Genomic DNA, 108832 nt, shown 5'->3' on the forward strand with positions numbered 1-108832 from the left:
GATGCCTTAAAAATCGAAGCAAAAATCGATGTCGAGCAGGAAAAGAATTATTTATTGCATATTAGCGAACTTAGGAGAGCACTTGAAGGGAAAGCAGTCGAGCTAGCCGCAGTAAGGGCAGCGGATGAGGAAATTCAAGAAATGGAAAGGCTGCTGGCCGAGGTCATTTCTCTGAAAGATGCTGGGTTTGATTCTTCGAAGGAGGACTGGGAGTTTCACAAAGCCATTTATAAGGCTTCCCATAACCCTTTGTTAGAAAGTGTTGCTGAATCTGTCTCTGACACCTTTAATAAGCTGTGGAGCAAGCCGTTTGGGATTGAGCATATTTTCCAGGATACCTTACCCTTTCATTGCACGATGCTGGATGGTATTAGGCAGCACAACCCGGCTGATGCCTTGCAAGAGTTTAATAAGATAATTGATACCGTTGAACATACTGTTCGAAAAATTTAAGAAAGAAGGTATTAACATGACGAACGATTTGTTTTCAGCTGAGCATATTTGTACACACCTAGGCGATGATTATGGCCGTTTTCATGGGGCGGTTGTTCCTCCTATCTACCAAAACTCGCTGTTTGTCTTTGATAATTTTGACCGGCTCACAGAAGCGATGAAGGACGAGCAAGGCAGTTATTTATATTGGCGCGGGACGAATCCAACCGTTGAAATTGTCGAGAAAAAATTGGCCGCACTGGAAAAAGGCGAGAAATGTAAATTATTCGCCTCCGGGATGGCAGCTATCTCGGCAGCGATTTTAACCTTCCTGCAAGCTGGTGATCATGTGTTAAGCATCAGCAATATTTACGGACCGACGACGAAATTTTTTACCTATGTTGAGAAATTCGGGATCAGCCATACGAATACGCTTCACACGGATCTTGAGGCGATCGAGTCATTGATTCAACCAAATACAAAGGTGATTTATTTAGAAAGCCCAACGACCATGTCCTTTAAGCTTGTCGATTTGAAAGCGATTGCTTCGATTGCCAAGCAGCGCGGAATTAAAACGATTATTGATAACACCTGGGCGACTCCGTTGTTCCAGAATCCAATTACATATGGCATTGATATCGTCGTTCACTCGGTTTCCAAGTATTTAGGGGGACATAGTGATCTTGTCGGCGGAGCCCTGATTACAAGCAATGAAATCATGGATCATCTTTTTTACCATGAATATCAATTACTCGGCGGGGTGATGCCGCCCTATGAGGCGTGGTTATTAATGCGCGGACTGCGCACCCTTCCGCTCCGCATGAGAGCACATCAAGAGAGCGGAATGAAAATGGCGTTATTTTTAGAAAACCATCCTTCTGTAAAAAAAGTTCATTACCCAGGCTTACAAAGTTCACCTGACTATGAACTCGGCAGACAGCAATTAAAGGGCTATGCCGGTTTGATGAGCTTCGAGCTCGTGAAGAATTCGTTCGAGTCAGTACGGCAAGTATTAAACAGTTTAAAACTTTTCCAAATTGGCGTTTCCTGGGGCGGTTTCGAAAGTTTAGCCATCTCCCCAAACTATGGATATAACACCGAACAACTAGTTGCCAGCGGCATCGACCCGGGCTTAATCCGCATATCCGTAGGTTTAGAGAACATCGACGAATTAATAGCAGACATGAACGCAGCGTTGTGAGTGGGACGAGGGGCATGTCCCTGCTTTCGGTATAGGAGGAGTTTATTCCTTTTATATAAAGGTTGTGTTAAAGAACATTGTTGATTTTGAGCACAATGTTGATTGGAGTGGAGGGCGCGAGACTCCTGCGGGAGCAGCGGGACAGGTGAGACCCCGCAGGCACTTTAGCGCCGAGGAGGCTCACCGCCCGCCCCGCGGAAAGCTCGCGCCTGGAACGGAAATCAACATTCACTTTTAACACAGCCTAATAAAAAAAACATGTCAGAGGGGGATTAAAATTTGATGCATCATCTTAAAAATGGATTTCTGCTTTTGGTGTTAATGATGGTATTTATGGGTCTCATCGCAGGCTGCAGCTCAGATGCAGGAACAAAGGAAAAAGACGGAAAAGTCACATTAAGGATGGTTGAGAGTATCACAAGCCCTGCAAGAACAAAGCTGTTAAAGGAAATGTTAAAGAAGTTTGAAGATGAAAATCCAACTATTAAAGTAGAGTTGATTTCCCCGCCTCTAAAGAGTGCAGACGAAAAAATATCCCAAATGCTGATGGCGAAAGAGGATATTGATGTTTTGGAAGTTCGCGAACAAACGGTTAAAAACTTCTCCAATAATAAATTTATTGAGGATCTTTCCCCATATACAAGCAAGTGGGAGAATTGGGATACGTTAACGGAAACGATTAAGCACGGAGCTACTGCTATTGACAATAAACCTTACTATATTCCCTATGGTGTTTATGAAAAAACATTATTCTATCGAAAAGATTGGTTTGAAGCGGCGGGCTTGGAGGTCCCAAAAACGTGGGATGATTTAGTTGCGGCTGCTATTAAACTAACAGACCCTTCCAAAAATCGCTATGGCTATAGTTTCAGGGGTGGTGCGGGTTCGCCGGATTATATCGAATTTATGACCTGGTCCTACTTGGGTAAGCAAATCGCGCAAAAGGATGCTTATTTCACCCAAGATGGAAAAGTGATGTTTGAAACACCTGAAGCGGGAAAAGTCCTCGATACCTTTGTGAAATTGTACAAAGAAGCTTCCCCGCCAGATTCGATTAGCTGGAGCTATCCGGAAATGGTTCAAGGCTTCACCTCCGGCATGACGGCCATGTTGATTCAAGATCCAGAGGTTATTGTTACAGCTGAAGAAAATATGGAAAAAGGAACATGGGCGACAGCTCCACTGCCTAAGGGAACACCATCTGGGGTAGCCCAACAGCCTGCGGGAACAGCTGGCTGGGGAATCGGCGCATTTTCTAAACATAAAGAGGAGGCCTGGAAGCTTGTTGCTTTCCTATCCAGCCCTGAACAAAATTTATTCTTCGCGAAAAATAATTCATTAATTCCGATCCATTTAAGTGCCGGAGATGATCCGTACTTCAAGGAAGGCTATTTTAGTTCCTATATTGAAATGAATGCCAAGCCGGAAGAATTCTTGATTGCGGACCGCCCTGTTGAGTATAAGGGTTATGCTGAATACCGATCATTGGCTGAGAAGGATATCCAGGCCCTGCTGTTAGGTAAGGAATCGAAGGAAGCTGTATTATCCAAATGGACGGATTTTTGGAAAAAGGAAAAAGAAAATAAAAAATAACGTCGATTGGGGGCAGTTCTTTTCTGCTGCCCTCGTTTCTTTTTCTATGGAAAAGGGGCGGAGCGCCGCATAAACTAATCGATATAACCAGTCGTTGTGAAAATATACAATTCGTACTTTGAATAGGTGAAGCCGAGCTCTGCTCACACCGCCTTTATTATGTTGGTGCATTACTCATATAAAATACATTTCCATGCATGGGTTGGAAGTTGAAACTCATGTTAGGTTTTTTGAAAGGAGAATCTATAAACTTGAAAACGCAAACTGAAACCGTTGCAGAACGAGGCTTGCCGTCGTTTCTTATATCTAAACATGGACTTTTTATTTTCCTTTGTTTACTTCCAGCTTTATTACTTGTAACTGTTTTTATCTATTATCCCTTGTTCAAAGGGGTAATCATGGCTTTTCAAAATTATTCATTATTTGACTTAACGAATATTAATTTTATCGGCCTGGAAAACTTCAAAACGGTAATGGCTGAGTCTGGTTTTAAAGAGTCACTGATTAATAGCTTCTACTGGGTGTTTTTTTCATTGATTCCTCAATTTGTGATTGGTTTCATCGTCGCCCTTTTATTAAGGAGGAAGTTTCGCGGCAGAGGGATTTATCAGGCATTCATCTTTTTTCCATGGGCAATGTCCGGTTTTTTAATTGGTTTGATTTGGCGCTGGATGTTAAATGGCCAGAGTGGTGTGATTAACGACTTGTTGCTGAAGCTGCATCTAATTGATTCTGCCATACCGTTCTTATCGGACCCGAACTGGGCGATGGTTTCAGTCATCGTCGCGAATGTTTGGTATGGGATTACCTTCTTTGCGATCATGATTTTAGCTGCCTTGCAATCGATTCCCGATGAATTGTTTGAAGCCGCTAAGATTGACGGGGCCAACTATGTCCAACAGCTTTTCAAGATAACCATTCCTTATATCATGCCAACCCTTATTGTCACGACCCTATTACGGGTTATTTGGATTTTAAACTTCCCAGATTTGATCTATTCGCTAACAAACGGCGGACCTGCTGGTTCAACTCATATTCTTTCGACTTTTATGCTGGAGAAAATTATTTTTGGACAAAACTACGGACAAGCAGCGGCTGTCGGTGTAATTATGATTTTCTTACTGCTGTTCTTTTCTATTTTCTATGTATTGGCTACGAAATTTAATAAGGCGGGTGATTTTTAATGGTGAGACAGATCAACTGGCGATTGCTGTTTAAGGTTATTTTTCTATCCTTATTCCTTGTCTTTACTGTGTTTCCGCTTTACTGGATTTTCATTACTTCCTTAAAACCAGGGAAGGATATGTTTACGTTCCCGATTCACTATTGGCCGGAAACAATTACGTTTGATAATTATATTAATATCTTTAAGATTTCTAGCTTTAATATCTATATTGTAAATAGTTTAATTCTATCGATTGTCGCAGGGTTTTTCTCGCTAATCATTGCGCTCTTAAGCGGATATGTTCTTGCCCGCTTTGAGTTTAAAGGCAAGACACAAGTCATTTTTGCTTTCTTTATTACGCAAATGATTCCCATCTTTATTGGTCTTGCTCCGTTATATTTATTAATGTCTAAGCTGCAGCTGCTCAATAAGTTACCATCGCTTATGCTCATGTATACGGTGATGATGATTCCTTTTTGTACGGTGATAATGAAGGGTTTCTTCGAACGGATTCCTTCTAGTCTTGAAGAAGCGGCGATGATTGATGGATGTTCGCGAATTACCGCTTTATTTAAAGTCATCATCCCCGTTATGCTGCCTGGTATCGCGGCTACCTTTATTTTTGCCTTTGTCCAATGCTGGAACGAATTGTTTCTAGCGATTATGTTCATCGACAAGGAGGAGGCAAAAACGATTCCCGTAGCCATGAATTCCTTTATCACGAAATTTGATATTGATTGGGGCGCCATGTCGGCAGCAACCGTCCTATCCGTCATCCCAACACTCATCCTATTCGCATTCGCCCAGAAATACATCGTAGAAGGAATGACCCAAGGATCTGTTAAGGGGTAGGGACATACACCTTGTCCCGGTTGCTATATTACCTTATGGTAACCATTTCCTATATCCTTCCAAATGCAGAGCTTGGCACGGATGAATTGGTATTGGTTTGCATCCCATCACCCGACCGAGCTATTATCGGAGCTAGGGAAATGGTGGCAGAAGGAATTGCCCAAGTAGTCCCCATTTCCTGAATCATATGGTGTAAAATTAGGAATTGAACCATTAACGTTCATTAATGGAAGGGGATTACGATGACAACAGATTCAATGACAAAGCCATTAATTGAAATTGAACATATTGGCAAGACCTATCAAACAAGAAATGGCGAGGTTCCCGCTGTAAAGGACCTTCATTTCAATGTCCATGATGGGGAGTTTGTTTCCCTTTTAGGCCCAAGCGGTTGCGGCAAGAGTACGTTACTGATGATTATTTCCGGTTTAGTGAAACAAACGCAGGGCAGGGTAAGGGTAAAAGGGGAAGAGGTTAATGAACCCAGAACGGATGTCGGGATTATTTTTCAAAAGCCTTTGCTATTAGAGTGGCGAACCATTCTTGATAATATATTGCTGCAGGCTGAGATCAGAAAATTACCCTTAAACGAGTATCGGGTTAAAGCTAAGGAATTACTGAAATTAGTTGGACTCGAAGGGTTTGAGAATAAATATCCTAACGAACTTTCCGGGGGTATGCAGCAGCGTGTTGCCATATGCAGAGCACTTCTGCATGATCCGCAAATCTTACTAATGGATGAGCCCTTTGGTGCCTTGGACGCGCTAACAAGGGAACGAATGGGGTCTGATATCGAACATCTTTGGATGAAGCATAAAAAAACATGCTTTTTAATCACCCACGATATAGAAGAAGCCGTCATGCTGTCTGACCGAGTATTAATCCTTTCGAATCGACCTTGTGAAGTGAAAAAGGAAATCAAGATAGACTTTCCGCGCCCAAGGCATTGGAGTTTAAGAGAAACGCAAAAGTTCGGAGAATACACGCACCAAATTCGAGATGTCTTCACGGAAATGGGCGTTTTAGCAAGGAATTAAGGCTCCGTTTTTTCGGCTAGCGGGACATGTGGGACAGGAACCCTGTCCCACTCAAACCTGCAAAAGTAAAAAAAGCCTCACATCGAGGCTAATTGGTATAAGCTATTGAATAGAATGTAAAGTCATTTGTTGACCTCTGTTTCCTTCAAGTGTTAGGGTTACGTTTTTCCCTTGGTAGGTAAATAATTCATTTATCATGTTGCCTGTGGCTTTTGCTCCATACGTTTGGCCATCAGGCGTGATGAAACGAAAAGTTCCTTCAGGGTCTATTCCTCCTATTTGTGCCGCTACTATTATTTGATTCGGAGTAGCAGCAGTTGTCGAAGGGATGTTGATAGTTTGGCCAATTTGCAGCTTTGTTGGGTTTACTGTTGGATTTATTGCTTGAATGGCCGAGGCAGAGACCCCTATTGCTTTACCGACTTTTGTAAACGTATCACCGCTCTTGATTATATATACAGATGAACTTACTGGTGTGCTGTTGGCTTTAGTAGGCTCAATTTTTGTATTTACCGGTTCATTATTCGTTAAATATGTCGCACTAACAAACGCTGTTTTGCCGCCCCACTGTATCTGAGCCCAACCATTAGAGGTTGCTGTTACAGAGACACGGTCGTTTAATTTTAACGAACCTAGTATAGCACTGCTCGTAGAGGCAGCTTCTCTAACTCGTAACGATGATGCTGTGACAACCATTGTTTTTGCTTGAGATGCAACTGCTTGGTTTTGTAAAAGATAGGCAGTACTCACAAAACAAACTCGCCCGTTAATCAGAATGCCGGCCCATCCGTTTTCTACGAATGCCACCTTGACAACATCCCCTTTTTTATAGGTTCTAATAATACTACTTGTAGTGGTCGGCTGCGAGCGAACATTTAAAGTCGTGGCGGTAACAGTTCTGTCCTCTACTTTTGGTAAAAGAATTTTTTTACCGTCAATGGAAGACAGCCCGTTGGCTTCTAATATTTCCTGCGCTGTAACCCCATGTTTTGCAGCGATCGTTTCAATTTTTTCACCACTTTTAACCTGATAAGTATATTCTTGAATAAAGGCTGCTGCATCCGCAGTGATTGTATACAAGCCAAGAACAACGGTAAATATACCTGTCACTATAAGTTTTTTGACTAAATTTTTTTGAATCCATTGGTTAACCTGTGAAACATATGTATGCCAATTTGCTCGAATATCATTAATAAATCCTTTAACATCTAGTACATTGCGAATATCAAACTGTATGCTTTTATAATACTCGCGTTTTTCCATCCTGGAAGTGAAAACAGGTACACTTTTTGTTTGCTTTTGGCTTTTTCCATACGTTTCTTTCCTGCTTAATGTTACTTCACCATTTACAACCAATTCTTTTCTCAAATTCACCATTTCTCCATTTCTCTCTTTATTAGTAAGAAAAATAAGACCAACATCCCATGATCTTCCCCCTCTACACCATTCGAAATGCTCAACCGTTTTCTGTCCATGGGACATGGGGACTGGCACATTGTCCCGAACGGTAAATATTCATTTAATTTTTGGTCAATAATGAAATGGTGGTGATTTGATTAAAACTGAAGGATGGATAAAGTGGAAAACTTAATCATTACGATTTCACGGACTTGTGTTTCGTTTTTAATTTTGATGATGGTGTCGTTATGGATTGGAAAACAAGTGAACTCGGGTAATAACCATTACAACTTTGCCTTATCGATTACAATTGGTTCGTTTATTGCCAATATGGGATTTGATACCTATTTAAAATTTATTCCGATGCTGGCAGCGTTCATTGCTCTTATCTCCATGTATTTTCTTAGTTCTCTTATATCTACTCACAGCAGACGTTTTCGCTTGTTGCTTTCCGGGGAACCGACAGTCGTTATGGAGAATGGAAAAATTTTGGATGGGAATATGAAAAAAGTAAGATATACATTAGACGATTTAAATCAGCAGCTGCGGGAGCAGGGGGTATTTGATGTATTTCAGGTGGAATATGCCCTTTTAGAGGCTAGTGGCAAGTTATCGGTCATGAAAAAGGAAAAGTTTCAATCTTTAACCAAAGGAGATTATCATCCAACCCAACTTCATTCAGAAATACAGCTTCCAATCGAACTGATTATGGATGGGGTGGCTGTTGAGAAGAATTTTGACTCGCAATATTCCAGCACATGGCTTAACCAGGAATTAAAATTGAGAAATTTGCAAATGAAAGAAATTCAATATGCCGTCATCTCATCAAATGGTTCCCTCTTTATCGATCTATTGGAGGATCATATAAATGCTCCATTAGACCGCGAATAGGGAAAAGGCACCGTGTCCCATAATAAAAAAGTGGTTCACGATGCCTTTCCCCCGTCCTTAGTGATTAACGAGATAGCGGTCATACATTTCTAAATCCTCTAGAAGGCTGTGTTTATAGATTACTAACGCTTTTTTGACGATGGTGCTATGGTTCCCGGAGTTAAGCTCCTGCTCACAATCAGCTAATTCCTTGTTCTTGACTAAGCTAAGCTCATAAAAAATGTTTCCTAATTCTCGCCCCATTATTTTGCCCCCCAACTCTCCAGACTATAAAACTATTTCATAGCTTCAGCATTGACAACATTTTCATAGATTATACGCAGAAAGGGATGAGGAGCCTGTTTTTCGCCCCCACTTTATACAAAAAAGGGACAAGGAGCCTGCCCCTCGTCCCACTAAAATTTAGAGTTGTATTGTCTATCCCATTCTTCATCGGATTTTGTCAGATAGAGTATTCCTTCAATTAATCCAATAATGCTCGGAATACCTGTCCAGCAAAATAAAAGATATAAGATTCCCATTCCAATTTTACCAAGGTAAAATTTATGTACTCCGAAACAGCCTAATAAAATAGCTAATACTCCAGCAGCCACTTTAGATTTCATGTGATTCACCCCCTAATTATCATAATATACAATTGTTATCCACTTCGTCTATATCTTTAATATGGAAAATTTCCGATTTTTGCAAAAGGGACAGGAAGCGTGACCTACCCCTTCGGACAAGGAGCCTGTCCCCATGTCCCTAGCTGCCACCAACGGCATTTTTTCCTGATGATTTTACTTTATACATTGCTGTATCGGCACTTTTTAATAAGGATGAAGGGGTATCGCCGTGTTTTGCGAAGGCGATGCCGATGCTGGCGGAAATCAGCAAATCATTGACCTTTAGCTGTAATTCCCTCAAAATGTCCGCTGCAATTTCGGAAGCCTCTTCTTTATCGGTCCCTAATAACATGACAATAAACTCATCACCGCCAAGGCGGCTTATAAAAGTAACATCATTTCGAAACCGTTTTAATCGGTTGGCCACTTCTTTTAATATGTGATCTCCCTGTTCGTGTCCATACGTATCATTCACCTGTTTAAATCCGTCCAAATCAATGAACATGAGGGAAACGGATGGCTCTCCCTGTATAGAGGCCGATAACTTTTCCATAAAGTAATGGCGGTTGGGAAGACCTGTTAGCGAATCATACATGGCGATTTTTTTTAATTTCCGATTCAAACTTTGTAACTGTAATTGTTTTTCTGTTAATTTCTCCGATAATAATCCTACACTAATTGAACATAAAAAAGTAACGATGGCAACACCGAGATGGAGCGATAATTCTTGGTTAACTAATTCTGCCACTTTTAGGTACTTTTCATAAAGTAACCAAAACAAGTGGTAGATATTAACGGTCAATGCGGCAAAGAGTCCACCTGCAAATCCTAAATAATAGGAAAAAATAAAGCATGGAAACAATAATAAAAACCAAACCATATCATCAATATAAAATATATCTAACTTAGTTAAAAAACCTGGACTGATCGTTAATACAACGCACAACGCGATGACAACTTTAGGTATTTTCCGCACCGATTCCATATTGATACTTAATATCATAGATTCTCCCCCCTTTTGAACGAACCCATTTATCCTACTAAACTCTTCATTAGTCTGCTTATAATTTTAGCATGTTTTGTCGAATTTTAGGACAATGAATTAGCCGAATTACGATAGTGGAAAGTCAACATTTTCTAGTATGATAAACATATGGAGTAAGCGTTTCCAACTGGGAGGTGATGATAATGACGAAATACAGTATTGCTGTTGATATTGGCGCTTCAAGCGGCCGACTTATTTTAGGCTATCTAGAAAAAGGGTTATTAAAACTAGAAGAAATCCATCGGTTTGAAAACAAAATGGTGAAAAAAGGTGATTCCTTCTGCTGGGAAGCCGATAAACTTTTTCAAGAGATAAAAAATGGTTTAAAAAAATGCAAAGAACTAGGCATCAAACCGGATAGTATCGGAATTGATACCTGGGCAGTCGACTTTGTGTTATTAGATGATGAAGACCAACCGTTGACAGAGGCGGTCTCCTATCGGGATCCAAGAACAGACGGAATGATGGAACAGGTTTTTGAAAAAATCATGAAGGAGCGTCTGTACCTTGAAACAGGCATCCAGTTCCAAAAGTTTAATACCATCTATCAATTGTATTCTTTAAAACAAAACTCACCGGAAATTTTAGAAAAAGCGAAATCATTCTTAATGATTCCGGATTATTTCAATTTTTTACTTACAGGAAAAAAAGCAAACGAATATACGAATGCTACATCCACACAGTTGGTGAATGCCTTTACGAAAAAGTGGGATCATGGATTATTGGATTTATTGGGGATTAATAAGGAAATGTTCCAAGAAATGAAGACTCCGAAAACGGTTCTTGGAACATTAAAAGAAGAATTGGTTTCAGAGTTAGGCTTTGACCTCCAAGTGATTCTTCCAGCGACACATGACACAGGGTCCGCTGTTGCTGCTGTTCCTGAAGAAGACCAAACGATTTATATCAGCTCCGGTACATGGTCGTTGATTGGGGTTGAAAACGATTTCCCAATTTGTATCACGAAAGCTTTGGACTACAATTTCACGAATGAGGGCGGGATTGATTATCAATACCGTTTCTTAAAAAACATTATGGGTCTTTGGATGATTCAAGAGGTCAAACGAAACTATAATGATGAATATTCCTTTGCCGAGCTTGTTGATTTAGCCAGCGCTGTCAATGACTTTAAGGCCATTGTTAACGTTAACAATGACCGCTTCTTAAAGCCTGATAACATGGTGCAGGAAATCATGAATTATTGTGTGGAAACGGGTCAGCAAATACCTGTTACACCTGGGGAAGTTGCAAAATGCGTATATGATAGTTTAGCAGTCAGCTATCAGGAAGCCATTCACGAAATTGAAGAAATTTTTGAAAAGGAATTTGAAAAAATTAATGTGATTGGCGGCGGTTGTCAAAATGAAAGGCTGAATCAACTTGTTGCCGATGTAACGAAGAAAGAGGTACACGCAGGACCTGTTGAAGCGACTGCCATCGGCAATATTGCAGCGCAGTTAATGGCCCTTGATGAAATTCAAGATAGCAAGGAAGCAAGGTTGATTGTTAAAAAATCATTCGAAATAAAAAAATATGTACCTGCAGCACCTATTAAAGATTGATCATAGGGAGGAAGAAATTGATGTCTACTCAAGAAAACTATGAACTTGCAAAAAAGGCTTATGAAAAATGGGGAATTGATGTTGAGCAAGTAATCGAAACCTTAAAAAGTGTTCCGATTTCGATTCATTGCTGGCAAGGCGATGACATCGGCGGATTTGAAGTAAATCCAAACGAATTATCTGGTGGTATTTCCGTTACAGGAAATTATCCAGGTAAGGCATCGACACCAGAAGAATTAAGAGCTGACTTAGAAAAAGCACTTTCCTTGATTCCAGGTAAACATCGCGTCAATTTACATGCCATTTATGCGGAAACAAATGGAGAAGTCGTGGAGAGAGATCAATTAGAACCAAAGCATTTTGAAAACTGGGTGAAATGGGCAAAGGAAAATGGTTTAGGTTTAGACTACAATCCAACTCTATTCTCACATCCGAAAGCAGCTGACGGATTGACACTTTCTCATCCAAACGAAGAAATTCGTGAGTTTTGGATTAATCACTGTATTGGCAGCCGAAAAATTGCCGAGTATTTCGGAAAAGAGCTTGGCAAACCTGCATTAACGAATATATGGATTCCGGATGGCTACAAGGATATTCCAAGTGACCGACTGACTCCAAGAAAAAGATTAAAAGATTCATTAGATAAGATTTTTGCAGTAGAAGTGGATGAGAAGTATAACTTGGATGCGGTAGAAAGCAAATTGTTTGGAATCGGTTCTGAAGCATATGTAGTGGGCTCTCACGAATTTTATTTAAACTATGCAATCAAAAATAACAAATTGTGCTTACTAGATACAGGTCACTATCACCCAACAGAAACAGTTTCAAATAAGATTTCATCGATGCTTCTATTTAGTGAAAAGGTTGCCCTGCACGTTTCAAGACCGGTTCGCTGGGACAGTGACCATGTCGTGATCCTTGATGATGAATTAAAAGAAATTGCCTTAGAAATTGTACGTAATGATGCGTTAGACCGTATCATCATCGGACTAGATTTCTTCGATGCCAGCATCAATCGTGTTGCAGCTTGGACAATCGGCACCCGCAACATGATCAAGGCGTTACTATACGCAATGTTAGTACCAAATGAATATTTAAAACAGCTTCAAGAAGAAGGCAACTATACAGAAAGATTAGCGTTAATGGAAGAATTCAAAACATATCCATTTGGAGCAGTGTGGGATTACTATTGCGAAAAAATGGGCGTTCCAGTAAAAGAATCTTGGTTAGAAGAAATAATAGCGTATGAAAAGCAAGTTTTGTCAAGACGATAATCGGACGGGGGATGGTGGGACATGGGGTGGACGCGGGACAGGCACCTTGTCCCATTTTTTGTGCCCATTCGTGCGATATTTTGGAGAAGATGGTCACAATAATCTACTAATTGTGCCCATTCGTGCGATATTTTGGAGGGGATGGTCACAATAACCTATTAATTGTGCCCGTTCGTGTGATTTTTTCAGGGGGACGGTCACAATAACCGGGAATTGTGACCGTTCCAATCAAAAGGTACCAATCAATCACCACTTACGACACATTTCCGGGGACTTACGACACATTCTTACGAAATTTACGACACATCTCTGCAGACTTACGACACATTCTACGAAACTTACGACATATTTCCGGAGACTTACGACAATTGCTGGAAAGTAATGGGAATTACCGTGAATTCCGTCCACTTACAACATATAATAGCAATTAAATAGAAACCGCCACTTAGGGGGAATATAAATTGAGTTTATACAGATTTATTGCATCAAATCATCCACTAGTTGAGGTCGATTACAGTGGTTTTATTGAAATGAAAGTCAGGGATATTAAAATGTTAGAACCTATTCCTGAACCGCCTGTAACCTATCAATCATGGGATGAAGTGGATCCAGATGCGACGATACTATATGCCAAGGATGAGGCAGATCTTGGCGGACTATGTATAGCATTATGTGATAATCCACCCTATGGTTTAGAACGTTATATTGAAAAAAGTCATATTTACTGGCTCGAAGGGGATTTCCACTCAAAGTTTTTGAATCAACTTACCAAATATGTGAAGGCAAACGTTCGGAAGGAAGATTTTGTCGAACTTTGGTCAATCTGGTTTGGAGAAAATAAAGAATCAAAACATGTTAAAAAAGTGTATCAAAATCAAATCTCTCCCGCCGACTTCGAAATTCTCCGCCATCATGAATGCTGTTGCCTACTCATTGTATAGTGGGACGAGGGCGACTTGTCCCTCATCCTCTTGTCCTGTTTTGTCAAAAAACGGAGAATTATGGGGAATGGATTCTGTAGACAGACTTTTCCGAATATAATACGCTTAAGTTACATCTTATTAAAGTGATTTTAAGAAGTCCTCTAGGTATTACATATTATTATTAAGGAAAATGAGGGGGAGTGGATATTTTCAACAAGAAAAATTGTAAACGCTTCAAATATTAAAATAAAAAATTGGGGGAAATAGAAATGAAGAAAAGATGGCTATCGCTAGTTTCATTGTTACTAGTATTCTCATTTATCATTTCAGGTTGTTCCAGCTCAACTTCCACAAAGGATAAAGACGACAAAAAAGGGGCGAAATTAGAGATTTTTAGCTGGTGGACAGGGGCCGGTGAAGAGGATGGCCTGAAGGCATTAATCAAGCTTTTTAAGGAAAAATATCCTAATGTTCCCGTTGAAAATGCTGCTGTAGCAGGTGGTGCCGGAACGAACGCAAAAGCAGTTCTTGCCAGCAGGATGCAAGGGAATGATCCGCCAGCGACGTTCCAAGTTCACGGTGGTGCAGAGTTGAATGCAGGCTGGGTAGCTGCAGGAAAAATGGAGCCGCTTAATGATCTTTATGACAAAGAAGGCTGGAAAGATAAATTCCCGCAATCTTTAATCGATATGGTAAGCAAGGATGGAAATATTTACTCCGTTCCGGTGAATATTCACCGCGGGAATGTCATTTGGTATAGCAAAAAAATCTTTGCCGACAATGGCTTAACTCCTCCGAAAACATTCGATGAGTTTTTTGCCGTAGCCGATAAGCTGAAAGCGAAAGGCATTACTCCATTATCATTGGGCGACAAAGAGCCATGGACGGCCACGATGCTATTTGAAGATATCCTCGTTGGAACGATTGGCACGGAAAAGTACAATAAACTTTGGTCTGGTGACCTTCCGCTAAATGATCCAGGTGTAGTCGAAGCAACAAAAACCTTTAAGAAAATGCTTGATTATGTGAATGCGGATCACAGCTCCCGTAACTGGCAGGATGCCTCACAAATGGTCGGCAAAGGTGAAGCGGCGATGAATGTCATGGGTGACTGGGCAAAGGGCTATTTTGTTAATGATTTAAAATTAAAGACGAATGAAGATTTTGGCTTTATCACCACTCCAGGTACTGAAGGAGACTTTTTAGTTATTACCGATACATTTGGATTGCCAAAAGGAGTTAAAAATCCAGATGATGTAAAGAAATTCTTGTCTGTCCTAGGGTCTGTTGAAGGTCAAGATGCCTTCAACCCATTGAAAGGTTCGATTCCGGCCCGGATTGATGCCGATCCAGGAAAATATGACGAATACGGAAAGCAAACAATCGCGGACTTTAAAGATGCCAAATTAGCACCAAGTTTGGCTCACGGTTCTGCAGCGCCAGAAGGCTTCCTAACGAAAGTCAACCAAGCGATTAACATCTTTGTCACGCAAAAAGATGTGGATCAATTTATCGACTCTTTAGTAGCGGCTTCTTCTGATTTGAAAAAATAAGGAATTTAAGAAAAAGGAGGAAGGAGGACCAGCTTCCTTCTTTTTCATACATAAATCATGTTAGGGGTTTTAAAGATGGAGCTAAACCGAACAGAGAAAAGATCAGCGGTCTTCCCTAAAACAAAAGCCAAACGGAATCGGAAGCTTACAACGGACCATATACTAGCCCTTTGTTTCATCCTGCCCTCGATTGTGCTGATTGCTGTATTTGTTTACGGATTTATTGGCTGGACAGGATATGTCAGCTTGAGTAACTGGAATACGTTAGTGCCCGACTTTTCCTTCGCCGGTTTAAAAAACTATGCGTATTTATTCCAAGACTACCGTTTCCAAGCAGATTTACGGAACACCTTAGTATTTACGGTCCTTTTTATCGCCGTAGTGGTCTTAGCGGGACAAGCGTTAGCTATTTTTCTAGATCAAAAGATTCGCGGGGAATCGCTTTTTCGAAACATTTTCTTTTTCCCGATGGCCTTATCATTTGTAGTAACGGGGGTTGTTTGGCAATGGCTGTTGAACCCAACAACCGGCGTCAATTTATTTTTGAAAAAATTCGGGCTCGATTCGATGTGGTACACGAATACCGATATCCTAGCCGGCTTTAAATGGGGGAAAATCGAGTTCGGTATTCCTGTTGCGATTATTGCCGTCGTCATTGCCGCCGTTTGGCAAATGACGGGTTTTTCGTTAGCGATGTATTTAGCGGGATTGCGTGCGATTCCGGAAGAGTTGAAGGAAGCTGCCAGAATTGACGGCGCCTCGGAGTTTAAAGTCTATCGAAAAGTAATTATTCCATTACTAAGGCCAATTACGGTCAGTGTTATTATTATCATGGCCCACATTTCGCTTAAAATATTTGATTTGATTTATGCGATGACAGGGCCGGGAGCGAATTTTGTGACCGATGTTCCCGGTGTTTATATGTTTGAAACAACCTTCCGCGGTAATTACTATGCAAACGGCGCCGCGATTGCGATCATCATGTTGCTGTTTGTCGCCATTTTTATTGTTCCATATCTCATTTCAAGTAGAAAGGGGGAGTCATAATGGCACTGAAAAGCATAAGCAAACCGTTGTTATATCTCGTTTTAATCGCACTGAGCTTATTTTTCCTCATGCCTGTTTATGTCATGGTTGTTACGAGCTTAAAACCATTGGACCAAGTTTCCTTGAGTGATATGTGGAAGCTACCGTCAGTCCTGGATTTTAGCAGTTATGCAACGGCCTTTACGAAATTGACTCCCAATCTATTAAATTCCTTTTACCTTGTCATTCCTGCGACATTGCTATCAGCGTTATTAGGTTCATTAAATGGCTACGTATTGTCGAAATGGAAGTTTAAAGGCTCGAATACGATTTTTACGCTAATCTTATTTGGGATGTTTATTCCATATCAAAGTATCTTAATTCCGATGATCCAATTCCTTCGCGAAATTGGTTTGTATAATACGATACCTGGTCTTGTTTTTGTCCATGTGGTTTACGGGCTTCCGATTACCACCTTAATGTTTCGAAACTTTTATGCCAATATTCCTGATGAAATGCTAGAATCGGCCAAGATTGACGGTGCAGGTTTTTTACGGGTGTTTCGCTATATCATGCTACCTCTGTCGATTACGGGATTTGTTGTGGTCGCAATTTGGCAATTCACCAACATTTGGAATGAATTCTTATTTGCAGTAACCATCACGACATCTGACCAGCAGCCGATCATGGTCGCCCTACAAAACCTTTCCGGAAGCCAAATCGTCCAATGGAATGTGCAAATGGCCGGAGCCCTGCTTGCTGCTCTGCCAACCTTAATTGTGTATATCTTTTTAGGAAAGTACTTTGTCAAAGGGCTGTTAGCAGGATCGGTAAAAGGGTAGTTTTTATCACTTTTAAAATAAGGGGGGTGATTGTGTTCTGAATTTATGAGATCTTTTTCAACTGACTTTAAAAAGATTTTAAAGGAGGATAAATTATGAAAAAAAGAGCACTAAAAAGGATTATTTCTAGTATCGTTTCCCTGGCTGTCCTAGCTGCTGTCCCAGTAATCCAAAAACCGTCAGTACTAGCGGCAGGGTCCGAATCTACAACATCAGCGAATACTGAATTCTTTACCTCGTTTGAGAAAAACGATCCACAACTGAATTGGACGAATACAGTGGAAACGGATGCAAATGGTAAGAAGATGACCTCAGGAATTGATGGGAATGTTAAGCGGGATTTAATCCTTGGCGATATTACCGATAAGGTTGTTCAAGTAACAGCGAGTGCAAACAATCCTCCAAATGAAATCGATTCTAAGTTGATCGATGGGGACCCGACGACAAAATGGTTAGCCTTTTTTCCAACTGCAAACATCGTCCTTAAGCTGTCTGAACCAGTGGCCGTTGTTAAATATGCCTTAACATCAGCGAATGACGCTAAAGGAAGGGACCCGAAAAACTGGACATTATACGGTTCTTTAGACGGAACAAATTGGACAGCGGTCGATACACGAGAAGGGGAAGATTTTAAAGATCGCTTCCAACGAAATATGTATGATTTAAAAAATACTACAAAGTACTTGTATTACAAATTGGACATTACGAAAAATGCCGGTGACAGTATTACCCAGTTAGCGGAAATTTCCTTATCCGACGGTATTGAAGTTCCACCACCGCCGCCAGGAGATATGAAGTCGATTATAGGTAAAGGCCCAACTAGCTCCTATACTGCTAAAACAAATGTGGGCTGGACTGGATTAGGTGCCCTCAATTATTCGGGTACACATCTTTCAGACGGAAGAGCGTATTCTTACAACAAGCTTTATGATGTCGACATCCTTGTTACCCCAGAAACAGAGCTTTCTTATTTTATTGCCCCAGAATTTACAGACAAAAATCATAATGACTATTCCAGCACATATGTCTCTGTGGACCTTGCCTTTACGGATGGAACCTACCTTCATGATTTAAAGGCAGTTGACCAGTATGGTGTAGGACTTAATCCGAAAGACCAAGGTGATTCAAAATACTTATACGTAAACCAATGGAACGTGATAAGAGCCAAGATTGGTTCCGTTGCAGCAGGTAAAACTATAAAAAGGATTCTCGTAGCCTACGATAATCCAAAAGGCCCTGGAGCATTTAGAGGAAGTATCGATGATATCAAAATTACCGGAAAACCGGTTCAGAAAACATATAATTCTCCAATTGACTATGTAAATATCCTTCGCGGGACACAATCGAACGGATCATTTTCTCGTGGGAATAACTTCCCTGCCGTTGCCGTTCCGCATGGATTTAACTTCTGGACACCAACTACTAATGCAGGATCTAGTTGGATCTATCAATATCATGAGAGCAACAGTGTCAATAATCTCCCACAAATCCAAGCCTTTTCTGTCAGCCATGAGCCAAGTCCTTGGATGGGGGATCGTCAGACATTCCAAGTGATGCCTTCGGATTCTTCGGCAACGACGCCAAGTGCGAATCGCAATACACGTGCATTAGAATATAAACATTCGAATGAAATTGCTCAGCCTCATTATTACAGCGTGAAATTTGAAAATGGGATACGTACGGAAATGACTCCAACAGACCATGCAGCTATGTTTAAATTTACCTTTACAGGTGCCACATCTAACCTCATTTTCGATAATGTTGACAACAATGGCGGCCTTACGATTGATGCTAACAAAGGAGAGATCACTGGATTTTCCGATGTGAAAAGCGGCCTATCTACAGGAGCAACGCGCTTGTTCGTCTACGCGGCATTTGATAAGCCTGTCATCAAAAGTGGCAAGTTAACAGGTGAAAGTAGAAACAATGTCACAGGATATATCCGGTTCGATACTTCTAAAGATGAAGACAAAGTTGTCACCATGAAAATTGCGACATCCTTAATTAGTGTGGAGCAAGCAAAGAAAAATCTCGAACAGGAAATCAGATTGAATGATACGTTTGAGGGACTAAAAGAAAAAGCGAAAACAGAGTGGAATAAAAAGTTGGGGATCATCGAAGTAGAAGGAGCTTCGGAGGATCAGCTCGTTACGCTTTATTCTAATTTATACCGCCTGTTCTTATATCCGAATTCTGCCTTTGAAAATGTCGGAACAACAACGGACCCTGTCTATAAGTATGCAAGTCCTTATTCGGCGGCAACCGGACAAAATACTGCTACCACAACTGGTGCGAAAATTGTCGACGGAAAAACGTATGTTAATAACGGATTCTGGGACACATACAGAACCGCATGGCCAGCCTATTCTTTATTAACACCAACATTTGCTGGTGAACTGATTGACGGATTTGTCCAGCAATACAGAGATGGCGGCTGGATTGCGCGGTGGTCTTCACCAGGATTTGCAAACTTAATGCCGGGTACGAGTTCGGATGTCGCCTTTGCGGATGCGTATCTTAAAGGGGTAACGAATTTTGATGTCCAGAGCTTTTACCAATCGGCGATTCGAAACGCAGAGGCCGTTAGCCCTAATGCCGGTACGGGCCGAAAAGGGTTAACAACTTCCATATTTGATGAATTTACCAATACATCAACGGGTGAAGGGTTAGCATGGGCAATGGATGGCTATATTAACGATTTCGGCATTGCCAATTTGGCCAAGGCTTTGAATGAAAAGGGCGACAAGAATGATCCTTACTATGCTAACTATGCTGCAGATTATCAGTACTTCCTGAATCGTGCGCAAAACTATGTGCATATGTTCAATCCATCCATAGAATTTTTTAATGGCAGAACAGCAAATGGGGCATGGAGATCAACACCGGATAACTTCAATCCTGCTGTTTGGGGCAACGATTATACAGAAACAAATGGCTGGAATATGGCGTTCCATGTACCGCAGGACGGACAGGGGCTGGCCAATCTCTACGGTGGAAAAGAGGGGCTGGCGACTAAGCTTGATCAATTCTTTAGTACACCAGAAACAGGATTGTTTCCTGGCTCATATGGCGGGACAATCCATGAAATGAGAGAAGCAAGAGATGTCAGAATGGGTATGTATGGCCATAGCAATCAGCCGTCACATCATATCGCCTACATGTATGATTACGCTGGACAGCCATGGAAGACACAGGAAAAGGTACGTGAAGCCCTTGATCGACTTTACATTGGCAGTGAAATAGGTCAAGGATATTCCGGAGATGAAGATAACGGTGAAATGTCTGCCTGGTATATCTTAAGTGCGATGGGATTCTATCCGCTTAAAATGGGTACACCTGAATATGCGATTGGTGCACCATTATTCAAAAAGGCAACCATCCATCTTGAAAATGGAAAATCGATTGTTATAAACGCTCCTAACAATAGCAAGGAAAACAAATATGTGCAAAGTATGAAAGTAAATGGAAAAGTATATTCTAAAACCTCCATATTACATGCGGATATCGCCAATGGTGCTGTAATTGATTTTGAAATGGGACCTAAGCCATCTAAATGGGGCAGCGGGGATCAGGACCTCCCGCAATCGATTACTCCGGGGTCTACTGATGGAACATCACTGTCTCCACTGCCATTACGAGATGTAACAGATCGTTTAATCGCAGTGGATAAAGGAGCTGTTACCGTAAGTGATGAGGGGAATGGACAATTATTGTTTGATAACACATCAAACACTCAATTATCTATGAAGAGTAAAACCCCATCGATTATGTATCAATTTAAGGAAGGCAAACAAAACGTAAAAATGTATACTTTGACTTCTTCAAAAGCTTCACAGAATGAGGATCCAAAATCTTGGGTATTAAAAGGTTCAAATGATGGGAAGAGTTGGAGCGTCCTTGATCAAAGAGAAAATGAAACGTTCCAATGGCGTCAATATACGAGGGCCTTTACGATTCAATATCCAGGGAAGTATTCACAGTATAAGCTCGAAATAACAGAAAATGCCGGAGCGGAGGTTACCACTTTAGCAGAGCTTGAGCTTCTAGGCTATGATGATGTAACCAATAGCTATCAGGCTGTGAATGAGCTAATGGAACAATTTAAACAGTCCAAAGACTTAACAGGACCAATGGCTGTACAATTGACCAACAGTTTAACCACATCGCTTGATCATTTCAAAAAGGAGCATAAGGATCAGGCAATCAAGCATCTGGAAGATTTCTTGAAGCACCTTAATAATAAAGCTTTACAGGACCGAATTTCTTCTAAGGCAAAAGGGGTCCTCTCTGCCGATGCGAATCAATTGATTTTATTACTATCAAGAGATTAAGTGATTAGATTTTGAAAAAATAAAACCGCAGTACCTGACCATGAATGTCGTAGGGGGCCATCTGCTCCTATGGCATTCTGGTTTTAAAATATCTAAGGTTTAAAATTAAATTAATTCATGTACATAATTTGTTATGCGGGGTATTTTTTATGAAAGAATATGTGGAGCAAAACCTTACGAAAAAGATGAATTCAATAAAAGTCCTTGATTTTATTCGGAAAAAGGGGCAGATTACGAAGGCAAAACTTGCTGAGGAGACTAAATTAACGTTCGCGGCGATTTCAAATATTATCAATGATTTAATCAAGAACGGCATGATTAAGGAATGCGGCGAGGGACTGTCAAGTGGCGGAAGAAAGCCGATTCTTTATGAATTGAATTCGGAAGCCTTGTATGTAATGGGGATCGATATAACCGTTGATGAAAAGGTAAGGTTTGGTTTATTTACCTTTAATACCGTACTGGTTAGTGAATTATGCCTGGATTCTCCGGTATTAAAAGGGCCGGACGAATATATCGAGATTATCAAAAAAGGAATAAGGGAGCTAATTGAGCAGGAAGGTATTGACTATCAAAAAATTGTAGGGATTGGGGTTTCCATCCCTGGACCAATTAACTCAATAACAGGCGAGGTCATCTCGCCACCCAATTTACCCCTATGGAGACAAGTTCCCTTAAAGAAAATTTTAGAAAAAGAACTTCAGATCCCCATCAAAATTGAAAAAGACGCCAATCTATCGGCACTGGGGGAAAAGTGGTTTGGAGCAGGGAGAGAGGCTGAAAATCTAGTTTACCTGTTTGTCGGTGAAGGGATCGGCAGCGGCGTAATCTTAAATGGCACGCTGATTAATAATAAAGGGTTTGGGATTGGTGAAATCGGCCACTGTACCATCGATAGCTTTGGGCCCCGCTGTAATTGCGGAAATTACGGGTGCTTGGAATTAAAAGCCTCTGGCCTTGCCATCGTGAAGAAGGTGAAAGAAGGATTACAGCTAGGTTATAAACCGAGTTATCATTATCCCGCTATTGAACAAATTTCGTTTTCTAACATATTAGAAGCAATTGAATCGAAAGATCAGTTTACCATCGAAGTGGTCGAAGAAGCAGCGAACTATCTCGGGATTGGTCTAACAAACGTGATTAATTATTTTAATCCAGACCTGATTATTATTGGCGGGAAACTTCCAGAGAAATATGAAAAAATGATCGAACTATCAGCCAGCATTGCTAGGAATCGCGCCATCGAAGTATTTCAAAAAGATCTATCCATCATCCCAGGCAGCCTAAAAGAAAAATCAACCATAATGGGCGCAGCCGCTTTAATATTAGAGGATATTTTTAGAAACTAGGGACCAGGTGACTTGTCCCAATTTTTGTGCCTGTTCGTGCGATTTATTGGAGGGGCCGGTCACAATAAGAAAGGACGAGGGGATAGGTCCATGAATGCTGTTGCCTACCATTGAATAGAGGGAAGCGAGGACAGGCACCTCGTTCGTCCCTCATCTCCCCTCTAAGTGGGACAAGGAGCCTGTCCCTTTGGTCTTGGAGAAGTTTCCGATTGCAACTCATACAGTTTATTAGCGTTAATAAAAGAAAACCGTCTAGGGAATAAAACCCTAGACGGTTTTCTGTGCTAGTCTATAATCCATATCTAATTTGGTTACGACCTTTACAATACCTTTTGCACTTCAGATTCATGGACTAATTCAATATTAAATTTGTTGCCGTTTTCCCTAATCTCCCAATAGCCGGAAGTATATTTGTGAATAACTGTATATAGCTTCCCCTTGTATTGCACTTCTTCCATTTCCAAAACTATCACCCTATCTATAAAAATGAGTGATACCATGTATATTCATTATCAATTGTTTTATTCCAAATACAAGTGGCGAGTGGACTTCACTCTTCACCCTGCTCCCTACAAATACTCAACATCGACACTTGCTCTCTCCTCGTTTCCAAATCTCACTCGAAGCGGCTCCAGTCCATTCCTCGCTCAAAGGGAGCTTGCGTGTTTCTATGGTGGAGATTGCTTCCATTCCTTCCAGAATCATTTCGGTTGACGCATATTCGCGTATCATATATTATTAATCCGAGATAATTACAACATAGATAACTAAAGGAGATTTTAATATAATGAACATATTAGTAGTAAAAGCAAATAACCGCCCAGCTTCAGAGGCTGTATCAAGTAAAATGTATGAAACTTTCATGGAGAACTTAGAAGGTGTGAACGTAACAACGTACGATGTGTTTGCGGAAGATATGCCTTACTTTGGTCAAGATTTATTCAATGCTTTTGGTAAAATGCAATCAGGTGAAGAGTTAACTGACGTTGAACAACGGATTTTAGCAGCTAAACAAAAAGCAATGGACGCTTTAACAGCAGCAGATGTGGTTGTTTTTGCATTCCCACTATGGAACTTAACAATTCCAGCTAAATTACAAACGTTCATCGACTATGTATATGCAGCAGGTTTCACCTTTAAATATGACGAGAATGGCCAATTAGTCAGCCTAATGACTGATAAAAAAGCCGTTATTTTAAGTGCACGCGGTGGTATTTACTCTACACCAGAGGCAGCACCAATGGAAATGGCTGCAACCTACATTAAAAACGTTGTTGGCGGCGTATTCGGGATGGAAATCGTTGATGAAGTTATTATCGAAGGTCATGCTGCAATGCCAGCACAAGCTGAAACCATCATTGCAGATGGTTTAGCAAAAGTAGCAGAAGTTGCAAGGAGCTTTTCTGCAGTTGCAGTTTAAGTAAGAGTCATAAAAAGGGGCCAGTCCTCCGCTGCTTTTAAGCAGCGGGGGATTGGTCCCTTTTTTTGGTCCTTTTTGCTCTTCGCAAATCAGCAAGATAAGGGTCAAAAGAACTAGAATATTCACAAATTTCCGAATTGATGTTTACTAAATTGCAATTAAAATGTAGTATGTCTATATACCTGTTAATTGTTTTACAATTTGAAAGAGTCGTAATTTGGTGATAAAAGGCAATTCGACAGGCCGCATACATAGTAAAAAAACAACAGGGAGGAGGATTGACGTGATTCGGTTTGATTCTGTTAACAAATATTATGGGGACTTTCATGTTCTCAAAAATATTAATCTAGAAATTAATAAAGGGGAAGTAGTCGTTGTCATCGGACCTTCTGGATCGGGGAAAAGTACAATGCTTCGCTGTATTAACCGGTTGGAAACAATCACTGACGGAGAATTAACCGTTAACGATTTGAAAGTGAATGACAAAAAGACGGATATCAATCAGTTGAGGCGAAATATTGGGATGGTATTTCAGCATTTTCACTTATATCCGCATAAAACCGTTCTTGAAAACATTACGACGGCACCCATGAAGGTATTAAAGCAATCGAAAGAGGAAGCGGAGAAAGTAGCAAGATATTATCTTGAAAAAGTAGGGATACCAGAAAAGGCAAACTCCTATCCATCTCAGTTGTCGGGGGGCCAGCAGCAAAGGGTTGCAATTGCAAGAGGACTTGCTATGAAACCTGAAATTATGCTGTTTGATGAGCCTACTTCTGCTCTGGATCCGGAAATGATTGGTGAAGTGCTGGATGTTATGAAAGCGTTGGCAAAAGAAGGGATGACGATGGTTGTCGTTACCCATGAAATGGGATTTGCCAGGGAAGTTGCTGATCGCATCATTTTCATGGACCACGGACAAATTCTTGAACAGGGAAAACCGGTTGATTTTTACGCGAACCCAAAAGAAGAAAGAGCGCGCCTATTTCTCAGCCGTATATTAAATCATTAAACTTAAGGGGGATTACTATGTTTAAGAGTAAAACAAGTAAGATTGCGGGGGTTCTTTTATTATCGGCTTCCATGCTGCTTTCAGCGTGTGGCAAAGGGGGAGATAAAGAAACGTCAGGTTCAGCAAAAAATGCTTTGGAGCAAATTAAATCAAAAGACAAAATTGTCATCGGTGTAAAATATGATACAAGATTATTTGGACTTAAGAACCCATCTACTGGTGAAGTAGAAGGTTTTGATATTGATATTTCAAAAGAGCTGGCAAAAGATCTTGTTGGTGACGCAAAAAAGGTTGAGTTTAAAGAGGTTACCTCCAAAACACGTATCCCAATGTTAAACAATGGCGATATTGATGCAATCGTCGCAACGATGACGATTTCTGAGGAACGTAAAAAAGAAGTTGATTTCTCAGATGTTTACTTTGATGCCGGACAATCACTGCTTGTCAAAAAGGGAAGCCCTATCAAAGGACTTGAAGATTTGAAAAAGGGTACGAAGGTTCTTGCGGTTAAAGGCTCAACATCGGCCATAAATATCCGTCAAAAAGCTCCAGACACTACTGTATTAGAATTTGAAAACTATACGGAAGCCTTTACAGCATTGAAAGCTGGCCAGGGCGATGCCTTAACGACGGATGATTCTATTCTTTATGGAATGGTTGACCAAGATTCAAACTATGAGTTGGTCGGTGGTACTTTTACGGATGAACCTTACGGAATTGCGGTTAAAAAAGGAAATAAAGAATTAGTCGACGCGATTAATAGCGCTTTGAAAAAGATGAAAGATAACGGAAAGTACGATGAAATTCACAAAAAATGGATTAAATCCAACTAACAGCTACTGATATCGGGATGGGCAGACCATGCTCATCCTGACCACTTCTTAAGAAAAGGAGGGAGATCTTTTTGCTTGATTTTTCAATACTGATCAATAACTTGGATACATATTTAGAAGGATTTAAGAATACCGTGCTGGCTAGTATCATTGCCTTAATTGGGAGCTTTATTATTGGCGTGATTGTAGCCGTTATGAGAATCGCGCCTATTAAACCTTTAAATTGGATTGGCAGCGCATATGTTGAGTTTATCAGAAATATTCCTCTTCTAATCATAGCCTTCTTTTTTTATATCGGTCTTCCTGCAATCGGTGTAACGTTATCCGGATTCGTGGCAGGTACGATTGCCCTTGCCATTTATACGGCATCCTTTATTGCGGAAGCGATTCGTGCTGGAATACAATCTGTACCGAAAGGGCAAATGGAGGCAGCAAGATCATCAGGTCTCACCTATTTGCAGGCGATGAGGATCATTATTTTGCCGCAAGCTATTAAAATAGTCATTCCACCAATTGGCAACCAGTTTATTAATCTTGTAAAAAACTCAGCTATTTTGGGAATGATCGCCGGTTTAGATTTAATGTACTTCGGTGACCTTGTTTCCTCCCATACCTTCGTTACATTTCCCGTATATATTTTTGTAGCGATGTTTTATCTTGTTCTAACAATACCATTAAGTCTTGGCGTTGGTTATCTTGAAAGACGCTTGGCGCGAAGCCGATAAGGAGGGGAATTATGGATATTGCAGGAGCTCTCACAGCCGATCATTTAAAATTCCTCGCTGATGGGTTTAAGGTGACGCTTTATATTGCCTTTATTTCTATTATATTAAGCTTTATTATTGGAGTCGTATTTGGGACGTTACGTTATGCGAAAATTCCGTTCCTATCGAAGGTCGTGGCAGTGATTGTTGAAACGATTCGGAATCTGCCGCTGTTGCTCATCATTTTCTTTACCTTTTTTGCTCTGCCAGAAGTGGGACTAAAGCTAAGCCCTTCGTCTGCGGCAATAGTGGCATTGACTGTGTTTGAATCAGCGATGCTCGCCGAAATTGTAAGAAGCGGCTTGAATTCCATCGATAAAGGACAAATTGAAGCAGCCCGTTCGTCAGGGTTAACGTATATCCAAACATTATGGACTATTGTCATGCCACAAGCACTTCGGCGAATGGTTCCTCCGATTGTCAGCCAATTTATCTCTTTATTGAAGGACACTTCATTGTGCGTAGTGATTGCTTTACCGGAATTCATGCATAATGCCCAAATCATTTATGCACAAAATGTTAATTACATTTTCCCAATCTTTGCTGTCGTTGTGTTCATGTACTTTATCGTCAACTATTGTTTATCATTAATAGCACGCAGGCTAGAAAGCAGGCAAGCATAGGAAGCAAGGGGACGGTTCTCCTGCTTCTTTTTTCTTCTATTAATTAGCCTTCTTTTAATGTTAATTATCATCTTGAAATTCTCGAAATTTTGTGGTCGTTTTACGAACAGAAAAACAGCTCTATTATTAAAGTATAAGAACCGTTCCCCCTGCTTCCAAAAGCCGAAAGCTAGAAAGTTGAAGCAGAGCCCTTCTTCATCGAAGTTCCCCAAAATTTCCACCCGCAAAGTTCAGTTAAACTCCACTAAGTTGCATTATATTCTCTTTACGACATATTTTCAGCTGCTTATTACACTTTTCTAGGCGCTTACAACATTTTAGTTAAGAAGAAGTGAAGCTTAAGAACCGTCCCCATGCTTCCACCAAATTTGAAAACCCTTCCATTGATTTTTATAAAAAAATCTTTTATACTAACACATGAAAATAATTTTCATATTGGAGGTTAGTTTGATGAATAGTTTCTTCGAGAAAGCGCAACAGTTTGGTAAATCATTCATGCTTCCAATCGCAGTGCTTCCGGCAGCGGGTTTGTTGCTCGGAATCGGTGGAGCATTGTCCAATCCAAACACGGTTAAAGCCTATCCGTTTTTAGATATTTCTTGGTTGCAAAATATATTTACCATTATGTCTAGCGCCGGATCGGTGGTGTTTGCCAACCTGGCATTGCTGTTTGCCATTGGTATTTCTGTTGGACTGGCGAAAACAGATAAAGGAACAGCGGGTCTTGCTGGTGTGTTAGCATTCCTCGTTATGAATGCAACAATATCATCTTTGTTAACGATAACAGGCAAAATGAATGTAGAAAACCCGGCAGCGGTTGGCCAAGGAATGACGCTTGGCATTCAGACACTTGAAACAGGTGTTTTCGGTGGTGTGGTTGTCGGGATCTTGACATCATGGCTGCATAATCGCTATAACAAAAAGCAGCTTCCACAGTTCCTTGGCTTTTTCAGCGGTTCGCGCTTTGTGCCGATTATTGCTTCGTTTGCGGCCATTTTTCTTGGTGTAGTGGTCTTCTTTGTTTGGCCATTTATTCAAAAAGGAATTTTTCAAATGGGCGGTCTTGTTGAGTCAACAGGATACATTGGAACATTGATTTACGGATTTGTACTCAGAATGCTTGGACCATTCGGTCTGCACCATATTTTCTATATGCCATTTTGGACAACTAGCCTTGGCGGCGCGTTAACAGTCGACGGCAAGCTTGTCGAAGGAACACAGCGTATCTTCTTCGCACAGCTGGCGGATCCTGAGACACATAAGTTCTATATTGGTACTGCACGTTTCATGTCCGGTCGTTTTATTACGATGATGTTTGGCTTAGTCGGTGCCTGCTTGGCGATGTACCATACGGCAAAACCGGAAAACAAGAAGAAGGTTGCCGGTCTGCTTGCATCAGCTGCCTTAACATCATTCCTAACAGGAATCACAGAACCAATTGAATTTTCATTCTTGTTCGTTGCTCCTGCTCTTTATGTTTTACATGCGTTTTTGGATGGTATGGCATTTATGCTTGCGCATATTTTCCAAATTACAATTGGGCAAACTTTTTCAGGCGGATTTATTGATTTTATTTTATTCGGTGTTTTACAAGGCACGGCAAAAACAAACTGGCTCATGGTACCGGTCATTGGTATCCCATGGTTCTTCGTGTACTATTTCTCATTCAAGTTCATGATTAAGAAATTCAATTTCAAAACACCAGGACGTGAAGAAGCTGGCGAGGCAGTTGTCAATCTCACAAATAAAAGTGAACGGGCTCAAGCAATTGTCGAAGGACTTGGCGGAAAAGAAAATCTGCAAGATGTTGACTGCTGCGCGACTCGTTTACGTGTAACAGTTACAGATGTGGGACGTGTCAGTGATGATATTTTGAAACAGACAGGCGCAAGAGGTGTCGTGAAAAAAGGAAACGGCGTCCAGGTCATTTATGGACCAGAAGTCACCATTATTAAAAATGAAGTTGAAGAATTGGTGGGTGAATAACATGCTAGAAAACATTAAACAAGGTCTCGTTGTTTCCTGCCAGGCATTGGAACAGGAACCCCTTCATAGCTCCTATATCATGTCAAAAATGGCGCTTGCGGCGAAAGAAGGCGGTGCCGCTGGAATCCGAGCGAATTCAAAAGCGGATATACTGGCGATAAAAGAAGAGGTTTCCCTTCCAGTGATTGGCATCGTGAAACGGGATTATGACGATAGTGAAGTCTTCATTACCGCTACGAAAAAGGAAATTGAGGAATTAATCGAAAGCGGCTGTGAAATGATTGCCTTGGATGCAACGCTGAGAAACAGACCAAATGGTTTATCACTTGAAGAACTTGTTTCTTTTGCCCGTGAAAAAAATTCAGAGGTCCAGTTAATGGCGGATATATCATCGGTTGAGGAAGCTGTTAATGCGGAAAAGCTGGGATTTGATTGTGTAGGGACGACCCTTTATGGTTATACAAATGAAACAAATGGGAGTAAACTATATGAGAATGATTTTGCTTTTTTAAAAAATGTTCTTAAAGAAGTGACCATTCCTGTCATAGCGGAAGGAAATATTATGAGCCCTGATATGTTGAAAAGAGCATTTGAACTCGGGGTATATTCCGTTGTTGTCGGCGGTGCAATTACGCGCCCGCAGCAAATTACAGCCCGCTTTGCTGCTCAAATTCCAAAGTAAAAGGGTGTTATTGATGTCTTCGGTGTTGAATGAGATCCAGAGTATTTACTCATCCTTATCTGATAAAGAAAGAAATATTGCTAACTATATTCTGGCCAATCCGGAAGAGGTTTCCCGAAGCCATATTCAGGAGCTGGCAGATGCGGCAAATGTCTCTATCAGCACGATCACTCGTTTTGCCAAAAAGGTTTCTTGCCGAAATTTTGTTGAAATGAAGGTGAAGCTGGCCGGTGGTTCTGAAGCCAAGGAAGCGGAAGGAATTGAACAGACATTGTTCGCTTCTTATCGTGATATGCTGGCAGATGTCCAGTCATTAATGGATCCAGAGCCTTTTTCCAGGGTGTTGAATTTTCTGAAAGAAGCTAAGCGAATTTTCATTTATGGCTTAGGAAGTTCAGGTTTGGCGGCACAGGAATTGAATTATCGGCTGAGCCGGATGGGCTTTATTTCGGAAGCAGTCACAGACCCGCATTTGATGATTATTCGAAGCACGTTGCTGCAAGAGGGAGATTTGATTTTAGCCTTTTCACGGTCAGGTCAAACGCCCGATTTGCTGCAATCCGTTGGAAAGGGCAAGGACAAAGGAGCAAAGCTTATTGCATTTACCGCCTTTGGGCAAACCCCGCTGACAGAATTATCGGATGAGGTCTTGTGGACGGTGCATCCACTAAGAAACAACTTTTTGTTAACTGGACTGGATATGAGCACCCTATACCTGATTGACAGAATCAGTTTGCACTTCCTTTCAGAAAAAGATCGAGAAGCCATGTATCTCCAAACAGTCGAAGCGATAAAAAATAGAGGAAAATCAGAATAATGGTGCCTGACACCAGTATGTGCCATTTTTTTGAGTTAGCAATTCACTAGGCAGGATACCGTTTGAAGCAGCGGTATCACTTTTCTACAAGGAATCCTCCAAGTTAAGAAAATAATCCAAAAGGAGATTATCGTCATGTTTAAAAAGTTATTTGGTTTAAATTCAACGAAAAAACAAGAAACTATTTTAGCTCCTGTAACTGGACGGCTAGTCCCAATTGAAGAGGTGCCAGATCCAACGTTTGCGGAAAAGATGCTAGGGGATGGGATTGCCATCGTACCGTCAGAAGGGATGGTCGTTTCCCCTGTTGATGGTGAAGTTATCTCGATTTTTCCAACCAAGCATGCCATCGGACTTAAATCAAAGCAGGGGCTGGAAATCCTCATTCATATTGGACTTGATACGGTAAATATGCAAGGCGAAGGATTTGAAGCATTTGTTGAGGTTGGTGACAAAGTAGCAGCCGGAACAAAGCTCATCAGCTTCTCCATTGACTTAATCCAACAAAAGGCTACCAATATCATTACCCCAGTAGTAATAACCAATTCTGAGATTTTAAAGGAACTACACCACGGAGACATTTCTGAAGTAATTAGCGGGAAAACAGAAATCATGAATATGGAACTCAAGTAAATACAAAGGGTGTCAGGCACCATGTGAAATTTTCACATGGTGCCTGACACCCTTTGTACTATATTCATAGTTGATTTAGGCGTTCAATGCTAATTGGATCATTAGTTCGATTCCTGCAGGGATGGCTGCTTCGTCGATGTCGAATTTGGGATGGTGGTGCGGGTATTGGCTTTTCTCGCTTTGCATGCCAACATTGATAAAAGCTCCGGTTTTTTCCTTTAAATAATAGGAGAAATCCTCAGCGCCCATCACTGGTTCCTTTTCCACGAAGACATCTTCGCCAAAGGATTTTACAATGATGTCTTTAGCCACAACGCATGCCTCCGGGTGATTGTATAATGGCGGTGTTCCTTCAATAAAGTGGTAGTGCCCTTTTGCGCCGAAGCTTGCGCATATCGATTCCGTTAATTGAGCCGTTTTATTATGCATTAACTCCGCTCCATCAAACGACATTGCCCGAATCGTACCTTGCAGTGTCACCTTTTCAGGAATGACATTATAGGAATTACCCGCCTGCATCCCACCAAACGAAATCACTCCTGCATGCAGCGGGTTCAAACTTCTGCTGACAACCGATTGAAACGCCTGAATCAGGTGGGTGGCGATGTAGATTGGGTCCACTGTTTGATGTGGATAGCCGCCGTGTCCGCCTGTTCCTTCAATCGTAATGTCAAAATCATCGCTCGAGGCCATGGCATAGCCGGTGGCGAAGCCAATTTTTCCAAGAGGCATACCGGAAATATAATGAATGCCATAGATGACATCGACTCCCTCCAACACACCCTCGTTTACCAGCTGTTGTGCACCGCTTGGCGAGGCTTCCTCTGAGCTTTGAAAAATCAAGACAATATTGTTTTTTACGAGATGTGAATTTTCGCTCATCCATTTGGCAGCCGCAAGTAAGGTTGCGGTATGTCCATCATGGCCGCAGCCATGCATAACGCCGGGCACGGTTGAAATATAGGGCTTGTTGTCCCCTTCTTCATGAAGCGGAAGGGCATCCATATCGGCTCTAAGCGCAATGGTTTTGTTGCCTTCCGTTCCTTTAAAAAAGGCAACCACATTTGGTGCTGAAAACCGTGAATCTATCGGAATACCAAAGTCAGTTAACTTCTCTTTGACATTAGCAGCTGTCTTAAATTCTTGTCCTGATAGCTCAGGGTGCATATGAAAATGCCGGCGCTGCTGAATGGTCCAAGCGACGAGCTCTGAATCTATTAATTTTGTCTGTATCATGATTGCCCCTCCAGGTAGTTATTTTTCTATAATAGATGTGAATTTTTATACATTAATTGTAATTTATATTCAGCGAAAATGCAACTAAAAAGCAACTAGTAAGAAGAGGAAACCGCCAGTTGAACGGATCCATCTGTAAATAGGGCAACGGAATTTTTCGATTAATCCCGTTTATTGATATTTGTAATTAATGTCATTCATACTCCAATTTTAGACAAAATGTTATAATATCAAAGATAATACAGGAACCGAAGGGGGTAAGAGACACTACTAGAATAATACTCCTCTTTTATAAAGGTATTAACATAGGTAGGTATTTTCTTACGACCTCGAAATGATCGGGTTTGTGGATGAAGTCAAAAGGCAGGATTTACCAACAGCCCTTTAACATTGGTTGTCCTTTAAAAGGGGTACTCAGTTATTAAACTACATTATGATATTATTAGGGCATCAATTTCAATGGGAGGCTTTAATTTGGATAACGATTTACTTAAGGAAGCAATGGATTTTATTCGTGCCTGCTATAGGGAACTGAATAAAACCGACCAGGAAATAGAAAATAGGTTGAATGAAATTCAAAAACAGTTACGAAACCAAGGTTTTTATGAACACACAACCTTCGAACTTGAATATGGGGCAAAAGTGGCTTGGCGTAATAGTAATCGTTGTATTGGAAGATTATTTTGGGATCATTTACATGTTATCGATAAGAGACATGTAAATACAGAAGAGGAGATTTTTGACGCATTAATCGAGCACATGGAGTTTGCAACGAATAAGGGTCGTGTACGACCTACTATTACTATTTTTTCACAAAAATCTTCTAATAAGAAGGTACGAATATGGAATCACCAATTGATTCGCTACGCGGGTTATCGTACTGAACAAGGCGTTTTAGGGGATCCTGACTCCTTAGATTTTACCGAGGCTTGTATAAACCTAGGGTGGGAACCCAAGTTTGGAAGATTTGATATCCTACCATTAGTAATACAAATAAATGATCATAGCCCGTGGATGTTTGAGATTCCAGAACATGTTCCTCTTGAAGTTCCACTTCGTCATCCGAATTACAAATGGTTTGAAGATTTGCAATTGAAATGGTATGCCGTACCTCTTATTTCTGATATGATGCTTGAAATTGGTGGCATTACTTATACTGCAGCTCCATTTAATGGTTGGTATATGGGCACTGAGATAGGGGCACGAAACCTTGCTGATGATTATAGGTATAATCTTCTTCCGCAGATTGGATCTTTAATGGGGTTAGATACGAAAAGTAATATATCGTTATGGAAGGACAGGGCACTGGTAGAAATGAATACAGCAGTCTTACATTCTTTTAAAGAAGATGGAGTTAGCATTGTTGATCATCATACGGCTGCTCAACAATTTAAAAAATTTGAGGAAAAAGAATTGGAAATGGAAAGGCTGGTTACCGGTAATTGGACTTGGCTCATTCCGCCATTATCACCAGCGGCAACGCCCATTTTTCATAAACGATATAATAATGAAATCATAAAGCCTAACTATTTTCACCAGCCAAAACCTTATAAACTTTTTGAGAAAAACCAACATTAAAGTTGGCTGTATAGTAATCTATTTAATAGCCCGAGTGGTGATTTATACCGGTCACATGTGAAAAATAGTACGGAGATTGCCGTTAAAAAGCGAGTAAATCAAAATTGGAATGAATAACAAAAGGTAATTTGATACTTAACACAAAAGGCTGAATTTCTAAGTTGTTAATACTAACACTTTGAAACTCAGCCTTTCTTTTAAGAGATAAGAAATTTCGGCTTTGAGAATTGTCCAGCTCCAGGCGCCATCGGCGAGACGATATCGCTCTTCTCCCTACGATAAGTCAACATCGGATCGCTACGCTCTCCTTGTTTCTAGCTGCAGCGCCTAGGGGCTCAATAATAATTTACTTTACTCCCATCCGCGGATCTACATAATCCGGATAGTCAGTGATGATGGCATCTACTTTCATATCAATTAAAAACTGTGCTGCTTCATGGCTTCTTACTGTCCAGGATGATACCTTCATTCCGAGTGCGTGAACTTTATCGACCAATTCTTTTGTAACAAGCCCATAACTTGGATTAAAGTAATCTGCGTATGTGGCAAATTCCTTCAATGCTTGATCTGTTGTATGGGTGGTGGAGGAAGTAAGGACACCCATTGGAACCTTTGGAAGAAGGTCATTCATTTTTTTCACCGTGTCAAAGTTGAACGATTGGATGATGATTTTATTATTTTGCGGTTTATCAAGATTCCGTTCCCGCAATTGTTGGGCTACCTCTTCTTCAATCCCGGGATAAAGCTCTGGTGCTTTCATCTCTATTAAGATACCAATTTTCCCACGATATCTGTCCAACACTTCCTCGAATGAAGGGATTTTTTCACCAGCAAATTGTTCCCCTTTAAAACTTCCTGCATCAAGGCTTCGCAACTGTTCAAAGGTTAGATCCTTTACGCCCCCAGTACCGTCTGTCGTTCTGTCTACTGTCGTATCGTGAATAATCACTAATTTCCCGTCCTTACTGCGCTGTACGTCAATCTCGATGTAGTCAGCCTTCATGTCGCGTGCTTTGTCAAAGGCAGCAATAGTGTTTTCAGGAGCATACCCTGATGCTCCCCGATGGGCGACATTATCAAATTTCCTTAATTCCCCGGTCGTTTCTGCCGCAAAAGCCTGCTGGAAAGGACTAAGCAATAGTGTTAGTGCGAAGCCGGCTCCAATTAATGTTTTCTTCATTTCTCCATCTCCCTTGTCAAAAAGTTTCGAACAAGGTTAGTTTATAAAAGAATTATTAAGCCAGTTTATCGTTCTTGTTTAGCTAGAGTTATAATATTCTAAAGAAAAAAACGTATTTTTTCCTAGTTTTGTTTACAATTGGAATCGAACTAATTTCCTATACTTCCCAAATTGGTGAACGTAAACGAACCAGTGGGCTCATGACTATTATTGTTGCTTTCTTAGATTCTGGTGTCAGGCACCTTTTTTGAATTTTCCCCAAAAAATATCCACAAATCTCCGGCATCGTTCAAGGTCTTTCGTTTGTAGGGAGATTTCAATCTTAAGTGTGACTGCTAATCGGCTGTGAACATAGAGCATATCCCGAAAAGCATCCACTGCTCCGCAAAACTTGGGATAAAAGCTATCGCCTGTGCCGATTACTCCAGTCACAACATGATTGACATCCTGGCTTTCAAATGCATGATACAGTGCGAGCATTTCTTCCGGAATGTCTCCATCTCCCCATGTATAGGTTCCAATGATGATGGCATCAAATGCCGATAAATCCTGCAAAGGAAGCTGTTCAACCCGAATCAGACGAACTTCTATTTTTTTCTCCAAAAATAAATCCCTTATAAACTGGACGAGTTCTTCTGTATGTCCCGTTTTTGAGGTATACACGATTGCGAGCTTCATAGTTCATCGAAGCCATTCGATTGCGTTACCTTCGCATAGGTCCGTGATTTTTGTTCAAAGAAATCAGATTTGGTTCCGTTCATCATTTCATCGCTGAACACATGAATCCATGGCATCGAATTGGTTCGCTCCTCATAAAGATTCGCTAAACCAAGCTGGCGCAACCGTTTATTAGCCAGGTATTCCGTGTAATCATCGTACTCATCTAAATCAATTCCCGTTATATCTTTAAGGATGAAAGCAGCCCACTCTTTTTCCAGCTCGACAGCTTGTCCAATGGTTTTATAGACATAGTCGATATTTTCCTGATGATTCAATTCAGGATTTTCTGTTAACAGAATCCGGATAAACTGGGCGATGAAAAAGGCGTGCTGCATCTCATCCCGCTGGATATAGCTGATCATTGTGCTCGTTTTGAGCATTTTTTGCTGACGGGCAAGATGATAGAAAAAGGCAAAGCCAGCATAGAAATAAATCCCCTCGAGATTTATCGAATTGACCGCTAATTGAAATAAATGCTGCGGTGTCGGGGTTTCGCGAAAGCTTTCATAAGCCTGCAAAATCAACTGGTTCCGTTTTTGTACGATGGGGTCACTTTTCGCTTGATTGAACCGAGCATTCTGCTCACTTAAAGGTACAAGTGAACTAAGAATATATGAATATGATTCGTTATGCACCGCTTCCTGCTGGGCAATGACAGCAAAAATCGCTTTAAAGCTGGAATCCGTGACATAATCCATCACCTGTGTCATCGTGGGTGTCTGCAGGCTATCGAGTGAGGCCAACTGGGTATTAATTCTTAAAAAAACATCTTTCTCGGTCGCACTGAGCAGATCCCATTGTTTGATATCATCCTGCATATTAATTTCCTGCGCCTTCCAAAAATTCCCCAATAATGTTTGATACAAATCGTACATTTGCGGGTAGGCAATATCATTCCAGTTCAGCAGGCCGGAAGACTCGCCGTTAATAATTCCGGTTGATTTATTAGGAAACTCCGGGTTCAACAATTTTATTTTTGATAATGGTGCATGAATATCCATCTAAAAAGCCTCCTGACTATTTTGCTAGTTCGATTATGTTAAAAGGCAAAGCCTGTGCTAGCTTTGGCACGCTTCGCATTCTGCTATTTCTGCTTGTGAGGTACTTCTAATGTAGTACGTTGTTTTTAGCCCATGTTTCCAAGCTTCCAAATGAAGGTTCAGTAATTCTTTGGCTTTGATATCATGACGAACATAAAGGTTAAAGCTGATCCCTTGGTCGATGTGGCGCTGCCGGGCCGCATTTTGTTTAATGCTCCATACTTGATCTAATTCATGTCTTGCCCGGCGGTAATACAGGTACGTATTATGATTCAAGTCCGGGGCAGTGACTTTGAATTTAAAATTTTTCTTCTCCTCCGCATATTCAACTGAATAGATGGGGTCAATGCCATCTGTGGAGCCGCCGATTTTCGCCGTTGATGAGTTAGGAGCTACGGCCATTAACCAGCCGTTGCGGACTCCATGTTCACTGATCTTCTCCCGTAACTCCAGCCATCTTTCCGAACGATAATTTTTCCGCTCAAAATAGGCCCCCGTTTGCCACTCAGATCCTTGAAACTCCCGATAGGCGCCTTTTTCGATTGCCAATTCTTTAGAGGAGCGGATGGTATAGTAAGCAATGTCCTCATACAGTTGGTCAGCCAATCCCACCGCGGCCTCTGACTCCCAGTGCATGCCTTCGAGGGCAAGCAGATGATGCCATCCGAACGTTCCGAGACCAATGGCCCTGAACTTTTGATTTGTTATCTGAGCCTGTCCAACCGAGATGGTATTTAAATCAATCACATTATCCAGCATTCTTACTTGAATGCGAATCAATCGCTCAAGAATATTGGCCGGGATCGCTTTTGCGAGATTAATAGAAGACAAATTACAAACGACGAAATCACCGGGATTCCGAACGATGACGATGTTCCCGTCTTCATCCTGGTATTCGTTGATGATGGTTGTTGCCGACATATTTTGCGCAATTTCCGTGCACAAGTTGCTGCAATAAATCGAGGTGCGACCGACCCCAGCCAGATGCTTATTAGGATTTTGTCTGTTTACTTCGTCACGGTAGAACATGTAAGGGGTACCCGTTTCAAGCTGGGATACCATGATCCGCGCCATAATATCCATCGCCCGGTACGTTTTCCTTGGAAGCAACGGATGATTCACGGCCTCTTCATATTTTCTTGAAAAATAATGCTGATCGGTTTCATCATAAAAATCCTCGAGTCCCAGCAGGGTCCCGTTTTCATCCTTCCAGCCCATATATTGCTTTACTTGATGGGGACAGAAGGTATGCCACTCGCCGATACTTCTGCCGTTCTCATCTGTTTCCTGCAGTTTTTTCATAAAAAGATCGGGTATAGTCACACCGGTAAAAATATCATGGGCTTTACGGCGCTCATCACCATTATTCGTTTTTAAATCAAGAAAGCCATTCATAATATCTTTATGAAATACATCCAAGTATACAGCAATCGCGCCTTGCCGCTGACCTAGCTGGTCGACACTTACCGCTGTATCATTGACCAGCCTGATCCACGGAACAACCCCTGAAGAGTTGCCTTTGAATTTTTTAATATCAGAGCCAAGGGCGCGGACTTTTCCAAAATAGAGGCCAATGCCGCCGCCATCCTTACTCAACCTCGCAGTATCCCAATTATTTAAATAAATACCGTCAAGGGAATCGTCAACGGTATCAATGAAACAAGAGGATAGCTGGCCGAAACTTTTGCCGGCGTTCGCGAGTGTTGGCGTCGCAACGGTCATATAGAGATGACTTAGCGCCCAATATGCTTCTTTCACAAGCTTGAGGCGGTGAGCCGAGTGTTCATTCTGCATAATTGTCATCGCAATGATCATAAAGCGCTCTTGCGGCAGTTCATAAACATTTCGCTCATGATCTTGAGCGAGATAGCGATCGGCTAGTAAAAATAACCCGATGTAAGTAAATAGAGTATCCCGTTCGGGCTCAATCTCTGTTGCTAATTCATCGATTTCGTCTTTCGAATAGGTGCTTAGTAGATTATTAGAGTAAATGCCGATTTCCGTTAATTGTTTAATAAGGTGGAAGAAATCTCCGTATTTTAAGGTGTGGTCATATCCGCGGTTATGGGCCGCCTTTTGATACAATTCCTTTAAAAATAAACGGGCCGCGACAAAGGTCCAATCGGGCTGGTCCATGGCAATCTGATTGACGGCATAGAGGAGTGCTTGCTGGTTGGCATCAGCCTCCGGCACGACCATTTCTCTAATTTGTTTTTCAAGCATGGTTGTATCCAATTGGTATCTTTCTGAAGCTTGTTTGATACAATCTAATACTAATTGAATTTCATCATTTACTTTTGTAGTCATCGTCATATCCCCTTTAACAAAAAAATCCGCTCAAGGGATTTGAGCGGATGAAACGGATCACTTCACAAAAGGAAAAAAGAAGACATCCTGCCTTTTGCTGCCACCGTTCATCTCCTCAATCCCCGAAGAAGTGAAACTACTTAAGAAAGACAGGTCTCCTGACTTTTGCGTCATTCTACTTTGAGCCCTTCCCATATAAGCGTCTATTTTCATAAACTCTCTCATACAGTGGTTTGCTCATTTCGTCAGCAATTACAGTTGCGGGGGCAGTTTCGGATTCTCACCGGATTCCCTATTAAGCCGCTAGCGGCATCTTTTCCTAAGGTGAATACAATATATAGTTGAATTTTAAAAAAATATAACAATATGTAGATGTTAAACTATAAACAATCATAGTATAAATATTTTTAGATTTCAAGTATTTTTGTGCCAGGCACCATCTAATACTTGATGGAAATATTCTACTAGAGCAGTAAACGTTTGTTCCCTCGTTGCATTTCTACTGGGCGGTATATGGTTAACGGAACGAATATTTTTCTAGATATATCAAATATAAACAAAGCCTTGATTCTTCATAAGAAGATCAAGGCTTTGTTTATATCCAAGACGATTGGGATGATTAGTTATTTTTTACGGATTACGAAGATAACCGCTACTAAAGCTAATAAAACAGAAATAATCGATAAGATTAATGGAAGCGAATCAGTTTTGTCAGATTTGGTCTTCGTTTCTTCCTTTTTCGTTTTTTTATCTTGAGGTGTGGTGCTATGTGAATCATGATGATCTGTCGACGTACCTGCAATGATGTCAGTGATGGAATGAGGTGTATCTGCACCTTCGTCACCAGTCCATTCCACTATGCTGCCATCTTTATAGTATTGATAGGCGTCCCAAGCGGCTTTCGTAGCATTATCAGGGTTTTTTGCAACAAAGGTAAATTGTTGAAATTGGCCTGGCAGGATGCCTTCACCAGTTGCCTCAAATGTAAATGTTTTGACTTTTCCAGCCGCATCCTTTTCCGAGCTATAATTCCAGCCTGGTACAGGTTGATAGGACATAATTTCTATCCCTGTTGGTGCTTTTATGGTGACTTTTGTTGTTGGAATCTCTTTTTCAACTGGAACTTTTAAGGTATAAGTTTCCCAAGCACCTGTCATGGAAGTTTTTGGTGCTACGGTAACATGTGCACTAGCGATACTACCAAACAAAAATAGTCCTAAACAGGTTGGTAACAAAACCTTCAACATTTTCTTTAATGGATTTCTCATTTCTTATTCTCCTCTTAGTAAAATTAATAGCCTTCTAGATGATTGCCCTGTATTCTCTAGCTATCTTTTATCATAAAGGGAATTTGTGATAAAAAAGTGAAGTTTTTTATTTTTATTGATGTTTTAAAATGGGCTGTTGATTTCCGCTCCAATCAACGAGGTTATAAAATCAACATTGCTCTTTATTTCACAGTTTTTCTCTAAACAAACTTCTTTTGTTATTTCGAATATCCCTGACATTTCCATAGTTAATTTTTTCAATAAAACTTCACAAATTATTGGTAAGCTAGTTATGATACTTATATTACTAACTAAAAAGTGAGGAATAATCTTGGATGGATATTACGATCATGATCGTAGATGATGAAGAACAGATGAGAGTATTGGTGAAAACATTTTTACAAAATGTAGGATATACCGTTGTACAGGCAGCTAACGGAATAGAAGCTCTTTCAAAAATCAAAGCAAAAGCGCCGGATCTTATGCTTGTCGATATCATGATGCCATATATGGACGGTTTTACTTTTGCGGAAGAAGTGAAAAAAATTAAAGATATTCCCCTTATTTTCTTATCGGCTAAAGGAGAGGAATGGGATAAGGTGTATGGATTAAGAATTGGTGGCGATGATTATATCGTCAAACCGTTTCATCCTGGTGAACTCCTAGCGAGAATAGAATCAGTATTGAGGAGAGCAAAGATTGCCTCGTTGCCAGCGACTCGATTCATGTTTGGCCCACTTATCTTAGATATTGATTCACATACAGCCATGCTTGATGGCCAATCCCTGTCCCTAACGCTAAAAGAGTATGAGTTGCTTCATTTACTGGCTAAAAATAAAGGGAAATTGTTTTCCAGAGAACAGCTGTTACATTCGATTTGGGGCTATGGATACACGGGCAGTGAACGGACGGTAGATACACATATTAAGACATTGCGCTTGAAACTAAAAAGTAATAGCAGTCTTATTCAAACCATTTGGGGGAAAGGCTATAAATTTGAGGTGTAATGAGTGAAGACAATGAAGTTTACTCTAAGTCAGAAAGTATTTGTCCTAATTTTAGCGATTATTGCCTGCACTATTTTCTTTTCTTTTCTCTTCCTTCATTTTCTTTACAAAGACTTATATTTAAAAAGCATCCGTGATTCGGTGATTTATCAAGGAGAAAATACCGCCTCCCATTTTCATTATGGGTCATTAAATGATGAAATCATTGATAAAATCCATTGGTTTAACGTTGTTTCTGAATATGAAGTGATTGTCGTTAGTAGTTTTGAAGAGCTTGATGATCATTTTCCTTATAACATTGACGGTGAACACTTGATTAAACAAAGTGATCAGAAGAAATTAGCACAGGGAAACTATATTATTAAAGAAGGTCATGTGAAAGAAATGGACCGAAATATTGTTGGGGCAGTGTTTCCTATTCAGAGTGATAACGGGCTGATTGGGCTGATATTTATCTATGTCCCGCTAGCGGCCATGCAAGAAGTTTTTCAAGGGAGTATTCCCATCCTCATTCTTGTAGGCAGTATTTATTTCATTTTGTTGTTTATTGTCGTGAATAGAATTCGAAATTCCCTATTCAAGCCATTAACGGACATTCAACAACTGTCTAAAGAGGTAGCAAACGGAAATTACTCAAGTCGGCTTGACCCAGATAAAATGGATGAAGTCGGTCAACTTGCGGAAGCCTTCAATTTAATGAGTTCATCTTTGGAAAAGCAAGAAGAACGGAAAAAAGAGTTCATTTCAAATGTTGTTCATGAATTAAGGACACCATTAACGTATATTGGTGGTTATACACAAGCACTTAAACAAAATTTATATTCTTCTAAAGAGGAAGCCGAAAGTTATTTAACTACAATTGAAAAAGAAACGGAGCGATTAAACAAAATTGTTCATGATTTGATTGATTTGAATTATTTGCAAGAAAATTTGTATGGAGTAGAAAAGGAACCAATTGCGATTGCCCAGCTTCTCTTTGACACGATCGACCTTTTTCAGATTCGCCTGGCACAAAAGAATATTCAAACCCAAATGATCATTCATGAGGACATTATTATTTGTGGGGATACGAAGCGAATAGAGCAGGTATTTTATAATATTATTGATAACGCGATAAAATATTCGCCGCCCGCAAGTGAAGTAAAGGTGGAGTTACGAGCAGAAGCTGAAATGATGGTATTTCGTGTTACCAATAAAGGAAATGTCATTAATAAAGAAGATCTCTCTCGAATCGGAGAACGTTTTTTTCGAACAGACAAGGCACGTAGCCGATCTACCGGTGGATTTGGATTAGGTATTTCGATCGTGAAGCAAATTGTTACCTTGCATCATGGTACTTTTTCGATATCAAGCGATCCTGTGGAGGGGACGATTGTTATGATTCAAATTCCCGCTTTCTATGAAGAATAGCTCGGCAATTCGAGGGAGTGTCTAATTAAAAGGCCGTCCTATTGTAAACGGGCCACCTACCAAGGAGAAACAAGCATGATGAGAAAAATATGTCTACTAATACTCCCGCTATCTTTTATCTTGTTAACAGCATGCGGGATGAACAAAGATATACCCTATCAAATCAAACCATTTACATTTACAGATCAAAACGAGCAGCCATTCGGCTCGAAAAACCTAGAGGGGAAAATCTGGATCGCTGACTTCGTATTTACGAATTGCGAAACGGTCTGTCCTCCGATGACAGCAAGTATGACTGAACTTCGTGATGCCATCAGGAAGGAAGATCTTCCTGTTGAGTTTGTCTCGTTCAGTGTCGATCCAACGGTGGATATGCCCGATAAATTAAAAGGATATTTGGGGAAATTTACGAAAGCTGAAGCAAACTGGCATATGCTGACTGGGTATGGGCAAAAGGAAATCGAAACATTTGCACTTGAAGAATTTCATACACTGATCCAAAAACCGAACTCATCTAATCAGGTGATTCATTCAACCCGATTTTATCTAATTGATCAAAATGGGAAGATTGTGAACCAGTATGGCTTTCAAAAATCTCATTTTCCAGAGATAATTACTGATATAAAGAAAATCGCAAAGCACTAATTGTGCCGTGTCCTCGATTTTTGGAGGTAGGCGGTAACAATCCAGCCCCATTTGTGCCCTAGAACCCACATTTTCCTGATTACGGTCATTAAGTGATCCCAGGTGTTAGGCACCATCCAGGTAATTGGAAATAAGGAATGCTCAGATTGGTTAGAATAAAACGGGAAAGGGGTATGAATATGGACTTTACAATTAACTGGAAAGGAAAAATGGCATTTGGGGGAGTTACTCCCTCTGGGCATGAATTTAAAATGGATGCGGATCCGCAAGTCGGGGGAGAGAACACGGGGGCGCGACCTACAGAAATACTGCTGCAGGCCGTTGCAGGCTGTACAGGAATGGATATTATCTCAATTTTGCATAAAATGCGCATAGAGCCTTCCGCCTTCCAAATGGATGTTACTGGCGAACGTGCAGAGGAGCATCCCAAAAGATTCACAACCATAAACATCCATTATGCGTTTGATGGAGAATTGCCGGAAGATAAGGTCATCCGAGCGATTCAATTATCAAAAGACAAATATTGTTCCGTCTCCCATTCCTTAAATTCGGAAATAACCGTAAGCTATTCCATCAATGGTGTTAAAGGAGAAAAGGACATATAACTTTTTAAAAATAAATGCCTTTTTACTGGAACTTGGTGTCAGCCCCCCTAAGCTCTCATGCCATCCTAGGTCAGGATGGCATATTTTCGTTGAAAGCGTTTTAGGATGTGCATCCAGGTTGTGCTAAATAGAAATAGGAAAAAAACATTTGAAAGGGCGTGGGCTAGATCGAAATAAAAGCTAGCGATATAGGCTGATACGAAGGTTGCCCATGTAAAGTCACCCAGGAATCCGAGGATAAACCATAGATTCATGAACCAGCCAAATAGAAAACCAACCGCAAATCCATAAATGGATAATCCATATTTATTGTTCATAAAGCGGGTATGACGAAGCATGCCTGCCACCAATCCAGCCATTCCCCATGCGTACATTTGCCAAGGGGTCCATGGTCCTTGACCAAGAAAGATATTGGAGACAATCGCTGCCGTTGCGCCAATAATAAAGCCCGCCTCAGGTCCGAGTACCATGGCACTGACGATGATCACAAAGGTTGTCGGCTGGACACTTGGCAATGGCGCAAAGGGGACGCGGCTAATCGCGGCAATTGCGGCGAGGACCGCCAATAAGACAATCTCTTTGCTCTCTATTTTCTTCAATTCGAAGCGGGCAAATAATGGTATCGTGGTTAGTGCGATGATCGCTGTACAGACGATCATATAAGGCTTATCGTCAAATAGTAATACCGATATAAATAATAGCCCAAGGACCATAAGGGATGAAGTGATTAAGATTGAACGGGAAGTCTCCAAGCTGCACAAGCCTCCTCCAATGTTAATATTTCAGGTACATGGGTGTCTCTTGTCACCCGATTGATGGCCGTTGTGTAAAAATAATTGCCTTTCAGCACCTGTTCAGTGCGGCCATCAACCGTGATCATCCCATCAAATAACATTAAGCACCGGTTGACGTGACTTGCAGCAAACTCAATATCATGGGTCACCATTATGATTGTCATGCCCTTTTCGTGCAGTTCTTTAAGCATCTCCGCAAACTGTTGCTTAGAAACGGGGTCCATCCCTTTTGTCGGTTCGTCAATGAGCAGCACATTAGGGCTGGAAAATAAAATGGTTGCTAAGGCAGCTTTTTGCTGCTCACCCCCGCTGCAATCATGGATGTGTTTTAAGAGTATATGATCAATCCCTAATTGTTTCGTTAACGATGCAATTCGTTCTTTGGGATTACTTATTGGGAATCGTGCTGCTAGGTTCATCAGTTCCTCTTCCAGTGTTTCGGCCATAAAGCACAGCAACGGATTCTGCGGCAGATAACCAATCTCCCGTTCTAAATCTGCCTTTTTATACGTTCTGATTTTTTTACCCTTCAGTAATACCGTTCCTTTTATCGGTTTAATGATTGCGGTACAACATTTTAGGAGCGTGCTTTTCCCTGACCCATTGCCACCAACAATCGCTAAATAATCACCTTCGTAGACGTTTAAGGATAAATTTTTTAGAACATAAGCGTCATCCTTGTTATATTTATAGTGGATTTGCTTGCACTGTAAACTGATTTTCCTGTCTGGATTAGCTGGTGGAGTGTCCGGTTCGCTACCCTCTATTTCTTGAAGCTGATGTAACCATTTATGAGCTTCTTTGACAGTAATCGGTACTTCGTTGAGAGCGAATCCTGATGATTGAACATAATAAAACAACTTTGATACAGACGGAAGGTATGGTAAGAATCGTTCGTCCTTTTCCGTCCAGACTTGATGAATGACCGACTTAGCGGTTCCTATGTATTGCAGGCTACCTTCAGTAAGAAGCACCACACGATCGGCAATCGAATATAACTCTTCTAACCGATGCTCGACTAATAGGATTGTGATGCCAAATTCCTCATTCAATCGTTTTAAAAACTGCAGAAATTCTTTCGATTGAACGGGGTCTAATTGTGATGTTGGCTCATCTAATAATAATAGTTTTGGTTTTAAGAGCAATACACTAGCTAAGTTAATTAATTGTTTCTGACCGCCGGATAATGTATGGGTGTCGGCTTGTAATAATGAAGCTAATCCAAAAAAATGGACCATTTCCGCCACTCTTTGTCGCATTTCCTCTGAGTTGACCCCAAGATTTTCCATGCCAAAAACTAATTCACTTAACACATCCTCCATGACTATTTGATTCTCAGGATTTTGAAAAACAAAGCCAATCTCTTGGGAGGATGTTTTTTCCGCTACCGATTCTAGTGGCATGCCTTTGTAGGTGATTTTTCCTGACAACTCCCCGACAGGCGTGAGCTCTTTTTTTAACAATTTGAGAAGGGTGGTTTTCCCACAACCAGACGGCCCGGCGATCACAATGAATTCTCCTTCTTCGATGGTGAACGATACTTGATTGAGTGCATGATGGGAGGAATCCGGATATTGAAAGCTTACGTTGTCTATCTTGATATACGCCATCTTAGTTGTTCCCCTCCTTCAACGATTAGTGGAAAACTGACGAGCAAGAAAAAGATTCCATAATAAAGCCAATCCAGAGAGGTAAATGTCAGCGTGCCTAGTTCAGGATAGATGGTTAATACCCCATGCTTTTGCTTAGCACCGACAATGCCGATCATGGTTAATCCTAAGAGAACAATCATCATTCCCCATTCCTTTGCCGTCATGAGAAAGGTTTGATAGCTTGTCCGTTTTCTTGATAAGCCATATCCTCTGGCTTTCATTGACTCTGCCGATTGCAGGGCCTCTTCTAAGGACCAGGTCAGAAGCTTCTGCATATAAAGCATGCCTACTTTTGCCCTTGTTTTCACAGTGCCTTGGGACATGGAATAATTTCGAACCTTTTGAACTTCATAAATTTCCCGCCATCTGCGAATAAAAAGCGGGACAAAGCGAATGGTGAGCATCAGCAGTAATCCTAATTGCGGCCAAACCTTTGAAAATAAAAACATAAACTTTCTGCCATTAAGGACGTGGTTAAACGATAGAAAGAGCACTAAAATACTAATAAGCATGAACGCCATGACGACACCATAAAGTAAGGCCTCAAGTGTAATCGGGTTATCGCGGAAATAAAATAATATGTTCGAACCGCGATGGACAAAAAATGGATTTAGGATCATGACAATCAATCCCATCACAATAAAAAAGGGAAAGGATTTTTTTACTTTTTCCTTATTCCCATGCAGGAGATTAATCAGAAGGAGCAAGATAATTGCTGTTATCAGGAAAATCGGATGTAAAAAAAGCATGACATTCAAGCCTACACATCCGTAATACAGCAAATGTATAAACGGATGATGATTCTGTGTGGATGTACTCATGTCGACACCTCCTTGAAAAATCAGACCACCGCCACTAACTGGCGGTGGCATAAACGTGAACTAGTTCGGCTACTGCTGGTTTCTACAGCGAATCATTATCGGAACGGCTTAAGCTCAGCGCCAAGATCCTTTCCTAAATCAAGCGTATAGAGCCATTCAATTCGATCGCCATTTAAAAGTGGTATGACACCGGCACCTCTATTTGGAAAAATGCCATTTACTCTGAACATCCAACCACTTCCTTGGCCTTTATCGAATTCGAATAGGTTATCAATGCCTTCAACGTAAGCCGTGGCCCCAGTCCCTCCGCGAAAGGACATGGGGATTTTCTTCTCTCTTGTCATCTTTATTAGCACATCCAGCACGGTGTCTCCTTCTTTAATCTCCACTGTGGTTGCAGGTAGGATTGTACCGGTTTCTTTATCGGCCATGATGGACAAAGAAACTTTTGATAAAGCAGGTGTTTGTGTATCACTTGTATCTTTTGGTTTGTCACTCTTCTCAGGATTTTCATTCTTCTGCTCACCATTAGCAATCGTGGGGGATTTATCACTGCTGGTCTTTGGCGATGGCTGACTGGTTTCTTCCTGTTTAGAAGAAGAGACTGTTTGCTTTTTCTCAACTGGTTTTTGTGTCGATGGCACTGTACTATTCTTTGCTGGTGTACGATCTTTCGTGCTACTTGCCACGCTATTACTTGCCACACTATTACTTGCCACACTATTACTTGCGACGTTATTACTTGCCACATCAACCTGCTCAGCTTCATTACTTTCCTGTATTTCCGACTTATCCTCATCTACTTTACTAGCTTTATTCTTTGCCGGAATATCTAGTTTCGTTTGTTCCACTACAGGAGCTGACTGGTCTGCTGCTGCATGGCCATTTTTATCCCCAAACCCATAGACCAGACCAATGATCCCTATCGTAACTATAAATATAGAAAAAATAGATAATAAAAGTTTAGTAGAACGTTTCATGAATGAGCCTAAAAAAGGCTTCCCTCCCTCCATTACTTGTTCATTTTTAGCTTAAGGTTCCTCAGGCTGTATATAACAGCTCCGATTAGGGTTAACAAAGCACCCAGCAAAATCAAATTCCATTGTTGGGATGCTGTCTTTGGCAATCCATTTCCTGTGCTGGAATTCGTGCTCACTGTTCCCGTTTCAACACTTTGACCATTGTCCTGATTTGGCTTGATACTGTTGTCAGGGTTGTTCGTGTCAGTTGTTTCCGGTTGGTCAGTGGTGTCCGGCTTGTTATCGCTAGGATCTGTCGGCTGTTCATTGTCAGTTGGATTGCTACCATCTGGGTCATTCTCTGCAGGCGGAACATCTGGGTCATTTCCAGCCGGCGGAACATTCGAATCATCGTTACCAATTTTTTCGTAGGTCACTTGATAGGTTTGGATGGTTGTGTCCTTCTTACTAGAAGCAGTAACGGTAATGGTATTTAACCCTTCACGTAACTGGAGGGTATAATGCCCCTCGGCATTGGTTGCAAGGTCAGAATCGTTGAAAGTGAGCGTATGCGTGATATTCTCCCCTTTCCCATTTAAGGCAGTAACAGTAATGTTTAACTGCTCATCATTGACCGTTTGACCGTCTTCTACCCCCTCAACGGTAATGGTCGGTTTAGTTTCAGGTGGAAATTGATAAAGGTATCCTCCTTCTTCCAAAAATAGCTTGTAGGCTACTAATGCCTGTAACGCTTGTTCGGTTGCCATCGCATCCGCTTTATTTTGTGATTGAATATGTTTAAAGCCACCGTCCGTATATTGGAAGCTTAATAAATGACTAAGTAAATTATTTCCCTCTTTCGTAAAAGCGGCTGAGGTTGGATCGATCCCTGCACTGGACAGGGCGATTATGACTTGTGATGTTGTTTCACTGGAAACGCCGCCAACAAAGGGGTCATTAAAACCACCATTTGTTGCTTGTTTTGCTGATAAAAATTGAACAGCACGATCGATGGTTGTCCTCACATTCTCTTGAGACTTATAAGGAGCAATTGCTATTAACGCCATTGCCGTCATATCGTAACTTGGGCTCGTCCCAAATAATGACCAGCTTCCGTCTGCATTTTGGCGGGACAGTAGTTCGTTCAATAATTTTTCTTTCGTCCACTTGGCATTCGCTGGAATATCAAATGGTTGACTATCTAAGGCAATTAAGGCAAATATGGGGCCGTTAATCCCTTGTGCGGTCATTGAATCCGTTCCAGGGGTCCAATCAACACTATTGTAGATTTTCTCGACTAGATTCATCCCATACAGATTCGTTGGATCTTTTCCAATCGCCGAAGCCGCGATCACCAATCTCTCAACATCAGTGATTTTTACCCGACTGGCATTAATGACTTGAGAATCAAGTGTCGATAAAAAGTGATCCTCATAATAACTAGAAGGGACTTCCTCGCCTGAACGGGCGATGCCAACCGCTTCCCATTCGCTATTTATACCTGATTGCGATTGTTTAATACTATTTACAGCACGAGCTATCGCTGTATTAATAGTTGAGAGATTACTAGTTTCTACCTCATTCTGCCCAGCAGCAGCTACTTGAGCGGATGTGAAAACAGGAATAGTAAGTGAAAATGTTAATACTAAGGTGATGATAAAGGTGGAAATAAAATGTAATTTACGCAAAATCAAACCCTCCTCATGAATTTTTATATAAAAAAAGCCTTGATTCTCCATAAAGAAGATCAAGGCTTTGTTAATATCAAATATAACTGGATAACGGAAAACACCAATATATGCATACAAACTAAGCTTCGCCTTTTCACGGAAGGTTCCACAAAAATACATTTTGGCAGTTCTCCTGACTTTTGGGTCATTGCTTCCTCCTGCCTTCCCGAGTATGTAACTCAGTGACATTGAATAGAAGGTTGCTCTCCAATTACAGTGGCCGGACCGTTCATGATTCTCACATGATTCCCTTTTCATTTCTTGCATTCTTATCGTCTGCAAAAAAACCAATATGCAATACTATGTAATTGTCACAAATTAGCATAACCCATTTATCGCAACAATTCAATGGGATATTGGTAAATATTAGAGGGACTGCTAGTCGCGAAAAATTTATTGTCAAAAAAACAAAAGACGCTTGTCCCAACGTCCCACTATTGCATTTTATAAAGGACGTATCCTGTGAAGAGCTGGAAGAGGTCGGTGAATTTTTTGGGATTTTTGTTTGTTAGGATTTCGATTCTTTGCAGGCGATAGGCTAAGCTGTTTCGATGGATATGGAGTTCCTTTGAAATCGCATTCATATCACCGCTATGTTTAATATAGCAGATCAGTGTTTCCATCAGCTCATGGCCTTTTGGATTTTCATCCAGTTCCTGATAAAAATCTCTCATCTCGTCAAAGGATATATCCTTATTTGTTAAATAATCAATAAATGTTACGTCCTCGTAAAAGCTGCATGCTGGGGGGAATTGCATTTTTTCGGTAATTTCAATGGCTCTTTTTGCCTCTTTTACAGATTTGGCCACATGAGTAGAACCTGTACCGACACCGATTTTCGTATCATCCTCTGAAATGGAAACTTGCAATCTTTTTAAAATATTACGATCACTTGGCACAATAAATAATACGGTGTTTTGATTTAATCTAAACGTATATTCCTGATCAAGTAAACTAGGTTCCTTTGGGATGTGTCCCTGCACAATCACTGCTTTTCTCATAAGACGCATATTAATCCCGATTGCCTCGCCGTCATTGATAAAGGCAGCATCATATTCTTCGTTTCGAAAGACCCATTGATACAAAAACTCTTCCTTCAATTGCTCTTTAATTCGTCGCTCTTTAAATAAAAACTCCTGGTTAATTAATAATTCCGAAGTGACGCGAACTAATTCAGCGAACGGCCCAACGATAGTTGGATCCCCACTGATTCCAATCACACCAATCAATTTATTTCTAAAGTGGATGGGAATGTTGACACCCGGTTTTGAGGGACCTTCTGAATGATAGATTGAAATAATCTTTTTCTGTTCAATCGCTGAAATCGCCCCTTGATGATAGGTGCCGATTCTTTGGGGATCACCGCTTCCAATAATTAAGCCCACTTCATCCATAATATTTACATTATAGGGAATGACCTTCATCACCTTATCCGCAATCTCTTGAGCGAGAATTTTGTTAATTTTCATCGGGTTAACCTCCTTAACTATGAATGAGAGTTTGAGATTATGACAAGAATGCATTGTGTATTTGCCCAAAAAATATCGAATTTTCTTATTAATTTGAATGATGATATATTTGTAAGACAATTATACAATAAGAAATGTAAACGGTTACTAAAAAATGCACTGGAAGTAATAAAATTGTTCATTTACCGTCACGTAATCGCCACTTGACTTATTTCCATTGCCAGAAACATCTATGAATCTAAAAATTTATTGTTCAAATGACCAAAAAAGGAAAAATAACCTTAGTGAACTGAACGAAGATTTTTTCTCCCAAACCGTTTATGATATGAATGTGAAAAGATTCACAATCTAAGTGTTTTCCACAAGAATTCTGAGTTAGTTGTAAGACAAAAAGAGCTAGGAGGAGCCAACGATGTTTAAGCCAAAAGGGGTCATTCCCGCGTTAGTTACACCATTGGACAAAGATGGGAAACTAATGGAAGATGCACTAAGAAAAGTCATTGACTACACCATTGATGGTGGCGTTCATGGGTTGTTTATACTGGGAAGCAGCGGTGAAATTTACGGGCTGACACCCGAACAAAAGCGCCGGGTTGTAGAAGTAACAGTGGAACATACCGCTGGCAGGGTCCCTGTTTATTGCGGGGCGAGTGAGATTACGACAAGAGACTGTATTCAAACAGCTCAAATGGTTCAAGAAATTGGCGGTGTTTCCGCTCTGTCTGTGCTTACTCCTTATTTTATGACACCAACACAGCAGGAGCTGGCGGAACACTTTAAAGCGATTGCCAAATCAACGGACCTGCCGATTATCCTTTATGGGAATGAAGGCCGGACACAGGTGAAAATTGATGTGAAGACATGTGAGGAACTCAGCAAGGTTGACAATATTATCGGGATTAAAGACTCAAGCGGCGATATGACGAAAATGGCCGAGTATTTAAGAGTAACCGATCGTGAAACATTTTCAGTCCTAGCTGGCCGTGATACGCTCATCTATGCAGGACTTTGCCATGGAGGAAGCGGTGCCATTGCCAGCACCGGAAATATTGCTCCTAAACTAGTATCCGATATTTACAATACATTTATGGCTGGCGACTATCAAAAATCACTTGAACTGCAATTTAAACTGGCACCATTAAGACTAGCGGTTGATAAAGCCACTTTCCCTGTCGTTTTAAAAGAGGGCTTAAGAATGGTTGGGATTGATGTTGGCTATGCCTTTGCGCCTGCAGCCGAAATGAATCCTGAAAGTAAGCAGCTTTTGGTAGATGTTCTTAAAGATTTAGAATTATATCAATCTATTTAACTCCCTTTGAAAGGAAGAAAAGACAATGCCATTATTATATGTTGCCTTAGCCGTCGCCCTCATTTTAATTTTGATGATGCCGATGAAAATGAATGGATTTATTGCCTTAATCGCTGCCGCTTTACTGGTTGGTTTTCTCCAAGGAATGCCGATGGACAAATTGCTTGGATCCATATCAGGCGGTATCGGCGGACAACTGAATAGCTTGATTTTGATTTTAGGCTTTGGTGCGATGTTAGGGATGGTTATGGCTGATTCCGGGGCTGCCCAGCGGATTGCCAATACCTTAATTGACAAGATGGGGATCAAACGAGTTCAACTTGCGATGTTGATCGCGGCTTATATCCTTGGAATTACGATGTTCTTTGAAGTCGCATTCGTGTTATTGATTCCGCTTGTCTTCACGGTTGCTCGTCAAACAAAATTGAACTTGCTTTGGATCGCGATTCCAACAGCAGTTGGATTATCTACCACACATAGTTTCCTCCCTCCGCATCCAGGACCTGCGGCTGTTGTAGGGGTTTTTGGTTCAAGTATGGGATTAACGCTATTATATGGTCTCATCATTGCTATTCCTGTAGGCGGTTTCATCGCGATGCTTTGGCCGAGATTACCGTTTGTTAAAAAGATCAATCCAAGTATCCCAGAGGGACTAGCATCAAACAAAATCTTTACAGAAGAAGAAATGCCAAGTTTCTTAGCGAGTGTTACCTCTGCTCTTGTACCAGTTATCCTAATGGGAATATCTGCGGTATGTGAAATCGCATTACCAAAAGAGAATAGTTTTCGATATGCGATGGAATTCTTTGGATCTGCCCCAATCGCCTTAATGATTGCGCTGGTGCTTTCCTTCTATCTATTAGGAACGCGAGTAGGGCGTTCAATGAAAGATGTTATGCAATCTTGTGCAAATAGTGTCAAACCGATGGCGATGATCATTCTTGTTATCGGTGCAGGCGGTGCCTTTAAACAAGTACTAGTCGATAGTGGTATTGCTGATTATATTAAAGATTTAACGAATGGATGGGATATCTCACCAATTATTCTCGCTTGGTTAATTGCTGCGATCCTTCGTATTGCCCTTGGTTCGGCAACTGTAGCAGTTATGACGGCTGCCGGTGTTGTCCTGCCAATCGCACAAAGCTCTGGTGTAAGTATGGAATTAATGACCCTTGCTGTTACATGCGGCAGTGTGGCTTTCTCACACGTTACAGACCCTGGTTTCTGGATGTATAAAGAATACCTCAACTTATCCGTTGGGGATGCGCTTAAAACAAGAACGACCTATACAACGGCTCTCGCGATTCTCGGTTTGGCCGGTGTATTGCTTCTAAATCTATTTGTAGGTTAATCCATTTTTGAAAAAACCGCGGGCAGTAGAATGATCAATAGCTGATTTACTGCCCGCAACGTTTCTCAACATTTGTGAATAAGAGAGCATTTCTCTTTATATAAAAATATTTGTAGGAGTGAAGATGAATATGAAGAAAATTGGATTTATCGGCCTAGGAATTATGGGTAAGCCGATGAGCATGAATTTAATCAAAGCCGGTTATCAATTGATTGTGAGTGATTTTAATAAAGAGGCTGCGAAAGAACTTGAACAATTGGGTGCAGAAGTAGAATCTACGCCAAAGGCAATTGCGGAAAAATCGGATATTGTCATCACAATGCTGCCAAACTCTCCACAGGTAAAAGAAGTGGCATTGGGTGAAAATGGTCTGATTGATGGCGCCCGCGAAGGATTAATTTATATTGATATGAGTTCGATTGCCCCTGCTGCTTCACAGGAAGTGTATCGTGCCTTAGTTGAAAAAGGAGTCGATATGCTTGATGCGCCTGTCAGCGGCGGGGAGCCAAAAGCAATCGATGGAACCATCTCTGTCATGGTCGGCGGTAAGAAGGAAGTTTTTGAACAATCGAAGGAAGTATTGGCGGCAATGGCTGGCTCCGTTGTCCACGTCGGTGAAATCGGTGCTGGTAATGTTACAAAGCTTGCCAATCAAGTCATCGTTGCATTAAACATTGCTGCTGTTTCAGAAGCATTTGTTTTAGCACAAAAAGCAGGCGTTAACCCAGAGGCTGTCTTTGAAGCGATCCGCGGCGGGTTAGCAGGAAGTACGGTTTTAGAGGCCAAAGCTCCAATGATGCTTGATCGCAATTTCAAACCAGGATTCCGGGTTAATTTACACATCAAGGATTTAACGAATGCCTTGGAAACGAGCCATGAATTTGGCGCGCCAACCCCATTAACAGCAGCTGTGTTAGAAATGATGTATGCCTTAAAGGTGGATGGCCATGAACTTGATGATCATAGCGGTCTATTAAAATACTATGAAAAATTAGCGAATGTTGAAGTAACACGATAAATTTTTTAAAAAAATTTACCATTTTGATTGGAGAGATCGCGATGAATACAGTTGAGAAAGTTGTTAATGTTACTCCAGTTGTTACAGAAATGGACGTATATCCTGTGGTCGGTCATGACAGCATGCTGCTCAATCTTAGCGGAGCACACGGTGCTTATTTTACTCGGAATGTTGTGATTGTAAAAGACAGTAATGGTAATGTTGGTGTCGGTGAAGTACCTGGCGGTGAAGGGATTCGTAAAACGCTTGAAGAGGCCAAATCATTAGTCATCGGTTCATCTATTGGTCAATATCATAATATCTTAAATAATGTTAGAAAAACGTTTGCAGGCCGTGACTCAGCAGGCCGCGGATTGCAGACATTTGATCTGCGGATTACCATCCATGCGGTAACAGCCATTGAAGCAGCATTGCTTGATCTATTAGGAAAGCATTTAAATGTTCCGGTTGCAGCCCTTTTAGGGGAAGGCCAGCAGCGCGATAAGGTAAAAACCTTAGGCTATTTATTCTATATTGGCGACCGCACTAAAACGGACCTTCCTTATTATAGCAATCTTGATTCTGATGTGGAATGGTATCGGATCCGCCATGAAGAAGCATTAACACCGGAAGCGGTTGTCCGTCTTGCTGAAGCTTCTCAAAAGCTATATGGCTTTAAAGATTTTAAGCTAAAAGGAGGAGTTTTAGAGGGCAAGGAAGAAATTAAAGCCATTAAAGCGTTAAAAGAAAGATTCCCGGATGCCCGGATTACCTTGGATCCAAACGGGGCCTGGTCATTAAATGAAGCTGTGGAGTTATGTAAGGATCTGCATGGAATTTTAACCTATGCTGAGGATCCATGCGGTGCGGAAAATGGCTATTCCGGCCGTGAAATGATGGCTGAGTTCAGGAGACAAACAGGTCTTCCGACGGCAACCAATATGATTTCAACAGACTGGCGTCAAATGGGTCATACGATTGCCCTGCAATCTGTTGATATTCCACTCGCTGATCCACACTTCTGGACGATGCAAGGATCTGTACGCGTAGCGCAAATGTGTCATGAATGGGGACTAACTTGGGGGTCCCACTCCAATAACCACTTTGACATTTCACTTGCGATGTTTACGCATGTTGCAGCGGCTGCACCTGGTAATATTACCGCGATTGACACGCATTGGATTTGGCAGGAAGGTACTGAACGGTTAACGCATAAACCATTCCAGATCGTCGATGGGGACATTGCGGTTCCTGACAAGCCGGGTCTTGGCGTGGAAGTGGACATGGAGCAAATTTATAAAGCCCATGAATTATTTAAAAATATGGGATTAGGTTCCCGGGATGATGCAGTGGGAATGCAGTTTCTTGTTCCAAATTGGAAATTTGATAACAAACGCCCATGCCTTGTTCGCTAAAGAAATTCTAAGGGGTGGCTGGAACAGTCACCCTTTCCTTTCCAAATCATTACAATAAATAAATGTAAAGGACAGATTGTTATGAAGTTTGTGCTAGCGCCCGATTCGTTTAAAGAAAGTATGACGGCGAAAAATGCTGCCCTTGCTATGGAAAAAGGAATAAAGAAAGTATTTCCTGACGCGGAATGTGTGATTGTTCCTATGGCTGATGGCGGGGAAGGGACTGTAGAATCTCTCGTTAGTATGATGGACGGTGAGTTGATCAGGACCGAAGTTCTCGGCCCATTAGGGGAAAAGGTAATAGCGGATTATGGTCTAGTTGATGCGGGCAGCACTGCTGTCATTGAGATGGCAAGTGCAAGCGGCCTGGAATTAATCAAACCTGAAGATCGCAATCCATTACGGACCACCACATATGGTACGGGTCAATTAATCAAACATGCTCTAGATAAAGGTGTGAGCCGAATTTTAATTGGCATTGGCGGAAGTGCAACGAACGATGGAGGAGCAGGCATGCTCCAGGCGCTTGGTGTCTCCTTTAAGGATCGCAGCGGTGAAGAACTGGCATTTGGCGGCGGCGCCCTAGACCAGCTACATTCAATTGATGTAAGTGGCATCGACGAACGATTAAAAAAGGTGAAAATTGATGTAGCCTGTGATGTAACAAATCCATTAGTTGGTGAAAATGGTGCTTCAGCGATATTTGGTCCGCAAAAAGGAGCAACCCCTGAAGTAGTAGTATTCCTTGATCAAAATTTAGCGCATTTTGCTGAGATGATTAAACAGCAATTGAATCAGGATATTGCCGATATGGAAGGTGCAGGTGCCGCAGGCGGACTAGGCGGAGGGTTAATGGCCTTTCTTGATGCAAGATTAGAAAAAGGGATTGAGCTTGTCATTGAGTATACCGGGCTGGAAGAGCGAATGAAAGGTGCCGACTTTGTTTTTACAGGAGAAGGCAGTATCGACGGGCAAACTTTGTTTGGTAAGACACCATACGGGGTAGCCTCCATTGCCAATCAATCTTCTATACCTGTTATTGCTTTTGCAGGCAGGATTGGCGAGGGTGTCGAGGCTTTATATGACAATGGATTTACCGCCATAGTCGGCATCTTAAATGGCGTCACCTCATTAGAGGAAGCACTGGATGCGGGAGAAGCTAATTTAGCATTCGCTGCAGAAAATATCTGCCGCGTTTTGAAAATTAATGTTGATAAAAGTTGAATGAGCTGCCGGTTATTTCCGGCAGCGTTTTTCAGTTAAAAGTTCATTTGGGGTGAGGGATATACTATAATAGGTTTACTAAAAGTATAAATTCGAGGAGCACTATGATGAAAGATTCTCCGAAAATAAAAGTCGAATCGTTAAATCGTAACACGTTATCAAAGCAAGTGCTTGAAAGCATTGTTCAACTCTTGATCAGTGGACAGTTGAAGCCTGGTGATAAGCTTCCGACGGAAATGGAATTAATGGATATTCTAGAGGTCAGCCGTCCTGTGTTACGGGAGGCACTCAGTTCACTTGAATCGTTAGGGGTTATTACCCGTAAAACACGGGAAGGCACGTTCTTCAACAATAAAATCAGCAGTCATCCCTTTTCGGTCATGCTAGCCTTAGCGCATGATAACCTGCAAGCGATGGTCGAGGCGCGTATGGCATTGGAATTAGGATTAATTACCATGGCTGCGGAAAAAATAAGTGATGAAGACCTTGTGCGCTTAAAACAAACAATTGATGACATTGCAAGCAGCAAAGACAATAACTACGGGGAAGCAGATATTGAATTTCACCGCATCATTGCGTTAAGTGCCGATAATCCGATTGTCGAAGGGATGATCGATTCGCTCATCGTTACCCATGTCAAAATTAACAGCGAGATAAGAGTCCGTGAACCAGAACGAACCATTCAACATCACACAGCCATATACGAAGCACTAGTGAATCGAGACCCATTCGAAGCCTTCCACCAAATGTACCTCCACCTCGACTACGTGCGCCAAAAAGTCCTAAAATAGGGACACCAGGGAAGCACGGGGACGGTTCTTTTGCTTCCTTTCAGTCCTAATTCCTACCTCTAGTGAGTGTTTTCTTTCAATCCAACCATCCTGTAGGAATTCTTGAAGTTTTATCGTTTTACGAACAGATAACAGCTCTTTTTGATGCATAAGAACCGTCCCTATGCTTCACTCTATCCTTCGGTATAAACTGCAATTAACACAACAGCAGCCTCTTCCCCGATATTCTTCACAAAGTGAGGGACACCTGCGCACCAACTGAACGTATCTCCTTCTTCTAATATAAATGTGTCTTCGCCTTGTTCCGCAAGAATTTTCCCCTTAAGGACTAAATGGCATTCTTCACCTTCATGTGCATTTTTTTCCCCTGTAGAAGCACCAGGAGGAAATTCAACTTGTCTGATGCTTAATCCTTCTCTAGATCCTAAATGCTCGACCTTTAAATCTGAGTCTTTAGACATCGTGAATACTCTTTCATTTTTCCTGATTACAGTCATGTGTTCATCTTTTTCTAAAAGCAAATATGGTAAGGGGACTTTTAAGAAATTGGCGATTGTTTGTAATGTACTGATTGATGGGGATGTGTTGTTGTTTTCAACATTGCTGATAAAACCCTTTGAAAGACCAGTTCCATCGCACATTTGGGCAATCGTTATTTTTTTTCTATTTCTAATCACACGTATTTTAGAACCGATATTCATGTTGATCACCTCAAAAGTTTCATATTAGTAAACTTAGTTCTATATTAACAAAATAATAATTGACATGCCAAGATTGTTTTTGGTATTTTTATATAGAAAACAAATATTCATATGAAGAAACCTAAAGTGTTTCTTGTTTGTTTGTATAAATAAATTTTTCCTGTTTAAAATACATTTGTTGAATACAAGGAGGATAACTGAATGGAAACCCCAATGATTTATGAACTGCGTCGCCCAAAGAATGTTATTCCAGGGAAGAAGTATCCCGCATTGTTTGTCATGCATGGGATTGGCAGTAATGAACACAACATGCTTTCGTTGGTTGATGGGTTAGAGGATTTCTTTTATATATTTAGTGTAAGGGGGCATCTATCCCAAGGACCTGGGTACGCTTACTTTACTATCCAGGGCTACGGTAAACCACATCGGGAAATATTCGATGAAGGGATCGATAAATTAACACACTTTATTGATTATGCATCTGAACAATATCCACTGGATCTAAACCAATTATTCCTGCTAGGCTTCAGTCAGGGAGCAATTGTTTCTATGACTCTAGGGTTAACACTTGGTAACAAAATAAAAGGTGTTGTCGCATTAAGCGGCTATATACCTCAATTTGTAAAAGAAGAATACACTATTAATCCTGGTAAAAATTTATCTATTTTTATTTCACATGGGGAATTCGATCAGGTTCTGCCATTTGAATGGGGTAAAGAAAATGTCGAATATTTCACTAAGTTAGGCATTCCTGTAACGTTTAATACGTATTCTGAAGGGCACACGGTAAGTGAAAATAATCTACAAGATTTTCAAACATGGCTATTAAATGATGTACAAAAATAAATAAAAACAAAGGGAGGAAATTTAGATGATGCCATCATTATTTGTAGCTCATGGTGCACCATTGCTTGCAATCGAAAATAATGAGTATACAAAATTTTTAACTCAATTGGGGCAAAATATGCCTCGGCCTAAGGCGGTTATTTTATTTTCAGCTCATTGGGAATCTAACGTCCAAAAGGTTAGCGATGTTGAACAATATAACACGATTTATGATTTTGGCGGGTTTGATGAAGCTCTTTACAAAATTCAATACCCTGCGCATGGAGATCAACAAATTGCCAAAGAAATAGAGGGATTATTTACTGAGAGTGGAGTATCCTTTGAATTTGATACACAACGTGGTTTGGATCATGGTGCTTGGGTTGTTCTCCGCTTACTTTATCCAAATGCAGATATTCCAGTCATCTCCATGTCCGTCAATTCTAGACTTACCCCAGATGAGCAATATAAAATTGGGAAGGCTTTGTCAGCATTACGAGCTCAGAACATTTTAGTAATTGCCAGTGGAGGTACAGTGCATAACCTCAGAGCGGTAAAGTGGAATGACAATGGACAGGTTGATCAATGGGCACTAGAATTTGAAGATTGGTTAGCACATCATTTGCAAAATTGGGATTTACCATCACTATTTAATTATGTTTCACTAGCTCCAAATGCAGAAATTGCTGTACCTCCATATGGGTCAGAACATTTTATACCTATTTTTTATGCGATGGGAGCAGCAGACGATAGCCAAAAAGCAACATTACTTCACCGCAGTTTTCGATATGGCAACCTTAGCCACAGCGTATGGCAGTTTGGATAATGTTCCGGAAATGATAAAAATGGAGTCATAAAACATGAATATCATTCAAGTCCATCTAATTGAAGGAAGATCTGCAGAATTAAAGCGGCAATTGATTTCAGAGGTTACTTCTGTTGTGAGCTTTAAAAAGGTTTAATCTCCGAATGAGGTTAAACCTTCTTGTTTTTAAAAATTACTAAAAATAAACAGAAGCATCTGCAATAAATGCAAACGCTTCTTCGGAGGATACTATATGTGATCTTGATATCGGTGGTAGTAATAGCATATGCAATGGAACTAAAAAGGATTGGACAAGTGATTATTTTTTATAAAAATTTGCAGTTGTCTTAATGCTGATAATCATTTTTCATTTGTCTGTCTACTATAAAGGGATGATATCACTCATGGAAACCCCTGTTTAAATCATTTGCTTACTCAGAATCCGCGTCGTCTTCTTTCGAATTCAAAGCGTCTTCTTCTTTCGAATTCAAACGGGAAAAATTCTCTTTCAAAAGGGAAAAACCGTCTTCTTCTAAAGCCGTCACGAAAAAACCTGTCTCTTCCATCAAATCCCCTAAATCCAAATGTCAATTAATTCATCCTCCGTTCATTTCAGACGTTGATATTCAATAGGACAGTTTAATTTAACCTGCCTTAAGTTCTGTACAATTTAGTAGCCGCCGCTCATAAAAGAAGCTCCTACAATGATAAGGAGAATAAACAATACAACGATTAACGCAAAAGCGCTTCCCATCCCATCACCCATGTATAACACCTCCAGCAATTATTTATTTAAACGCACCTTACTCAATGGCAAAAATCATATCGTTAGGTTTAATAACGAACTAACAGACGCTGGATAGTACGATAATTAGCAAAATGAACAATACAACGATTAATACAAAAGTACTGCCACCGCCATAGCCACCACCGTAGCCATAACCTCCGCCGTAACCACATGATCCGAAACACATATCTTTTCACCACCTATTGGAAAATTAGAGGGGAAACAATTTACCCTATATATATATTTCAAAGGACGAGGGCTGATTGGACACCTATCATAAGTGAAAGGAAAATGTTCGTGAACTGTTTTGAAACCTTCTAAAAATGAAAAGAAGCATCTGCAATAAATGCAAACGCTTCTTCGGAGGAAAATCTATTTGGAACTGGTTCGGAGGTAGTAATATCATATGCAATCGAACGAAAAAGGAATAGACAAGTGCTGATTTTAAAAAGTTTTGCAGATGGGATTTAATATTTCCACTAATCACCTATTACACTTGTCCATTTCAATATTTCATTCAATACGTATAATGTCGTATGTTTCAAAAGAAATTGGGGGTGAAAAAATGTCAGTTGAACATTTTCATGGATTGTGTCATAGACATATGGGTAGAGCAGTTGAAATCAGAACCCATGACGGGAGAATCCATAGGGGAATCATTCATCGTGTTGCCAACAACAGAGTTTTTCTTCAACCAATGGGACGACGACCTAGAAACCTAGGCGGTTTTGGTTATGGAGGTTGGGGCTGGGGCTGGGGCTGGGGCGCTGGAATCGCGCTTGGTACCATTGCTTCATTAGCTGTACTTTCTCTATTCTTTTGGTAGTTCATTTAAATTATTATATTTGATCATTTCTTGGTCCTACAAAAAACAGACGAAAAAATTTTTTCGTCTGTTTATTTTCCGTTTTATAGTACTATCTTATTATTTGAGCAATATTATCTGAAGGAATATTTAGGAGATCCTTACTTGTTTTGTTAGTTGCTTCAACATAATTCTTAACCAAATAATATCCAACACTGTACCCTGCCATTTTCGGATAGAAACGTAATCCATACAATATGTTTTGATGTTTACTATCACTTTTTAGAATATTTCTATTTGGGAACACTATGTTATTCCACATTTTCTTTAGTTCTTCATTGGAATAATATGATGTCCACGTAGCTAAAAATTCTTCACCCATTCTTTCACTTACTGCATTTTCAGCTAATCCTTCCAAAATGATTGTATCCAACAATACGTAATCATCTTCGTCTTTTTGATACTTGGATAACCGACAAACATGGTTATACTCATGTGTAAACAATGCCCTTATTTCCTTTTCTAAGTTATCCTCTGAAATAAATAAAAGTAGTTTATCTTTGAAGGCCAAACCTGATTTTCCGTTAAAGTCCTGTTTTAATTTTCGGTTGTGAATATCTGATGGAAAAATAAAAATAGGGATATTTGGTCCTTCCCACACTTTTTGAAGTCGTAGGTATTCCTCGTGTAGAATCTCCCATACTTTATTTTTTTGTAACTTTCTCACTACCTCTTTTCCGTTCCTGAGAGGATGGTACATTCCATATTGAGTTAAGTAATCGTAGATTTCGGAAGCTGAAGCATCCTCAAAGTGTACGATTAACTTTTCACATATTTCAATTGGTTTATGATATGAATTGTGTAACCACTGATCTGTTCTAATCACTCCCATATCTGCACCCCTAACTACATATTTCATTAAAAATACATTATGCACTTAGCTTATAAACGTTCCGAAGCTGATTAAACACTCTCCAAAATAAAAAGAAGCATCTGCAATACATGCAAATGCTTCTTCAGAGGTATAAATATGTGATTTGGTTCGGCGGTAGTAATAGTATATGTACTGGAACTAAAAAGGAATGGACAAGTGAAGATTTTAAAAGATTTTCTAAGTGGTATTATAAAAGAAATTAGACATCAGATTATTTGTTGACTTTCCAAAGGGTATTCCTAATCACTAGGATTAGTTTTGCCGCTATATCTATGTGAATGTGGATGGGAGCCATTAACAGTTGTTACGCCTTGAAAGTTATGAAAATGTCCACCATTTGGCAAAGGGACAGCAGGACCAGTAACGCCTCGAATTTCATGTTTATGCCCGTCATTAAAGGAAGTAACGGTATGGTAATTATGGGTATGGGGCACTCCAGTGGGTGCAGGCTCTGTTGTACCTGCATATCGATGTTCGTGCCCACCATTAAAAGAGGTTACTCCTGCAAAATGATGTCTATGAATTGGTCTTCCGTCCCATGAAGTTAGAAATAAAGTATGAGAATGCTCAGAATCCAAATTTGAATCTGCTGAATGAACAACAAATCCGGTAACCTTTATTTCCATACGATTTACCACCTTCCATATTCTTTTTTACACTTTATGATAATGGTCTATAATTAATACTTACTATTTTTTTAGATTGGAAGGTTATGATTACTTTATTAAAATTTGCAAAAGGCTCTGTTAAAAGTGAATGTTGATTTCCGTTCCAGGCGCGAGCGGTTCGCGGGGCGGGCGGTGAGCCTCCTCGGCGCTAAAGCGCCTGCGGGGTCTCACCTGTCCCGCTGCTCCCGCAGGAGTCTCGCGCCTTCCACTCCAATCAACAATGTGCTTTAACACAGCCTTGCAAAAAAAAAAGAACCATTAGGTCCAAAAAGATAAATCAAAGCTTTCTATTTTTCAGTGAAGGGACGAGGGCTCCTCGTCCCATTTTCATTATTTCGCCAAGTGGGACAAGGAGCCTGTCCCTATGGTCTTGACGATTTCAACGGCAAATTCGGCGCAATATTGACCGGCGGTTTCTAAATCTTCTATTTTATCACCTGAAACTTCAGAGTTTGAGACTGTTCTGACTGATAGGAAAGGAATGTTGAAGCCTTTTGCTACTTGTGCAACAGAAGCGGCTTCCATTTCTTCGACACTTGTACCTGCTTTCTTGTGGAACCAGTGAATTCGGTCTACTTCCCTGTTCCAAAAGTCGGAACTGCCGACTTTCCCGACCACTACTTTTCCATGCTTATACTTAGGGGCGGCACGTAACGCCGCTTTCACAAGGCCGGGGTTGCTCTTAAATGAGGCATACTCTTTTATTTCCCCATTTTCTCTCATTTCTGTTTTGACGAATTTCCATGTTTTTGGACGAATTCCCTGCCCCTCATCTAATCGCTCCGAGCTAAGCCTGCCGATATTCATCACCTCCACACCAATCACGGAATCAAATACACGGAAATTCGGGTCATGTCCTCCTGCCGTTCCTTGATTAATAATTGCCCTTGGATGATAGTGTTCGATCAGTAATGCGGTCGAAGCAGCCGCATGAACCATACCGATTCCGGTTCTGGATATGACGACGGGAATCCCCGTTATTTTTCCAATATAAAAGGTATAATTACCATGGGTCTCTTGTTTATATTGCCCCATTTCTTTAAGAAGAACAGAAATCTCGATGCCCATCGCTCCTTGAACAGCAATGGGCTGATTGTCTTTTTGGCGGCTGCCTGCTGCTTCCTTCGTGGAAGGAAATCCAGCTAGAAAAAATGCTATTATCATTAGTAATGCCGTAAAAATCCTCATCCAAAGACCTCCTCCAAAATTAGTCTCATCCATTTCGATGCTGTAGAATACTACGATTCGATTTAGGTAATATTATCTTTCAGCGATGAAGAATCTATCCAATAGCACGGGAGCATCCTTTTTGACAATGATTTTTAGCCATTTACGGGATATTTTATTGAAATAAAACAGGCACCATCATATCTTCTCTAAGAAGATGATGGTGCCTGTTTTTTTTTTGCGATAGGGGACAGTCCCATTGTCCCTAACAATAAAAAAGTGCAGATGATGATAAAAGAATACCCTTTGTTACCGCTTACATTGAATATCCACCCAGATATAATTGAACTGTAGTCATAAAATAAAGTTCAGGGGGAAACCAGTATGAAAAAATTAGTAAAAGTGCTTTCTTTGATGATGGCAGTCATGCTCTTCACTGGTATGCTAGCAGCTTGCAGCGGCAAAACTGGTGGTAAAGCAGGTAAAGTTGATGTAGGAATCGTATTGCCGACAAAAGATGAGCCAAGATGGGTGCAGGACGAACAACGATTTAAAGATGCTTTAAAAGGCTCAGATTATACGACAGAAATTTTATTCAGCCAAGGTTCTTCCGCTAAGGAGAAAGAGAACGTTGAAACACTCATTAACAAAGGCATTAAAGTTCTCATTATCTGCCCGCAAGATGGAGATGCGGCTGCAGCTGCCGTTGAAGCAGCGAAAAAAGAGAAAATCACCGTTATTTCATATGACCGTTTAATCACACATACAGATGCTGTTGATTACTACGTTACATTCGACAGCGTAGCAGTAGGCGCAGCACAAGGGCAATACTTGATTGACCACGTAAAAGGTAAAGATATGCCATTATATCTTTATGCTGGCGCGGCTTCTGACAATAACGCGTTCTTGTTCTTCCAAGGAGCATGGAGCGTTCTTCAGCCAAAAATCGCTGATGGAACATTTAAAGTGGCTAACTCCAGTGCAGCTGAAGGTTTAAAAGAGAAGCAAGAGCTTTCACGTGACGAATTAAGTAAAATTTTAGGACAAGTTACCACAAACTGGGATGCGAACGATGCAAAAAACAAAGCACAAACACATTTAACAGCTGCAAGTGCGGCTTTAAAAGGTGATGTAGCTGTATTAGCTCCAAACGATGGAACAGCACGTTCAATCGCTGATGTATTCGCATCTGATGGGGATATTAAGAGCTATGTGGTAACAGGTCAAGACGCTGAAAAAGCATCCATTCAATACGTAATTGACAGCAAACAATCCATGACAGTTTTCAAGGATGTTCGTACGCTTGTTAAGGATGCAATGGGTATGGCTGTTACAATCCTAGACGGAAAAAAACCTGGAACAACTGGAACTTATGACAACGGTAAGATTAAAGTAAATGCAAAACAAACGGATGTAATTATTGTTGATAAAGAAAACGTGAAGAAAGAACTAATTGATTCAGACTACTACAAAGCAAGCGACTTTAAAGGATTGTAAAGAGCTAAAGCAATGGTGGTTGCGAAATAGTGATAGTTTCTCTATCACTATTTTGCAATTATAGCCGTTGTTTTGTAAGGGGGGAGCAGGATGAGTAAGTACATTTTGGAAATGAATCAAATTTCTAAGCATTTTAGCGGAGTCAAGGCACTTAGCAATGTTAATTTTAAAGTGGAAAAAGGTGAGATTCACTGCTTAATAGGCGAGAACGGAGCGGGGAAGTCGACCCTGATGAAAGTACTTAGCGGTGTGCATCCTTATGGGACCTATGAGGGTGATATCGTTTTTGAAGGTGCTGTGCAGCAGTTTAACAAAATTAGTGATAGCGTTAAGGCTGGCATCGGAATTATTTATCAGGAGCTGGCGTTATTTCCTGACCTCTCAGTCTACGAAAATATCTTTGCAGGTAACGAAGTGAAGCGCGGGGGAATTATTGACTGGAACCAGACTATCGTTCAAGCGAAGAAAATGCTGGAAAAAGTAAAGCTGGATGTAAATCCTGATACATTAATTAAAGATTTGGGTGTTGGAAAACAGCAGCTTGTCGAAATCGCCAAAGCGTTAAGTAAAGACGTAAAGCTCCTTATTTTGGATGAACCAACCGCCGCTCTCAATGAGGATGATAGCGAAAATCTTCTTGAGTTATTAGGTGAGCTGAAAAAACAGGGAATCACCTGCATCATGATTTCACACAAATTGAAAGAGGTAATCTCCATTGCTGATAAGGCGACTGTGCTCAGGGATGGACAAACAATCTGTACGTTGGATGCCGCAAAAGGAGAAATCCAGGAGAGCATTATCATTAAAAATATGGTTGGGCGCGAAATCGATGACATTTATCCAAAAAGAGAAAAGAAAAAAGCAGGCGCGAAAATTCTCGAATTATCTAACTGGTCCTGCTATGATCCCCAATTAGGCAGACAAGTCATTAAAGATGTAAATCTTCATGTTAAAAAAGGCGAAATCGTCGGACTTGCAGGTTTGATGGGCTCAGGAAGAACAGAACTTGCACTTAGTATTTTCGGCAATGCCAAGTCCTATAAGCTACACGGAGATTTTGTATTGAATGGAACATCAACGACGCTTAAACACACTAGTGATGCAATCAAAGCAGGAATCGCTTATGTAACGGAAGATCGAAAAGGCGATGGACTGTTTTTAATACAAGATATTAAAAGTAATATTTCGGCTGCCAATCTAAAGAGCATCTCAAGAAAGGGAGTCATAAACGACAATGAAGAAATCAAAATAGCAGAAAACTATAAAAATTCCCTTACCATTAAGGCCTCGTCATTGGAGCAGATGACAGGGAATTTAAGCGGCGGCAATCAACAGAAAGTGTCATTAGGTAAATGGTTATTTGTTGGTCCGAAGCTTCTAATATTGGATGAACCAACTCGTGGAATCGACGTAGGTGCAAAATTTGAAATTTACACAGTGATGAATAAGTTGATTGAAGAAGGTATGAGTATTGTCATGATTTCTTCTGAGCTTGGCGAAGTACTCGGAATGAGTGATCGCGTGTATGTCATGGCTCAAGGTGAAATTAAAGGTGAAATGAAGGTAGAAGAGGCGAATCAAGAAAAAATAATGCAGCTTGCTACGCAATAACGAAATAGGAGGTTAAACGAATGAACTTATTCAAGGAATTAAAAACTCTACTCAGTGAAAATATTCGTGAATACGGAATGTATATTGCCTTAATAGTTATTTTCCTTACATTCTCCTTTATGACGGACGGACTATTTATGTCTTCCCGTAATTTAAGTAATCTACTCGATTCAACCGGTTACATTGCTGTGCTGGCAGTGGGAATGACACTTGTTATTGTCATTCGGCATATTGATTTATCCATCGGATTTTTAGCAGGATTCCTTGGCGCCATTGCCGCTATTCTCCTTATGCATGCAGGAGTCCCAATGTATATTACGATTCCAATCATTCTTATTTTGGGAATTATTATCGGACTGTGCACCGGCTTCCTAGTTGCCCAAGTTGGCATACCCGCCTTTGTCGCAACCCTGGCAGGGATGCTGATCTTCCGAGGCGCCCTATTACAAGTCACCGAAAAAACAGGCACCATTATTATCCAGGATAAAGCTTTTAATATGATCGGAAACGGATATATACCTTCACTTCTCGAAGTGAGCGGTCTTCATTTGCTTTCGCTGATTGTCGGATTTTTAGGTATTTTACTATATATCTACAGTGATATACAAACACGTAAAAACAAGATTAAGTATGGATTTGAAGTTATTTCTAAAGAGATTTTTGCTCTGAAGGTTGTATTTGTTTCAGCAATTATTGCTTATATTACTTGGATTCTCGCAGGCTATAACGGATTTTCCTGGACGGTCATCATCATGGTATTGATTGTTGTGATCTATCACTTCCTCACAACAAAGACGGTACTTGGGAGACATATCTATGCTGTGGGAAGCAACCCGGAAGCAGCGCATCTTAGCGGTATGAATGTGAAGAAAATCACCTATATTGTATTCGGTTCAATGGGAATGCTTGCAGCGCTCTCAGGTATTCTATTTACCTCTCGTTTGCAATCGGCGACGACAACTGCAGGGACATTATTTGAACTTGATGCCATTGCCGCGGCATACGTCGGTGGTGTATCTTCTGCCGGTGGAGTTGGTAAGGTAACTGGGGCTGTGATTGGTGCGATTGTTATGGCTGCCCTTACGAACGGAATGAACTTACTGGGAGTCGGAATCTCCTATCAGTACATGATTCGCGGCGGAGTATTGGCTGGAGCTGTTATTTTTGACGTAATGACACGGAAAAAGAGATAGTTTAATAGTGTACAGTTATCGTTAAGTGAAGCAATAGAGGGACCCAAAAAGTTCCTCTTTTTTAATTTATACCATTATATTGAAGAATTGTAGTTAGATGATATGATGAATTTAGTCGATTACTTTTGTAAAGGAGATACTTTTCGTGCGAAAAACTAGTATTCTCATATTATCTCTGATCTTCATCATCCTTTGTTATTTAACATTCATATCAGCAAAAAAAGTTTTTCGCTCCGATTGGCAATTACCTCAAGCAATCGACCACAAGCAGGAACAACACCGTCTTGTTCTAATCACACAAGATATGGAAACGCCCTTCTGGGATAATGTCGGTAAAGGTGCCAGGAAGCAAGCTAAGAAAGATGGAATCAGCCTTGAAGTTTGGGGAATCTATGGAAACAACCAAGAAGATTTCTTGAAGAAAATAGAAATTGCGATCCACTCCAAGGTCGATGGTATTATTATCCAAGGTCTCGATACTGCCGAGTTTAAAGAATTAACGAGAATCAAAGCTTCGTTTTATGGAATTCCTATCATTACAGTTGCGAACGATGTTCCAATGAAGGAAAGTCTTAGAAGAACGTACGTTGGTTCTGATCAATATCTGGCCGGAAAAATGATTGCGCAGCAATTGCTTACAGACGTGGGTTCAGAAGGTACCGCCGTCCTCATGTACGACAGCCATCAGGTATATTATCAAACAGAGAGGCTCCGTGGAATTCAAACCGTTCTGAAGGATTACCCAAACGTTAAGATCATCAATGCGGAAACGACTGATACTAGAGAGCAAATTATGGCCGCTACCCGCGACGTGCTTAACCGAACACCTAATGTAAATGCCTTTATAGTCGTCAATGCGAATGCCGCTGGGGCAATGGCTCAAGAAATTAGAAAGCGCTATCAGGCGGAACACTATCACCTTTATACATTTGACGATGGTCCTGAATCATTAACACTGCTTAAGCAGGGGAGGCTGGACGCGATGATTGAACAGTCCCCTGAGAAGATGGGTGAGATTAGTGTAGAGCTTATTGTAGAATGGTTAAACGGTGACACGGTACCTCTTAATATTGACGGTTATTTTACTGATATTAAAATTGTGAAAGCAGAAGACGCCCTATGATCAGTATTCAAAAGAAAATATTAATACTCACCACAGTTGTTTTGGTCATTATGTCCGTTATTTGGATAGGGCTGACATTATATAACCATAAAACCCAAAAGCAGTATAATAAAATTCTTCAACGGTATTTAAGTATAAATGAAGTCACAAGTGCAAGTCAGCATGTGATAACAGATCTTAACAACTACATGCTGATGCCGTCCGCTAAGAATCTAGATAGGCTTAATCAAAGTAAGGAGGAAATTCAATCAGCGAAACGGGGAGTATACGCGCTAAGAAATGCAGAGAATAATTTCACATTAACTAATTATCTTAATTTGATTGATAGTCTTATAGAAACATCGAACCGTTTACTGTTGTTTTATTCGGAGAAAGATACCGAAGCTTCAGTGAAAGAATTCGGAGAGGCGATGCGTATCTCTAGTTACATTTCTGAGATGTCGCTCACCCTAATCGACACAGATCTGAAATCGTATGACCGCTTCTATCGCGGCATCATCGAACAATCGGGAGAAGTAATGAAACTGGGGATATGGCTATTACTGCTGATTACCTTTCTGCTTCTGTTAGTTACGTATAGGATCTCATTGAGCATTTCGAAACCGGTCTATAAATTGACACAAGCGGCAAATGAATTGTCAAATGGCAGGTTTGATTTGAAAATTAACGTAGAAACCAATGATGAAATTGCCTTTCTCGCGAGGACCTTTGATCGAATGCGGATCAATATCAACAATTTAATATCAGAAATAAAGCAAAAGGCTCAACTTGAGCGTGAACTGCAGCAGAATAAGCTTCTGTTGCAGGAAAGCCAGTTTCAGAGCCTGCAAAGTCAGATCAATCCACACTTTTTATTTAACACCCTCAATACCCTTTCAAAGAAGGCCTATCTGGAAGGCTCTGAAGAAACGAGCGATCTTCTCGTGAACGTCGCTGGATTATTACGCTACAATTTAAAGCGAATTGACCGATCTGTCACGCTGTTTGAGGAAGTCGAAGTGTTAAGGCAGTATATGGATATCCAAAAGGCAAGGTTTACAGATCGTTTACTATTTTTTATGGAAATAGATGAATCCTGCTTGCACGTTAAGATTCCGGCCTTAACCTTACAGCCAATCATCGAGAATGCAGTAATCCATGCAATTGAACCCCAACCGGATGGCGGAGTCATATGGATTCGGATTATCGATGGAAATGAACAGATCACGATTGAAATTGAAGATAATGGCGTGGGGATGGCAGTGGATACAATTAACCAAATCCTAAAGGAGAAATTCGTTCAAACAGAAGGTCATTCTACAGGGATTGGATTTAGTAACGTTGTAAAGCGTCTGCGTTTCTTCTACGACTATGTGGACGTAATCAATATCATAAGTAAAAAAGGCCATGGGACGAAAGTAATCATAAACATTCCAAAGGAAAGAGTGAAAAATCATGCTAAAGCTCCTGATTGTTGATGACGAACAGATAGAGCGTGAAGGGGTGCAAGCCATTTTAGAAAAAGCTTACCCGGAACTCGCCATCGAACAGGCGAAAAGCGGAGATATCGCAGTGCAATTGGTAGCGGAATTCACACCGGATGTCATCTTAATGGATATTAAAATGCCAGGGATGAACGGGCTAGAAGCGGTTGAACTCATATCGGCAGAGCATCCAAATATTAAGTTTATCATGGTCACTGCCTATGATACGTTTGATTATATGCGTCAGGCGATTAAGTTGGGTGTTAAGGACTATTTGCTTAAACCGAGTAAAGCCAGCGACATTAAAGCGACAATTGGTAAGGTATTAAAGCAGGTTGAGGAAGAGCGAAAATCACATCTGAAAAGCAGGATTGAAAAGGAAGCGCTTCAAAAGACATTAACACTTGTTGAAACCGATGTGGTTACCCAGCTGCTGTTTGATCATGTACATGAAGTTCATGTAAGCATGCTTGTAGAAATGTTGGACAATCCATCCACGAATGAGATGTTTGTCATGATTGTTCTGTTACCAGCAGGTTCAGAAAACTTATATTCTGCCATTAAAGAAAAAGTAAGAAAGACGAGGAGCGGCTGGGTCGGCGCGTTGTACGGAAACCAACTTCCCATCATTGTGTTCCGGCAGCCGGAAAAATCGTTCAGGTCGGAAGCCGCTACTCTTGCTCGTGAAATACTTTCCGTAGCAAAAAACGGCCTTCTTACTGGCTGGTTTGTCGGAATAGGGAATACCTGCGGTTCACTGGACCAGATTCGTCAATCCTACCAGGAATCACTTATCGCTACTATTGACTCGTCACTTCCGCTGAAGTTCCGTTTTTATTCCGAGGTACCTGTTCTCAGTGATTTGAGCAATGGTCTTCAAGTTCTCCATCACAAAAAAGAGTTTTCTGATCAAATTCGTCTCGGGCAGTGGGAGCCAATTCGTAAGGATGTTTTGAAGATAATTCAATGCTACGAAAGCGAAGGTGCTAATTTGTTACTAACGCAGCAGCGGGTGCTCGAAGTACTCTGGATAATTACAAGGGTCATGAGTGAAATGGGTGTAGAGACAGTTACACCGCTATTCTCCTATCAAACTATTGATTACCGCCAGCTTCGTACGGAAACGATACAAATGCTAGACCGCATGATGAAGTCGTACGTGAATCACTTTGATAGGCTCGGAGCAGATACAATCCATCAAATTAAACAATATATCTTTGAACACTCCAATGAGGATATTTCTTTGGATGCGCTGGGGAGGAAGGTCGGCTTGAGTCCGATGTATATAAGTAAAATTTTCAAGGAGAAGCTGGGAGTCAATTATATTGACTTACTGACTGAATGCCGAATTGAGAAAGCTAAAAAACTATTGGCTGATCCTGAGAAAAGTATAAAAGAAATTACCTTTGAGGTAGGTTATCACGACCCTAATTATTTCAGCAAAGTGTTCAAGAAAATGTGTGCCGTTTCTCCAAAGGAGTATCGGAGTACACTCCTCGGAAAAAGATGAAAGCATCTAGGCTTGATTGAAAAGGAGAGAAAGAGATGGGACGGGTTTACATTCGAACAAGGCTGATCGTACTCACACTGGCTTTCGTTTTTTTTGTCACGGGCTGCGTTGGCGGCGATATAAACCCTGAATCTAAAGCTCCTATGAAAGTGCCAAAAAGCGAAACCCCTGCTAAAGATCAGATTACAATAGGTTTCTCAATGGATACATTAAAGGAAGAGCGTTGGCTAAAGGACAGAGATCTTTTCAAAGAGGAAGCAGAAAAGCTAGGTGCAAAAGTGAAGATTAAGGAAGCCGACGGAGACGACACATTACAAATTGTTCAAGCCGAGGAGTTAATCAGTAAAGGTGTTGACGTCCTTGTAGTCGTTCCTTTCAATGCCGAATCGACTGCTTCCATTGTGAATAAAGCACATACAGCCGGTATTAAGGTCATTTCATATGACCGGCTAATCAAAAATGCAGATATTGATTTATATATATCCTTCGACAATGAAAGGGTAGGAGAATTGCAAGCGGAGGCAATGACAATGTTGGTGCCAAAAGGTAAATATGTATACATCGGGGGAGCGGAAACAGATAATAATGCTCATTTATTCAAAAAGGGAGTTTTTAACATACTGAAACCGTCCATTGAAAGCGGTGACATTACAGTCGTATTCGACCAATGGACTGAAAACTGGACTCCTGCTAATGCCTACTCGAACATGGCGGCTGCTCTAGGAGCAAATCATAATCAAGTCGACGCAGTCATCGCTGCAAATGACGCAACAGCTGGCGGTGCCATTAAAGCACTTGAATTACAGGGGCTCAAAGGAAAAATCCCAATTGCCGGTCAAGATGCAGAGCTGGCTGCTGCAAAGCGGATTGTCGAAGGTACTCAGATTATGACTGTATACAAGCCAATCAGGACACTGGCAAAAACAGCAGCTGAACTTGCCGTCAAGGTAGCGAAAGGTGAAAAAATAGAAACGGACAGGAAAGTCAACAATGGAAAAATAGAAGTCCCTTCTGTCCTGCTCACGCCAATCGCAGTTGACAAACTCAACATCGATGAAACAATTATTAAGGATGGCTTCCATTCAAGGGAAGAAGTTTATCAATAGAAGCAAGGGTAGAAACAAGGGGACGGTTCTTTGAAGCATAAGAACCGCCCCTTTGCTTCCTTCCTTATTTCTTGTCAATTTTTATTTCGTAAATCGTTGGGGTTTTTCCTTTCGGCCATTCTATTTTTAGGTCTAGTATTTCTGGGACTTGTTTTGTATCAAAGAATTGATAACCTGATTCAATTGTTCCGAGTTTTTTCCAGCCTTTTGTTGTTCTTACGGAAATCTTACTTCCTGATAAGCTGTTTTGATCTTCTAGAATGGTGATTCCCGTTACGCTCGTTCCGGCTTCTCCGATATGATAGAGTATTTCTCCAGCTTTTGTTCCTGCCGGCTGGAATTTCGTATTCAGTTTGCCATCAATCAGATTATCCTTTGCAAACCCTATTTTAGTTGCCGCATTGGTTGTGATTGTCGGATCATTGTTTTCAGGGTAGAATACGCCATCGTTTATCACCAATTCTTGCAGACGAATCCACTTATCTGAGCCGACTTTCGTTCTCGTTACCTTAAATCGCAAATACTTAGCTTTTTGATCTAAATCACGGACTTCTTTTGACCGATATGGAGCTTCATGTATATCAAAAATCGCATCGCTCCGGTCTTCATTTGCTGCTTCGCCCTCATTAGGACCATCTTGGTTCCCAAAAGTCATCACGGTCGTCCATTCGCTTCCATCTAAAGAAGCCTCGAGAACGGCATGTCTTGGAAAATCATGTTCTGCTTCCGTAATAACCGCTTTTAAACTTTTTAGGGTGATTTCTTGACCTAAATCATAGGTAATATACTTTCCATTTAACTGACTATTCTTAAACCATGCTGGTGTTGTTAGATCACCATCAAACAGTGCCAGCGGATTTTCCATACTCGTGTAATTGGTTTCTTTTACGGATTTAGGTTCAATTTCAAATGAGGTTACGTTTAAACTATCTAAAGTAAATTCAACTGGCTTGGCTTGTTTATTCAGCAGCCTCACATATCTGGCATCAGCTGGAGCTTTATTACTTTTTACTTTATCCCACACGATGCCGTTTAAAGATGTTTCTACCGTTAATCCTTTCACAGAAGGTGCTTCAATGTCCGTTACATCTTTAACTCTGCTTAATTTTACGCCAAGATATTCATCTTTATTGAGCTTAATCGTACCTGCAGCATTTATGGAAGTCGTTGTTTTGCTTTCTGTTACTGATAACGTTTTATAAGCATCGACATTCGTAAAAATACTTGCTTTTGTTTCTGCCTTCTGAAGATCTAACAACTTTGCCACCTTAGGTGAGATTTTACTCTCCAAATTATTCGTAAATGGCTGCAGTCTTTTTTTAGCAGGTGTTGTTTTCATTGTTCCACTTAATAGTGGTCGATCATAGTCTAAGCTTTGCTGACGTAAAGTGCTGGCTTTTGAAAAATGTTCCCACGTATCTGCTTTATTCCCCGCTTCAATCGCCAGGTCTGTTTTGATGAACTCAATATCAGCCAGGACCATATCCCGCAATGCTTTTACAAACGGCGCTAACTCGGCCTTTAACTTTTCATTTTTTGTTTTTGCTAAAAATCCATTTGAGGCATCGGCAATTTTTTGCAGTTCGGCTACCGCTTCTGGTGCAGAATCCTTTAACGAGCTGCTGTTATTTACTTTAGACGTGATTGAATCTAACAAACTCTTAATATCTTCACTCTCTGAAAGTGTAAGACCGTTTGGATTGGCATCGGACATATGTTTTGCTAATATATGAAGCTCTTCGGTTGCATTTGGCTCGATATACTTAAAGCCATCTTCCCAACTTTTTTGCGCGTTAAAGGTCTCTGTGTTCCATGTATAATCGGCAACAGCAAAAATAGCCACCTTTGAAGCTTCTGCTTCCTGCATTGGGTTTGTCACGGCACCGGCAAGATTTTTAATTCCTGGCTGCAGCATTTCACCTTTTCCTAAGAATACGCGCGACATATCGACATCATTCACCGGCCAGTTTAACCAGAATAACGGATTCCTTCTTTCCACTCCGCCATTACTTCTGGTCTTAAATGTATCAATGGTAGACTGGTCAATCGGTGCACAGGTAGTCGACCCCGTCCAGAAAATTTGAATATTTTTATCGAATCCCTGTTCATAGGCATTCAACTCGTTAGGATTCCAAGCCCAGCTTGAATTGTAGCTTGCCGGACAGTACAAGATATCGTAGACATCGCCTTTTGCTTTTGCCCATTCGGAAACGGAATGCATCAAGGCGACCACATAATCACGCGGCAGGCTGCCGACATCATCACCTAAAACACCAAATTGCCGGACTCCGACGTCGTATAATTGGTCGAATTTTGCCAACATCTTATCAGTATTTTCTTGAAGCTTCAGCATTGGATTGCCGCCTGTTTGCGAGATCGCCGCTACTTCTGCCAAAGGGGAAATCGTCCAAACGAAACGAGTTTTATTCTCATTCCCTACTTGAGCCATTTCTTTAATTTCTGCTAATTTTTCGTGTGGATATAACTCGGCCCATTTTTCTCTGTGATAAGGGTCATCCTTTGGGGCAAATACATAGGATGTCGCTTTAAATTGACCGCCAAACCGCATAAGCGACATGCGATCCTCATTACTCCAAGGAATGCCGTAATATCCTTCAATAAATCCTCTGATTTTTGTATTGGCATAGTCTTTAATGGTTAAATTTCGTACTTCTTTACCTGGAGCTTGGGCCAGAATAGCATTTAATGTTACCACCCCATAGAAGCTCGCATCGGTATCTTTTCCTAAAATAGTAATCGTGTTGTTTTTGATTTCTAACTGGTATGCATCAATTTTCGTAAAGTCCATGTCGTCACCACTAGCTGATGCATACTTATCAACAGGTCCATTAGAGCCTTTCGTGCCTACTAATAGGTTAATCTTATCATTAGCTGGCTGCGACCCAATGGCTGGGACCGGATAGCCATTTTGTTTGAAGCTATTTTCTACTTTTTTTCTCGTTACGGAATCAATGGTGTCGTCGTAGATAACTTGAATCGCTTTATCGAATGTAAGCGAACCCTCATGATAGGTTACGTGGTGCGGTACAGGGTAAATTTCATATTCGATTGGGGCATTTTCTTTTGCTGCAGCGGCGTGCGCCTTAAGTCCAAAACCTGTACTAACGATCATGGTAAAGATAATCGCCAGATTGAGCCAAACCTTTTTTGTCAATTTCATTCCCTTCTTTCTTAAAAAAATTTAAATAAAACCTTCCGCGCGAAAATATCCTGTTCACCTCACATCCTCGTTTGGATTTTCTATAATTGGTTTTTGAAAAATAAAAAAGGCACGGAAAACAACCGAGAATACTCCCGTTCTGTTTTCCATGCCTAGTATCATCTAGTCACATGAAACCAATTATATACACCCTGATTCTAAACCGCTTACATTTCGGAAGTCAATATGATTTTTAGTTTTTAGTAAAATTTTACTATAAAGAAGCAAGGGGACGGTTCTCGCGCTTCCGAAAAATGATGATAAAGTCGGTGAAGTTTTTTGAAAATTCATGATAATGTAATAGTGAAGTTGTTTCCAATTTACGGAAAGGGGTGGAAAGGGATTTGCCGTTTTACTAAAATCACAGTTAAAAATTTTACTAATAAGAGAAAGGAAGTGTGCAAATGAAAAAAACAATCGGTCGTATTGTGTTAATTGCGACACTGATTCTATCTAACTTTAACATTCCTTCATATGGACAAGAACTGAAGAAAGCAAATCCCACCGTGGAGGATGATGGGGAACGAAGGATTAACTTTAATGAGGGTTGGCGTTTTCAACGGGAAACCAACGGTACTATTGCAGGAGCTCAGAATCCTACCTTTGACGATACTTCCTGGCGGCAATTGAATCTGCCGCATGACTGGAGTATTGAGTTAGATTTTAATAAAAATTCACTCGCGACACATGAGGGCGGTTATTTGGATGGCGGGATCGGCTGGTACCGAAAAACGTTTACCGTCCCGGAGTCGATGAAGGGGAAGCGGATTTCCATCGATTTTGATGGGGTTTATATGAACAGCACTACGTATTTAAACGGGGAAGTTTTGGGGACCTATCCGTTTGGTTATAATGCCTTTTCCTATGATATTAGCGATAAACTCTATACGGACGGTAAAGAGAATGTCCTTGTTGTTAAGGTAAATAACACCCAGCCGAGCAGCCGCTGGTATTCAGGAAGCGGGATTTATCGAAATGTTTATTTAACCGTGACAAGTCCGGTCCATGTTGCAAGATACGGAACGTTTGTCACGACACCAAATTTGGAAAAAGCATCTGCGGAAGGCAGAGCCGATGTAAACATCAAGACGAAGGTCAGCAATGAGTCGGGTGCAGCTGCGAACGTGAAGGTGAAATCGACGATTTATGATGCAGACGGGAAAGCTGTAACAACGGTGGAATCTGAGGGGAAAACCGCTGCAGTTGGTGCAGCAGTTAATTTTGAAGATAACACAATCATCAATCAACCGAAGCTATGGAGCATCGACAATCCCTACAGATACAAGCTTGTTACTGAAGTTATTGTTGGCGGTCAAACCGTGGATACATATGAAACGCGCTTTGGTGCCAGGTACTTCAAATTTGATGAAAATGAAGGATTCTCGCTAAATGGGAAGTATATGAAGCTCCATGGCGTTTCAATGCATCATGATTTAGGGGCTTTGGGTGCGGCGACGAATGCGCGTGCCGTCGAAAGACAAATGCAGATTATGAAAGATATGGGTGTCAACGCAATCCGAGTCACCCACAATCCGGCATCGGCTGAGCTGCTTGAGGCTGCCAATAACTTAGGTCTATTCATCGTGGAAGAAGCCTTTGATAGCTGGAGCCAGTCGAAGAAGACCTATGACTATGGACGATTTTTCACGACATGGGCCGAACATGACATTAAAGAAATGGTCGATCGCGGCAAGAACGAGCCAGCGATTATCATGTGGTCAATTGGAAACGAAATCTATGACACGACAAATGCTGCCGGTGTAGAAACAGCGCGAAATTTAGTCCGCTGGGTCAAAGAAATCGATACCACTCGGCCGACAACGATCGGCGAGGATAAAACCCGGGGAGATAAGGTGAATGTCACACCAATCAATAGCTATATAAAGGAAATTTTTAATATAGTTGATATTGTCGGACTGAATTACAGCGAGAACAATTATGCCGGGTACCATCAGCAGAATCCAACTTGGAAGCTGTATGGCTCGGAAACGTCTTCGGCAACTCGTTCGCGCGGCGTTTATACACATCCGTATACGTATAATCAGAGCACCAAGTATGCTGATTTGCAGCAATCCTCTTACGATAATGATTATGTCAGCTGGGGCAGAACGGCTGAGGATGCCTGGAAATACGACCGCGACTTAAAGCATATCGCAGGGCAATTTATTTGGACCGGCTTTGATTATATTGGTGAGCCTACTCCTTACTACAATTCCTATCCAGCAAAAAGTTCTTATTTTGGCGCTGTCGATACGGCAGGTTTTCCGAAGGATATCTTTTACTATTACCAGAGCCAGTGGAAAAATGAACCAATGGTGCACCTGCTGCCACATTGGAACTGGAATGAGGGAGAAACAGTCCGTGTACTAGCATATACAAACGCCAATAAGGTTGAGCTTTTTCTAAATGGAGAATCATTAGGAGAGCGTAGTTATGAAAATAAAATAACTTCTTGGGGTGCTTCATATAAAGAAACGAAGGATGGAAAAACATATCTTGAGTGGGCAGTACCATTTAAAGCAGGCAAGTTAGAAGCAGTGGCCAAGGACGAAAACGGCAAGGAAATTGCCCGCGATCTAGTGGTTACCGCCAATGAGCCGGCAGCTGTTAGATTAACAGCAGATAAAAAAGTGATCACTGCAGACGGGTCCGATTTATCGTTTATTACGGCAGAAATCGTTGACAGTAAAGGGAATGTTGTACCGAATGCCGAGCATCTGATTAAGTTTAACGTATCAGGCCAAGGGGAATTGGCCGGCGTTGACAATGGGAATGCGGCAAGTGTTGAACGATACAAGGATACCAAGCGCAAGGCTTTTAGCGGAAAAGCGTTAGCAATCATTCAATCTAGTAAGCTGTCGGGAGAAATCACTATAAACGCTTCCGCTGCGGGACTTACTAATGATTCTACGAGTCTATTTACGATAGCGCCAGCTGACCGCGACAGTAGAGCAGTCGTCGGTACGGACGCAGTAAATGTTACTGTCGATGTCAATGAGGCGCCAAAGCTGCCTTCAGCGGTTAAAATATATTACAGTGATGGAGCCGTTGATACGAAAAATGTGACATGGGATGCGATCGATCCGACGCTATATAGCTCTGTCGGTAAATTTACCGTCGCGGGCAGTGTGGAGGGGACCGCAATCAAGGCAAAGGCAATTGTGACCGTCAAAGGTGTTGCCGCGGTGAAGCCTTATTCAACGGCAACAAAGGTTGGAGTTCGTCCGGTGCTCCCTGAAAAAGTAACTCTTCTCTACAGTGATGAGACGACAAAGGCTGTAAACGTGACGTGGGCAGATATTTCCGAAGACAAACTCGCTAAAGAAGGCAGTTTTGTCGTGGAGGGTAGTGTTGTGGAAACAGACCTCAAGGCAAAAGCAAATGTCAGGGTAACAAATGAAAGTAGGTCAGTTAATATTATGCTACCGGCTCAGGGCTCGTCCTATCCGCAGCTCGAAGCAAGCTTTACCAATCCGGCTGACGATTTGAGTCATTTAAACGATGGAATTAAGAGTTATAACAATAATCCTGTCAACCGCTGGACAAATTGGACAAGAACTCCGCGCGACAGCGGTGATTCGATTACCGTCGATTTCGGTAAGGAACATGTGATCAATAATCTAGATTTGTTTGTTTTTACAGACAGTGGAACCGTTGTTCCTGACAAGGTAACGGTCCAATATTGGAACGGAACAGCGTGGAAGGAAGTAGAAAGCCTAACACAGCCATCGCCATATGTCCTTCAGAAAAATGAAATCAGGTTTGAGGCTGTGCCGACTGACAAACTAAAGTTTCATTTGACACCATCTGAAAAAGGGAAATACTTGGCCCTGACAGAGGCAGAGATTTATGCAGACCAGATCGTGATGAATTCAACAGCTGAACTAAGCAGCATTACTATTAATGGGAAAGCGTTGGCGGATTTTGATGCGGCTAAAAAGCAGTATGAACTGGTGCTGCCGTATGGCAGTGCACTTCCAAAAATAGAGGCTGAGGCTGCGAACCATGCTGCGGTTACAATCTTGCCGGCATACGCTTATCCAGGAACAGCTAAACTATTTGTTACCTCAGAGGATGGGAAAGTCAGTTCTGAATACAGCATTGCTGTCTCAACTGAAGAGCCGAAGCTGTTATCGGCAGAACTATCCGCGGACAAGGTGAATATTGTCGAGGACGATATCATCGACCTAAAGATAAAGGGGCTGCTCGAAAGCAAGGAAGTTGTTGAATTGACCGGCATCCAGTCGACCTATGAATTTGACAAAAACATTATTAAAATTGAGGGTAGCAAGCTGTATGCACTAGCTGAAGGCCAGGTCAAGGTAAAAGCGACAGTCAATTACAAAGGTGTGACAGTTACGACACCGGAAATTACTTTTAAAATAGCGAAAAATCCAACTCCGAAAACCATTGAGCGCTTAGAACCTGTCACTTTAACGGTTGGAAAAGGGGAAGCGCCGGCTCTTCCTGCAACAGTGGTGGCCCATTATAACAGAGGGATTCCGGGCAATGTCAAGGTGAAGTGGGAAAAAGTCAATCCGTCTCTTTATCAAAAACTAGGCGAGTTTACGGTTTTGGGCAGTGTGGAAGGGACAAAAATCAAAGCGCAGGCTAAGGTGATTGTGAAGGGGGCCATTGCAATTGAGGATGTCACTATGGCAGTATTTCCAAAGCAGATGCCCGAGCTGCCGCAAAAAATAACGGTATTCTACAGTAACGGTACCGAAGAACAAGCGGATGTGAAGTGGGGGGATATTCCAGCAGCTGAACTCGAAAATGTAGGCGAGTTTGTGGTTAAAGGTACTATAAAGGGTATTAAGCTTAAAGCAACTGCCCATATTAGGGTCACAGATGCGGTGGGCGGTGAACAGAATATCAGCCGGGCGAAAAATGGCTATGAATATCCGAAAGCCGAGGCTTCTTTCACTAACAATGGACCAGGATCGAGTGACAGAATTGAGGCGATTAATGATGATGTCATCTCATACGATTCGGAGCCGCACAATCGTTGGACGAATTGGCAAAGCTTGCCGCGTTCAGGAGATTGGGTTTCTATTACTTTTGGAGACTACGAACCTAAGGAATATGATGTCGATAACATGGAGATCCACTGGTTTGCCGATCATGGTACATCGTATCCGGGAAGCTTTAGAATCCAGTATAAATCCGGTGATAGCTGGAAGGACGTGACCAACCTAAAGAGTGATCCAACTTCTCCAGTTTTGGGTAAAGCTAATATATATACCTTTGATAAAGTGAAAACCTCAGCTATAAGAGTTGATATGACCGCACAATCTGGCAAGAGTTTAGCTATTACTGAGATTAAGGTGTTCTCTAAGTGGCCAAAAGCAAGTACCGAGCCAAAGGTTACTGACATTAAGTTAGGAAGTAAAAGTGTTCTCGGTGACTTTGTTAAAAAAGGAGAAAACTATGAATTAAACGTTGAGGTTAAGGATCTTAAAGATCTCCCGAAAATCAAGGCAAAGGCCTCAGATCACACAAGCATTACTGTCGTGCCATCTGTTACAGCTCCGTCGACCGCTAAGGTAATCGTAAAATCGGAGGATGACAAGAAGGTGAGTGTTTATAACATTCATTTTACAATGCCGTGAAGCAAGGGGACGGTTCTTGCGCTTCCTTCGGAAGCACAAGAACCGTCCCCACTGCTTCCAGGAATTAATTATTTGACATTGTGAGGATAGCGTTTTATACTAAATTTGTAGCGATTACTAAAACGTTTTCGGAAACAGATTTATTTTTTTATCCAAGAACTAAAACGTTTTCGTTCAATCGTGAAACCAATCTTTAAATTTTTTTACCAGAAAACTAAAACGTTTTCGAAGGGAGTTATTTCAACATGATGAACTATTCTTTAGGAAAAGGTGAGCATCAGAATTGGGTTGTCTCTGATGTGAATTTTTCCGAAGACAGTTTAGGAAAAAGCGAAGCGATTATGTATCTTGGAAACGGATACATGGGGCTGCGTTCAACAACAGAAGAACCCTATCTAAAAGAAGTGAGAAATTGCTTTGTAGCAGGTACTTTCAATAAGTTTGATGCGAACGAAGTGACGGAGCTGCCAAATATCGCAGACGTAACGCGGATCGATATTCGCCTCGATGGTAAGCGCTTTAGTTTAGAATTTGGCGAAACGAAAGAGTATGTAAAACAGTTAAATTTAAAGACGGCTGAATTGATTCGCACGTTTGATTGGGTATCGCCGCAAGGAAAGGAACTGCGCTTTCATTTTCGAAGATTTGTTTCGCTCGAAAATCTTCATTTAATCGGGATGAAAATGGAAGTCGAAGCCTTAACTCACCCAGTTGTCATTAGCTTTGATTCAGGGATTAACTCACAAATGTCGAATTCGGGTGCACAGCATTTCCATGAAGGAGAGCGGAGAATTTTCGATAAACGTTTCGTTCAGCTGATTCAAACGACAACGGAATCGAAAATCGATGTGGTTGTTAATACTGTTCATAAGGTTATGGTAAACGGGAAAGAACTTGAAAAAGAACCAATAATGGAAATGGACCGCCGTAAAGTCTGGCTTCACTTCGAAACAGAATTGCAGCCGAACGATTCATTAACGGTAGAAAAGTTAACAACGGTGCATACGAGCCGTGACAAGGAAGCCGGTCACGAACCATACGATTTAGATCGTTTACGCGAAATCTCGCTCACTAATCTTCGTCAAGCGTTCGCCAAAGGCTATGAAACCTTATTTACGGAAAGCACGACTGCATGGCAATCAAAAGTATGGGATCGCAATAATTTCCATATTGAAAGTGAAGATTCGTTTGATCTCCTCTCCTTACGATTTGCGCTCTACCATTTAACAATTATGACACCGGCGCATGATGAAAGAATGGGAATTGGTGCAAAAGCATTCAGCGGTGAAGGATACAAAGGCCATTCCTTCTGGGATACAGAGATTTTTATTCTGCCATTCTTTACGTATTCGAACCCTGAAATCGCGAAGTCTCTATTAAAATATCGTTATCACGGCTTGGCGGGTGCTAGAAAGAAAGCAAAGGAAAATGGCTTTGACGGGGCAATGTATCCATGGGAAGCTGCTTGGCCGACGGATGGGGAAGTAACGCCAGTCTGGGGAGCCGTCGACATTGTGACCGGAGAGCAGACAAAAATTTGGTCAGGGTTTATTGAACAGCATATTACCTCTGATATTACCTTTGCCGTCTGGCAATATTATCAGATTACTAATGACCAAGAATTTATGGACAAGCATGGCTATGAAATGATTTTTGACACGGCGAGATTTTGGGCAAGCCGCTTAGAATGGAACGAACCGAAACAAGAATACCATATCAATTGTGTTGTTGGCCCGGATGAGTATAAAGAGCATGTCGACAATAATGCTTTTACCAACCATATGGCCCATTTCAACATGAAGCTGGCGATGGAGTATTATCAAGAATTGAAGGAAAATCGTCCGGAATTGTTCGCGAGTTTAGACAGAACACTAGACTTAGAGAAAGCATTCTCATTGTGGACCGAGAAGATTGGCAAAATCTATTTGCCGCAGCCAAGGCATGAGGACCTTGTCATACCACAGGATGATACGTATTTAAGCAAAAAAATTATCGATCTTGAAAAATATAAAAATCAAGCAAAAGTAGGCTCGCTCTTCCGTGACTACAATTTAGCGCAAGTCAATGAAATGCAAGTAACCAAGCAAGCGGATATTATGATTCTGTTCCTGCTCTTGGAAAATAAATTCAATCAAGAAGTTAAACAAGCAAACTTTGATTACTATGAGCCGAAAACATTGCATGATTCATCGTTAAGTTTATCGACCCACTCCATTTTAGCGAATGATTTGGGCCATGAAGAATTGGCATATTCACTCTTTAAAAGAGCGACTGAAATTGACTTAGGTCCGGCGATGCATACATCCGACCACGGTGTTCATGCCGCTTCAATCGGAGGGATTTGGCAATCAGTTGTACTGGGATTTGGCGGTGTCCGGATGTTAGACGGAAAACTGCGTATTAATCCTCGCTTGCCAAAGCATTGGCAGGAGCTGCGTTTTTCAATCAACTGGCATGGTAGTCCGTTACATGTTGAGATCACGGGCGATACGCTAACAATTAAATCTGAAACGAAAGATCATGTTGTCGTAGAGGTCTTTGGTCAATCCTATCAATTTGTTGAAGAAGTTATTATTAAGATAAATAAGTAAAACAAATCATTTTAGGGGGTCAATTTTTATGAAAAAAATAGCTGCATTTGCACTTGCTACCTCATTATTACTCGGCGTTACTGCTTGTTCTTCGGGAGATAGCACTAAAACAACGGCTAAAGACGATACGATTACCTTAGCGGTATGGGGATCTTCTCCTGCAGAAACCAAAGGTCTTGAAACGACTGTAAAAAGCTTTGAAAAATCGACTGGTAAAAACGTGAAAATCGAAGTGATTCAAGATAATTTTCAAGATGCGTTAACAGCTAGATTTGCGGCGAAAAATGCTCCAGATGTCTTTTATATGGAATCATTTGCAGCACCAAAATTTATTAAAAGCGGTGTGTTAGCCGATATTTCAAACGATGTGAAAAATCAGGATGACTTTTATCAGCCACTATTAAACTCTTTTAAAGATAAAGAGGGCAAATTATATGCGGTACCGAAAGATTATTCGACACTTGCCTTGTATGTGAATACGGATTTATTAGAAAAGGCAGGTTATACGATGGCTGATGTTCCATCCGATTGGGAAGGTTTATTAAACTTCTCTAAAACACTTCAAGGAAAATTGGCAAAAGATCAAGCTGCAATGGTGTTTGATACATCGATGGCCCGTCACATGAGCTCATTAATTGCCAGCGGATTAGATCCAGTTACAGCTGAAGGAAAAGCAGACTTTACATCAAGTCCAAAAGCGCTTGATTATTTACAATCACTTATTGACGGACATAAAGATGGCTATCTTAAAAATGCAAAGATTGATTTAGGCGTTGACTGGGCGGGTGCTGCCTTTGGGACGAATAAAGCAGTCATGATGATCGAAGGAAACTGGGTATTAAGTGCCTTGAAAACTGATTACCCAACGGTTAAATATGAAGCACTAGAAGCTCCTACTGTAAATGGAAACAAAGAAACGATGACATTCACAGTTGGCTATGCGATCTCAAAGGACTCTAAACATAAGAAAACGGCTGTAGAGTTTATTAATTACATGACAGGTGATGGGCAAAAGCAATGGAGTGAGCTTTCCGGCACATTCCCGACTCGCCAGTCCGTAGCAGACGCCATGAAACTTGATGAGGACAAAGTGTTAAAAGCACACATTGATGGTGCAAACTATGGTACGGTGTGGTCTTCTGGTGTGAACCTGCCTGTTATTTCTGGTGCCTTTGATAATCAGTTCTTAGCTGCACTAAATGGTGATAAATCGGTTAAAGATGCAATGAAAGCTGCAGAGAAAGAAGCAAATGACGAAATTGCACGTCAAGAATAAGGTCTAAGAATAGAGGGGGGATCATCCAGTATGTCCCCTCTATTCTCCTTTACACGAGGTGAATGAGATGGGTAATAAGCGCTATCTAAATTTCCAAGGTTACTCCTTTATGATGCCGGCATTACTGGCGATTCTTTTCTTTACAATTGTTCCAGTCGTGTACGCGTTTTTCATGATGTTTTATAAAGTAGATATTTTATCCGGTGCACGGACGTTTATTGGTCTTGATAATTTTCGAAAAATATTTGAAGACCCGAAGTTTTGGGCTTCGTTTACCAATACATTTCGGTATGTGTTAGTCGTTGTTCCGATACAAACGATAATTGCGATGGCATTGGCGGCGTTATTAAATAGCAAAATCAATTTCAGCCGCGGTTTTTTAACGATCATGTTTATTCCAACATTAACCTCTTCGTCTGCGATGACACTGATTTTTATGTGGCTGTTTAATAATAACGGATTAATGGCGAATATGATGGAACAATTATTTGGCACGAAGGTTGAATTTTTAACGAATCCAAGTCTTGCTTTAACAGTTATTATGGCAATGAATATCTTTTCCACTGTTCCACATTTCATGGTTGTCTTTTTGTCAGGTTTGCAAGATATACCGGACAGTTTATATGAGGCAGCATCTTTAGATGGAGCCAATTCTTTTAAAAAATTCCTTCATGTTACTGTCCCTCAGCTGATGCCGATATCGTTTTATGTCATTACGATGGGTTTAGTAGGCTGTTTTCAAATCTTTGACCAGGCATTTATCCTTTCAGGCGGTACAGGGGGTCCGCAAAATTCTACTTTGACGTTCTCGCTGTATATTTATCAGCTGGCCTTCACCAGCAATGACATGGGCAGAGCAACGGCTTTAGCATTTGTACTCGGAACGATTATTTTCGCCGTTACTTATATAGTCAATAAACTATTAAAAGCGGACGAAGTAAATGGGTGATTACAATGAAAAAGAATAATAAAAAACTTAAAATTATCGTCTATACATTATTAATTATTTATTCGATCTGTACCCTTGCTCCGTTCTTGTGGAGTATCTTGACCTCTTTTAAAACGACTGCTGAAATCGCAGCGGGCGGAACAATTTTGCCGGAAAGTTGGAGCCTTAAAGGGTATGAGACGGTCCTTGCTTCACAGCTGCCGACTTGGGTTGTCAACTCCTTATTAGTCGCGTTGCTTACAACCGGCATTAACCTTATTTTTAATACAATGGCAGGCTACGCCTTAGCCCGGATTGATTTTAAAGGGCGCCATGTTTTGTTCAGTATGTTGCTCGCGTTAATTATGATTCCATCACAAGTGACGATGATTCCCTTGTACATTGTAGTATCGAAGCTTGGGTTAGTGGATACGCATTGGTCCATTATTCTTACGACGATGATTAATATTGGCTATATTTTTATGATGCGGCAGTTTTTCGTTAACTTCCCAAGAGATGTGGAAGAGGCAGCAACCATGGATGGTTTATCAAAGATTGGCACCTTTTTCAGGATTGTACTGCCGAATGCCAAGGCCGCCGTTGCGACACAAGCGGTGTTTGTCTTCATGGGCGTATGGAATGAATTTATGAAACCATTGCTATTCATTTCCAGCCCGGATAAATACATGCTGACTCAAGGGTTAAACTCACTTGCAAAGGCATATAAAACGGCGACGCAATGGGACGTCATCATGGCGGGCGCGCTTATTTCCATCATTCCGATTTTTATTATTTATATCGTGCTTAACAAGTATTTTATTACGAGCAATGATCAAACAGCCGGAGTGAAATAACAACTAAGGGAGACTATCATGTTAAAAGCAGTTATTTTTGATTTAGATGGAGTGATTACCGATACAGCTGAATGGCATTATTTAGCCTGGAGGGAATTGGCGAATCGTATCGGGATTGATTTTAACCGTGAATTTAATGAAGAATTAAAGGGCATAAGCCGCATGGAGAGTTTGGAAAAAATTCTTGTGCTTGGCAGTAAAGCTGATCAATATAGTGAGACAGAAAAGCTTGAGTTAGCCAATACGAAAAATGACCACTATGTTCAACTTCTAACTAAAATGAAGCCGGATGATATTTTTCCAGGGATAAAAGAGTTGTTGGAAGAGTTAAAAGCGAACGGCGTTCTGATTGGATTAGCGTCTGCTAGCAAGAATGCACCGGCAATTTTGGACTCACTCGAAATCACGAATTATTTTCAAACCGTTGTCAATCCTGATGAGGTTGAGAGAGGGAAGCCGGCACCGGATATCTTTTTAAGGGCCGCGGAAAAATTAGCGGTCACACCAGCAGAGTGCATCGGGATTGAAGACGCAACGGCGGGAATTACGGCGATTAAGGATGCCGGGATGTATGCCGTCGGTGTTGGCACCATTGAAAAAATGAAGCAAGCGGGTGCTGATTTAGTGGTTGAAGATACACAGGAGCTTGTTTTATCTGTATTATTGCGGGAATTTAACCAATAATTTGTTGACGGGAAAAATAGATTAAAGATAATCTAAGGAAAAAGGGTTTAAATAGGAAGTGGGTTTTGACGTTGGCTACGATTAAAGATGTGGCGAAAGAAGCCGGTGTTTCAATTGGCGTTGTATCAAAGGCATTTAACAATTATCCGGATATTAGTGAAAAAACAAAACAGCGGATTTTTGAAGTGGCGAAGAAATTAAATTATTCTCCCAATCTTGTCGCAAAAAATTTATCGTCAAAAAAACAAAATACGATTGGCATGATTACATCGGGCTTTTTTGATAGTGGTGTGAAGGATAATAATAATTCCTTCCAATTATTCAAAGGTGTTTATACCGCTGTGGAACAAAACCAATATGAGTTAGCGATCTATCTGATTGATTCATTAAAACAGAAACAAAAAAGTTATGCCCGATTTTGCAAGGAGCGAAATATTGGCGGGGCCGTGTTAGCAGGAATCCGTATTGATGATCCTTATTTTAAAGAATTAATAGATACCAACATTCCCTGCGTTATTTTGGATGTAAAAACAGGCAATGAAAGTGAATTTATCGGGAGTGTGTCAATCAATAATCGTGCCGCCAGTAAAGACATGGCCCGCTATTTATTAAACCGCAATCATCGGGATATTGTCGTGGTCGCTGGAAAAAAGGAAACATGGGTTAATGTGGAACGCACAGCCGGTGTGAAGGAAGCGATGGATGAGTACGGTCTTGAACTCAAGGATGAGAGCATTTTACCTGCTAGTTTTTCTGAAAGTGAAGCATATTTGCTGACAAAGGAGCTATTGGAGACGAGGAAACCGACCGCTTTCCTCTGCTTTAGTGACTTAATGGCGCTAGGTGTGATGAAGGCGGTTAAAGAAGCAGGTTTAAGGATTCCGGAAGATGTTTCCGTGACGGGTTTTGACGGCATTTTAATCAGTGAATTTAGCCAGCCTGGCCTAACGACGATTGAGCAGAACTTTTTTGAAATGGGTAAACAAGCGGCATTATTACTCCAACAATTGATGGAAGGTACCTCTTGCGAAAGAAATATTTATGTGGATTATCAATTGATTGAACGAAATAGTGTTGGTTCGGTGTAGAGAGCGATTTAAAAAGGAATGATTATACGTGAAAAAAACGTGGTGGAAGGATTCGGTGGTTTATCAAGTCTATTGGCGCAGTTTTTATGATACGGACGGCGATGGATATGGGGATCTAGAAGGAGTTATTCAAAAATTAGATTATATTCAAAACCTCGGTATCGATGTGATTTGGCTGAATCCTTGTTATGATTCACCTGATATCGATAATGGGTATGATATTGCAGATTATCGGGAGGTTATGCCGAAAGCGGGGACGATGGAAACCTTTGAACGGCTTCTTCAGGAAGTGCATAACCGTGGGATGAAGCTCATCATGGATTTAGTCGTAAACCATACGTCTGATCAACATCCATGGTTTAAAGAAGCACAGTCGTCCAAGGATCATCCAAAAAGGGACTACTATATTTGGAGGAAAGAGCCAAATAATTGGCGTTCGTATTTCACCCCATCTGTATGGGAGTTTGATGCGCAGACAGAGGAGTATTATTTCCATTCCTTCGCTATTGAGCAGCCGGATTTGAATTGGCAAAACCCCATTGTTCGTCAAGAGATTTATTCAATCATGAAGTTTTGGCTTGATAAAGGTATCGATGGTTTCCGGATGGATGTCATTAACCTGCTGGCCAAACAAGAAGGTTTTCCTGATGCAGAAAACCCTGAGGATATTTCCTATCTTGGCAATAACCCTGGGATTCATGACTATCTGAGAGAGATGCATGAAGAAGTATTGCAGCATTACGATATTTTTACAGTCGGGGAAATTCCGTTCGTCACCCCTGAGGATGGGCTTTTGTATGTGGGGGAAGATCGCCAGGAACTTCACACATTATTTCATTTTGAAGTCTGCGATTATATGGCTAATTGGGATATGGAGCGATTTAAAGAAATACAGCGCCGCTGGTATCAAGGGCTGTGGGGGAAAGGCTGGAACTCCCAGTTTTTAAATAATCATGATCATACCCGCTTGGTGACTCGGTTCGGCAATGACACTACTTATCGAGTAGAATCGGCCAAATGTTTTGCGACCCTTTTACACCTGCTTCCGGGAATGCCGTACATTTACCAAGGTGAAGAAATAGGGATGACGGGGGTCCGCTTCAACTCCATTGAGGATTATCATGATATTGCGATGAAAAATAAGTATCAAGAAGAAGTGGAGAAAGGCAGGGAACCTGAAGAAGTGTTTGCTAGTTTACTCCATCTTTCCCGCGATAATTCACGTACTCCTGTTCAGTGGAACGATATGCCGCATGGCGGATTTACAAACGGAACGCCGTGGATAAACGTGAACCCGAACTATAAGGAAATAAACGTTGCGGCTGCCCTAAATGATCCAGAATCAGTTTATTATTTCTATAAAAAATTGATTCAGCTGCGAAAAGAAAATGAAGTAATGGTCTATGGCAGTTTCCAGGAACTATTCGAAGACCATCAGCAAATCTATTCATTTATTCGTGAATTAGACGATGAGAAATGGCTAGTAGTCCTAAATATTTCCGAACAGCAAGTACAAATAAAACTGCCAGAATCCCTATCATTACTTGAAAAAGAACTCCTTTTGACAAATTATAATAATCAAGAAGAGCAAAATTCTGAACTACAAATGAGACCATACGAGGCAAGAATATATCGGATTTAGGCACAGTTTAAAGGCTCCTCGTCCCTAAATGGGACGAGGAGCCTTTCCACTTCTAAAATCCGACACAAAATTGTAATTGTAGGTAGAATTAAATCATTTTCCGGGGAATATTGTTCATTTTTCAGATCAAAGATTCGACAAATATTTCCTCTCCTTTTATTTTCCCTTCTTAAAATAATCTTCATTTTTAACCGTAAATTGATCAATGGTTTCCCCGTCTGATGTAATGGTTGTGATGGTGATTTGATCTTTATCGACTTTGGCTTGTAAGGAAACGGCGATGTTTTCCATGTTGACATAGTCAAATTTTTCATCTGCAACAGCATCATAGTGTTTTTTACCGGTTGTCCCGGCGACCACGTAGACCGTTCCGTTTGAATCTTCTTTTCCGCCTTTTATCTTTTTCGTTCTGCCATAGGAATGATCATGCCCGGAGAACACGATGTCAATCCCTAGTTCATCGACGACCGGCGGCAGTTTTTCTTTCATGATTTCATTCCCGCCAAACGGATTTGTGTAATAAGGCGGTTTGTGCGTCACAAGGATTTTCCAAGGTTGGTCGGAATTTTTAACATCCTGCTTCAGCCACTCCAACTGCTTGTTCAGAATCTCCGTACTATCTGTGTAGCCTAATACACTAATGTGCATGTTATTGTAATCAACCGAATAGGTCCCGCCTTTGTCTGCCTCAGGTCCATTTTTTGGCGAGTTAAAAATCGCTTTTGCGAGCTGACCATTCGCATCTCCCATGTATTCATGATTTCCCAGCGCCGCAACAAGGTCGGTTCCACGAATGTTTTTGTATTGGCTGAGGACTTTTAATGAATCATCCCATTGTTTGAATTTTGCGGATTCATCAATCAGATCGCCGACATGGATCATGAACGATAAGTCTTTTTTGTCGAGATCCCCTAGGATTTTCGTAAAGTCACTTAAATCTGCTGGCGATTGCGTATCACCTAAAATAGCAAATTCAAAGTTTTGCTTTCTGCTTAATGTAGTGAACTCTTGCAGTTCTGACCAGTTCTCTCCATCGCCAACTCGATACACATAGGTTGTCCCTTGTTGTAATTTCTTTAAGCTTACTTCATTGATGCGGACGATTCCATTTTTCACGGGATCTTGCTCACCGGAAAATACCTGGTTACTGGATGACCCGGTGCTGGTTTCTAGTGACTTTTCACCTTTTTTGTCAAAATCCTTTTTTCGCGCCAATTGGATAACAGTTTTTTCTTTCGCTAATGGGCTCGACATCCAGGTGAAGGCTTTTTCTTTATAAGGATCACCTGTTGGTGTAGAGATAATATTTTTTATTTCTGACGCAGCCGCAAGAGGAGGATAGGTCTGGGTGTTCACTTTAAACGAATACTTTCCATCCTTTACAGCATATAAAGCGATTTTCTTCACTTCATTTGTGATGGCATCGACACGAAGAGTCCCTTTTTTATCTGTTTTACCTAGGAGAACGGGGTCCGTGCTTCCATCTATGACGGTGAAAATATCCACGTCACCCATTGCTTCATTAATGCTATTTTTTACAGTCAAAACAGCAGGCTTGCCAATTAAAATAGGCTCGGCGGTTAAATTAAATGCACCTTTTACTTCAACGCTTGCTGGTTTCATTGAATACGTTGAAACGAAGTTAGCTTCTTTTGGCACCGAGTAACTTAAACTAGCTTCTGCCATTTCATACGTTACCTTGCTGCTCTCTTTTGTCGAAGCAGGGATTCGAAGCTGAATCGTTGCCGCATCTGCGACGGCCGCTGTTTCGCCGCTATTCACTAGATTCAATGTTAGTATTCCAGTAATAGCATCATAGCCTGAGGTACTTGTATTAAACCCGTTTGAAAAAGTAACCTTTTCCACAGGGAAGTTTTGATCAACTTGCAGTTTAATAGTAGAGCCTGAGATTTCCGATGTATTTGCAGTCTTCACTACAAGGTCAAGCACATCACCCAGCAAGGCTTGCTCTTGTTTTTGGACTATTTCAATCTTTGCAGAACCAGTGTTTACCGTAAAATAGACCGTCTTAATGGCTTGGTTTCCGAATTTATCAGGGACCATAAGGGTTACCTGATGGGTTCCATCCGCCCATTTTAGCCCGCTTAATGAGATGGATCCATCCATATCAAATGAAAAATGACCATCTGATTTGGAGTAGTCCTTGCCATCTACGAAAATTCTAATTTTTTCCCAATCAATTCCCGTTTTAAAAGGATCGTCTTCATATTCATTCACGTCCGCTTTCAGATTGACCGCATTTGTCGTGAAATCTTTCCCGTCGACGTTAATCGATTGAATCACCGGCGGATATAAGTCATCCACTTTTTCGCCATATACGGCTCTAATATTATCAATATAGATAGCGCCTTTTGTCATCGGCCCGGTAATTCCTGATTTCGTCGACATTAATCTTATTGCTTGTGTCCCCGCTAATTTGAACGGACCTGTAAAGGAGACTGGTATTTCTGCCTCGATGTATTTCCAGCCTGTCCAATCAATCCCTGGTACTTCACCAGTGAGATTAATCGTTTGCGTTTTGCCGTTTCCGTCAACTATGTTCATTCTCAGCCAATAACCTTGGGATTCCGGTGTTCCGTACACCCACATGCCAATGCTTGAGGGATTATCAGGTATGTCAATGTTCGAACCAGGCCCTGCATAGGCTCCAAGGGTGGTTCCGGTTTGTGCGCTCGTTAAATCAAAATCAAGTTTTAATGACTGATTACCAAATCTTACTGGTGCCGGATATTGCGCCAAACTAAGTGCTGCTTTTTCACCACGGCCGACAACAGATGGTTTCCAGCCGCCGATCCCTGCTTCAAAATCAAATAAAACTTCAGGCAGCTTACCAACAGAAACTTTGATTTGTGCTGAAAGACTTGTGCCTTTTAAGCGTGCTGTGATAGTCCCTGATACCGTTTTGTCTCCAGTATGGAGCACACCAGATTCATCAATGGTTCCCATTCCTTCCGGGATGCCAAACTCGATATCTTGAGCGTTCCAAAGTACATTTCGCTTTTGGAATTTTGTAATTAGGTTTAAATCGGTCTTACTATTTTTCGCTGCGGTTAGCTCTGATCCGGTAAAAAACATTTCATCAGGCTGGGCAATTTCGATGATGCTTTTTCCAACCTCATTTCCCTGATGGTTTAAGATGATTTCTAACTGACCTGTTTTCCCATTTGATAAAAACGTTCCTTTCCCATCGATGGTACCGAAGGAGGAATCAGACAATTCCCATGTTAATCCGGAGGCTGGCAATTGAGCTGAAGCCATCGATTTGTCTCTTCCTTTGGCAGTGAAGACAACCGTTGAACCTGGGGTAAAGGATTGGTCATATGGTTCGATATGGGCCGAATCAAAAAGATGATCGGATGGCTCTTTTGAGACAATCAGCCAAGAGTTGGCAACACTTCTTTCTGAACGGTCAGAAGGTTGATTGTCTACCTCAAGGTCATCGCCGCCTAGTTCGCGGGTGGTGAAGGTAGAGGACCCGCCGCCATCAAGGTTAAGTGCATTGACTGCCCCTAAATCTATCATTAATTGTGCTAAATCAGGCATGGAGATCCCGCTTGAATAAGGCTCTTGTCTTCCGTCGACAACGACAAAAAATACATCGCCGTCTGCTTTAATCCCAACCGCTGTTCGAGGCTCTTTATCTGCTCCTGTTTGTGGAGTTTGATAGATTGCGCCATTTTTTACGAGGATGGCATTTCCACCGAGCGCTTCTTGTAATTGTTCTTTTATTCCTTCATATACAGCTGCATCACCAATTACAGCTTCACCGGATTTTTTGATTCCGAAGAATTTTTGTGATGCTGAATACTGTGCTTTCACTGCTTGTCCATTTTTGTAAACAATGCCGAGTGGTTCACCTGTGGCCATATTATAAAAGTCGGCATTCACAGCCGCCACTACTTGATGCTTGTCGCCGTTTGCTGCTTTGGCTTGCTGTCTAACGGGCTGTAAGCCAAACGCTGTACCGTTATTGGGTGTACCTGCTTCAATAGATACACTAGGATTATGTACATCAACATCCACTACGAAACTCTCAATCCTTTTTCCGTCTTTTCCTTCAAAGCTGTAGTGCTTTTCCAATACACCCGGGGCAAGACTAGCTCGGTATTCATTGATGGGCGTTTGAATTACGGGTGAGTTTACATCGAAGCTGCCCAAAGCTGATGTAAGACTTGGGGAAATGATACTGCTTGCTAATGCAAATGACAGGGTGACCGATAAGATTCTTTTTTTCCAAAATCTCCTCATTATGTACCTCCCAAAATTTTAGTAACATCGTTAAATTGTGAGCATCATTCCAATTACCGACGTTAATTCCATAATATTGTAAGAATGTTAATCTATTATTAATATTATGTTAAGAATATTCGGAATTAAATAAGGCGAATGACATAGGTGAAAAGAAGTAAGTAGCGAGTAAATCAGTAATGGTCTTCACTTTGTTTAGTAAAATTATTTTAAATTCCCACTAAACAGAACAAATGTTTTGGTGTAAAATAAACAAAGTGTGGTGTTTTGTGAAATAACCGCAACAATTAAATTAAAGGTGGAAATACAATTGAATGGGACAGCACATGTAGCAATAGGAGCGGCGACAGGATTTATCGTTGCAAATACTTTTCAAGCTCCTCCCTCTACGACACTCTTATTAGTCGGATTAGGAGGAGTATCTGGTCTAATCCCTGACCTTGACATTGATGGGAGTCTTCGCGGCAAAATCACCATATCTCATGAGGCAATTCGGACCGTTGCCCAGCTCATTGGGGCTTTGATGATCGCTTATAGTTTTTATGAGGGCGGCGTTAGAGAGAAATGGTTTGGGATCGGCATTGGATTGGCTTTGATGGTTGTATCGTCGATGATAAAGCAAAAACATATGCTAACGATCACTGGAGTCGGTGTACTTGTAGGGGGGGTCTCCTTACAAGAACTATGGCTGCTTCTCCTTGGGATATATATTTTAATCGCATCCTTTGTATCACACCGCAGCTATACCCATTCTTTATTGGGCGTCATTTTCTTCGGGATTATCGCTTCCAAATTAGAAGCGTCCCTCGGAATTGACGGTGTTTTCTATAGCTGCCTTGCCGGATACATTAGTCATTTGATAGCAGATCTTAAAATCTTACCATTTAATAAACGAGGGATTAAACTGTTTTTACCTGTTTCAAAGAAGGAAATATAGCTTCCGAGATTAAAAGGGACGAGGGGAGGCTCCTTGTCCCCGTACTAAAATACGACACAAAATGGTATGTTAGGTAGAATTGAATCATTTTCCGGGGAATAATGTTCTTTTTTCAAATTAAAGATTCGACAAATATTTCCTTTCCTGAGGCACCACAAAAGAGCCCCTTTCATTATCGCAGCGAAAGGGGCATTTATCTTACTTTTTTAGTCGTCCTTAGTTTTTAGTTTTAAAACCTCCATTTAGCCAAATAATTCAAACAATATTCCAAAGATTTTGAGTTAATAATTCACCAGAGATAGCCTATACTTTTTAAGACTATTAATTTTAAGGAGTTGGTAAATTGAAAGCGCTTACTAAATTATGGGTGATGCTTCTATCTTTGGTCATGGTGGTGAATACGGTTCCTGGGATGGCATTTGCTGATGAAGGAACGAAGCAGAACAGGGACACCTCTCAATTAAAATGGGAAACGATTTCCTTCGGTCAGTCAACGGATTTGAATTTTTCCGCGAATGTCTTGCCAGGAAAAATTGGCACCAATTATGCAAAGCCGGAAGTGCCGGGGACGATTGACGGTGCAATTACATTAGAAAGCCGCGGCGGAAAATTGGCGCCGGGCCATGATGGATTAACCTTCTATTATACAAAGCTTAATGCAAAAACCGATAACTTTGTTCTTGAGGCCGACCTCACGATTGAACAATTTGGACCTGAAACTGGCGCTGCACCCAACGGTCAGGAAAGTGCCGGCATCATGGTCAGAGACGCCATCGCTGCTCCGCGCCAGGATCCGATGATTCTAGGCTATGAAGAGGTTCCGGCGGCTTCGAATATTTTTGGCGTCGGGATGATGCGCCATGGCATCAGTCCCATTTATCGAACAGGTGTGGTCTATCCTTGGGGGAACTTAGGCAGTCAATTAAAAGCAACCGGATTTACAACCGATCCGGCATATACGCTGCCAATCGGCATACCTGTAAGGGTCAAATTAGAACGAACCGATACGGAATTCATCATGTCAACAACCTTCACACATTCGTCGGAAAAAAAGACGTTTGAACAGCGGGTGAAGGGGGCGGATTTGGTTCAGGTGCTTGATCCCGACCACATGTATGTCGGTTTTTATGCAGCAAGAAATGCAAAAATGACGGTCACGAATGCAAGCCTGACGGTAAGCGATGCGCATACGGTTCCAACTGCGCCGACACCGCCTGCAAAAGAAAATGCAGTGATGAACATTGTTTCCGCACCGGAGACCGGCTCTGCCGATTACAATCTAAAAGCACTGGCTAACTATGACGGTACCATTGCTATAGCGAAAGACGGGAAAGAGGTCGTCAGCAATGCGGCTGTTGTAAAAAACGAAGTGTATTCCTTCGCAGCCAAATTGGACAACGATACAACTGATTTTACCGTTGTGTATACGCCAAAAGACGCGCTGTCGACAGCTTCAATTACAAAAACGATCCAGGTCACGAAAAAGATTTTTAACAAAGGGGCAGGGCTGTTTGTTTCACCAAAGGGAACAAGCGCTGCAAAAGGGACCATCGCTGACCCTATGGATTTAGAAACAGCGATCAAGTACGTTCTTCCTGGAGAAACGATTTTTATGCGCGAAGGAACGTATACGCCTTCTGCAATGTTAAACATTAAAAAAGAGTATAGCGGTGAAAAGGATAAACTGAAAACCCTTGCTGCCTATAATGGTGAAAAAGTAACCATTGATGGGCAGGACAAGCTTACAAATGTAATTCAGCTGAACGGGGATTACTGGCATGTGGCGGGATTCCATGTAACGGGCGCCACAGCGAATGGGATGAGGGTGAGCGGCGATCACAATGTGGTCGAGCAAATGCTCTTCAACTATAATGGCGATACCGGTCTGCAAATTACAGGAAGCGGCACCAACCCTGATTTATGGCCGAAGTACAATCTGATCCTTAACTGTGAATCACATGATAATCGCGACCCCCGTGATGAAGATGCCGACGGCTTTGCTGCGAAATTAGGGGTCGGTGAAGGTAATGTGTTTAAAGGCAATATCGCCCATCACAATATTGACGACGGCTGGGATTTGTACAACCGGACAAATGAGGGCGCCAATAAGCCGATAACACTAGATGGAAATATTGCTTATTCTAACGGAAAGCTGAGCAATGGCTATAACAAAGATGGCAATATGGGTAACGGGTTTAAACTTGGCGGTGAGGGTCTTCCAGTCGCCCATATCGTTCGCAACAATCTTTCTTTTGACAATAATATGGACGGTTTTACCGATAATTTCAATCCAGGAAAAATGATTGTCGAAAACAACACTTCTTTTGATAATAAACGCTTTAACTATGTGTTCCGCATCAACCCATACTTCACGGCTCAAGAACAAGGTATTTTTAAAAATAACCTTTCCTTTAGAACGAAGTCGGGTGCGGTGTCTGATTTTATTTCCGGCGTAGTCGATGAAACGAACTTCTTCTATGACGGAACAAAATCGGTGAACAGTAAGGGAACTGTGGTGACAGAGAAGGATTTTGTCAGCCTGCAAGTACCGGCGGCGTTTGCCCGCTCTAAAAACGGCACAATTCAATTTGGCGATTTCCTCCGTTTAGCTCCGAAAAGCGGACTAAATAAGGCGGGGACAGGGCAAAGTTATGTTGGAGCACTTGCGGCAAACCCTATTTCGATTAAGGTGGAGGGGCCCGATTCCATAAGAGAAGGGGAATCAGCACAGCTTGTCGTAAAGGGAGTTTATGCTGACGGTTCTGTCAAAACACTCGCTGCCGATGTTGAGTATGCAAGCAAGGATGTAGCGATTTTAGCAGTCGGCGAGGATGGTTCCATTCAAGCCGGTAATAAGGGAAAAACCACTATCACGGTTTCCTATCACGGCCTGAAAGCGGAATATCCAATCCATGTTAAAAACATGCCGCCGGGGCAGAAAAAGAAACAATAGGTTTTTGTAGATTGAAAAACTTACCTGTTATAGCCTTGTAAAAGAAAACGACTATCAAACTTTGATAGTCGTTTTTTACTGAAAATATGGAAGGAATCATCGTTGTAAAAAGGAAGAATACCTAGAATAACTCTTGAAAAGAGGGAGATTGGGAGTGGCGAATGGCACCAATAACAGATATACACGGTATCTCCACCGGAATTCCATATGGTATACTAACTGTTTAGAAACCATTGCTTTTCCATTAAAGGATATTTTTAGAGATTAGGAGAGAAAGATATGTGGTTTGTTTTTGCAGTTGCCGCTGCCAGCTGCTTTGGTTTAAGGGGAATTCTTTATCATTGGACGTCACAGCGACCGATTGATCGCAATCTTCTGCTGTTGGGCGTCTATTTATCCGGTACCTTTATCACTTTGGCTGGTAATCTATTCGTTCAGCAATCGTGGTCAACATGGGCATTGTTCGGAATCTTGATGGGTTTATTTTCGTTTATTGCAAACGCTTCAATGTATAAGGGCTATGCTGTCGGCAAGGCCTCCATTGTTGCCTTATTTACAGGATTGCCGCCGCTCGTTGTCATGATTGTAGCCTTCGTCCTGTGGCGTGAAGAATTAACCGCTTGGCAATTCACGGCATTCTTCATAGTCTTGAGTGGCCTGATTCTGATCAAGTACTCACAGGATTTGAAGATCAACCAGTTAAAAGGGGTTCAATGGGGTGTCTTAACCATGCTTTTCTTCGGATTTACCGATGTGTCGGTGAAACAGGCGACTCTGTCCGGAGCTGGCCCCCTCCCTGTTTTAACCGTCATGTTTGCAACCGGCAGTGTCTTGTTCGGGATTTCATGGGCGATAAACAAGGCAAAAAAAGCGGCGTCACCTAATGAGGCGGAGTTACCCAATAACTGGACAATGAAACGAACTCTAGGGTGGGGCATGATCGTAGGGATTACAAATGCTGCGGGAATGCTCTTAATCTTTCCCGCCTTCCGCGATGGGATTACGGGAATTGTTTCTGCCATTGTTGCGATGAACGTCGCGTTCGTCATTTTATATGCGCGCTTTTATTTGAAGGAACATTGGAACAAACGGGAAATAACCGGACTTTCGATGGCCTTTGTAGGAATTCTTATCCTTCGTATTGCCTCATGAAATTTCTGTGCCTGAAATGGGACGTGGGGACATCGTCCCATTTAAAGACACAAAAAACTAAACAAGAATACCAGAATAGATCCCAGGCTAATCGGATGCTTAAGATAAGATAGAAAAAAACGGGGAATGGTTTGAACTTCTCCGTTATCTTTCTCTTTAAACACACCTACAGTTACCGCGGAAAACAGTGCGGAACAAAATAGCAATACAAATTTGTATGACAAATAATCCGTACTACCGGCAACACGAAACGTATAAACAAATCCTCTCTGAATTAAAAACCAATAGATGATATACGCAATCAATGCTTCCACTGTAATAGTAAGAAAAACCTTTAGTAAAAAGACAAATCCTCGATTACTACTTATATTCAAAAAATACACCCCCAGATTTTGGGGCAAGGAGCCTGTCCCCCTAGTAATCTCCCTCGCCGTAGTCGTAGTCACGGATGTCGGTTTCATTGATGGTGGTTGTATTTTCAAGTTTGTATTCTTGGAGGCCGAATTCGGTTGCGACCAGGGTGTAATTGGATTCGAATGTTTTTCGTTTGGCGGTTCCGTCAGCATAGTATATATCGTATTCCTCGCGCGTTTTTACTTTAAAGCCCTTATCGGTCGTTTGCATGTCAAGGATTTCAACACCCAGAAATGACTCGGTAATCCCTTTTTTCGCTAAGACGTTAATATAATCATTCATCTCTTTATTTTCCGGACCATCGGGTGCAATGTAAGAGGAGACCACTGAAAAGTCCCTGTTGTTATAGGCAGCAACGGATAGTGAAAGGAAATGATCCATAAAATAATGCATTTGCTCCTTTGGTGTAGACCCCGGGTAAGAGGCTAAAGCGTTCATTACCCGTTCCCTTGCTTCTATCTTTGCCTGCTCATCGGCAATTTCCTTAAACGGAAGATTTACTTCGCCTTCACGGTCAATTTTTACCACCATGCTTTTGATTGGTGCACCGTTCCAATTCACAACAGCGTATAGTTCGACCGACCCGTCTGTCGGCACCGGTCCGAACGAATCCCCGCTTTTTAGTCTGGTCTTTTTGCCATTAGCATAAATATCGGCGTCATCCCCATTTGAGTATAGGGTAACATAATTGCCTCCAAGCTCGAGTCTAGTGAGAACAACATTATTACTTGCCTTCGTGAAGTCAACCTTTGTTTCCTTCTCCAGATTAACATACTCACCGTTATATACAGCCTTTAGAGTGAGGCTTCCTGGCAGGACTTTGGCAATTTCCAATTCTTCATCCGGTTTTTTAAGGATCTTGCTTTTTCCGTTATAAACAACCTTTGTGTTCTCAAGGCTGCTGCCGGCCATTACTGTAAACGAATAAGCCTTAATATAGTATTGCTGATAAAGGAAAAACTTTTTCGGCCCTTCCGCGAGCATGAACAATTGGTTATCATCATCATCTGTGATCGGGTCCAGCCGTTTATCATGGTTAATATCTGCTGCTTCCTGCTGAAGTTCGCCTACAATCTTTTTAAAATCATGGTCTTTTGTTAAAAAAGCCGTAAATCCCTTCAGCTCATCCTTAGACAAATTGAAATTTGTGCCCTCCAGCTTCAGAACTTTCCTTAAGCCGTCATAATCCTTTCCAATGACCAGCTTTTCGAAGCGTTCGACTGTTTTTTCAGGCTTGTAATAATTAGACAAAAAGGTATGGGCGGCAAACAAACCAACTGCCAAAACCAAAACAGCAGCAATCACCCATTTGATTGGGGCTGATAAGGTAAAGCGGGGATTCAGTACTGCCCTTGACGGGGTCCCCGAATTATTTTTTTCCCCGCAATGATTGCAAAATGCTTGCTGCGGTGAAATTGTATTGCCGCAATTTCGACAGGCTGCCATGACTGTTATCCCCTTTTTCCTTCGGCTTTTAACTTATGAATCAATGTCCCAAGAAAGGCAAATACAAAGGATAGGAGCAGACTCCTAATGAACGTTGCTGCCGGCCCAAAGCCAAGCTCCATCGCAAATTTTATCGTATCGGAAAACTTAGGTCCGCTCCCATTTACTGAAATCCCTATATCGGTGAATGCGGCCAGTCCAGTCATGATGACGGCATAGATGACACTAAAGATGACCAGATTCTTGAGTAAATTAGGTTTTAAAGCAATTTTGAAGCCAGCCCAGATAAAAAGTGCAATTGGTATGAGCAAGGCAAACTTTAAATACATATCCAAATCGGCTTGGGACAGCGCCCTCTCCAGATCAAAAACGGTCGAGCCGTCGTTGGCCGCTCCTGTGGCATCAACCCCAGAGAAAATTCCGTAGGATAAGGCCCCTTCCTCACTGTCTTTGTTAACAAATAATGTCAGCGGTGCAAGGTGAAGCAGATTCCAAAGATAGCTTCCAAGCTGGACAGAAATAGTTGTAATAAATACATAGCTTTTATCGATTATTTTTTCCAGCGGCGTATTGAAAAAATAGTGCCCGAACTCATCATTGAAATCAGCTATTTTGCTGGAAAAATAGATAAATAGACCAATAGTAAAAAGGAAAATCCCGCGAAAGGGAACTGCAATCGCTTGATGGATTGCTTCGCCGGAAGGTGTCCACTCAGACAAGTGCCCAGTGACCTTTCGAAAGCTGGTTGCAAATAGACTGCCAAGCCCGCTGAAAAGGAATCCAAATAGCAGCGTCATCATTAAGGTTTTAAAAAATGAATAATTCGTATTCATATCTAACGCCATATTGACATCTCTTTTATTTAAATCGAAATTGTAGGAAAAACCGGCGAATAGTGAAAACACAGCCATAAATAGCGCATAAAGTACAGCAATTCCGAGCGCATTGACTACATGGTCCGCCAGAGTTGAACTGCGGTTTCTCCGGGCTGCGAAAATGCCGGCAGCAAATAATCCCAGAAATGGAATCAGCAAATATATTAAGAAGCCATTCTTTGCTTCTGCTTTGGCCGTCGCATTACCGCTATCCCCATAAATGCTTCCCTTTATATTAACTGACACGACTGGATTCTGAAGATTCGTCATCATCACAATATCTGAAATGCCATAAAGCTTGCCGACCTTTGGAAGCTTTGAATCTGTTTCGCTTTCAATTTCGTAGATAAGAGCATCTAGGCTTCCGACATTATACTCCTTCAAACTATCACTAAATAAACTGTTATAAAGCTTCTCTGATGATTTCATAACCGAAAAGGATAAGGCAAAAATAACGATGATTGCTAGTAGTGCCGGTACAAGCGCTTTTGTAAGATGGGTAAGCTGGAAGCTTGGCAGCTTCTTGGGAAATACGGACGTTAACTGGGTTATTTCCTTTGGTACAGCAAACCCTTTATCCTTACTGTATTGTGCACTGCTGGCGCCACAATCTGTGCAGTAGTTAAAATGATTAATTGTTTTTGCCCCGCAGTTGGAGCAGAAGGCTGTCTTTTGTTCCTTTAAGCGATATTTCACGGGATTGCTTTTTAAAGGTGTGCTGTCTTGAACGCAATAATTTGCTGTTGCGGGATTCTCCGCACCGCAGTTTTTACAATACATCTTCATGCCCCCTTACAAAACCATACGGCTGCCGCAGCAAGCGCAGAATTTTGCTTGTGCCGGAACTTGTTCCTCGCAGGTTGGGCAGACTGCCGTTTCCTCTGTATCATTTCCGATTGCGATTGGTTCCTGTATTTGACCGCATGATCCGCAAAATTTATCATTCGCCCCGATTTGAGTTCCACAGTTCGAGCAGGCCCATGTATCTGATTTCCTATTTAACTGTTCTAAAGCTTTTTGTGTTTGAAAAATCCCTCGGTCCAATTCCGCAATTTTTAGAACATATTCCCGCAGCTGCGGGTCCTGTACGTCACCGGTGCGAATCCTTCGGTATGTATCCTCGCCAAGCTTAAGCAAAAGATCGGCACGTCTTTCAGAATTCTCTTGAACTAGCTTTCGATATTGGCTGATTTCTTGGGCGACTTGAAGTTTTTGTTTCCCCTGCTGCAGAGAATCCTGAAGCATATTCAGCCCCCCACCCAGCTTTGTTTGTAAATCACTCATCTACTAATCTCTCCTTTACCCAACAATATACTCATTACAAATTTACCATGCTTTTGTAAAAAAAGGAAGGTCCCGGCCCTCGGCATAAAGACCGAGCCACTTTCATAAGGTTTAAGGGGAGGGATTCTGAATGAGGTATATGAAATCAATTATAAGCGTACTCATTGCCATTGTTATATTAGTGGTAGTCTTTGCTTCGGTTACAACTGTGGCTTCAGGAAATAGAGGGGTTCTTTTGCAATTAGGGGCCGTAAAGCCGACGATATTAACGGAAGGGTTTCATTTTAAGATACCGTTTATCCAAACCGTTCAACTGATTGAAGTCCGGGTACAAAAGGAAGAAAGTTCCCAGACAGCTGCTTCAAAGGATCTCCAAATAGTTACAACAAATGTCGCAGTAAATTTTTCTGTCGATCCGGGAGTGGTGAATAAGCTCTATCAAGAAATCGGATTGGACTATCGTTCCCGAATTGTTGAACCGGCGATTGCCGAATCACTTAAAGCGGTAACAGCACAGTACACGGCAGAAGAATTAATTTCCAAACGTCCGGAAGTTTCTGCGAAAGTGAAGGAAATGCTCGGAAAAAAATTAACAAAATATTATATGATTCTAGAAGATATCAATATTAAAGAATTTGCTTTTAGCGAAGAATTCAATAAAGCGATTGAATCCAAACAAACTGCTGAACAAAATGCTTTACGGGCGCAAAGAGACTTAGAAAGAATTAAAATTGAAGCAGAGCAGAAAATCGCTCAAGCAGGTGCGGAAGCAGAGGCATTAAGATTGAAAAAGCAAGAAGTAACTGCGGAATTAATCCAATTAAAACAAATTGAGGTCCAAGAAAAGGCATTGGAAAAATGGGATGGCCGCTTGCCAAGCGTCACAGGCGGAGCAACACCATTTATTGATTTAAATGGACTTGCGACAAAGTAAAGGGACTAGGGCCCCCTCCCGGTTAGGGAATAGGGGCCTGTCCCTCTTTTAAGATATTTTGTTAACTAGAATTGTCACGAAGGTACTAAGGATGACAGTGGCAATCATGATTGATCCATATAGAATGCCTTTTTTCCTCTTTTTTTGATAAATTACTTCTTCTGGTGTAAGCCAATTTTTTTTTGACATCAATGATTCTCCTTTTTCTTATTGATGGCAGCTGGCTGGCTTTGTCAAATGAACGGAAGCCCCTATAGCTTTGCGTCATCACTTTTCAGTGACTTTGCCCTTTAATTAGTGCCTCGAAATATTATACTCCAAGATTAAGTGCCTGTCATCGCCTAATGGGACGAATTTACTGTAAACTCGTCCCGATTCTTTATAAATGAATACCTTTTAGTGGGACAAGGGGCCTATCCAAACTCCTTCTCATCAATGATTCCCAACCTAAAATGATTATATTTTCACGTTAAGTATTGTATCTAAGTTTAAAAGTGTGTAAAAATATAGGATAATAGGAATTGATTGGGGGATATTAGGTGAGGGAAAAAGTTATATTTTTATTTATAATGTTCACGCTTGCACTAGGTAGTTCTGTGGATGCCCATTCAGGCAGAACTGATTCAAATGGCGGACATAATTGTAGTGAGAAGTCCAAAGCGAAGGGGCTTTGTACGGGCTATCATTATCATAATGGAGGATCAAGTTCTGGAGGCAGTTCCACAAAAGTTGGTTCATCAGGTGGGACTACTCAAACCGTTCCGGCAGCTAAGCCCGCTGGTCCTAGCCAAGAACAAATAGCGCAACAGGAAAAAGTAAAAGGAGAAAAGGACGGGTATGCTGCAGGTACTACGGCAGGTTATAAAGGAAGTAATGAAAATTCGTCGGCTATTGGGACGGAAGCTTATACGAGTGGTTATTTGGCTGGATACCAAAAGGGTCTAGAAGAGGGAAGGCAAAAGTTAGAAACAGAAAAAAGTGCTGCCTTTGATTCAGGATACACTGCAGGCAAGAACGGGGCAACCGAAGAAGTTCCTAATGTATATTCAGCTAATTCACTGGTAAAAGGGGCCTATGAGGACGGTTTTAATAAGGCTGTTGCTGAAATTGATGAAATGAAG

90 protein-coding genes, 1 pseudogene and 3 riboswitches (1 of these 94 only partly in view) are annotated in these 108832 nt (G+C 41.2%); of the genes and pseudogenes, 60 read left to right on the plus strand and 31 right to left on the minus strand.

What is annotated here, in order from left to right; all coding sequences use genetic code 11:
• From ACFVSW_RS04820 to ACFVSW_RS04850, 7 genes and pseudogenes are all read left to right on the plus strand, one after another.
• A protein-coding gene (locus ACFVSW_RS04820) for a FadR/GntR family transcriptional regulator (protein ID WP_387312890.1) crosses the window boundary here: on the plus strand, positions 1-453 show its 3' portion. Its footprint begins 225 nt before the window's first position; only the last 453 of its 678 coding nucleotides appear in the window; its start codon lies beyond the left edge, outside the window; the stop codon is at positions 451-453.
• Between the two features lie 16 nt (positions 454-469).
• Positions 470-1633: a trans-sulfuration enzyme family protein gene (locus ACFVSW_RS04825; RefSeq protein ID WP_387312893.1), complete on the plus strand. Its 1164-nt coding sequence runs from the start codon at positions 470-472 to the stop codon at positions 1631-1633.
• Between the two features lie 282 nt (positions 1634-1915).
• Positions 1916-3226, plus strand: coding sequence for an ABC transporter substrate-binding protein (locus tag ACFVSW_RS04830; RefSeq protein WP_387313428.1), 1311 nt, complete (start codon positions 1916-1918; stop codon positions 3224-3226).
• Positions 3227-3477: 251 nt separating this feature from the next.
• Positions 3478-4410, plus strand: a complete 933-nt coding sequence (locus tag ACFVSW_RS04835; protein ID WP_024031159.1) for a carbohydrate ABC transporter permease — start codon at positions 3478-3480, stop codon at positions 4408-4410.
• Positions 4410-5243, plus strand: coding sequence for a carbohydrate ABC transporter permease (locus ACFVSW_RS04840; RefSeq protein WP_387312898.1), 834 nt, complete (start codon positions 4410-4412; stop codon positions 5241-5243). The genes ACFVSW_RS04835 and ACFVSW_RS04840 overlap by 1 nt, the downstream gene beginning before the upstream one ends.
• A 65-nt stretch (positions 5244-5308) precedes the next feature.
• A pseudogene (locus tag ACFVSW_RS04845) lies at positions 5309-5459 on the plus strand (sugar phosphate isomerase/epimerase); the annotation flags it as partial.
• 26 nt (positions 5460-5485) lie between these two features.
• On the plus strand, positions 5486-6280 hold the full coding sequence (locus ACFVSW_RS04850) for an ABC transporter ATP-binding protein (RefSeq protein ID WP_387312900.1): 795 nt from the start codon (positions 5486-5488) through the stop codon (positions 6278-6280).
• Between the two features lie 102 nt (positions 6281-6382).
• On the opposite strand, the gene ACFVSW_RS04855 is transcribed toward ACFVSW_RS04850, so the two are convergent.
• A complete protein-coding gene (locus tag ACFVSW_RS04855) occupies positions 6383-7648 on the minus strand; it encodes an SH3 domain-containing protein (RefSeq protein ID WP_387312902.1) in 1266 nt (421 codons plus the stop codon).
• Positions 7649-7849: 201 nt separating this feature from the next.
• On the opposite strand from ACFVSW_RS04855, the gene ACFVSW_RS04860 reads away from it, so the two are divergent.
• Positions 7850-8569, plus strand: a complete 720-nt coding sequence (locus ACFVSW_RS04860; protein WP_387312903.1) for a DUF421 domain-containing protein — start codon at positions 7850-7852, stop codon at positions 8567-8569.
• Between the two features lie 57 nt (positions 8570-8626).
• Here the strand turns inward: ACFVSW_RS04860 and ACFVSW_RS04865 are convergent, their stop codons facing one another.
• The 3 genes from ACFVSW_RS04865 to ACFVSW_RS04875 all read right to left on the minus strand — a co-directional run bounded on the left by ACFVSW_RS04865 (position 8627) and on the right by ACFVSW_RS04875 (position 10177).
• Positions 8627-8812 (minus strand): hypothetical protein, encoded by a 186-nt coding sequence (locus ACFVSW_RS04865; RefSeq protein ID WP_387312905.1) that lies wholly within the window; start codon positions 8810-8812, stop codon positions 8627-8629.
• A 152-nt stretch (positions 8813-8964) separates the two neighbouring features.
• The gene (locus tag ACFVSW_RS04870) at positions 8965-9174 is read right to left on the minus strand and encodes a TM2 domain-containing protein (RefSeq protein WP_387312907.1); all 210 of its coding nucleotides are present in this window, start codon (positions 9172-9174) and stop codon (positions 8965-8967) included.
• A gap of 139 nt (positions 9175-9313) precedes the next feature.
• The gene (locus tag ACFVSW_RS04875; protein WP_387312909.1) at positions 9314-10177 is read right to left on the minus strand and encodes a GGDEF domain-containing protein; all 864 of its coding nucleotides are present in this window, start codon (positions 10175-10177) and stop codon (positions 9314-9316) included.
• Positions 10178-10362: 185 nt separating this feature from the next.
• Here ACFVSW_RS04875 and rhaB point away from each other — a divergent pair, with 185 nt between their 5' ends.
• From rhaB to ACFVSW_RS04915, 8 genes are all read left to right on the plus strand, one after another.
• Positions 10363-11781 carry a rhamnulokinase gene (rhaB, locus tag ACFVSW_RS04880; RefSeq protein ID WP_387312912.1) on the plus strand — a complete coding sequence of 473 codons (1419 nt, stop codon included), beginning with the start codon at positions 10363-10365 and terminating at the stop codon, positions 11779-11781.
• 20 nt (positions 11782-11801) lie between these two features.
• A complete protein-coding gene (gene rhaA, locus ACFVSW_RS04885) occupies positions 11802-13055 on the plus strand; it encodes an L-rhamnose isomerase (RefSeq protein ID WP_387312914.1) in 1254 nt (417 codons plus the stop codon).
• Between the two features lie 461 nt (positions 13056-13516).
• The gene (locus ACFVSW_RS04890; protein WP_387312917.1) at positions 13517-13996 is read left to right on the plus strand and encodes a hypothetical protein; all 480 of its coding nucleotides are present in this window, start codon (positions 13517-13519) and stop codon (positions 13994-13996) included.
• 251 nt (positions 13997-14247) lie between these two features.
• The gene (locus ACFVSW_RS04895; RefSeq protein ID WP_387312919.1) at positions 14248-15531 is read left to right on the plus strand and encodes an ABC transporter substrate-binding protein; all 1284 of its coding nucleotides are present in this window, start codon (positions 14248-14250) and stop codon (positions 15529-15531) included.
• Between the two features lie 75 nt (positions 15532-15606).
• Positions 15607-16578: a carbohydrate ABC transporter permease gene (locus tag ACFVSW_RS04900; RefSeq protein WP_387312921.1), complete on the plus strand. Its 972-nt coding sequence runs from the start codon at positions 15607-15609 to the stop codon at positions 16576-16578.
• Positions 16578-17399, plus strand: coding sequence for a carbohydrate ABC transporter permease (locus ACFVSW_RS04905; protein WP_387312923.1), 822 nt, complete (start codon positions 16578-16580; stop codon positions 17397-17399). Before ACFVSW_RS04900 ends, ACFVSW_RS04905 begins: the two co-directional genes overlap by 1 nt.
• A 95-nt stretch (positions 17400-17494) precedes the next feature.
• On the plus strand, positions 17495-21730 hold the full coding sequence (locus ACFVSW_RS04910) for a GH92 family glycosyl hydrolase (RefSeq protein WP_387312925.1): 4236 nt from the start codon (positions 17495-17497) through the stop codon (positions 21728-21730).
• A 149-nt stretch (positions 21731-21879) separates the two neighbouring features.
• On the plus strand, positions 21880-23079 hold the full coding sequence (locus ACFVSW_RS04915; RefSeq protein ID WP_387312928.1) for an ROK family transcriptional regulator: 1200 nt from the start codon (positions 21880-21882) through the stop codon (positions 23077-23079).
• Between the two features lie 320 nt (positions 23080-23399).
• Here the strand turns inward: ACFVSW_RS04915 and ACFVSW_RS04920 are convergent, their stop codons facing one another.
• Positions 23400-23543, minus strand: a complete 144-nt coding sequence (locus tag ACFVSW_RS04920; RefSeq protein WP_387312930.1) for a hypothetical protein — start codon at positions 23541-23543, stop codon at positions 23400-23402.
• Between the two features lie 323 nt (positions 23544-23866).
• Between ACFVSW_RS04920 and ACFVSW_RS04925 the strand changes: the two genes are divergently transcribed.
• From ACFVSW_RS04925 to ACFVSW_RS04965, 9 genes are all read left to right on the plus strand, one after another.
• Positions 23867-24499: an FMN-dependent NADH-azoreductase gene (locus tag ACFVSW_RS04925; protein WP_387312932.1), complete on the plus strand. Its 633-nt coding sequence runs from the start codon at positions 23867-23869 to the stop codon at positions 24497-24499.
• Positions 24500-24782: 283 nt separating this feature from the next.
• Positions 24783-25511 carry an amino acid ABC transporter ATP-binding protein gene (locus tag ACFVSW_RS04930; RefSeq protein ID WP_387312934.1) on the plus strand — a complete coding sequence of 243 codons (729 nt, stop codon included), beginning with the start codon at positions 24783-24785 and terminating at the stop codon, positions 25509-25511.
• Between the two features lie 17 nt (positions 25512-25528).
• Positions 25529-26344 (plus strand): transporter substrate-binding domain-containing protein, encoded by an 816-nt coding sequence (locus ACFVSW_RS04935; protein ID WP_387312937.1) that lies wholly within the window; start codon positions 25529-25531, stop codon positions 26342-26344.
• A gap of 71 nt (positions 26345-26415) precedes the next feature.
• On the plus strand, positions 26416-27069 hold the full coding sequence (locus tag ACFVSW_RS04940) for an amino acid ABC transporter permease (protein WP_387312939.1): 654 nt from the start codon (positions 26416-26418) through the stop codon (positions 27067-27069).
• 11 nt (positions 27070-27080) lie between these two features.
• Positions 27081-27731: an amino acid ABC transporter permease gene (locus ACFVSW_RS04945; RefSeq protein ID WP_387312940.1), complete on the plus strand. Its 651-nt coding sequence runs from the start codon at positions 27081-27083 to the stop codon at positions 27729-27731.
• Positions 27732-28181: 450 nt separating this feature from the next.
• The gene (ptsG, locus tag ACFVSW_RS04950; protein WP_387312942.1) at positions 28182-29717 is read left to right on the plus strand and encodes a glucose-specific PTS transporter subunit IIBC; all 1536 of its coding nucleotides are present in this window, start codon (positions 28182-28184) and stop codon (positions 29715-29717) included.
• Between the two features lies 1 nt (position 29718).
• The gene (locus tag ACFVSW_RS04955) at positions 29719-30399 is read left to right on the plus strand and encodes an N-acetylmannosamine-6-phosphate 2-epimerase (RefSeq protein WP_387312944.1); all 681 of its coding nucleotides are present in this window, start codon (positions 29719-29721) and stop codon (positions 30397-30399) included.
• 13 nt (positions 30400-30412) lie between these two features.
• Positions 30413-31216 (plus strand): MurR/RpiR family transcriptional regulator, encoded by an 804-nt coding sequence (locus ACFVSW_RS04960; protein ID WP_387312947.1) that lies wholly within the window; start codon positions 30413-30415, stop codon positions 31214-31216.
• A 135-nt stretch (positions 31217-31351) separates the two neighbouring features.
• Positions 31352-31849, plus strand: a complete 498-nt coding sequence (locus tag ACFVSW_RS04965) for a PTS sugar transporter subunit IIA (RefSeq protein WP_387312949.1) — start codon at positions 31352-31354, stop codon at positions 31847-31849.
• Positions 31850-31924: 75 nt separating this feature from the next.
• Here ACFVSW_RS04965 and ACFVSW_RS04970 read toward each other — a convergent pair whose 3' ends face one another.
• The gene (locus ACFVSW_RS04970; RefSeq protein ID WP_387312952.1) at positions 31925-33085 is read right to left on the minus strand and encodes a M20 metallopeptidase family protein; all 1161 of its coding nucleotides are present in this window, start codon (positions 33083-33085) and stop codon (positions 31925-31927) included.
• Between the two features lie 474 nt (positions 33086-33559).
• Here ACFVSW_RS04970 and ACFVSW_RS04975 point away from each other — a divergent pair, with 474 nt between their 5' ends.
• Positions 33560-34663, plus strand: coding sequence for a nitric oxide synthase oxygenase (locus ACFVSW_RS04975; RefSeq protein WP_387312954.1), 1104 nt, complete (start codon positions 33560-33562; stop codon positions 34661-34663).
• A gap of 346 nt (positions 34664-35009) precedes the next feature.
• Here ACFVSW_RS04975 and ACFVSW_RS04980 read toward each other — a convergent pair whose 3' ends face one another.
• From ACFVSW_RS04980 to ACFVSW_RS05000, 5 genes are all read right to left on the minus strand, one after another.
• A complete protein-coding gene (locus ACFVSW_RS04980; protein ID WP_387312957.1) occupies positions 35010-35843 on the minus strand; it encodes a glycerophosphodiester phosphodiesterase in 834 nt (277 codons plus the stop codon).
• 234 nt (positions 35844-36077) lie between these two features.
• Entirely contained in the window at positions 36078-36521 is a 444-nt protein-coding gene (locus ACFVSW_RS04985) for a flavodoxin domain-containing protein (protein ID WP_387312960.1), read from the minus strand.
• A complete protein-coding gene (locus tag ACFVSW_RS04990) occupies positions 36518-37564 on the minus strand; it encodes a ribonucleotide-diphosphate reductase subunit beta (RefSeq protein ID WP_387312962.1) in 1047 nt (348 codons plus the stop codon). The genes ACFVSW_RS04985 and ACFVSW_RS04990 overlap by 4 nt, the downstream gene beginning before the upstream one ends.
• Before the next feature lie 57 nt (positions 37565-37621).
• Complete coding sequence (locus tag ACFVSW_RS04995; protein WP_387312965.1) at positions 37622-39910, minus strand: ribonucleoside-diphosphate reductase subunit alpha; 2289 nt, start codon at positions 39908-39910, stop codon at positions 37622-37624.
• Positions 39911-40042: 132 nt separating this feature from the next.
• Positions 40043-40242, minus strand: a riboswitch (cobalamin riboswitch).
• Positions 40243-40533: 291 nt separating this feature from the next.
• On the minus strand, positions 40534-41178 hold the full coding sequence (locus ACFVSW_RS05000) for a YcnI family copper-binding membrane protein (RefSeq protein WP_387312967.1): 645 nt from the start codon (positions 41176-41178) through the stop codon (positions 40534-40536).
• 335 nt (positions 41179-41513) lie between these two features.
• On the opposite strand from ACFVSW_RS05000, the gene ACFVSW_RS05005 reads away from it, so the two are divergent.
• The 4 genes from ACFVSW_RS05005 (at position 41514) to ACFVSW_RS05020 (ending at position 44845) form a co-directional block, all read left to right on the plus strand.
• Positions 41514-42185, plus strand: coding sequence for a response regulator transcription factor (locus tag ACFVSW_RS05005; RefSeq protein WP_387312970.1), 672 nt, complete (start codon positions 41514-41516; stop codon positions 42183-42185).
• 12 nt (positions 42186-42197) lie between these two features.
• Positions 42198-43595, plus strand: a complete 1398-nt coding sequence (locus ACFVSW_RS05010) for a sensor histidine kinase (protein WP_387312972.1) — start codon at positions 42198-42200, stop codon at positions 43593-43595.
• A gap of 75 nt (positions 43596-43670) precedes the next feature.
• Positions 43671-44240: an SCO family protein gene (locus ACFVSW_RS05015; RefSeq protein ID WP_387312974.1), complete on the plus strand. Its 570-nt coding sequence runs from the start codon at positions 43671-43673 to the stop codon at positions 44238-44240.
• A gap of 179 nt (positions 44241-44419) precedes the next feature.
• Positions 44420-44845 (plus strand): OsmC family protein, encoded by a 426-nt coding sequence (locus tag ACFVSW_RS05020; RefSeq protein ID WP_387312976.1) that lies wholly within the window; start codon positions 44420-44422, stop codon positions 44843-44845.
• Positions 44846-44910: 65 nt separating this feature from the next.
• Here the strand turns inward: ACFVSW_RS05020 and ACFVSW_RS05025 are convergent, their stop codons facing one another.
• From ACFVSW_RS05025 to ACFVSW_RS05050, 6 genes are all read right to left on the minus strand, one after another.
• The gene (locus ACFVSW_RS05025; protein ID WP_387313431.1) at positions 44911-45558 is read right to left on the minus strand and encodes an ECF transporter S component; all 648 of its coding nucleotides are present in this window, start codon (positions 45556-45558) and stop codon (positions 44911-44913) included.
• A 14-nt stretch (positions 45559-45572) separates the two neighbouring features.
• The gene (locus ACFVSW_RS05030) at positions 45573-47249 is read right to left on the minus strand and encodes an ABC transporter ATP-binding protein (protein WP_387312978.1); all 1677 of its coding nucleotides are present in this window, start codon (positions 47247-47249) and stop codon (positions 45573-45575) included.
• Positions 47231-48112 (minus strand): energy-coupling factor transporter transmembrane component T, encoded by an 882-nt coding sequence (locus tag ACFVSW_RS05035; RefSeq protein WP_387312981.1) that lies wholly within the window; start codon positions 48110-48112, stop codon positions 47231-47233. The genes ACFVSW_RS05030 and ACFVSW_RS05035 overlap by 19 nt, the downstream gene beginning before the upstream one ends.
• Positions 48113-48207: 95 nt before the next feature.
• Complete coding sequence (locus ACFVSW_RS05040; RefSeq protein ID WP_387312983.1) at positions 48208-49092, minus strand: DUF4430 domain-containing protein; 885 nt, start codon at positions 49090-49092, stop codon at positions 48208-48210.
• Between the two features lie 32 nt (positions 49093-49124).
• Positions 49125-50759 (minus strand): hypothetical protein, encoded by a 1635-nt coding sequence (locus tag ACFVSW_RS05045; protein ID WP_387312986.1) that lies wholly within the window; start codon positions 50757-50759, stop codon positions 49125-49127.
• Positions 50760-50907: 148 nt separating this feature from the next.
• Positions 50908-51108: riboswitch (cobalamin riboswitch) on the minus strand.
• 127 nt (positions 51109-51235) lie between these two features.
• A complete protein-coding gene (locus ACFVSW_RS05050) occupies positions 51236-52270 on the minus strand; it encodes a CdaR family transcriptional regulator (RefSeq protein ID WP_387312989.1) in 1035 nt (344 codons plus the stop codon).
• A gap of 412 nt (positions 52271-52682) precedes the next feature.
• Here ACFVSW_RS05050 and dapA point away from each other — a divergent pair, with 412 nt between their 5' ends.
• The 6 genes from dapA (at position 52683) to ACFVSW_RS05080 (ending at position 59357) form a co-directional block, all read left to right on the plus strand.
• On the plus strand, positions 52683-53579 hold the full coding sequence (dapA, locus tag ACFVSW_RS05055) for a 4-hydroxy-tetrahydrodipicolinate synthase (RefSeq protein ID WP_387312992.1): 897 nt from the start codon (positions 52683-52685) through the stop codon (positions 53577-53579).
• Between the two features lie 25 nt (positions 53580-53604).
• Positions 53605-54930 carry a gluconate:H+ symporter gene (locus tag ACFVSW_RS05060; RefSeq protein WP_387312994.1) on the plus strand — a complete coding sequence of 442 codons (1326 nt, stop codon included), beginning with the start codon at positions 53605-53607 and terminating at the stop codon, positions 54928-54930.
• 124 nt (positions 54931-55054) lie between these two features.
• Positions 55055-55948 carry a 2-hydroxy-3-oxopropionate reductase gene (gene garR, locus ACFVSW_RS05065; protein WP_387312997.1) on the plus strand — a complete coding sequence of 298 codons (894 nt, stop codon included), beginning with the start codon at positions 55055-55057 and terminating at the stop codon, positions 55946-55948.
• Positions 55949-55989: 41 nt separating this feature from the next.
• On the plus strand, positions 55990-57342 hold the full coding sequence (gudD, locus tag ACFVSW_RS05070) for a glucarate dehydratase (protein WP_387313000.1): 1353 nt from the start codon (positions 55990-55992) through the stop codon (positions 57340-57342).
• Positions 57343-57423: 81 nt separating this feature from the next.
• Complete coding sequence (locus ACFVSW_RS05075) at positions 57424-58566, plus strand: glycerate kinase (RefSeq protein WP_387313003.1); 1143 nt, start codon at positions 57424-57426, stop codon at positions 58564-58566.
• A 107-nt stretch (positions 58567-58673) separates the two neighbouring features.
• Positions 58674-59357, plus strand: coding sequence for a FadR/GntR family transcriptional regulator (locus ACFVSW_RS05080; RefSeq protein WP_387313005.1), 684 nt, complete (start codon positions 58674-58676; stop codon positions 59355-59357).
• A gap of 173 nt (positions 59358-59530) precedes the next feature.
• Here ACFVSW_RS05080 and ACFVSW_RS05085 read toward each other — a convergent pair whose 3' ends face one another.
• Positions 59531-60058 carry a cupin domain-containing protein gene (locus tag ACFVSW_RS05085; protein WP_387313008.1) on the minus strand — a complete coding sequence of 176 codons (528 nt, stop codon included), beginning with the start codon at positions 60056-60058 and terminating at the stop codon, positions 59531-59533.
• 201 nt (positions 60059-60259) lie between these two features.
• Between ACFVSW_RS05085 and ACFVSW_RS05090 the strand changes: the two genes are divergently transcribed.
• From ACFVSW_RS05090 to ACFVSW_RS05100, 3 genes are read left to right on the plus strand one after another with little or no spacing between them, the layout of a single operon-like run.
• Positions 60260-60904, plus strand: coding sequence for an alpha/beta hydrolase (locus tag ACFVSW_RS05090; protein ID WP_387313011.1), 645 nt, complete (start codon positions 60260-60262; stop codon positions 60902-60904).
• A 25-nt stretch (positions 60905-60929) separates the two neighbouring features.
• The gene (locus ACFVSW_RS05095) at positions 60930-61709 is read left to right on the plus strand and encodes a DODA-type extradiol aromatic ring-opening family dioxygenase (RefSeq protein ID WP_387313014.1); all 780 of its coding nucleotides are present in this window, start codon (positions 60930-60932) and stop codon (positions 61707-61709) included.
• A 34-nt stretch (positions 61710-61743) separates the two neighbouring features.
• The gene (locus ACFVSW_RS05100; protein ID WP_387313018.1) at positions 61744-61845 is read left to right on the plus strand and encodes a tautomerase family protein; all 102 of its coding nucleotides are present in this window, start codon (positions 61744-61746) and stop codon (positions 61843-61845) included.
• A gap of 274 nt (positions 61846-62119) precedes the next feature.
• Here ACFVSW_RS05100 and ACFVSW_RS05105 read toward each other — a convergent pair whose 3' ends face one another.
• From ACFVSW_RS05105 to yjcZ, 3 genes are all read right to left on the minus strand, one after another.
• On the minus strand, positions 62120-62254 hold the full coding sequence (locus tag ACFVSW_RS05105) for a hypothetical protein (protein ID WP_387313021.1): 135 nt from the start codon (positions 62252-62254) through the stop codon (positions 62120-62122).
• A 104-nt stretch (positions 62255-62358) separates the two neighbouring features.
• Positions 62359-62442: a YjcZ family sporulation protein gene (locus tag ACFVSW_RS05110; protein ID WP_387313434.1), complete on the minus strand. Its 84-nt coding sequence runs from the start codon at positions 62440-62442 to the stop codon at positions 62359-62361.
• A 91-nt stretch (positions 62443-62533) separates the two neighbouring features.
• On the minus strand, positions 62534-62662 hold the full coding sequence (gene yjcZ, locus ACFVSW_RS05115; protein WP_387313024.1) for a sporulation protein YjcZ: 129 nt from the start codon (positions 62660-62662) through the stop codon (positions 62534-62536).
• A gap of 378 nt (positions 62663-63040) precedes the next feature.
• Here yjcZ and ACFVSW_RS05120 point away from each other — a divergent pair, with 378 nt between their 5' ends.
• Positions 63041-63301, plus strand: a complete 261-nt coding sequence (locus tag ACFVSW_RS05120; RefSeq protein WP_387313027.1) for a hypothetical protein — start codon at positions 63041-63043, stop codon at positions 63299-63301.
• Between the two features lie 91 nt (positions 63302-63392).
• On the opposite strand, the gene ACFVSW_RS05125 is transcribed toward ACFVSW_RS05120, so the two are convergent.
• From ACFVSW_RS05125 to ACFVSW_RS05135, 3 genes are all read right to left on the minus strand, one after another.
• Complete coding sequence (locus ACFVSW_RS05125; RefSeq protein ID WP_387313030.1) at positions 63393-64172, minus strand: DUF2268 domain-containing putative Zn-dependent protease; 780 nt, start codon at positions 64170-64172, stop codon at positions 63393-63395.
• 281 nt (positions 64173-64453) lie between these two features.
• Positions 64454-64840 carry a YmaF family protein gene (locus tag ACFVSW_RS05130; protein WP_387313033.1) on the minus strand — a complete coding sequence of 129 codons (387 nt, stop codon included), beginning with the start codon at positions 64838-64840 and terminating at the stop codon, positions 64454-64456.
• Between the two features lie 372 nt (positions 64841-65212).
• Positions 65213-66070 (minus strand): 5'-methylthioadenosine/S-adenosylhomocysteine nucleosidase, encoded by an 858-nt coding sequence (locus ACFVSW_RS05135; RefSeq protein ID WP_387313036.1) that lies wholly within the window; start codon positions 66068-66070, stop codon positions 65213-65215.
• 363 nt (positions 66071-66433) lie between these two features.
• On the opposite strand from ACFVSW_RS05135, the gene ACFVSW_RS05140 reads away from it, so the two are divergent.
• From ACFVSW_RS05140 to xylF, 7 genes are all read left to right on the plus strand, one after another.
• On the plus strand, positions 66434-67546 hold the full coding sequence (locus ACFVSW_RS05140; RefSeq protein ID WP_387313038.1) for a sugar ABC transporter substrate-binding protein: 1113 nt from the start codon (positions 66434-66436) through the stop codon (positions 67544-67546).
• A gap of 90 nt (positions 67547-67636) precedes the next feature.
• Positions 67637-69157 (plus strand): ATP-binding cassette domain-containing protein, encoded by a 1521-nt coding sequence (locus ACFVSW_RS05145; protein WP_387313041.1) that lies wholly within the window; start codon positions 67637-67639, stop codon positions 69155-69157.
• A 20-nt stretch (positions 69158-69177) separates the two neighbouring features.
• Complete coding sequence (locus tag ACFVSW_RS05150) at positions 69178-70350, plus strand: sugar ABC transporter permease (protein WP_387313044.1); 1173 nt, start codon at positions 69178-69180, stop codon at positions 70348-70350.
• Between the two features lie 145 nt (positions 70351-70495).
• Positions 70496-71473, plus strand: coding sequence for a sugar ABC transporter substrate-binding protein (locus ACFVSW_RS05155; RefSeq protein ID WP_387313046.1), 978 nt, complete (start codon positions 70496-70498; stop codon positions 71471-71473).
• Positions 71470-72930 carry a sensor histidine kinase gene (locus ACFVSW_RS05160; protein ID WP_387313049.1) on the plus strand — a complete coding sequence of 487 codons (1461 nt, stop codon included), beginning with the start codon at positions 71470-71472 and terminating at the stop codon, positions 72928-72930. The genes ACFVSW_RS05155 and ACFVSW_RS05160 overlap by 4 nt, the downstream gene beginning before the upstream one ends.
• Entirely contained in the window at positions 72908-74446 is a 1539-nt protein-coding gene (locus tag ACFVSW_RS05165) for a response regulator (RefSeq protein ID WP_387313051.1), read from the plus strand. Before ACFVSW_RS05160 ends, ACFVSW_RS05165 begins: the two co-directional genes overlap by 23 nt.
• 35 nt (positions 74447-74481) lie before the next feature.
• A complete protein-coding gene (gene xylF / locus ACFVSW_RS05170) occupies positions 74482-75552 on the plus strand; it encodes a D-xylose ABC transporter substrate-binding protein (RefSeq protein WP_387313054.1) in 1071 nt (356 codons plus the stop codon).
• A gap of 64 nt (positions 75553-75616) precedes the next feature.
• Here the strand turns inward: xylF and ACFVSW_RS05175 are convergent, their stop codons facing one another.
• Complete coding sequence (locus tag ACFVSW_RS05175) at positions 75617-78727, minus strand: glycoside hydrolase family 84 protein (RefSeq protein WP_387313056.1); 3111 nt, start codon at positions 78725-78727, stop codon at positions 75617-75619.
• Between the two features lie 449 nt (positions 78728-79176).
• Between ACFVSW_RS05175 and ACFVSW_RS05180 the strand changes: the two genes are divergently transcribed.
• The 8 genes from ACFVSW_RS05180 (at position 79177) to ACFVSW_RS05215 (ending at position 93447) form a co-directional block, all read left to right on the plus strand.
• Entirely contained in the window at positions 79177-84384 is a 5208-nt protein-coding gene (locus tag ACFVSW_RS05180) for an Ig-like domain-containing protein (protein ID WP_387313058.1), read from the plus strand.
• A gap of 245 nt (positions 84385-84629) precedes the next feature.
• Positions 84630-86975, plus strand: coding sequence for a glycoside hydrolase family 65 protein (locus ACFVSW_RS05185; RefSeq protein WP_387313060.1), 2346 nt, complete (start codon positions 84630-84632; stop codon positions 86973-86975).
• A gap of 28 nt (positions 86976-87003) precedes the next feature.
• Positions 87004-88251 (plus strand): sugar ABC transporter substrate-binding protein, encoded by a 1248-nt coding sequence (locus ACFVSW_RS05190; RefSeq protein WP_387313063.1) that lies wholly within the window; start codon positions 87004-87006, stop codon positions 88249-88251.
• A 67-nt stretch (positions 88252-88318) separates the two neighbouring features.
• Positions 88319-89200 carry a carbohydrate ABC transporter permease gene (locus tag ACFVSW_RS05195; RefSeq protein WP_387313066.1) on the plus strand — a complete coding sequence of 294 codons (882 nt, stop codon included), beginning with the start codon at positions 88319-88321 and terminating at the stop codon, positions 89198-89200.
• A 5-nt stretch (positions 89201-89205) separates the two neighbouring features.
• Positions 89206-90033, plus strand: coding sequence for a carbohydrate ABC transporter permease (locus ACFVSW_RS05200; protein WP_387313069.1), 828 nt, complete (start codon positions 89206-89208; stop codon positions 90031-90033).
• Between the two features lie 18 nt (positions 90034-90051).
• Entirely contained in the window at positions 90052-90717 is a 666-nt protein-coding gene (gene pgmB / locus ACFVSW_RS05205) for a beta-phosphoglucomutase (RefSeq protein WP_387313072.1), read from the plus strand.
• A 71-nt stretch (positions 90718-90788) separates the two neighbouring features.
• The gene (locus ACFVSW_RS05210; protein WP_387313074.1) at positions 90789-91805 is read left to right on the plus strand and encodes a LacI family DNA-binding transcriptional regulator; all 1017 of its coding nucleotides are present in this window, start codon (positions 90789-90791) and stop codon (positions 91803-91805) included.
• 28 nt (positions 91806-91833) lie between these two features.
• The gene (locus ACFVSW_RS05215) at positions 91834-93447 is read left to right on the plus strand and encodes a glycoside hydrolase family 13 protein (protein ID WP_387313077.1); all 1614 of its coding nucleotides are present in this window, start codon (positions 91834-91836) and stop codon (positions 93445-93447) included.
• Positions 93448-93603: 156 nt separating this feature from the next.
• Here ACFVSW_RS05215 and ACFVSW_RS05220 read toward each other — a convergent pair whose 3' ends face one another.
• Complete coding sequence (locus ACFVSW_RS05220) at positions 93604-97716, minus strand: phosphodiester glycosidase family protein (protein WP_387313080.1); 4113 nt, start codon at positions 97714-97716, stop codon at positions 93604-93606.
• Positions 97717-98026: 310 nt separating this feature from the next.
• Here ACFVSW_RS05220 and ACFVSW_RS05225 point away from each other — a divergent pair, with 310 nt between their 5' ends.
• The 3 genes from ACFVSW_RS05225 to ACFVSW_RS05235 all read left to right on the plus strand — a co-directional run bounded on the left by ACFVSW_RS05225 (position 98027) and on the right by ACFVSW_RS05235 (position 102758).
• The gene (locus ACFVSW_RS05225) at positions 98027-98653 is read left to right on the plus strand and encodes a metal-dependent hydrolase (protein WP_387313083.1); all 627 of its coding nucleotides are present in this window, start codon (positions 98027-98029) and stop codon (positions 98651-98653) included.
• A 343-nt stretch (positions 98654-98996) separates the two neighbouring features.
• Positions 98997-101606 (plus strand): right-handed parallel beta-helix repeat-containing protein, encoded by a 2610-nt coding sequence (locus ACFVSW_RS05230; protein ID WP_387313086.1) that lies wholly within the window; start codon positions 98997-98999, stop codon positions 101604-101606.
• A 279-nt stretch (positions 101607-101885) separates the two neighbouring features.
• Complete coding sequence (locus ACFVSW_RS05235) at positions 101886-102758, plus strand: EamA family transporter (RefSeq protein ID WP_387313088.1); 873 nt, start codon at positions 101886-101888, stop codon at positions 102756-102758.
• A 41-nt stretch (positions 102759-102799) separates the two neighbouring features.
• Here ACFVSW_RS05235 and ACFVSW_RS05240 read toward each other — a convergent pair whose 3' ends face one another.
• From ACFVSW_RS05240 to ACFVSW_RS05255, 4 genes are read right to left on the minus strand one after another with little or no spacing between them, the layout of a single operon-like run.
• Positions 102800-103132, minus strand: a complete 333-nt coding sequence (locus ACFVSW_RS05240) for a hypothetical protein (protein WP_387313091.1) — start codon at positions 103130-103132, stop codon at positions 102800-102802.
• Positions 103133-103172: 40 nt separating this feature from the next.
• Positions 103173-104618, minus strand: a complete 1446-nt coding sequence (locus tag ACFVSW_RS05245) for a zinc ribbon domain-containing protein (protein ID WP_387313094.1) — start codon at positions 104616-104618, stop codon at positions 103173-103175.
• A 5-nt stretch (positions 104619-104623) separates the two neighbouring features.
• Positions 104624-106273, minus strand: coding sequence for a zinc ribbon domain-containing protein (locus ACFVSW_RS05250; RefSeq protein WP_387313096.1), 1650 nt, complete (start codon positions 106271-106273; stop codon positions 104624-104626).
• A gap of 12 nt (positions 106274-106285) precedes the next feature.
• A complete protein-coding gene (locus ACFVSW_RS05255) occupies positions 106286-106777 on the minus strand; it encodes a zinc ribbon domain-containing protein (RefSeq protein WP_387313098.1) in 492 nt (163 codons plus the stop codon).
• 130 nt (positions 106778-106907) lie between these two features.
• Between ACFVSW_RS05255 and ACFVSW_RS05260 the strand changes: the two genes are divergently transcribed.
• A complete protein-coding gene (locus tag ACFVSW_RS05260; RefSeq protein ID WP_387313101.1) occupies positions 106908-107711 on the plus strand; it encodes a prohibitin family protein in 804 nt (267 codons plus the stop codon).
• 48 nt (positions 107712-107759) lie between these two features.
• On the opposite strand, the gene ACFVSW_RS05265 is transcribed toward ACFVSW_RS05260, so the two are convergent.
• The gene (locus tag ACFVSW_RS05265) at positions 107760-107900 is read right to left on the minus strand and encodes a hypothetical protein (protein ID WP_387313103.1); all 141 of its coding nucleotides are present in this window, start codon (positions 107898-107900) and stop codon (positions 107760-107762) included.
• Positions 107901-107923: 23 nt separating this feature from the next.
• A riboswitch (cyclic di-GMP riboswitch) is annotated at positions 107924-108009 on the minus strand.
• Positions 108010-108250: 241 nt separating this feature from the next.
• Between ACFVSW_RS05265 and ACFVSW_RS05270 the strand changes: the two genes are divergently transcribed.
• Positions 108251-108832 (plus strand): YHYH domain-containing protein (locus ACFVSW_RS05270; RefSeq protein WP_387313105.1); only part of this gene is annotated, 582 nt, incomplete at its 3' end.

It is taken from the genome of Neobacillus sp. NPDC058068 (assembly GCF_042885335.1).
Taxonomy (GTDB): domain Bacteria; phylum Bacillota; class Bacilli; order Bacillales; family Cytobacillaceae; genus Neobacillus.

Coding starts and splice junctions, on each gene's coding strand:
- ACFVSW_RS04825 (WP_387312893.1), top strand. CDS start 470: ATGACGAACGATTTGTTTTCAGCTGAGCATATTTGTACACACCTAGGC.
- ACFVSW_RS04830 (WP_387313428.1), top strand. CDS start 1,916: ATGCATCATCTTAAAAATGGATTTCTGCTTTTGGTGTTAATGATGGTA.
- ACFVSW_RS04840 (WP_387312898.1), top strand. CDS start 4,410: ATGGTGAGACAGATCAACTGGCGATTGCTGTTTAAGGTTATTTTTCTA.
- ACFVSW_RS04850 (WP_387312900.1), top strand. CDS start 5,486: ATGACAACAGATTCAATGACAAAGCCATTAATTGAAATTGAACATATT.
- ACFVSW_RS04860 (WP_387312903.1), top strand. CDS start 7,850: ATGGATAAAGTGGAAAACTTAATCATTACGATTTCACGGACTTGTGTT.
- ACFVSW_RS04865 (WP_387312905.1), bottom strand. CDS start 8,812: ATGGGGCGAGAATTAGGAAACATTTTTTATGAGCTTAGCTTAGTCAAG.
- ACFVSW_RS04870 (WP_387312907.1), bottom strand. CDS start 9,174: ATGAAATCTAAAGTGGCTGCTGGAGTATTAGCTATTTTATTAGGCTGT.
- ACFVSW_RS04875 (WP_387312909.1), bottom strand. CDS start 10,177: ATGATATTAAGTATCAATATGGAATCGGTGCGGAAAATACCTAAAGTT.
- rhaB (WP_387312912.1), top strand. CDS start 10,363: ATGACGAAATACAGTATTGCTGTTGATATTGGCGCTTCAAGCGGCCGA.
- rhaA (WP_387312914.1), top strand. CDS start 11,802: ATGTCTACTCAAGAAAACTATGAACTTGCAAAAAAGGCTTATGAAAAA.
- ACFVSW_RS04895 (WP_387312919.1), top strand. CDS start 14,248: ATGAAGAAAAGATGGCTATCGCTAGTTTCATTGTTACTAGTATTCTCA.
- ACFVSW_RS04900 (WP_387312921.1), top strand. CDS start 15,607: ATGGAGCTAAACCGAACAGAGAAAAGATCAGCGGTCTTCCCTAAAACA.
- ACFVSW_RS04905 (WP_387312923.1), top strand. CDS start 16,578: ATGGCACTGAAAAGCATAAGCAAACCGTTGTTATATCTCGTTTTAATC.
- ACFVSW_RS04910 (WP_387312925.1), top strand. CDS start 17,495: ATGAAAAAAAGAGCACTAAAAAGGATTATTTCTAGTATCGTTTCCCTG.
- ACFVSW_RS04915 (WP_387312928.1), top strand. CDS start 21,880: ATGAAAGAATATGTGGAGCAAAACCTTACGAAAAAGATGAATTCAATA.
- ACFVSW_RS04925 (WP_387312932.1), top strand. CDS start 23,867: ATGAACATATTAGTAGTAAAAGCAAATAACCGCCCAGCTTCAGAGGCT.
- ACFVSW_RS04935 (WP_387312937.1), top strand. CDS start 25,529: ATGTTTAAGAGTAAAACAAGTAAGATTGCGGGGGTTCTTTTATTATCG.
- ACFVSW_RS04945 (WP_387312940.1), top strand. CDS start 27,081: ATGGATATTGCAGGAGCTCTCACAGCCGATCATTTAAAATTCCTCGCT.
- ptsG (WP_387312942.1), top strand. CDS start 28,182: ATGAATAGTTTCTTCGAGAAAGCGCAACAGTTTGGTAAATCATTCATG.
- ACFVSW_RS04955 (WP_387312944.1), top strand. CDS start 29,719: ATGCTAGAAAACATTAAACAAGGTCTCGTTGTTTCCTGCCAGGCATTG.
- ACFVSW_RS04960 (WP_387312947.1), top strand. CDS start 30,413: ATGTCTTCGGTGTTGAATGAGATCCAGAGTATTTACTCATCCTTATCT.
- ACFVSW_RS04965 (WP_387312949.1), top strand. CDS start 31,352: ATGTTTAAAAAGTTATTTGGTTTAAATTCAACGAAAAAACAAGAAACT.
- ACFVSW_RS04970 (WP_387312952.1), bottom strand. CDS start 33,085: ATGATACAGACAAAATTAATAGATTCAGAGCTCGTCGCTTGGACCATT.
- ACFVSW_RS04980 (WP_387312957.1), bottom strand. CDS start 35,843: ATGAAGAAAACATTAATTGGAGCCGGCTTCGCACTAACACTATTGCTT.
- ACFVSW_RS04985 (WP_387312960.1), bottom strand. CDS start 36,521: ATGAAGCTCGCAATCGTGTATACCTCAAAAACGGGACATACAGAAGAA.
- ACFVSW_RS04990 (WP_387312962.1), bottom strand. CDS start 37,564: ATGGATATTCATGCACCATTATCAAAAATAAAATTGTTGAACCCGGAG.
- ACFVSW_RS04995 (WP_387312965.1), bottom strand. CDS start 39,910: ATGACTACAAAAGTAAATGATGAAATTCAATTAGTATTAGATTGTATC.
- ACFVSW_RS05000 (WP_387312967.1), bottom strand. CDS start 41,178: ATGAGAAATCCATTAAAGAAAATGTTGAAGGTTTTGTTACCAACCTGT.
- ACFVSW_RS05005 (WP_387312970.1), top strand. CDS start 41,514: ATGGATATTACGATCATGATCGTAGATGATGAAGAACAGATGAGAGTA.
- ACFVSW_RS05010 (WP_387312972.1), top strand. CDS start 42,198: ATGAAGTTTACTCTAAGTCAGAAAGTATTTGTCCTAATTTTAGCGATT.
- ACFVSW_RS05015 (WP_387312974.1), top strand. CDS start 43,671: ATGATGAGAAAAATATGTCTACTAATACTCCCGCTATCTTTTATCTTG.
- ACFVSW_RS05020 (WP_387312976.1), top strand. CDS start 44,420: ATGGACTTTACAATTAACTGGAAAGGAAAAATGGCATTTGGGGGAGTT.
- ACFVSW_RS05025 (WP_387313431.1), bottom strand. CDS start 45,558: ATGGTCCTTGGGCTATTATTTATATCGGTATTACTATTTGACGATAAG.
- ACFVSW_RS05030 (WP_387312978.1), bottom strand. CDS start 47,249: ATGGCGTATATCAAGATAGACAACGTAAGCTTTCAATATCCGGATTCC.
- ACFVSW_RS05035 (WP_387312981.1), bottom strand. CDS start 48,112: ATGAGTACATCCACACAGAATCATCATCCGTTTATACATTTGCTGTAT.
- ACFVSW_RS05040 (WP_387312983.1), bottom strand. CDS start 49,092: ATGAAACGTTCTACTAAACTTTTATTATCTATTTTTTCTATATTTATA.
- ACFVSW_RS05050 (WP_387312989.1), bottom strand. CDS start 52,270: ATGAAAATTAACAAAATTCTCGCTCAAGAGATTGCGGATAAGGTGATG.
- dapA (WP_387312992.1), top strand. CDS start 52,683: ATGTTTAAGCCAAAAGGGGTCATTCCCGCGTTAGTTACACCATTGGAC.
- ACFVSW_RS05060 (WP_387312994.1), top strand. CDS start 53,605: ATGCCATTATTATATGTTGCCTTAGCCGTCGCCCTCATTTTAATTTTG.
- garR (WP_387312997.1), top strand. CDS start 55,055: ATGAATATGAAGAAAATTGGATTTATCGGCCTAGGAATTATGGGTAAG.
- gudD (WP_387313000.1), top strand. CDS start 55,990: ATGAATACAGTTGAGAAAGTTGTTAATGTTACTCCAGTTGTTACAGAA.
- ACFVSW_RS05075 (WP_387313003.1), top strand. CDS start 57,424: ATGAAGTTTGTGCTAGCGCCCGATTCGTTTAAAGAAAGTATGACGGCG.
- ACFVSW_RS05080 (WP_387313005.1), top strand. CDS start 58,674: ATGAAAGATTCTCCGAAAATAAAAGTCGAATCGTTAAATCGTAACACG.
- ACFVSW_RS05085 (WP_387313008.1), bottom strand. CDS start 60,058: ATGAATATCGGTTCTAAAATACGTGTGATTAGAAATAGAAAAAAAATA.
- ACFVSW_RS05090 (WP_387313011.1), top strand. CDS start 60,260: ATGGAAACCCCAATGATTTATGAACTGCGTCGCCCAAAGAATGTTATT.
- ACFVSW_RS05095 (WP_387313014.1), top strand. CDS start 60,930: ATGATGCCATCATTATTTGTAGCTCATGGTGCACCATTGCTTGCAATC.
- ACFVSW_RS05100 (WP_387313018.1), top strand. CDS start 61,744: ATGAATATCATTCAAGTCCATCTAATTGAAGGAAGATCTGCAGAATTA.
- ACFVSW_RS05105 (WP_387313021.1), bottom strand. CDS start 62,254: ATGGAAGAGACAGGTTTTTTCGTGACGGCTTTAGAAGAAGACGGTTTT.
- ACFVSW_RS05110 (WP_387313434.1), bottom strand. CDS start 62,442: ATGGGAAGCGCTTTTGCGTTAATCGTTGTATTGTTTATTCTCCTTATC.
- yjcZ (WP_387313024.1), bottom strand. CDS start 62,662: ATGTGTTTCGGATCATGTGGTTACGGCGGAGGTTATGGCTACGGTGGT.
- ACFVSW_RS05120 (WP_387313027.1), top strand. CDS start 63,041: ATGTCAGTTGAACATTTTCATGGATTGTGTCATAGACATATGGGTAGA.
- ACFVSW_RS05125 (WP_387313030.1), bottom strand. CDS start 64,172: ATGGGAGTGATTAGAACAGATCAGTGGTTACACAATTCATATCATAAA.
- ACFVSW_RS05130 (WP_387313033.1), bottom strand. CDS start 64,840: ATGGAAATAAAGGTTACCGGATTTGTTGTTCATTCAGCAGATTCAAAT.
- ACFVSW_RS05135 (WP_387313036.1), bottom strand. CDS start 66,070: ATGAGGATTTTTACGGCATTACTAATGATAATAGCATTTTTTCTAGCT.
- ACFVSW_RS05140 (WP_387313038.1), top strand. CDS start 66,434: ATGAAAAAATTAGTAAAAGTGCTTTCTTTGATGATGGCAGTCATGCTC.
- ACFVSW_RS05145 (WP_387313041.1), top strand. CDS start 67,637: ATGAGTAAGTACATTTTGGAAATGAATCAAATTTCTAAGCATTTTAGC.
- ACFVSW_RS05150 (WP_387313044.1), top strand. CDS start 69,178: ATGAACTTATTCAAGGAATTAAAAACTCTACTCAGTGAAAATATTCGT.
- ACFVSW_RS05160 (WP_387313049.1), top strand. CDS start 71,470: ATGATCAGTATTCAAAAGAAAATATTAATACTCACCACAGTTGTTTTG.
- ACFVSW_RS05165 (WP_387313051.1), top strand. CDS start 72,908: ATGCTAAAGCTCCTGATTGTTGATGACGAACAGATAGAGCGTGAAGGG.
- xylF (WP_387313054.1), top strand. CDS start 74,482: ATGGGACGGGTTTACATTCGAACAAGGCTGATCGTACTCACACTGGCT.
- ACFVSW_RS05180 (WP_387313058.1), top strand. CDS start 79,177: ATGAAAAAAACAATCGGTCGTATTGTGTTAATTGCGACACTGATTCTA.
- ACFVSW_RS05185 (WP_387313060.1), top strand. CDS start 84,630: ATGATGAACTATTCTTTAGGAAAAGGTGAGCATCAGAATTGGGTTGTC.
- ACFVSW_RS05190 (WP_387313063.1), top strand. CDS start 87,004: ATGAAAAAAATAGCTGCATTTGCACTTGCTACCTCATTATTACTCGGC.
- ACFVSW_RS05195 (WP_387313066.1), top strand. CDS start 88,319: ATGGGTAATAAGCGCTATCTAAATTTCCAAGGTTACTCCTTTATGATG.
- ACFVSW_RS05200 (WP_387313069.1), top strand. CDS start 89,206: ATGAAAAAGAATAATAAAAAACTTAAAATTATCGTCTATACATTATTA.
- pgmB (WP_387313072.1), top strand. CDS start 90,052: ATGTTAAAAGCAGTTATTTTTGATTTAGATGGAGTGATTACCGATACA.
- ACFVSW_RS05220 (WP_387313080.1), bottom strand. CDS start 97,716: ATGAGGAGATTTTGGAAAAAAAGAATCTTATCGGTCACCCTGTCATTT.
- ACFVSW_RS05235 (WP_387313088.1), top strand. CDS start 101,886: ATGTGGTTTGTTTTTGCAGTTGCCGCTGCCAGCTGCTTTGGTTTAAGG.
- ACFVSW_RS05245 (WP_387313094.1), bottom strand. CDS start 104,618: ATGGCAGCCTGTCGAAATTGCGGCAATACAATTTCACCGCAGCAAGCA.
- ACFVSW_RS05250 (WP_387313096.1), bottom strand. CDS start 106,273: ATGTATTGTAAAAACTGCGGTGCGGAGAATCCCGCAACAGCAAATTAT.
- ACFVSW_RS05255 (WP_387313098.1), bottom strand. CDS start 106,777: ATGAGTGATTTACAAACAAAGCTGGGTGGGGGGCTGAATATGCTTCAG.
- ACFVSW_RS05260 (WP_387313101.1), top strand. CDS start 106,908: ATGAGGTATATGAAATCAATTATAAGCGTACTCATTGCCATTGTTATA.
- ACFVSW_RS05265 (WP_387313103.1), bottom strand. CDS start 107,900: ATGTCAAAAAAAAATTGGCTTACACCAGAAGAAGTAATTTATCAAAAA.